Source organism: Sphingobacterium deserti (assembly GCF_000757725.1).
Lineage (GTDB): Bacteria > Bacteroidota > Bacteroidia > Sphingobacteriales > Sphingobacteriaceae > Sphingobacterium > Sphingobacterium deserti.
In genome coordinates this window covers 1-115,343 of the sequence record NZ_JJMU01000024.1, presented here as the reverse complement: position 1 = coordinate 115,343, position 115,343 = coordinate 1, and the positions used below count along the sequence as shown (strand labels likewise).

Genomic DNA, 115,343 nt, shown 5'->3' with positions numbered 1-115,343 from the left:
CGATAGAATCTTAGCTGTTTCCGCCATGAAGTGCACACCAGCAAATACGATCATATCAGCATCAGTTTTTGCCGCTTGCTGCGACAAACCTAGACTATCCCCAATGTAGTCTGCAATATCCTGAATTTCAGCATCTTGGTAGTAATGAGCCAATATAACCGCATTCTTTTCTTTCTTAAGCCGCTGAATTTCAGCTACAATATCGATCGTAGGGTCTACAGGCTCATCAATATAACCCTTTGCCTCCAAATCTCTTTCAAAGGTTGTATTCATTATCTTTTCTTCTCTTCAATTTGTCCACTTGGTTTGACTAAACGACAAGACAAAAGTAAACAAAGAAAATGAAACGAAATCCACATTCCCTTTTTCCAATAATTTATAATCTTTTTTTAAAGAAAGAATCTTGTTGTTTATTAGTCTGTGGAAAATGGGGATAAGTGTGTGATTTTTATTTTTGAATCATGAGTTTTCGGCAGTTATCCACAAATTATCAACAGACTTCGGTAGGTTAAGTGCTGATTTTCAAATGGGTGATTTTTCATCTATTTTACTTTCCATATTTTTGTGTTGAATTTTTAGTGTTTACAATTTGTTAATATCTGCTTCACTTTTCCTTAATTCATGTGGTGCATTTGTGGGAATATGAGGACTGCTGTGGAAAGTTTTAAAGTTTTCAATTTTACTGCACCGTTTTTATACAGGTTTTCCACATATTTTGTTAATTTGTTTCTTCTAATTCTGATACAGCGCATCGTTAATAACACAATATGGCACATAGACAGGTGGATTTTTTAATTATTGGCTCGGGAATAGCTGGTTTAAGCTTTGCGTTGAAGGCAGCACATCTAGGTAAAGTGTTGATTTTGACCAAGTCTAACGAAGACGAGTCGAATACCAAATATGCGCAAGGAGGTGTAGCCGCCGTTGTGGATAAGTCTGATAGCTTCGACAAGCATATCGCTGATACTGAGGTTGCTGGCGATGGTTTATGCCATCCGCAAGTTGTGGAAAACGTTGTTAAAGAAGCGCCCGCACGCATAAAAGAGTTAATTGACTACGGCACCAACTTTGATAAAGTAGATGACGAACATTATGACTTGGCTCGTGAGGGAGGCCATTCTAAGCATCGTATCTTACACTATAAGGATATTACCGGTTATGAGATCGAGCGGGCTTTGCTCGAGCAGGTGCACGCACATCCTAACATAGAAATGTTAACGCATCATTTCGCTGTGGATCTCATTACCCAGCATCATAAAGGTGTTCATGTGGATAAAGCAACTAAAGACATTACTTGCTTCGGTATTTATGCCTTGAACACGCAGACAAATACAATCGAAACATTTCTGAGTAAGATCACCTTGATGGCTTCTGGTGGCGCTGGCCATGTTTATAGCAGTACTACAAATCCGACCATTGCTACCGGTGACGGTATAGCCATGGTTTATCGGGCAAAAGGTAAAGTGAGAAACATGGAATTTATACAGTTTCATCCGACCTCTCTCTATAATCCGAAAGATTCTCCCGCTTTTTTAATTTCCGAAGCCGTCCGTGGTTTCGGCGGTATCTTACGGAGGTTGGATGGTGTATCTTTTATGGAAGAATATGATCCACGTGGTTCGTTGGCATCTCGCGACATCGTAGCGCGTGCCATAGATAATGAAATGAAGAAGTCTGGGCATGATTTTGTTTACCTGGATATCACACACCGTAAGAAGGCGGACATATTAGCCCATTTTCCAAATATTTATGAAAAGTGCCTTTCCATAGGTTTGGATATGACAAAGGACTTTATTCCAGTGACGCCGGCAGCGCATTATGCTTGCGGTGGTATACTCGTTGATGAATTGGGAAAAACATCCATACAACATCTTTACGCCTGTGGTGAATGCTCATCTACCGGCTTGCATGGTGCAAATCGGTTAGCATCAAACTCCTTGTTAGAAGCTGTAGTCTATGCACATCGTATTTTCGAGGATGCTGCCGCTAGTCTTCATTCACTTGCGTTTGATGACAATATTCCGGATTGGGATGAATCTAAGGTAGCATCATTAAACGAGGAGATCTTGGTTACCCATAATTTGCGCGAAACACAAAAGCTAATGAGTGATTATGTAGGCATAGTTAGATCTGATTTTCGTTTGGATCGTGCCATGCGCCGGTTAGGGTTTTTACATGAGGAAACGGAGGATTTTTATAAAAATACAAAACTGTCTGTCAAGCTATGTGAACTCCGTAATGTAATACAAGTAGCCTACTTGATCGTCAAATCAGCTATGCTTCGTAAAGAAAGTCGAGGACTACATTATACGACGGATTATCCGCAGAAATCCAATTCATTAACAGATACAATTTTATAATATGCCTCTAATATCCCCTGTAAAAGGAATAGCGCCTGTGATCGGTGCCGATGTTTATATTGCTGAAAATGCCACTATTGTAGGCGATGTTGTTATTGGCGATCATTGCTCCGTTTGGTTTAATGCTGTAATTCGTGGAGACGTGAATTATATTAAGATTGGAAATTATTCCAATGTACAGGATGGTGTCGTTATTCACTGCACGTACGAGAAGAACGGAACTGATATTGGTAACTTTGTCAATATCGGTCACAATGCTATCGTACATGGTTGTATCATCCAGGATTATGTCTTGATAGGGATGGGCGCCATTGTCATGGATCGTACGGTGGTTGAATCTAATGTTATTGTAGCCGCTGGAGCAGTCGTGCTAGAAGATATGGTGCTTGAAAGTGGTTATTTATATGCTGGGATTCCGGCGAAGAAAATAAAACCACTTACGGAGGAGCAAATAGCTATGCTAAAGCAATTGCCGCATAACTATGTGCTCTACAGTTCTTGGTTCAAAACATCCTAATAATAGGGTTTCCTTATTTTGGTAGGGTTATCGTTTCGTTTTGGTCCCAATTTGCGCGAATGGTAAATGTTTTATCTAAGTACCAGATGTTTTCCGCTTGCTTGCGTGCATAAACATCAGCTGGATCCCATTTGTTATTTTTGTTAGCATCATAAATAATCCGCAACATATACTTTCCTCCCGGAAAATTCGTATAGGTTATTTTCCCATTACGCTGATCAATTATTCTGCTATCAAACACTTTCTCCTTTTCCTCATTGGTCAATTCTACGATATATTGCATGGTACTATCCAGACCATTGACTGTGAAAGTGATGTTCCCATAGTTATCTGATTCGTCCATTGTAAACTGCGTTTTCGATTCTTTGTTGGTATCATCAAATGCACTCCGCAATGCATTTTCCTGAATCACTAATTCGTAATTTCGCTTCGGTCTCCAATTGTACCGTATATGGTAGAGATTTTGGTTTGCACTGTCCTGCTGCAATTGAAAATTACGTCTGGAAACGGAGTCTTCATAAAGCATAATCTTAGATTTATCCACGTTAGCTAATGGTGTAACGCTTGTTAGTTTAATATGACTGGTGCGATCTACCTTATTTGTGATATTAAAAAGTGGTTTTATTTCCCGATCATACTTCGCGTTCTTATTCGTTCGGATCAGAATAGTATCACGGATATTTTGATCTGCGCTGAGAAGTATTTTCACCGAATCCAATTCTTTATTTTGAATAAATACCCTAACCGAGTCATTATTTAAGCTATAGCGCGCTATTTTACTTGTGTTGATGTCAGATGGATGAACAATTTCAAGCTCAGGATTATTTATGGGTTTATTAAACGTAAGCAAGATATTTCCGGTAGGCTCGATCTTTTTTTCCAAGGTTCTAAAATCCTTCGGATACGCTTTTGTGATTTCGAGTTGTATATTACTAGTATCCCTGCTTAATACAATGCTATCGTTTAAAAATCCAATCCATTCATCATTGCCATTGAAAATTCTATCATTATTCTGCTCTTTCAAAGCGTATATGCGGTAAGTGTCTTCCCGAAGATTACTAAATTTGAAATTGCCTGAAGAGTCTAAACCCGTAAAAATATTGGCTTTTCTCTTTCCGAAAATAGAATCTTGTCGCGTGGGAATAAGAAGCACTTTAATGTTTTCATCCTTTTTGATATCGAAAGATTTGGTGAAACCATTTTTTACAGAACCGCTTATTGATAGGGAATCTAGTTCCGGCCCTGTTGCAAATACGTAATTATAGTTGAGAATGGGATTACTTTCGTTATAATCCACCAAACCCTTACCGAAGTTTATCGTGTAGGTAGTGTTAGCTTCCATTGAATCTGGCAGCTGTATAATAAGATCTTTTTTCCTAACCTTAAACAGCGGTTGTTCATCTAAATCAGGGCTTATGCTGAATTCTTTGAATTGGTTGTTCAGTTTGATGTACTCGTCGAATGTCAACACAATCTCCTTGTCTTGGAAATTACGCGAAAAGTTTACTGGGGACTCGTTTAATACTTTAGGCGGTAAAGAGTCTTTAGGTCCGCCCGTCGGCCGTTGAACATTAGCACAGCGAGTAAAGGTCAATACAAGCAATAAGGTAAATCCTATGAATGCGAGGTATTGAAAATTTATCGTTTTAAGCCCCTTAGGAGAACTTTGTATGATTTCGGAGTGTTTGGTCATAAATTTTAAAATAATCTCTTATATCGCTTCATTTAATGTTAGTATTTAAATTTTTTAATAAACTGATTATCAGTATATTAACTCATATGTACCATCAAAACACTAATATCTGAGGGTGATACACCCGATATTCTTGATGCTTGACCTAAAGTCCTCGGCTTTACTTTCAGCAATTTCTCACGTGCTTCTATAGACAATGAGGCTAACGATTTGTAATCAAATTCTGGATTTATTTCCTTATCCTCCATCTTTTTCATCTTATTGACGATTTCCATTTCTTTATCGAAATAGCTTTCATACTTCACCTTTATTTCAGCTTGCTCAATTGTTTCCTCGTCGAATGACTTTAGTAGTTCTGAAAATTCCGAATCTGCTTTTGCAAGATCTTGGATACCTACCTGTGGCCGACTTAGAATATTAAATAGTCTTGATTTCTGTGTCAACGCACTCGAGCCAAGTTCACTCAAAATGGGGTTAACTTTGTCTATGTCTACGCTATTTTGTCGCATGTATGAAATGATATGGTCAGATTGCTTTATTTTTAGATCCACTTTTTCCAGCCGTTCATCATTAACTAAACCGAGTTTATGAGCTATTGGCGTTAAACGAATGTCAGCGTTGTCTTGCCGTAGTAACAACCGGTGCTCTGCACGAGAGGTAAACATGCGGTATGGCTCTTCTGTACCTTTCGTAACAAGGTCGTCAATTAATACGCCAATGTAAGATTCCGATCTTTTTAAAATTAATTCATGTTCATCGCGAATACGCTGATGCGCATTTACACCAGCAACGAAACCTTGTGCGGCAGCTTCCTCATAACCCGTGGTTCCATTTATTTGACCTGCAAAAAATAGGTGTTTAACACGTTGGGTTTCCAACGTTAAATCAAGTTGCATAGGCGGAAAATAATCGTACTCAATAGCATACCCTGGTCTGTACATTTTTGCATTCTCGAACCCTGGTATAAATTGCAACGCTTTCAATTGTACATCTTCAGGCAATGAAGTGGAAAAACCGTTTACGTAAATTTCGACGGTTTTAAAACCTTCCGGTTCTACGAAAATTTGATGGCGATCACGCTCAGCAAACCTATTTATCTTATCTTCTATGGAAGGACAATAACGAGGACCCAAGCCTTTTATTCTGCCAGTGAACATCGGCGAGCGATCGAATCCCGTTTTTAAAACCTCATGAACTTTATCGTTCGTATAGGTAATCCAACAGCAGCGTTTCTCGGTGGGTCTTTCTACATCAGTATACGAAAAGCGTCCTGGGTTCTCATCGCCCCACTGTTCCTCCATCAGGGTGTAGTTCAATGATCGTCCGTCTATTCGTGGCGGCGTACCAGTTTTCATACGGCCAGCTTCGAATCCTAAACTCACCAATTGTTCTGTTAAGCCTGTAGCTGCTTTTTCGCCAGTGCGTCCTCCACCTATTTTCTTTTCGCCAATGTGAATAACGCCGTTTAGGAATGTGCCATTCGTTAAAACTACGGCATCTGCTTCTACCCGAACGCCTAATGAAGTTATTACGCCTTGGGCTTTTCCATTTTCTACAATAACTTCCTTTACGGTGTCTTGCCACATGTCAATATTCGGGAGTGATTCTAGCGTTAATCTCCATTCTTCAGCAAAACGCATGCGGTCGTTTTGTGCTCTTGGGCTCCACATGGCGGGGCCTTTGGAGCGATTTAGCATGCGAAATTGTATGGTTGATTTATCCGCAATGATTCCTGTATAGCCTCCCATCGCATCGATCTCGCGTACGATTTGGCCCTTGGCCACTCCCCCTATGGCAGGGTTACAACTCATTTGGGCAATAACACCCATATTCATCGTGATCAATAAAACCGATGAACCTAAATTTGCAGCTGCCGCCGCCGCCTCGCATCCAGCGTGGCCAGCCCCTACTACAATTACGTTATATTTTTTAAACATGTTATCCTTTATTTATTTCACGTGGAACATTGTTCATATCGAGAAAAAACCTCGATGATAATAATTTTATGTTTCACGTGAAACTATACTTTATTTACATAAACTCGGAGAGCTCCATCCAACGTTCTGATTTCGAATCTAAGGATTTTTTAAGTTCTCCTATTTCCAGCGCCGCGTCATTGAGTTGCTGATAATCTGTCAAATTTGTCAGACTTGCTTCCTTAGTGGATATCATTACCTCCAGTTCCTCGATCTGCCTTTCTAAAGCTTCGTATTCTTTAATCTCTTTGTAAGATGGTTTATTCTTAGAGATTTCTTTTGTTGAACTAACTATTGGCTCGGGCATCTCTACTTTTTCTTTTGCCGCTTTGAGTCGCATCTCCTCCTCTGCTTTATGATCTGCATAGTTGCCGTTGTAGATTCGAATATGCCCCTCCCCTTCGAAAATGAAAAGCTGCTCGCTCAACCTATCAATGAGGTAACGATCGTGACTCACTAAGATTAATATGCCGGGATAATTATCTAAAAACTCTTCCAGTATATTTAAAGTGTCAATATCCAAATCGTTTGATGGCTCATCCAAAATTAAAAAATTTGGACTTTTCATTAACACGCGCATAAGCTGTAACCGCTTCTTCTCTCCACCGCTGAGCTTACTAATTAAGTTAAACTGCTTTTCAGGCGGAAATAGAAACAAAGTGAGGAGCTGTGAAGCAGTAATGGTATCGCCATTAGCCATGGTTATATATTCGGCTACATTTTTGACAACGTCTAATACTTTGTCCGTGTCTTTAAATTCCAATCCGCCTTGTCGATAATAGCCAAACACTGTAGTCTCACCAATGTCCACCTTGCCGCTATCTGGATTAATCTCAGCAGTTATCAAATTTAGAAAAGTGGATTTCCCTGTTCCATTTTTTCCTGCAAGTCCTATACGATCGCCCTTTTTGAATGTGTAGCTGAAATTACGGATGATACTATTTCCATTGTACGACTTGGATAAGTTTTCGATCTCTATGATTTTAGAGCCTTGTCTGGAAACTTTTACGGAAAGCTGCACACTGTCGTTTTTACGCGGACCTTTAGATTTTTCCTCTAAATCATAATACGCCTCAATCCGAGATTTGGATTTCGTACCTCTGGCTTGCGGTTGCCTCCTCATCCACTCCAACTCTTTTTTCAATAGATTGCGGGCCTTGTCAGCCATCACGACATCAATAGTTTCGCGCTCCGCCTTTTTCTCTAAGAAGTATGTATATTTTCCTTTGTATAAGTAAACCTCACCCCTATCTAACTCGCGGATCTCATTACAAACGTTATCCAGAAAATACCTATCATGCGTGACGAGCAATACAGTTTTGTTGCCGGTAGTGAGTAGCTTTTCCAGCCACTCAATAGTTTCAATATCCAAATGATTGGTTGGCTCATCAAGGATGTATACATCAGGCTCATCTATCAAAAGCTTAGCGAGCGATAATCGCTTTTTTTGCCCACCCGATAGTTCGCTTATATTTTGCTCAAAATTCGAAATCTGTAATCGATTTAAAATTGTTTTAATATTATACTCGTATTCCCAGGCTTCCAACGCGGACAATTTGTCGGTAAGTTCCGCTAACTTATTTTGATCAATGTCTTCGCTTGAAAGCAACTCCTCATATTCTTTGATTAATTGTTGCTGCTCGTTATCGGAACTGTAGATGAAATCATTGACGGTCTTTAAACCATCGAAATTTGGTTCTTGATTTAAAAAACCAACCCGTAGACCTCTCTCTTTGACCACCTTCCCTTCTGTAGGACTCTCAATTTCAGCTAAGATCTTTAATAACGTAGATTTGCCCGTCCCGTTTATGCCAACGAGTGCCACACGGTCTCCCTTTTGAAGTCCGAAATGAAGATTTTTAAAAAGCCATTTATCGTTATACGAATGACCCAACTGTTCTGTAGATATAATGCTCACTATTTATGTAGTTTCCTGTTTAACAGCTTTTTACGAAGTAAAAGTTTCTTATTATTATTCATAAAAACTTGAATAAAAAAGTTTTACGTAAGTCTTATTATAGATATAGTAAATGCTGTTTGATCTATTTTGCAACATGCTATTTTCCAGTTACAAAAGTAAACAAATAAATGTGGTATTCGCGATAGGTATGGGGTATCGCGGCATTAATTTACATAAGCATTAAAAATTTAATTGAGCTTGTAGGAAGCTATCAAATTAAATCTCGGTATATCCACAAGGAAGTGGCTTCCATCCAGTTGTTTAGTCATTTCGTAATAACCCTCCATAAAACCCATGTCACTTTTCAAGTTGCATCCAGATGTATACTGGTGTACACTTCCGGGAGTTAGGATAGGCTGTTCGCCAACAACCCCTTCGCCGTCTACGCTCTTGTATTCGCCGCTAGAATCGAAGATATCCCAATGTCTACTCACAAGTTGGATGGTTAAATCACTTAAGTTTTCAATCGTTATCTGATATGAAAACATAAAATGCAGCTTTTCTGGATTAGAGTATTCCGGCTGATAAACAACGTCTACGGATACCTTTACACCTGCTGTGATTTGTGTAGTCATTTGAAAATAAACTTATTAGTCGTAGCCAAATTATTAAATTATATTGAAAAGTCAAATTTTCTTTTATTTACTTATAGGGATAGCATACTGCAATCATTTAATATTTAGTAGTTTTGAATATGTCAAAAGGGATTTTGTATCTTGTTCCGGTACCTTTAGCCGAGGAGGCTGCATTTGCTTCGTATACCGCTTTTCATAAAGAACTTATAGAACATATACGTGAATACGTCGTTGAAAACGAAAAGACGGCTCGCCGGTTTTTAAAGGAAGCTGGATTAACGCGTCCGCAGAATGAATTGAAGATGCACGACTATGGCAAGCACGCGCGAGACGGCGTGAATTACGATACAATTTTTAGTTCGGTAATGTTAGGTGAAGATATTGGTTTGATGTCTGAAGCGGGCTGTCCTGGTGTAGCAGATCCTGGTGCTGAAGTGGTAGCCGAGGCGCATAAGCGAGGTATAAAAGTTGTCCCGCTGGTAGGACCCAGTTCCATTTTACTGGCGTTGATGGCGTCGGGATTTAGCGGACAGAAATTTGCTTTCCATGGCTATTTGCCTATCGATAAAACAGAAAGAACCAAAAAAATTAAAGAACTTGAAATGCAGTCTGCGAAAGAAAAGCAAACGCAGATTTTTATAGAAACACCCTACCGCAATAACACGTTGTTGGGCGAATTGACAAAACACTGTAAAGAGCAAACGAAGCTTTGCGTTGCCAGTAATCTCACTGGGAAGGAAGAGATGGTTGTTACACATCGCATATATGAATGGAAAAATATGAATGTTGACCTTCATAAGAAGCCAACGATCTTTTTATTATATGTGCAATAATAGTAGAGAAAATTATGTTTGAGATGCTGCCTGAAAATATCACGACAGAAATGTTGTATATAGCGCTTGCCGCAGGAGCGATGCGTATAATAATTTGGATCGTTTTTGCATACACCATATATAGTACGCTAAAGCTTATTAAGAAGGAAAACCGAAATATATTACCTGGTCAGGTTTGGTATATCGCGCTCCCTTTGTTTAACATCTATTGGAATTTCGAAGTCGTGCGGCGATTGACTGATTCTCTGAATAACGAATTTTATGATCGTCAGGTGGAAGTTGATGAAAGACCTACCCAAAAATGGGGAATGCTATTTGCATGGACTTTTTTGATAAGCAACATACCGTTACCCTTGTTTATATTGACTGTAATATTTGTACTGCACCTGGTGTATTTCATCACCTATTGGGTCAAAATCCACGAACATAAAGTGCTATTAAAAATGCATATTCAACAATTTGGCGAGGATTATAAAGTTCAGACAAAAGAAGATGAAGATTAAAGAGCTAACACAATACTTAGAGGAAATTGCCCCTCTCTCCTTTCAGGAAAGCTATGACAATGCTGGGCTTATTGTCGGGAATCCCGATGAAGAGATCCAGCGTGCTTTAATTTCGCTTGATTGCACGGAAGATATTGTCGACGAAGCGATAGAAAAGCGTTGTGACATTATCATTTCTCACCATCCTATTGTCTTTAAGGGACTAAAGAAATTTAATGGAAAGAATTATGTCGAGCGCGTCGTCATCAAAGCCATTCAAAATAATATTGCCCTGTATGCAATACATACGAATCTAGATAATATTTTTGGGGGAGTGAGCAGTAAGCTAGCAGAAAAGTTGGGCCTTGAGTCGCATGCTGTATTGCAGCCTAAGAGGGGATTGCTAAAGAAACTTGCCGTGTATGTACCACGGACTCACGTCGAAGCGGTTAGGGAAAGCCTTTTTGCGGCCGGGGCCGGAGGAATAGGAAATTACGACGAATGCAGCTACAACAGCGTGGGATACGGCACCTTTCGTGCACAAGCGGGTGCGGATCCGGCAATTGGTGAGGTAGGTATACAGGAACGCGTGGAGGAAACAAAAATTGAGGTTATTTATCCGGCCTTGAAGGAACGCTTTATCCTATTAGCCATGTATCAGTCTCACCCTTACGAGGAAGTTGCCCATGATATTATTGCATTAGAAAACCCGCATTTTACGGTGGGTTCAGGGGCGATCGGGAACTTACGGGAGCCCATGAGTGGCACCGATTTCCTTGCTTACCTCAAACAGAAGCTTAACCTACATGTAATTCGTCACACGCGCTTACCCGATAAACCCATAGAACGAGTGGCCGTTTGTGGCGGAGCCGGAGGGTTTCTCTTAAATGAAGCTAAGCGCTCGGGAGCAGATGTTTTCATATCTGCTGATTACAAATACCATGAATTTTTTGATGCGGAGGATGAAATTGTCGTTGCCGATATCGGACATTTTGAAAGTGAACAATTTACCCAAGAATTATTATTAGAAATTATTCAGAAAAAATTTGCTAACTTTGCTGTCCTATTGACAGAAATAGAGACAAATCCTATAAAATACTACAGTTAATGGAACAAACCGTAGAACAGAAGTTGAAAGCATTATGGGCGTTGCAGTCCATTCACACAAAAATAGACAAGATTCGTCAGGTACGTGGCGAGTTGCCTATTGAGGTAGCCGATCTAGAAGACGAGATTGCGGGTCTTGATACGCGTATCGAAAAAATCAGAACAGATCTTGATGATCTTGAAGATTCAATCGTGAAGCGTAAAAATATGATCAAAGATGCGCAAGCAGCGATCAAGAAATACGAGGGACAGCTAAATGAGGTAAAAAACAACCGCGAATATGATGCGATTTCCAAGGAAATTGAAATTCAGGGGTTGGAAATCCAAGTTTGCGAGAAACGTATCCGCGAAGCTGAGTTCGAAATCAAGAACAAAACAGAAGGTTACGATAGCACGCTTAAAAACGTAGACTACAGCAAAGGCGAGCTCGATGTGAAGAAACAAGAGTTGGAAACAATCACCTCTGAGACACAGAAAGAGGAAGACGCACTTACCGATAAGGCAGAGGCGGCTACAACTCATATCGAAGACCGTCTGCTTAAGGTGTACAGCAAATTGCGCAGCTCTTTTAGAAATGGGCTAGCGGTAGTTTCTATCGAACGCGATAGTTGCTCTGGTTGTTATAACAAAATACCACCTCAGCTGCAATCCGAAATTCGTCAACGCAAGAAAATCATTATCTGTGAACATTGCGGACGTATTATCGTAGATGAGGGTATCGTTTTCGAAGAAGAAAACGGATAATTCTTAAAAATTATTAGTAGGATAGGGCTGGTTTTGTAAATCGGCCCTTTTTTCATGCAAAAATGTAGTGACGTATACAAGAAGTTGGTAAATTCAAGTATTTTTGACTGAATTACTTAGTTATTTAACTTCATGAAATACAAAAACACTATTGCTTGGCTTGGTATGCTGTGCAGTGGCATTTTGCTTGGATCAGCACAAGCGCAGCCAAAAGAAACGTTGCTTTTAAGAAGTCCCAGTATCAGCGATAAGCACATCTCCTTCGTCTATGCCGGTGATATCTGGATTGCCGACAAGAATGGAGCTAACCCCCGTCAGCTAACTGTAAACCCCACTGTAGAGCAAAATCCTATCTTTTCCCCGGATGGACAACAGGTCGCATTTACTGGTAATTACGATGGCAACACCGATGTATATGTGGTATCCATTTACGGCGGTGCGCCAAAGCGGGTCACCTATCATCCCGCAGCGGATGTGCTTCGAGGTTGGCTTAATAATAAAGAGGTTTATTTTACCACAACGCGAGAATTTACCTATTCGCTAGGTTCCAGATTGTATAAATCATCGATCGATAGCGAATCGTCTACACCCCTACTTATGCCAGAAGCGTATCAAGGAAGTCCGTCGGCAGATGGTCGCTACTGGGCATACATAAAAAATACGGATCCTACAGAGCGGGACCGAGTGGCCTTCAAACGTTATCGTGGGGGCGGTATGCCTTCTGTTTGGATTTTTGACACCCAAACGAAAGAGGTCGAAGCGATACCGGGTGAGCGTTGCAATGATGTGAAACCTGTTTGGCTGGGTGATAAAGTGTTTTTTCTCTCCGACCGCGATAAGATTGTTAATATATACAGTTACGACAGCAAGACAAAAAAAGTCGACAAAATTACGAACTATAAAGACTACGATGTTCGCACATTAAACGGAAATGGAAACGAGCTGACTTTCGAGTATAATGGTCGTCTTCATATATTAAATACCGGCACAAATAAGGTTAATAGTTTGGCCATTCAGGTAAATGCCGACGCGCTATACAGAAGACCGCATTACATCGATATGGGCGAGGACATTCGTTCCTACAGTATATCGCCTACTGGCCAGCGCGCATTATTCGAAAACCGTGGTGAAATTTTCTCTGTTCCAAAAGAAAAAGGCGATGCGCGCAACATTTCCAATTCACCAGGATCCCACGAACGTTTTCCGGAATGGTCGCCAAATGGAAAGTGGATTTCGTTTATCTCTGACAAAAATGGAAAATATGAGCTGGTGCTGCGCGATCAAATGGCCAAGGATGATCCGATTTATATACCGCTTGGGCAAAGCGCATTTTATTACCAGCCTACCTGGTCTCCAGATTCTAAAAAGCTTTTTTATAATGATGCTCATCTCAATCTGTATTATGTAGATATTGACAGCAAGAAGGTAACGTTGGTGGATAATGATAAACTGAGCTCCATTACGGGCCGTACATCAAACCATTTTCAGCCCGCCTGGTCGTATGACTCCGATTGGATAGCATACGTAAAAAGTCTCGGTAATGGCGTTCGTACGCTGTTTATGTATAACCTGCAAACCAAGCAGCAAACACAAATCACCGATGGTATGAGTGCGGTCAACCAACCCACTTTTAGTCGAGATGGGAAATACCTTTTTTTTACAGCCAGTACAAACGTAGGTTTGACAAACTCCGGTTTACACATGTCTGCCTATGAAAAAAATGTGATCTTCAATGTATATGCCTTTATACTCTCAAAAGATACTCCATCCATTTTTAAGAATGAAAGCGATGAGGAAAAAGTAACGGAAGAGAAAAAAGAAGACAAGAAAAAGGAGGAGAAAAAAGAAAAAGACGACAATAAAGGAAAAGATAAAGAAGAGGGCGAATCAAAAGACTCGAAATTTACCAAGACAAAGATTGATCTGGATGCTATAAATAATCGTATCGTAGCTTTACCGCTCCAGCCCGGCTACTATAGCTTAGACGGGCGTACCGAAAATATGTTGACCTATATGCGCGGAAGATCCATCGGTGTGTATGATCTTGTCAAGTTGGAAGACAAAGTGATCGTTGAAAACGCGAACGGTTTTGATATCAGTGCTGACGGTAAAAAGATGATCTATAGCAGTAACAAGTCCTACTATATTGTGGCTGCAGGTCAGAAACCCACAGCAGAAAGCGGAAAATTAGCGTTGAAAGATATCAAACAACTGGTAAACCCCGAGGCAGAATGGAAACAGGTTTTCAATGAAGTTTGGGCCATGCAAAAAGAATTCTTTTATGTAGAGAATATGCATGGAGTCGATTGGAATAATGTGAAAGCAAAGTACGCGAAGTTTTTGCCTTATGTAGGTCACCGCTCAGATTTGGGTTATCTATTGAACGAGATGATGGGAGAAATGGTTGTGGGGCACAATTATATTTATCCTGGCGATCAACCGTCCAGTCCCTCCGTCAATACAGGCACGTTAGGGGCAGATCTTGAAGCCGTCAAAAACGGGTATAAAATTACTAAGCTATATACTCGTCTGGACTGGAATCCTTCTTTTAAAGCACCTTTGGCTGAGCCAGGACTTAATATTAAAGAGGGCGAATATATCCTCGCTGTAAACGGTACGGAATTAGTAGACGGAATCAATATTTACCAACTGCTGGAAAACACCGTTGACAAACAAGTCACATTAAAAATTAACAACTCGCCCTCCTTGCAGGGCGCTCGTGAAGTAATCGTTAAGCCGATAGCCTTTACAGACGAAATTGCTCTGCGCCGGATGGACTGGGTAGAGGGAAACCGCAAGAAAGTCGATGCGCTTAGCCAAGGTAAAATAGCCTATGTCTATATGCCAAACACCGGCTCTGATGGCTACACCTACTTCAATCGCTATTACTTCTCCCAAATGGATAAAAAAGCGCTGCTACTCGATGAGCGTAACAACGGAGGAGGATCAGTAGCGGATTATGTTATCGATTTACTATCCAGAGAACTGATGACGGGCTGGAGAATTCGTGATGGAAAGAGCTTTACCACACCAGGAAATGGAATCTTTGGTCCGAAAGCAATGATTATCAATGAAAATGCAGGTTCAGGAGGCGATATGATGCCTTACATGTTCCGCTTTAAAGACTTGGGCAAATTAGTGGGCCGTACAACAATGGGTATTCTTGTTGGAATCTCCGGTTATCCACCACTGTTGGACGGAGGAAGTATCACATCCCCGAATTTCGGAATTTTCGATTTACAAGGTAATTATATCATCGAAAACGAAGGCGTAGCACCAGATATATTCGTGGAGCAAATGCCGAAAGACTTGCTGGAGGGAAAAGACCCTCAACTGGAAAAAACGGTAAATATATTGCTGGAGGAAATGAAAACCTATCCTTATAAAGAAGTTAAAGATCCAAAAGACCCGATCCGGGTTAAATAAGCAAAAAGGAGCGAAATTTTCGCTCCTTTTTGCTTATTAGCTTTTTGGAATGTTTATTTTTAGCTATGAATTTAAGCAATACAGAAGAGAAGAACCCCTGGTCAGATATGTTGTTGTTATTTGGTTTGGCATTGCTCTGCACCATCCTACTTCAACTTCTGGTGATGTTAATTGCATTCGGTCTTGGCCAGGATATCACCGCATTGATGTCGGGAGGTGACAGACAAAATGGAGGAACCAGCTTCCTGCATTACATCACATTGGCTACAGGCTCTATCGGCACATTTCTACTTCCAGCGTATGTCCTACAACGTCGTCGGCCACAATACACGTTTTTTCCATCCTTTAACGCGCGGAATATTTTACTGTATCTATTCCCGCTCCTATTTCTATCTATTTCTACTCCCCTTATGTCTTTGATTGCCGAGTGGAACATGCAAATGACCCTTCCGGATATTTTTGACCGGGTTGAGCATTGGATGCGCACACAGGAGGACGCTATGGGCGAGATAACCGCAAATACGGTCATGGTAACCACATGGGATAAGTTCGTAATGAATATTTTGGTCATTGCTGTACTACCAGCCATTGCGGAAGAATTTTTCTTTCGGGGTGCCTTGCAAAACATATTTCAGCGTATCCTAAAGAATCATCATGCTACTATATGGATAGTAAGCATTATTTTTAGTGCGATACATTTCCAATTTTATGGTTTTTTTCCACGGCTGTTCCTTGGCGTTGTGTTTGGCTACACCGTTTTTTGGACAGGTAATATTTGGACGGCGATCGTAGCACATTTTGTGAACAATGCAGCCGTCGTGATATTAGCCTTCTATTACGCGAAGCAAGGGAAAGATTACAGCACCTTAATGGAAACAGATACTTACGCAATAATTACGTATCTTGGCAGCTTTGTGTTCAGTGTTATTATCGCCATTGTGTTTTATCAATATGCGAATAAAAAAAAGCTATATGGAAAAAGGTTGGGTTAAGGTAGCTACCTATACAAATGAATTGACGAGCGAGATGATGAAACTATTGTTGGAAGAGCAAGGTATTCCCGCCGTCTTATTAAACAAGCAAGATTCATCGCTTAAATTTGGTCGTATCGAACTATTCGTCCCGGAAGAGGACGTTGTTACGGCAATGAATTATATTAACGCAGAAAATTCAGATCAAATAGATGAAGACTAGGGCGATCACGGGCTTCTTCTTTATAGCCGTTCTGATCGGTGCTGTATTATGGGGAGCGGTATCCTTCGTATTCTTTTTCACGATTGTTGCAGCATGCTCCGTGTTCGAGTTTTACAACATGGTGCGAACAGAAGATAGTAAACCGATGGCATTCATTGGCTGTGCAGCTAGTTTTGTTAGTCTCGGCCTCTTAAGTATAGTACTTACAGGCTATTTGCCTGCGTACTACCTATTGATTACGTTTGCCGCAATTTTTCTTGTCTACATAAACGGCCTCTTTCGAAGAAATGGACATCCAATATCCGCTATTGCTTATACGCTTTTCGGGATGATTTATGCGGCTATTCCCTTCGGCATTTTTATGTGTTTGGGTTTTTTAGGCAGCGCGTATAATGCCTACGTGCCGCTAGGATTTTTGATAATCTTATGGACAAACGATACGGGGGCTTATCTCGCTGGGCGCAGTTTTGGTAAACGCAAACTCTTCGAGCGCATCTCGCCCAATAAAACATGGGAAGGCTTTTGGGGAGGTTTGGTACTGGCCGCTGTTGCGGGCGTGACATTAGCGCACTATTTTACGACGCTTACGCTTTCGCAATGGGTTATTGTAGCACTGTTGATCAGTGTATTCGGAACGCTCGGCGACCTTGTCGAATCTATGCTTAAAAGAAATTGTGGCGTAAAGGATTCGGGCCGCATATTGCCAGGTCATGGCGGCCTGCTGGACCGATTTGATGGTCTGTTGATGGCAGCGCCGTTGGTCTATTTGTTTTTGAAACTTTTTGTTTACTAGGTGTTTAATTTAAAAAGGCGTACTGAGCGTCTGATCGATATGAGTTAGCGATGAAAATAGAAAAGAGTACCTTCGATTTTTTGACACAATTAAAGTCAAATAATGATAGAGAGTGGTTTCAAGCGAATAGAGATATTTACGAATCAGCGCTATCAAATGTGAAGAGTTTTATCACATCATTTATCAAAGAATTGGCATTGTTTGATCCGCATATCACCACCGATATTCAGGCAGCGAAATGCCTATTCAGGATATATCGCGATACTCGTTTTTCTAAAGACAAAACACCCTACAAGACCTGGTTTGCAGCAGGTATTTCACTTGACGGACGGAAATTAGAAGGCCCCGAATATTATTTACATATAGAACCGGGTAAAAATTTTTTGGCAGCCGGCTATTGGCGGCCGGGCAAGCAGCATTTAGATCAAATTAGACAGGAAATTGATTACAACTTTCCAGTGCTTGAGCAAGCTTTACAGCAAGGGGGCTGGACGACCACGGATCTCTCCACAGAGGATAAATTAAAACGTCCGCCTGCTGGTTACAGCGAAGAAGACCCACATATTGACATACTAAAGTTGAAAAGCTTTATACTGTATCAGGCATTTGACGATGGAACACTGACTAGTGCCAATGGCATACAGCAGCTCGTGGAGACAGCGCAACGGATACATCCTTTCAAAAACTTTATCCACCAATCGCTGGATCAATAAGGAAAACTTATTTTACCCATGCATACTGCTGGTGAATCCTTTATCTGTGAAACATGTTGAGGCGCACCGGCAACGGTTTCATTGGCAAGGACAGCGAAAAGGCAAGCCTCTTTGGCATCGGGATTTAAGCCTAAGCTAGCAAAGCTATGGATGGCAATATGCGGGAGCAAAGTTCCAAGCGCAGTCATCAACATAGGGTTGTGTAAGCCGCCTCCACTAACATAAATAGCGACGTTTTCCAGCCCTTCTGCCGCTGCTTTTATGCCATTCGCCATGACCACTGCTGAAAATCGATTGAGGGTTGCCATAGTATCTGCCGTTGCTAAGTGCAACGTGCCTGATCGCTCTTGAGCACGTTCCAAATACTGTAAATTAAAAACCTCTGGCCCCGTTGTTTTGGGAAACGTCGCTGAGAAAAAGGAATTGTCGAGCAACGCGTTCAATAGATCTTCATTCACGGTACCCTTTGCTGCCTCAGCCCCATCCGTGTCCATTTCCTGATCAAGCATACGCTTCATATACTGGTTCATCAGCGTATTGCCCGGACCTAGATCAGTGGCATAAGCTTCTTCTCGGGATCCATTGCTCGGTATAAACGTAAAATTCGCTATGCCGCCAATGTTTAAAAGGATTCGGTTTTCTATCTCGTCCGTAAATAGCAGGTAGTCGCCATAAGCCGCCAATGGAGCACCCTCTCCTCCGGCAGCGATATGTTTCTGACGAAAATCTCCTACGGTGATGATGCTTGTTTGCATGGCAATATGATCCGCATCGCCGATCTGTAACGTGCTATTTGGATAGTTTGTCGAACCGTCAAGCATGTGTTTCGGGGCGTGATATACAGTTTGTCCGTGGCTAGCGATTAGATCGATTGTTTCAGCGGCTATGTCCCAATCGGCTAGCGCCACATTGATAAGTTGCGCATGCACGGCCCCTACATATGCATGCAGCCCGCACAGAACCTGCTGATCAATTGTTCGCTTGGCAAAAATTTCGCGGATCTGCGACCGGAAAAGATCATCGTACGGAATCGTGATAAATCGTTCCAATTGAAGGACCGTTTGTTTGCCGGCGCCGCTTACCTTGCAAAGCGCGATATCCAAACCATCTAGGGATGTGCCAGACATTAAGCCTATGATCCTTCTCTCCGGTTTAGCACTTAGCGCATATAGTTTCTCAATCTGCAGATTCATAGTTCTAAAATATATAAATCTATGCTTAAAAGCGTGATAGAAGAGATATAAATCTTCTAGAATGTCTAAATTTTGGTTATGTCGATGGATAATTATATTTTTGGACAAAGAAAAAATATATGAATTTTCCAGCAGAATTAAAATACACTAAAGAACACGAATGGATTCGTGTAGAAGGTGAAGAGGCCGTTATCGGTATCACTGAATTTGCGCAACGCGAGCTAGGAGATATTGTTTTTGTTGATATTAATACGGTAGGTGAAGAAGTTGCAGAGAACGAAGTTTTTGGCACTGTTGAAGCTGTGAAAACTGTATCTGATTTATTTATGCCAGTTACTTCGACAATTTTAGCGGTTAATGAAGCAATTGATGCTTCCCCTGAATTGGTAAATACAGATCCTTATGGGGATGGCTGGATAATTCGTGTGAAACTAGCAAATATTGCGGATGTAGAAGCGTTGTTATCAGCAGAACAATATAAAGCCGAGGTGAACGCATAACCTTCGCTTGCTTAAAGTAAAAAGCGCGGGTTGTTTCCTATCGAAATAACCCGCGCTTTTTTTAATGTGTACTTATTTATTGTACCGTCAAGGTTACATCACTCACAACTTTTGTGCCTTGCACTTCTATTGCTGTTTTGATAACACCGTTTTTCGTAAATAGCGTCTTCTTGTCCAACGTGTAAGTTCCGCTCACGGTACCAACTTCCTGTGCAGATTGATCTAATAGTTTCCCAACAACATCAATAACATATCCATCTGCATTTTCTTCTTTAAATGTAGAAGTCGTTTCAGTCTTCGCAATTAGTGGATTGTTGTCCATATCAGCACTACTCTGCCAGGTCGCTCCGGGCGCTACAGGTCCATCAGGTAGTGGCGTAGATATATTCGAAAAAGCAGTTTTATCCATACCTTCTCCCAAGCCTTCTGGAAGAACAACATCTACAGGTTTGCCTTTCGGTGTCAAAACGATGGTGATCGTTTGATCGATAATCTTCGCAAATTGAGATCCCAACATTTTAGACATTTCATCTTCGCTTTCTTCTTCCGAATTATACGACATGGTCATCATTCCTGCATCAACGTCCACCTTGATTGCTTTCGTAACAGATTCTATTTTAAAGTTATCCTCCTGCTTTTCGGTTGGTGTCATAAGCATTTTCATATTCATGTCCATGATCATGCTCTGAGGGCCATCTACGTCCGTTTTTACAAGCATATCTATGTTTAACGGTTTTCCAATTTCTGGATTCAGCTTAAAGTCAACCGCCTTTTGTGCAAATGAGATAAATCCCATGCAAAGGGCAATACCCGTGATGAAGTATTTTTTCATAGTAATATTTTAACAAAAGTGAATATACTAAAAAATGGCAGAATCTGCTGAATTCGCTGGAAAGCTTTAAAGAAAAGTATCGTTAAGAGGGCAGGAATTCTGAATACAAAAAAGGGGAATCCTTGCGGAATCCCCTTTCATCTATGTTTTCTAGAAAATTACTTTTTCAGGTAAGACACTTCTTTGACCGCTTTTACAACTTTAGCGACACTTGGCAATGTAGCTTCAACCAGTGTCGGCGCATAACCAAGAGGCACATCTGCCGAGGTAACACGGATAACTGGTGCATCCAAGTAATCAAACGCATCTTTCTGTACGCGGAATGCAACTTCCGAAGATATGGATGCAAGTGGCCATGCTTCCTCAACCACAACAAGTCTATTTGTTTTCTTCACGGACTCGATGATTGCCGGAAAATCGATAGGACGAACAGAACGTAAATCGATTAATTCAACATCAATTCCTTCTTTTGTCAGCTCTTCAATGGCTGGAAGAACCACCCGTGGAATCATTTTTCCGAAAGAAACGATAGTAACATCTTTGCCTTCTTTCACAATATTAGCTTTTCCGATTGGTAAGTAATATTCTTCTTCTGGAACAGCACCTTTATCACCATACATCACTTCAGACTCCATAAAAATCACGGGATCTGGATCTATTATCGAAGATTTCAATAAACCTTTCGCATCGTAAGGATTGGATGGAACAACAACCTTCAAACCCGGTGTGTTTGCAAACCAGTTTTCAAAGTTTTGTGAGTGTTGCGCAGCCAATTGACCAGCGTTACCCGTAGGTCCGCGGAAAACAATAGGACATGCAAACTGACCACCGCTCATCTGACGGATTTTAGCTGCTGCGTTGATAATTTGGTCAATAGCTACTAAAGAGAAATTGAATGTCATGAACTCGATGATCGGGCGTAAGCCATTCATCGCTGCACCGACACCAATACCAGCAAAGCCAAGTTCAGCAATAGGTGTATCGATTATACGTTTAGCGCCGAATTCGTCTAACATACCTTGGCTCACTTTATAAGCACCATTGTACTCAGCGACTTCCTCGCCCATCAAGAATATTTTATCATCTTTACGCATTTCTTCGTTCATTGCCTCACGAAGTGCTTCTCTGAATTGTATTTCTCTCATCAGTTGTAAAATTGTGTCTTTTTTGAATATCGCAAAACTACTACATTTAATTGATATTTCGTAATGCATTTCATGCAAAAAAGCGCGTATAGTGTCATTATTTATGCATGCATCAGGAAGCGATAGATGCTTTATTTAGAGCAGGTGCACGAGAAGTTCGCGCAAAAAGACATTGATATTTTTTACGGCTAAGCCGATTTGCCACATCTCCTTATTTCTAGGTTCAATGTAATTTGAAATAGCTCGATATTGCAACGCTGGAATTTGCTCTTGTTCAGAAACGAAGAAGAGGGCGCTTCCCTCCATCGATTCAACGACAGGTTGGTTATAGCGGGACAATAATCTGCTGATGCTCTCTTCCGAGCCGTGAACTTTATTGACCGTTATTCCATGCGCCTTAGGAACCTCAGGCAAGCGCTTAGAAAGCAAGGGCGCGCGCCCAGTGAAACGATGTTTACCAAAACCTAATTGCTCAATAGAAATAAAGTTTTTTCGGTCTTCGGCACCCAATTCAAAAATTTCATCGGTTTCAATTTGATACACGGCGCCTAGCGCAGCGTTCGTGTCAAGAATCCCCCCTATGCCTACTTGGATAAGCAAATCAGGCTTGTTGGTTTGAAGCGCTTTGGTCAATGTGTAAGTAGTCGATACCATGCCAACACCCGAGATCAAATAGGGCACATCATTTTCTTCGAGAAACGGTATGGAATGAACAATTTCTTCCTTCGTGGCGGCAACAACTAGTATGTTCATGAGCATTCGTGCTTAAACGGGTGAAGTTACTAAAATATAGTTTTTATACATTATATTTGTTTACATGATCCACATCACACGACGCGAAAGATTTTGCGCAGCACATAAGTTGTATCGAGAAGATTGGTCTCAGGAAAAGAATGAGGCCATATTTGGCAAATGCTCAAACCCAAACTGGCATGGGCATAATTATGAATTATTTGTGACGGTTAAGGGTGAAGTGGATCCGGAAACGGGCTTCCTCATTGACCTCAAAAAAATGAAACAAATAATTTTGAAACAGGTGATTGATAAGTTAGATCACAAAAATATCAATCTCGATGTGGATTTCATGGCGGGAAAGAGGGCTTCTACAGAAATTATAGCAATTTCTATTTTTGAAGTTCTAAAACCTTATTTTGAAGAGGAAAGTGTAGTTTTGCATGCAGTCAAGCTGTACGAGACTGAAAACAATTTTGTAGAATACTTCGGATAAACTTTAGAGTTAACAGTCCAGACGTATCATCCGCGAAGTGCATATTTGCAACGCTTCGCCATACTAATTTACTTTATTACGTTACATACAATGAGTGATCTAACATCTTTTGAAGACGAAGAACAGGACGGTTATATTAAAATAGACCGATATAACGAAAAGCGTGTAGAAAAAATAGCGGCGCATTACCCCGCTATTTTAGAGTCTTTGGGCGAAAACCCTGCACGGGAGGGCTTGGTAAAAACGCCAGAGCGTGTGGCTAAAGCGCTTCAATACCTCACCCATGGATATGATATCGACGCTGCAAAAGTTTTACGCAGTGCCATGTTCGAAGAAGACTACAGCCAAATGGTTGTCGTAAAGGATATCGAAGTATATTCTATGTGTGAACACCATATGTTACCATTTTTCGGTAAAGCGCATATCGCCTACATACCCAATGGACATATTGTCGGGCTTAGTAAGATACCGCGTGTAGTAGATGCTTTCGCACGCCGCCTGCAAGTGCAGGAACGATTGACCAACGAGATCCGGGATTGTATCCAAGATACGTTAAAACCAGCGGGTGTTGCGGTGGTGATGGAATGTAAACATATGTGTATGGCCATGCGCGGTGTACAAAAGCAAAACTCGGTAACAACGACATCAGCTTTTACCGGAGCTTTCCAAAACGATGTTACACGTTCAGAATTTCTGCGATTAATAACAGCATCCTTAGATTAATAAAAAAAGCTTTAAAAAGGCGCTTCCTGAATAACAGAAGCGCCTTTTTCATTTTCCAATCTAGCCGAGGAGACTTTAAAATGTGTTAAAGTATTTTGGTATATCAATGTACTTATTACTTTTGTGTTTATGCTTGGACAAGAAGAGGCCTTGGCAGCCTACTTAGAAAATACATGTGATGCGGAAAATGATTTACTAAAGCAGGTAAATCGGGAGACCCACTTAAAGGAGACAATGCCACATATGTTGTCGGGTCATTTCCAAGGTCGGGTACTAGCTATGTTGTCCAAGTTGGTTAAGCCAAAACGTATCTTAGAAATAGGAACTTTCACGGGTTATGCTACGCTGTGCTTGGCGGAAGGACTTGATAGTGAGGGTTTAATCTATACGATTGATATTAATGAAGAACAGCAGGAGCGTGTTCAAAATTATTTTGATGCTTCTCCTTTCGCTACTAAAATAAAATACTATATCGGTGATGCGGCGGATGTCATAGCGGAGTTGAAAGAAGAATTTGACATTGTTTTTATCGATGCTGATAAAAGGAACAACCTTTTTTATTATGAAACGTTAATCCCTCATGTTCCACGTGGAGGATTGATTTTGATCGATAATGTGCTTTGGAAAGGCAGAGTCTTGTCGGACGAGCCTGATAGTCAAACAAAGAAGGTAATAGAATTAAATGAGTTTTTAGCAAAAGATACGCGCGTAGAGAAGTTGATTTTGCCAATAAGAGATGGGCTTTTTGTGTTACGCAAAAAGTAATTGTTGAACTAAAAGTAAATGTATGCAAAAGACAGGTATTAGTAAGTACGTCGTCGTACTACTGATGTTTGTGTTTACTGTCGCAAAGACAAACGCACAAAAATTTTCACCAAGCAGTTATATTGCAGAGCACAAGAATATTGCACAGCAATTGATGACAGAAACGGGAGTGCCAGCCTCCGTAATTTTAGCGATAGCTATCCATGAAAGCGCCTACGGAAATAGTAAAATAGCGCAACATCTGAATAATCATTTTGGAATAAAAGGAAAAAATAGCAGCAGGAAAATCCGCTCTGCTTATAAAGGTTATCAGTCCGTCCGCGAATCGTACCTGGATTTTATCAGTTTTTTAAAGCGGAGGAAGTCAACTAGTGATTTGTTTGACGATCACGGACAAGAAGATTACCAAAAATGGGTGCGCGGCATCGGCCGATCAGGCTACTCCACCACAAAAACGTGGTCTTCTAAGGTGTTGGCAACAATTAATCGGTATAACTTGGATGAATTTGACCAAGTAGAAAGAAAGAAAGCAACCTTAGCCGAGGTTAAACAAACAAAACCATCCGACCTACTCCTAAGCTCCATGGAGAAAAACGAATCACTGACATCATTTACATCCACGCAAACACATGTTGTCGGTACAGGGGAAACCTTATCTACGGTAGCGAAACGGTATGATACGTCCATCGAACTCTTAAAAAAGCGGAACAATTTGCAGTCTTCAAAACTTTCTATAGGGCAACGGTTATTTTTATAAATAATGCGATTGACCTTTCGGAATCTTGCATATATCAAAACCATAAAGTTATAGCACGCAAAAGCAAATCAGTAAAATGAAAATAAGGCTTTTCTTCCTTTTAATTGTAGTGGCATCAATTGGGTTCACATCTTGTGCTTCGAAGAGATCTCGAGTTTTGCAACATCCATCTGGTCAATCTAAAGCAAAGCCGGGAACGATTGGTTCCAAGCGACCGGGTGCGATCTCCACTTCCGGGTCTGATTATATCGCACGGTACAAAGATATTGCTATAGCAGAAATGAATCAATTCGGTATCCCCGCAAGTATCAAATTAGCACAAGCTTTATTAGAATCGGGAAATGGTAATAGTTATTTAGCCAAAGAAGCAAATAATCATTTCGGAATAAAATGTGGCGGTGTTTGGAGTGGAAGATCTGTTAATCGACCAGATGATCAACTAAATGACTGCTTTCGTGTATACGACAATCCCGAACAGTCGTTTAAAGACCACAGCCAGTTTCTTTTAAGGAAGCGCTATGAAAAGCTGTTTATGCTCGATAAGGATGACTACCGCGGATGGGCAAAAGGTTTAAAAGCGGCGGGATATGCCACAAACCCACGATATCCGGATTTATTAATCGATCTTATTGAGCGGTACGAACTTTATGAGTATGATCGCGCAGAACGCTCTCAAGTCGCTAAAGTAGAAAGGGAAGAAAAAGTCGAAGAAATTATTGAGGTTAAGGCGGTTGTTGAGCCGGAGGTCAAAACGGAAGAGATCAAGCCTGCTGTCGCGATGATTATTCATGAAGTCAAAGCCGCAGACACCTTATATAGCATCAGCAAACGGTATAACATTGGCGTTGACGAGCTTAAAGAATTAAATAATATCGATTCAGAAAACTTAGCGGTAGGGCAGCTGCTCGTGATTATGAAGTAAAAAGATAAAAGTTGTTAAAAATTAAAAACGTAATGCACTTTCCTGTAGTTTTATAAGCGTGAAAGATCTGAAGCGCATAATTTTCACTTTTCTAATCACTTTTATTTCTTTTTCCAATTCTGCCCAAACAAAAAACGTACAAGGCATTGTTTTTGATAAGGAAACGAATCAGCGTGTGGGAAAGGTGTTTATAAAGAATGATAAGACAAAAGAAAACACCTTCAACAATGTGCGGGGGGAGTTTGATTTGCACGTATCAAACGGCGACACGATTGTAACCGAAAAAGAAGGTTTTTTTGCGGACACCATACGTTATACCGGACAAAAAGTGCTTATGGTCTATTTGAAGCGATCTTCCATTTATATCCCTGAAGTAAACGTCGTGGCGAGAAGGTCTCCAGAGGATGTCTTAAGGCAACGGCAAGAAGACTTTAGCAAAGCCTTTAGACTGGCTGATCCTGGGTCTATCTTTAGCGTGGGCCCAACAGGCGCCGGTGTAAGTATCGACGCCATTTATAGTTTGTTTAGTCGCGATGCGAAAAATGCCAAAAGACTTACCCGAATTATCCGACAGGAATACGAAGATAATGTGATAGATTCTAAATTTACGCCAGATTTGGTATCAAACCTCACCGGGTTATCTGGACAAAAGCTACGGAATTTCATGAGCAATTTTAGGCCGAGTTACTACTTTGTCACGATTGCTACGCCTTATGAACTTTCCTCTTATATACGAAGCAAGTATGAAATATTTAAATTAAATCCTAACTTGCGCTTTTTACCGACTTTGCCTGACATTAATTTAGAAGTTAATAATTAAGACGATGATGTTTAACAGAATCAAATTACCGCTAGTTGTTTTTGCGCTCTTGGGTGCTCAGTGGAGCTTTGCTCAAGTTGATTTGAAAGACCTCCGTGCAAAACCTGATACCAACTTTGTGGAGCAACCGAAATCGCCTGTACAAAAGATCAATCAGGTGATTATACCTATTCCGAAGCTAGGCCTAGAGGTAGATTACTGGAAACATTGGACGAAGTTCGGGTTAAATTTAAACCAAGCTGCTTTTAGTAGCAACTGGGTCGGTGGTGGAGTGAACTCTATGGCGATCTTAGGAACAGCTTGGCACAAATCAGAGTACAATAAAAACAATTTGCAATTCACTACGGAAGTAGACCTTCGATACGGTAAAATTCACAACGAGGGCCAGCTAGCCAAGAAAAATAATGACCGGATATTTTGGGATAACAAACTAGCTTATAAGCTTTCTCGAGATTGGGCGCTATACTTCTCTCTAACTTTTGAATCGCAGTTTGATGTGGGATATAGCTATACGACAAGGAACGGTATAGAGGTCAGAAATGAATTTAAATCAAACTTTATGGCTCCTGGTTATTTCACGGAGTCGTTCGGTTTGGAGTACAAGCCCGATAACACCTTCTCCTTACGTTTGGGTACGGGTACGGCAAGGCAGACCTTGGTGTTAGATGAAAGAGCGCAATCGTTGACCGTTGAGGAGTATGCAATTCGCTATCCAGAGAACGATGGCATAAGGGCCGATCAGAACAACTATGGTTTGGGGGTCGGAGAGTCTTTTCGGAATGACCTTGCCTTTCAGATAACGGCAAACTTGGATAGAAACCTTTCAAAAAATCTAAACATCAAAGCAAGGTATAATTTGTTTGCTGACTACAAGGAATTAGCGGATCCTGACCACCGCTTAGATGCTGTTCTAACCGCGAAAGTTTCAAATTTAGTGAACGTTTCGTTAACAGGAATAATGGTCTACAACTCTGCAGAGGTTGCGCGCGTTCAATATAGCCAAGCACTTGCGTTAGGATTAACATACAGCCTACCTAGATAAGACCAAGCTTGAGAAGAACTTCGTGTTTATATCTTTTATTGCTATTGACTCTTGCATGTGGTACACCGAAACGGAAAGTATTGCAGGCAACGAACGCGCCTATCATTCGTTCGGACACGGTCAAGATTAATACAGAATCTGTAACGCTTGCGTTGCCAAGCATCGGCGAAGCAGCCGTGACCGAGGCGCAAGCGGTAGCCATACCCCCAGTGATGTCGACCGAGAATCGGGTGCAGCTTTTAATGCGCACAGGCATAAATAAAAATGCAGATTGGACAGAGGCGATCCACTACGATGTCCGGAAGCCAAACTTTGTCATCATTCATCACACGGCACAGCATAGCTTAAGCCAAACTGTTCGGACATTTCAGCTTGAACACACCAAAGTTTCGGCGCACTATGTCGTAGGAAAAGATGGTCGAGTAGTACAAATGTTAAATGACTACCTTCGTTCTTGGCATGCAGGCCGATCGAAGTGGGGCAACATAACGGATATGAACTCCGTATCGTTAGGTATAGAGTTGGATAACAACGGACGAGAGCCGTTCCCCGAAGCGCAGGTGCAGTCGCTTATGACACTGCTGGATACGCTAAAGACGAAATATCAAATACCTTTTACCAATTTCATTGGCCATGCGGATATCGCGCCAACACGGAAAGACGATCCCAGTATGTTTTTCCCTTGGAAACGACTCGCGGAGCGCGGTTTCGGCGTGTGGTATGATGAATCAAACTTAGTACCAGCTCCTTCAAACTTTAACCATGTCGACGCGCTACGTATCATTGGTTATGACGTTACGAATTTACGCGCCGCAATTATTGCATTTAAAAGGAAGTTTATTGTAACGGACGTTAGCGAAGTATTAACAGAATACGATAGACGGGTGTTATATAATTTATATCGCCGGTATTTTTGATTTGAAGATCGGTTGCAGCAATAATCCAAAAAGTACAACACAAGCACAGCCGACTAAGTTTAGCCAAAGGTAAGCCATAACATCAGCCTTCCAAACAGCAAAAACGACAACCTCGGACAATACGGCTGCCCAAAAAACCGCCTTCCCTCCTATGCTCTTCACATAGAATGCCACGATAAAGATGCCCAAAATTGAGCCATAAAATAAGGACCCTAAGATATTGACCGCTTCTAGTAAGTTTCCTAATTTCCCTGCGAATAATGCCACGATCAAGCTTATGATCCCCCAAAACAATGTAAAGATGCGAGATGCGTTGAGGTAACCTCTATCCGTGCCGTTTTTATTGATAAAACGTTTGTAGATATCGATAACCGTTGTGGAGGAGAGCGAATTTATTGCGCTGGCGGTAGCTCCCATGGAAGCCAGAAAAATAATAGCAATCAACAAGCCTATTAGTCCTTTGGGAAATATCGAGGTTACGAAAGAGAGGAAAATGTAGTTATTATCGTTCAGATCAGCCTTTGGGTCATTCTTTTTAAGCAGCTCTTCTACTTGGCTGCGCAACAGCTTATCCTGCTCGTTGTAATCTTTCAGCTGCGTTCCGGCAGCATCTACCAGCTCGCTGTTGTCGGCTTTCAATCCCTTCGTTAATTCCTGAACAGCGGCATTTTTTTGCGCGCTCAAAGCTTCGTGCGCTACGATGATGCTTTCGTATTCTTGGCTGTATTCGCTTTTTTGAATCTTTTCAACCTCTACCCGATTGAAGAAAAGCGGCGCCGTATGAAATTGGTAGTACGTAAAGACAAGTACCCCAATAAGTAGAATACAAAATTGCATGGGTATTTTTAGAAGGCCATTCATCAATAAACCCATGCGCGAATCTCGCACAGAAGATCCTGTGAGGTATCTTCCGACTTGGCTTTGATCGGTTCCGAAGTAGGAAAGCTGCAGAAAAAAACCGCCAATGAGACCGGTCCATACGGTATACTGATTGTTGAGATCCAAACTCCAATCTATAGCATTTGTTTTTCCGGATTTTCCTGCAATATGGATTGCTTCTGTAAATCCAACATCAGCAGGGAGGTAACTAACGACCATTATACCGGCAGCAAGCAATGAAACAAATATAATTCCCATCTGCAATAGTTGCGTGTAGGACACGGCTTTGGTACCACCCCAAACGGTGTAAACGATAACGACCGTTCCGATGATTAAAGTTGTATACGTAACGTCGAGATTGAGAATCGTGGATAGAATAATGGAAGGTGCGAAAATAGTAATGCCGGTGGATATTCCTCGTTGTATAAGAAAAAGTGCAGCAGTCAGCATTCTTGTATTGACATCAAATCGTTTTTCCAAAAACTCATAAGCGGTATAAACCTTCATCTTATGGAAGATGGGAACAAACGTGACGCACAGCATAATCATGGCCAAGGGCAGCCCAAAGTAAAACTGCACGAAGCTCATGCCAGAGGAATACGCTAAGCCAGGAGCCGATAAGAATGTAATGGCACTCGCTTGTGTGGCCATTACAGAAAGGCCTACATTATACCAGGGGAGCTGACGATCACCAACGAGGAAACCATCAATGTTTTTGATTCCCCGGCTCCTGTACATGCCATAGGCAACAATAAGAAGCAGGGTGATAAAGAGTACTATCCAATCAAGAGCACTCATGAAAAATAGTCCGTGAACCAAGACATAAAAAGAATACAGGCGACCAACCACATACCAACAAGTATATAGAATTGCCGCCAGCTCTTAACTAAGGGAGGTAAACCCTTATCTGTCACTTGGTTTATGTGGAAGTAATACGCTAACAAAGAAGATAGCGAAAATTAAACCAATAACAATACCAGATATAAAACCTAAGAATGTACCGCTTACCACAATAGAAATTAAAGCACCAAATACAGTACCAACCAATACAATTATACCTTTAACATCTAGTGTGTCTTTCTTTTCTACTTGATTTTCCATGATGTATCTTATTCTATTTATCTTTTGCTAACAAATTTACAAATAATCTTGTAGCTCCGGCAACTCCGGCAGGCAATTGTCTGAAAAAAGATAAGCCGGTATACACAAATTTGCCATTTCCTACCTTGCAAATAAGTAACGAGCCCTCCTGCTGCGCCTCGTTTTTATCGGCCATACTTAGTGGTGTGCGATAGTGAGCATCTATATTTTCAGCAAAGTAGAGACCTCGTTCCTGTACCCAGCCCTGAAAATCTCGTTCGGTAATTTTATTCGGATAGTTTAACACAGGATCCGAGGGGTCTGTAAAGGTCACTTTAGCATCTTCTTCCGTCACCCGAGCCCGCGAGAGCGTAAATGGTTTAGGAGCGAAATTCTCTTCCTGCAAACGACTATTGACGTTGTATTGCATGAGCACCACACCGCCATCGTTAGCATAGGCATAAAGTGTAGCAAGCGCGCTACCAATCTTCGCATTAACGTTTAACAATCTCACACCGCAAATGACCGCGTCATACTGGGCTAGCGACGCTGCGGTTAGCTTATCGGCATTTAAGATGTCCACTTGTATGCCAAGATTGCGGAGGGCTTCTGGCACCAAGTCGCCAGCGCCCATAATGTACCCCACGCGTGTTACCGTTTTTTCTATAGCAATAGGTCTCACCTTTACGGCTACCGTTGGAAACCAAGCCTGTCGAGGGATATGATCGTAGGCTATTTCCCGAATGCTTTCGAGCGGCCTTCCATTTGCAATGAAGTCTAGCGAACCTTCAACAGCCGCAGCGCTGTTTTTTACGCGAATTGTTTGTGTAAAGGTATTTGAGCCATCGGCGAAACGAACATCAAATTTGTCGGGATACACCTCCCAGCCCGTTGGGATACCTTTTACTTCAATAGACGAAGTCTTTAAAGACGCATCATTTCTTTGAAATGTAGCGGTTATAGAACGTTCCTCATCAGTAGCGATGAGTAATACAGGTTGGCTCACACTTGCACTAAGTTCAGGCACAACTTCTAAGTAGTCATTCACCTCTCCCATTACGGGATCTACAAATCGGTATTGAATAGGCTGCGTAAGCGTGATGGGGACATCGTTTATGATAAAGTTGATTACGGCGGCAGGCAGGTTAGTGTTCATCGGGTAACCGACGTCTTCAGGCTTTACCTCAAATTTTCCCAGGCTATGTGGTTTTTCCAGCCAATAGGGTTGCGTGCTCTTAAGGATCGTCGTCGGCAAGTCAAACGTCACATACTCATTTGGCGGAAGCTGCCTATCTACCTTTTTTCCATTAATTGAAACGACTTTTGCTGATACATCTGGATTACGTGCGATAATCTCTGTCTTGAACGGAAGCGACGAGCCACGTGTCGCACGAGCTGTAGCGCTCACGGCTTCCAGTTTTATTCCGGCGCAGGATAGCAACAGGTCTTCAACCTCTTTGATTTTTCGTGTTTTCCAATAACCGTCTTTTAGCCCTTGTAGCGCTTGCCATACATTTGCCAACTGCGGTATAGATCTTTGCGGATGCTTCTCATCAAAATTTTGTAACAACATATCGATCTCAGTTTTTACAGCCTGTCCGCCATCCACGCGCTTCCAAGTAAGATCCACGTTATCGAACAAATCTTTTTGCGCCCGTTCGCCAGCAACGTATTCAAATGTTTCGAAAAATTTTCCATTTGAAGAAGCAGAGCCAAAACCTTGGCTTTTATGTTGTGATCGGCTTAAAGCAGAAATCTCCCCATGCGATTTTCCCAACAAGGGATTGAAGTCGCCGATATCAAGTTTAAGTTGGTCTTTGCTTTCTCCTTGCATCCGCATGAAGCTAGCCGTATTCCATAATAGGCGCTTCGCCTTCCATATAGATACCTCGCTTAACTGCTCGGGAAACCTTTTTGGATCGGCCGCTGCTGTGAATGCTTCGTGGGCAAGAATAGCAGAAGCTTGGTGGTGGCCGTGCCCGCCACGCTCATCGGGCGGAAACCGCGTTATGATAATGTCTGGTTGTAACTTTCGAATAAGCCACACGGCCTCACGAAGTACTTCGTCTTTCTTCCAAAATTGGAAGGTTTCATCATATGTTTTCGAAAAGCCAAAATCGTAAGCCGACGAAAAATACTGTTCGCCACCGTCGATCTTCCGGGCTTGTAACAGCTCTTGTGTGCGGATGAGGCCAAGCTCAATGCCTTGTTCGGTACCGATCAAATTTTGTCCGCCATCGCCGCGTGTTAAAGATAAATATGACGTTCTGACTTTACGTTCAGAAGCTAAATAGGATATCAATTTCGTATTCTCATCATCCGGATGGGCTGCGAAATAAAGTACAGAACCTAGTACGTTAAGTCGATCCATTTTTAAACGAATCTCTGAAGAGGAAAGTGGTGCGGGGGCCTGTGCGAAGGAAAATTGAATATATAGGGAAGCGATAAGTATGCCTATGTAATGTCTGCTCATAGTTGTTAAAAATAAAAAATATTTTGTGCTTCCGCTCCGGAAAGAGGAATAAATTTAATTCAAGATGATCTTGTTACTGATAAGATAGCTACCCATTCATATTTTGTGTATAATTGCATACCAGCACATGAGTATTATCTATTCCATAGATCTGTTAGGCACCATGGTATTTGCCATATCGGGCGCGATGGCTGCGAACCGAAAGCATATCGATATTTTCGGTGCCGCTTTCACGGGCTTCGTGACCGCCATCGGTGGTGGCTCCCTCCGCGATGTATTTTTGAACCTTCGCCCCGTGTGGGTAGATGATGGAAATTACCTTATCGCCATTTTAATCGGTGTCACAATCTCCATCTTAGCCAATAAATATCTTGATAGGCTAGCAAGGACGCTTAGTTTTTTTGATGCGATTGGTATCGGTTTCTTCTGTATCGTAGGTGTACAAAAATCGCTGTCAAACGAGGCTTCTGCAATCGCATCCATTATCTTGGGCATGTTCTCTGCTGTTATGGGTGGCGTGATACGTGATACATTGATGAACGAGACACCCCTGATCTTTCGGAAGGAAATCTATGCGACCGCGTGTTTGTCGGGCGCAATTCTATACGTCGTTTTAGGATTGTTTGAGGTAGACTCCACCGTGAACGCCTTTTTATCAGCCGCCATTATTTTTGTAATCCGATTGCTCGCCGTGAAGTTCAAACTTTCGCTGCCGGTAGTCGGTGGATAGAAGCAAAAAAAGGTAGTTTGGGCTACCTCTTTTTCTTCGGTTGCGGAAATCTCATTTTATACCCCACGCGCACCATTCCTTTAGAAATGGACTCTAGTTTGCCTTTTAGCATTGCTTTTTTCAAAGGACCCAATTTATCGATAAACAGCTTCCCTTCGATATGGTCGTATTCGTGTTGTACAATTCTCGCTGCGAGTCCTGAAAGCTGAACCTCCTGTTCCTCAAAGTTCTCATCCAAGTAATTTATAAGCACATGAGATGGTCGCATAACTTCCTCACTAATATCAGGAATGCTTAGACAGCCTTCATTAAACCCCCATTTTTCACCAGTTTCTTCTACAATGATTGGATTAATCAGCACCTTTTTAAAATCTTTTAAAGAGGGGTCTCCTTTTTCATCACCATCATCTTCGGCAAATGGAGAGGCATCAATAACAAACAACCGAATAGGCAGACCAACCTGCGGAGCAGCTAAGCCAACACCACGCGCTGCATACATCGTTTCAAACATGTCAGCAATGGTTTCCTTAAGGTTTGGATAGTCTTCATCTATTTCTTCTGCTTTCTTCCTTAACACCGGGTCGCCATACGCTACTATAGGTAATTTCATACATTTTATTTTCCCTGCAAAGGTATCAATAATAATTTATACCCATTTAGATTCTGCTAACTTTGTAGGTAGAATGATGCGGATTGAAACGGACAGAATCGATGCTTTTATGGCACATGTTGCGGCGCTACTAAATACAGATTTCAAGAGCGAAACTTTTGAAAGATGTATCGTATTACATGCAATCTCCCTTGAGCTCACCATAATAATCTACCTTCCTGGGGCAGGCGCTCGTCTCCGGAACACGGGCAACAGAACCATCCATATCGACTATGATCAAGTGATTCACGATGCTGATAAACTATCAGCCCGTTTAGCGTCCCTATTCGGCAGTGGGCAAGTCATATACGCAAGAAAAACCGTCGTAGCGCGTGTTGACAAGTGCGTCACGCTATCCTTTTTATTAGAGCATCATCTACAATCTGCCATACCGGGCAAATACCGCTATGGTTTATATCATGAAGGCGAGCTGGTATCGCTTGCCGTCTTTAGTGGTGGCAGAAATATGCGGGATCAACGTGACGGCTATCGTTCCTTCGAGCTGATACGCTTCTGTCATAAATCGGGCTACCGCATTGTTGGTGGGCTTTCTAAGCTTTTAAAAGCCTTCATTCATGATTTTAATCCCGATGACATCATGACTTATGTAGACCGCGACTGGTCACAAGACTCCAACCTTTCCACATTGGGTTTTAAAGAGGTCGGGAGTTTACCAGCTCAATGTTATCGCGTTGTTAATGGATTGAGGGAAATGGGCGCCAAGAACGAGCAGAACGCTATCCCTTTGAATAGCACCTCAGATGGTTATTTCATCTACAATTCAGGTAGTACAAAGTTGGTTCTCTCATTATGAAAACCCGCTTGTGATACGTATATTTAGCCAAGGAAAAACACTAAAACGAAGATAATTTTATGAAACGTAAACTACGTATGGGTATGGTTGGCGGTGGCAAAGACGCCTTTATTGGCGCAGTTCACCGTATCGCGGCCTTTATGGATGGTAAAATAGAACTGGTTTGTGGTGCTTTCAGCGTCAATCCTGAAATATCTAAGCAATCTGGAGAAGAACTTTTTATCGCACCGGATCGCGTATACGCCGATTACGAAGAAATGATTAGCAAAGAAGCTGCCCTTCCTGAAGGCGAGCGTATGGATTTTCTAACGATCGTTACGCCTAACTTCCTACATTTTGGACCAGCGAAATTAGCCCTGGAAAACGGTTTTGATGTCGTGGTTGAGAAGCCTATGACAGTAACGTTGGATGAAGCTAAAGAATTACAGGAGATTGTAGATAAAACGGGTCGTACGCTTTGCTTAACACATACCTATTCAGGCTATCCGATGGTTAAACAAGCGAAAGCGATGGTAAAGGATGGACATTTTGGAAAGATTCGGAAGATCGTTGTAGAGTATCCGCAAGGCTGGTTGAGCCGCCTTTCCGAACGAGAAGGGAATTCTGGCGCGGCTTGGCGCGCAGATCCAAAAAAATCCGGCTTATCACTTGTTATGGGCGATATCGGGACCCATGCAGCACACTTAGCAGAATATGTAACCGGACTTCGCATCACAGAGCTATGTGCGGATCTTACCACTTTTGTGGAGGGACGCTTGCTAGATGATGATGGATCTGTATTGCTACGTTTTGAAGATGGCGCTAAGGGTGTGCTGATGGCATCGCAAATATCTGCTGGAGAGGAAAACGCCGTAAGAATCCGCGTGTATGGTGAAAACGGAGGATTAGAATGGGCAAATGAAGATCCAAATAATCTTATCATTAAAATGTTGGATCAACCACGCCAAATTTACCGTACAGGAAATGCATACGCATCACCATATACATTGAGTTCCTTCGCAACGCACAACACACGTATCCCCGCTGGTCACCCAGAGGGTCTACTGGAATCTTTTGCAAACATTTACAGAAACTTTGCCGCAACAGTTAGCGCCAAACGGGAAGGAAGAACACCTACAGCGGAAGAGCTAGACTTTCCTTCTGTACAAGATGGGGTTCGTGGAATGGCATTCGTGCAAAATGTGGTCGCAAGTAACGAAAGCAACGAAAAATGGACTAAATTTGTTCTGTGATAGAACAGACGATAGACCATATAGATAATAATCAGGTGTCGGATCTTTCGGCACCTGATTTTTTATGTGTTATTCTAGGCCCTACCGCCTCTGGAAAAACCGCGCTCGGCGTGGCGCTTGCCGAACGCTTGTTTGGTGAAATTATTAGCATTGACTCCCGACAGGTATACCGCGGTATGGATATTGGGACGGGGAAAGATCTATCGTCCTATAGAGACATTCCATACCATTTGATCGATATTCAGGAACCGCATGATCGCTATGACATCTCCCAATTTAAAGTCGATTTCCACCATGCTTTTACGAAAGTTGTTTCAAAAGGAAAAGTTCCTATTGCGGTGGGTGGCACTGGGCTTTATATGCACACGTTGCTCCTGGCACAACCCTATACGCAGGTTCCTGTGGATGAGTCGCTGCGTCAACAACTGTTGCCATTAGACAAAATAACGCTCATACAACGGCTCGAGAATTACCAAATACCCGCTAATTTTAAAATAGACCAGAGCTCCCATAAAAGGTTGATTCGGGCCATCGAGATCCTCGAACAGCTTAAAGCAGGTTATCAGCCCGTTGAAGAGAAAACCAGATATAAACCCATCATCTTCGGGTTAAACCCTTCGGTGGATGCTAGGAGGCAAAGCATCAGTGAACGGCTTACAAGCCGGCTAAATGAGGGGCTAATCGAAGAGGTCGAACAGCTATTAATGCAAGGGCTATCCCATAACGACCTTCAGTATTTTGGGTTGGAATACAAATACAGTTCGCTTTATTTGCTCGGCGAACTGGACAAAAGCAGCTTCTACACGAAATTAGAGACCGAGATTCACCGCTACGCGAAAAGGCAGATGACGTTTTTCCGTAAAATGGAAAAAGATGGTATAAAAATACATTGGTTGGATGCTGTCGATACCGCTGAACGTCTCGATGCGATAGAAAGAATCATAAAAAAGGACCATCCGAAAGGTTTGGATAGCCCTTTTTCATTTTAGTCGTTTGATTTCTGCACAATCGAAATATTATCTGCAGCATTGCCCACACTAGCCTGAAAACTAATCTCGCGTAATCTTCCATCCTTGTTTTCCGATAAATGAATTTTAATTGTTTTATTATTTGCTCTTTCCCAGACGAACCAGTTCTCAAATTCAATTTTGTCAACACCAGGTAAATGGTTTGGAGGGAAATTTGGAACGACGTATTGTGAGAAATGGTATTTGATACGATTATCATTGTCCCAGTCTTCCGGTCTTAATATTTCTCCATTAATAGTCAAGTCTTCCAGAAACCATTTTACATCATTTTTTGCAGTGATCATTACAGTTTGCTCAGACCCGTTTAGTTCAATCTTGTTCGGTGCAAATTCAGGACGGGTTGCATATCCATCTTTTTTTTCACAGGAGAACAACAAAACGACCATTACAGTAACAAATACATGCGTTAGCAATCGAGTATAATTTAGCCTTTTCATACGTTATTTTTTTCTGATATTGTATACATCCATGGAAAAAGGATATCTTGCGGGGGCGTTATCGACGAAATAAGGATCCCACAATTTTGTCATAAAATAACCTGTATAATAAGAGCTATCCCATCCAAAATTGACATGAACTAAATCCGAACCGTCTGAATAAACCCTGTAGCCGTCTACTATATAAGCGTGGCCGTTCCCTCTAGGAGCACCTAACCAAGATGATTTTTTGTCTCTAGAACTTATTACGGTTACATTCGTTGGGTGTCCCGTCAAACCTAATTTGATAGCACCCTTGCTAGGATTTACAAAGTAAGGGTTTAACTTTCCAGAAAAGAATATGTCGAGAGCTTTTTTTGTGCTTGCACCACTTCCTGAAGCTCCGTAATCCATTCCTACAGCATTACCGATTTGCCTCATCAGTAGACCGAGAGTATTTGCTTCATTAGGAAATTGATTCACATAAGCAGAATTTTTCATCTTCACCAAGTTATTCCAATTTAATGAAATACCATTAAACATATCTAAATGTTTCGTCACAGATAAAGCTTGCGCAACAACTGTAGCTACACAACCTGCGTGCCAGTTGTTGGGAGTATATCGATTATAAGGATCTTGTGATTGCCCCCACTGAACCTGAACTCGTGGTAACACTTCTTCAACAACTGTTTTGTTACTAGCTTTTAAAGATGATCTAGTCGATATAAAGGATTTTGTACTTTGTAATTTATAGTCGTCAAAAGATTTGGGATCTTTATTATATTCAATAGCACTTAACAAGATTGGCATAAATGGATTATTGATATCAGTAGTGTCTAAAACCAAATCATTAATAGAGATGTTTTCGTTATCAAAAATAGCTATTACCGGTTCGCAGTCCGTATTGGCCGAAACAACTACTGAATTAGAAAGACCTGTGTTTTTTACGAGGAAAAGCAATGTGTCGTTTTCTGCACGACGATCACCTAAGCCCTCTGTTGTAAGTGCAGATATGTGCAAATTTGTTCTCTCACTTGGATTAGTTGAAGACTTTGTAAGTTTAGTTCTTGTCAAGAATAAGTTCGATACGACCGATTCTACCTCTTTTTGGCTCCTCACGTTTATTTTTTCGGCATACGCTGATGGATTCAATTGCGAATCATTATAAGGTGATTCCTTTTGACAGCTCGTGTACAAGAATAAACCGCCAAATAGTAATACAATTAATTTTTTTGTTTTCATTTTTAAAGATTATATAGTAATAGTTATCTGTGGCGCATTTGCTACTTAAGTCATATTAGTTGGGATATAAGCCCCCAAAGAATCTTGCTATCCTAGATTCCATATATATTTTTACAATATGGGATTGGAGTTATTATCCATGAGCGTAAACTAATAGGTCTTAGCACAAAATTCCTAGCACTTATATGTTTAACAGCGTAGCAAAAGTATGCTGCGCATTTATAAAAAGTGGTAACATGCTGTCTTTTATTCGAAATATTTGATAGCCACGAGAATAAGTAAAATATATTCTACAAAAAACATTTCGAAATTGTTCTCTAAAACTTAATTTGTTATATTTCAAAGAATTTCTTCGGTGTGGAATCCAGTTATTATGGTAAGCGTATGATCAATATTGCATCTAGAAAAAGGAGTAGATATGACTAACAAAAGAAATCAAATTAAAGGCTTCTGCAGGAACGTTGATGAGAAGAAGGAAAGGTTAAAGAAAGCTTTTGGCTACATTCTCAAAGACAAGGGCTTTGGAAACTTGGGTGTCAACAAAGTGTCTCTCGAAGCTGGTATCAGTAAAAATCTCATCTATCGATACTTTGGAGATTTTAAGACACTTATTGAGCAATATAGTGAAGGTATCGATTACTGGACGAGCCAAGCAGAAAAGAGGGATTATTCGGAAATGACTGAGAAAGATGTCTTAAAGAATCTACTAGGAGAACAATTCAATTATTTAATCTTGAATCCTGAAATGAGACAACTTGTTCTTTGGGGGCTGCACGAATCAAACTATAATACAACATCTTTATTAAAAAAAAGGGAGCTATTTGCTGAGCGTTTAATTCTGCAGAAAGCAGATAAAAGGTTTGATGGAAGAATAGATTATCGTGGAGTAGTATCAGTTCTTATGGCCGCTGTATATCACTTAGCCGCATATTCATCTGTCCAGAAAGCGAATTTCTGTGGGATTGACCTAAGCCAAGATAAGGGGCGTAAAAGAGTACTCGACGCGATCAATCTGATTCTTGATAATATTTATGATTTGAACGAGGACAAAAAGAAAGCGACCAACGACAACGAGTAAATATACCTTAATCTTTGCTCTTCGAGTTAGGTCCATTGTTTTTAACAAATATCCCCGGCGCTTTTATGGCGTCGGGGATTTTAGTTGTTTGTTCTAGAAAAGGGCATTTTGGACAACCCCTTTTCAATTTTTTTTAGAGCTTAATTTCTTCCTCTTTGTTGTTGAAGAAACGGAACTGCGTGAGGTGGTATGATGATGCGGTTTTGATTTTAATCCATTTACCGTATTTAAAAAACCATTTCACTCTCCTTGAAATTAATCCTGACGTGATGTAGGCGCCAATATAAGGATGTACCGCGAGGGTGACACCCTTTTCATTTTGTTCTTGCAAAATGAAGCTCAAATTATTCTCAATATCGTCGAGCAAAACGATGCTCGAGCGAATTTCGCCAGTTCCTCCACAAGCGGGGCATTTTTCACTTGTTACCACGCTCATTTCTGGTCTGACGCGCTGTCTGGTTATCTGCACTAAACCGAATTTGCTCGGCGGAAGAATCGTGTGTTTAGCGCGATCATTCGCCATACACTCTTTCAGATAACTATAAAGCTCTTTTCGATTGGTTGGTTTATGCATATCGATAAAATCGATGACTACAATACCGCCCATATCGCGCAATCGCAATTGCCTTGCGATCTCTTTTGCGGCCTCTTTATTGACCAGCAATGCATTTTCTTCTTGATTCTCTTTGCTGGCAATTCGGTTTCCACTGTTCACATCCACAACGTGGAGTGCTTCGGTGTGCTCAATCACAAGATAAGCACCTCCCTGTAAGTTTACCGTTTTGCCGAAAGACGCCTTAATTTGCCTTTCTACACCGAAATGATCAAAGATGGGCTCCTTATGCTTATACAGCTTTACTATCTTTTCTAGATCGGGTGAAATCTCCTGTACATACGATTTTACTTCGTCGTAAAGGGTAAGATCATTGACATGAATATGCGTAAACTCGTCTGTCAAAATATCGCGCAAAATGGTAGATGCTCTATCCATTTCTCCCAATACCTTATGAGCGGGTTCAGCAGTTTTAAGACGTTTGGTAAAAAGTTCCCATTTAGAGATTAAGTCTAAAAGGTCTTTTTGCATTTCCTCGACACCCTTACCTTCAGAAACTGTCCGTATTATGACGCCAAAGTTAGCGGGCTTAATACTTTCTACAATTTTCTTAAGTCGGGTACGTTCGGGGTTGCCCTTGATCCTTTTAGAGATGGAAACGGTACTCGAAAACGGAACCAATACAACAAATCTACCTGCAATTGAAAGGTCAGAACTTAATCTTGGGCCTTTCGTTGAGATAGGTTCTTTAGCAATTTGTACCGGTAAAAGCACATTTCGGCTCAAAATATCCGAAATTTTTCCTGCTTTATCAATGTCCTTTTCAAGTTTCAAACTATTGAGCAGCTTCTCCTGATAGCTGCCGTTCTTTACAATACGCGTTAGCTTGAGTAAAGACTGAACCTGTGGCCCTAAATCCAAATAATGTAAGAACGCATCTTTTTCGTAGCCTACATCTACGAAAGCGGCATTTAGGCCTGGCATGATCTTTTTGACCCGCCCGAGATAAATATCGCCAACGGCGAAATTGTTATCAGCCTTTTCCTTGTTCAGCTCAACAAGCTGTTTGTCCTGTAGTAAAGCAATAGTTACTCCTTTTTCGGGAGTGGAATCGATAATAAGTTCCTTTACCAACAGCTACTTTTTTAAGATCAGGATACGACGATAGGTACCCCGTCTGATGAAACATAAAAACTCGTTAATGAAAAAATACAATCTACAGTTTTACCAGAGTGAAACCATAGATTGTACAACGTCTTATGCGGCTTCAGCCAATAAGATCAACAAGCTTATTTTTTCTTGTGTCTGTTTTTTCTTAAACGTTTTTTACGTTTGTGAGTAGCCATCTTGTGTCTTTTTCTTTTTTTTCCGCTTGGCATAGCTTTAATGTTTTTAAATGATAAATTAATATGTTAATTACTTACTCAGTTCTTCGACACGACGTTCGATGAATTGAGATAGGGTCGGATCAGCGGCTAGCTCCTTACTTTTCTGAAAAGCAGCAATAGCCTCGTTTTTCAACCCGATATTTTCATAACCTGTCGCCAAATAAAAATACGATTCGGCATCAGGCTTCAACTCGACAACAGTTTTGAATCGTTCGATCGCTTTGTCGAATTGACGGGATTGCAATGAAAACAATCCCAATGTTTTGTTTGCTTGAATATTCTTTGGCTCCTTGGCGACTACTTCCCTCAATAAAGCAATGCCCGCCATAGGATTGTTCGTTCCGGTGACCATCGCAGCGCCTAGCCCCGTTTTTGCATCCAAATTGTTCGCATCCAGCGCAGTAGCCTGCTCATAAGATTGAATAGCCAATCGATTGAGCTCGGTCGCCATAGCTGTATCCTGCAAGTTGGTATACGCGGAGCGAAATGCATCTCCGGCTTTCAACCAATATTCAAATTTAGGGCTAATTTTCGCCATTTCCTCATAAATAAATCCCCGAGGAGCATCTTTGGCTAAATCATCCCATTTTTTTGCCAGTTCTTCTAATAAAGGTAGCTTCTCTTCCCCTTCTGCATTAGCCACTTTTGCTTCCAAAGCCGTAATCTCTTGCGCTAAACTACCATTGATCGATTGTTTAGTCATGTCTGATACGCTCTGGAAATTAAAAGCTGATGATGCTTCTGTGGTTGTAGAGGCGTTTGCTCCCTTATTATCCTCTACCAAACCTTTTATAGGGCGCGCAAGCAATGCCCCCATTAGGGCAAGAACAATTACGATTACTATTATTTGTTTGGTATTCATCCTGATTTACTTGTTTCCTTGTTTAACCTTTTCAACAAAAACTTTTGCAGGTTTGAAGCTTGGCACGAAGTGCGCAGGGATGATGATAGCTGTGTTTTTTGAAATGTTACGTGCTGTTTTCTCTGCTCTTTGTTTCACTACGAAACTTCCAAAACCCCTAACATACACATTCTCGCCACCAACCATTGCATTCTTAACAACTTTAAAAAATGCTTCAACTGTTTCTTGAACATCTACTTTCTCTAAGCCTGTTTTGTTAGAGATCTCCGCAATAATTTCTGCTTTAGTCATATCTGTTTTTACTGTAATTATTTATTTCTCAACCCTTAACGCTGTAGCAGTTTGGGATGCAAAAGTATCTTTTTTTTATGACGTTTAAAAATTTATTTCTGTTTTTTTGCCAATGATGACGATTTGGAAACTTTTAAGTATCAGATATTTACCAAGATCATATACAAAATTTGTGCTTTTCATGCCATACTCTTCGCATTTACACCATTAACTTTCAGCAGCTTAGCAGGCATCCAAAAAATAGATGATGTGCGTTTTGTGTGTGCTAAAACGTGTTAGAGCCGAGCTTAAATTTATCGATAAACGGATCATTCAACGACCCTAAGCGGGCTGTTTCTTCGAATTTTTTTTGTCGGAAAGTGAGGGACTGAATAAAATCTACTATTGCAAATGGAAGTTCAGAGGTATATTTAGACTGACGGAGCCAGTAAAACCATTGATAGGTTTAAAGTTATTTTTAGTCTGCGTATCAAATCCGTAACCAATACCAAGATCGATGATGGATAGTAGCCCAATACCAACTTTGGGTGTTACTGTATAGGGTGTCACTTCTGCTTTTATAAAGGGAAAGATAAGCTTCGTGCTGACATAATAGGTCAATCCTAACTCGGGGATAACAGTTGTTTGATCTTGCATCCAAGTGAAATTCGCACCTGCATCTATTTTTATATACTGATGGTCGTTCGGTGCAAATAGCCCCCATCCTGATGCTTTTAAAAAGTTTCCACTTTGGTATTGCCAGCCCAGGGATGGCCCCCAAATCCACTTATTGCCTTTCGCTTGTTGAGCAATAGTAAGTTGTGTGACCACGCACAGGAAGAAGAGTAGGATGAACGTCTTTCTCATAGAGGCAATTCTTCGAAATTAGATGCAGAGGTGGTACAAGCATCAGGCCAAAATTTTAAATGGTAAAGCCCAAACAAGATTTTACCATCTATACTTTAAGGTCGCATCAGCTATTCTGGTAAAAAATACGATACCTATGATGAAATTTAATGTGCAATGATAACTTTGTATATGGTCTGAATGCTATCGGTCTTCTTAACCGAAGCAAGTCTTCCATACATATCAAATGATTGACAATAAGTAGCTATTACCTTATTATTATGAATAAAAGGATTTTCTTTATTGGCTTGCTCTTTGGGGTAAGCACAATTGCTATGGCGCAACAGCCGTCTTTTCTATCCTATCCGGCTTTGAGTCCGGATGGAAGTACGCTGGTTTTTAGTTTTGAGGGCGACCTCTGGAAGGTGAGCAGCGAAGGAGGCGTGGCTCTTCGCCTGACAGCGATGGAGGGCAATGAAACGTCGCCCCGCATCTCGCCAGACGGGAAATGGCTTGCATTTTCATCCAACCAAAATGGAAATATGGATGTATACAGCATGCCATTAGAAGGAGGCGATATACAACAACTTACTTTCCATGAAAGTATGGACGAAGTGGACAGTTGGAGCTGGGATAGCCAAACCATCTTTTTTACCTCTTCACGCTACAATAGATTTTCCAGCTACAAGGTCGATAGAAGCGGTGGAACTGCACAACGGATTTTTCCGCATTTCTTTAATTGTATACACGGCATTGCCGAAATGCCTTCGGGCGAGCTATTGTTTAACGACTCTTGGGAAAGTTATTCCTCGGCGAACAGGAAGCGGTACAAAGGCGCTTTTAATCCCGACATCCGTTCCTACAACCCCAAAGACAAAACATTCAAACAATACACAGACTATATTGGTAAGGATTTTTGGCCTAGTGTAGATCGTAAGGGAAATATTTACTTTGCTTCTGATAAGGAAAATGATGAGTACAACCTGTATACATTTAATGCTGGAAAAAAAATAGCGCTAACCACATTTAAGGAGTCCATAAAGCGGCCGGTCGTGGCGGCCAATGGTGGCAAAGTCGTTTTTGAGAAAGATTACCAGATCTACCTGTACGACACCAGCAGTAAAAAAACAACGCAACCGATAATCCACTTGAGCCGAAACAGAATTCTGGGAAAGGAAAAAGAGTTTGATGTCAGCAACAACATCAGCGGCTTTGACATTTCTCCGGACGGAAAGAAAATGGCATTTATATCACGTGGCGAACTATTCGTCAGTGATATCGACGGGAAATTCGTTCGCAAAATGCCTAGCAACGGCGAGCGGGTAATGGAAGTCAAATGGCTGAAGGACAACAAAACCCTACTGTTTAGCCAGACGTTTCAAGGCTATCAAAATTGGTTCTCCCGATCGGCAGATGGCGCTGGAAATGCTAGACAGCTCACTGAAGATCTCCGCAACAACCGTAGCATCACCTTCAATACAGATGCAACTAAAGCGGTATACCTGAGCGGGAGGGATGAGGTGCGCTTATTGGATCTGGCGTCTTTGAAAAGTAGCGTGATTGTCAAAGATGAAATTTGGGCATTCCAAAATTCCGCCCCATCTTTCTCTCCAGATGGAGCTTATGTGTTATTTACGGCTATCCGCAATTTTGAACAGGATATTTTTGTGCACAATATAGCTTCCGGATCGACGACCAACTTGACAAACACAGGTGTTACAGAAGCGAATCCGTATTGGTCTCCAGATGGAAAGCATATCTATTTTGCTAGTAACCGCACAAAGCCTTCGTACCCCACAGGAATGCAGTTTTCAAGCATCTACAAAATGGCGTTGGAAAACCTGGATTCGCCCTACCGCAGCAGCAAGTTTGACGAGCTATTCAAGGAAACAGAAACCGAAAAAAAGGACAGTGTGACGAAAAAGGATGATAAAGCGAAGGCCAGCAATAAGCATGCTCAAGCAAATAAAAAGCCTGTTGTAAGCATTGATCTGAAAGGCCTATCAGACCGCATTAGTCTGGTGAGCCCAGCGTTGGGCACGCAATATAATCCATTCGTATTCCAAAAAGGGGATAAGACTTACGTTTTTTTCTCCTCCAATCACGAAGGGAAGAACGGCGTGTATCGCATGGTAAGTGAGCCTTTTGAAGAAAACAAAACCGAAAAGGTAAGCGATGGGTTTCTTGGCGATTTGATGGAGGTTGGCGGTAAATATTACGCTTTAAGTGGCGGAGTTATCCAAAAATATAGCTTAGAGGCAAACAAGCTTGATAAAGTGACGATGAGCTATAAGTTTACGAAAGACCTTTCTCAAGAGTTCAACCAGATGTTCTACGAAACTTGGGCGGGAATAGAGGAGAATTTCTACGATAGCACATTTCACGGTGTTGATTGGGCTGCCACCAAAAGGAAGTATGCGGGGTATTTGAGCGGGATCAATACGCGCGCGGACCTTCGTATTTTACTCAATGATATGTTGGGCGAGCTCAATTCGTCGCACCTGGGATTTAGCTCTACAGGATCAGAGGAAAAGAAGAACTTCAATTTTGTCACTAATGAGCTTGGGATCGTTTATGACAACGAAAGCCCAACCAAGATTGCGCGCATTTTACTCAACGGTCCGGCCTCACGAAAAGATGTAGACTTGCAGCCGGGAGATGTCGTACTGGCAGTGAACGGTGAAAAGATAGACCCTAAAAGAGACCGTGATTCCTATTTTACGCAGCCATCGCTGGCTCCAGAGATGCGACTTACTGTGATGCGTGCAGGCAAAGAGCGGAAGGTAAATATCCGTCCGCAGAGCAGTAGTGATTTTAAAGGTCTGCTATACGACGAATGGATCAAAGGAAACCGGAGCAAAGTGAGTGCGCTAAGCAACAATAGAGTGGCATATTCCCACATGAAGAATATGGGCGGAGAAGAGCTGCAGACCTTCTTGCTTGATATGGCTGAGCAGGAGAATAACAAGGATGGGATCATCTTGGATCTACGTTACAATACCGGCGGGAATGTGCATGATGAAGTGTTACGTTTTCTACAGCAACGTCCTTATCTCCAATGGCAGTATCGCGGCGGGAAGAAAGCACCGCAAGGCAATTTCACTCCCGGAGGCAAACCCATTGTCCTTTTGATCAATGAGCAGTCGCTGAGTGATGCGGAGATGACCGCAGCAGGCTTCAAAGCATTAAAATTGGGTAAGATTATCGGAACGGAAACCTATCGCTGGATAATCTTCACATCAGCGAAAGGGCTGGTGGACGGCTCGATGTATCGAGTACCTGCCTGGGGGTGTTATACCTTAGATGGCGATGATCTGGAGCTTACAGGGGTTGCTCCGGATATAACGGTGAAAAATTCAATAACAGATCGGATCAACGATAAAGATCCCCAATTAGAGCGAGCAGTCGAAGAAATTATGAAGGATTTGAAATAGCAAGAAAGAAAATCTGAATTTTACATAAGCTATGCTCATGTCGTTAAACCAGCAGGACGCGGGCATAGCTAGTTTTTTGCGAAGGAAAGTCGTTCTGTTAACAAATACTTAAAATAGAGTTGCCGTTGAGTTAACAAACCACCAATAGCTTTGTGTTCACGTAAAACAATAAAGCAAATCATGGTTTCATCCTCAAAAAAGCAAATTTTAGTCTGTTTTTTTCTCGCCTTCCTAGGCGTCATGTTGAAGTTTAGCGCATCCGCGCAAGGCACGCAAGCCTCTATTCGCGGCAGTATTAGCAACGCAAGTAATGTACATGTGGCCGGCGCTACCATTCGCGTCCGCAATGAGTCGACTGGTTTTACGACAACATCGGTTACGAACGAGCGCGGAAATTACGACATCAAACAGCTTCCTTTGGGCGGTCCTTACACCGTCACAGCAACGCATGTGCAGGAAGGCGAAGGTGTGGTAACCAACATAACGCTTAATCAGGGCGATGTTGCACAGGTAGATATCCAACTTCGCCCCAACAATGTCTCCTTAGATGCGGTAGAGGTAAATGCCTCGGGATTAAAAAATACACGTGATTATTTAGGTGCAGCGACGGCATTTTCCACGAAAGATATCAATACACTCCCTGTAAATGGCCGGAACTTTACGGTACTTACAGACCTGTCTCCATTAACGAATGGTGGAAGTATCGCCGGTCAGCTTGGCTCATCGACAAACTTTACCATAGATGGTATGAATGCTAAAAACCCCACATCGTCAGGTTCTACAACGTCTCGCAGTGGCGCGCCATATTCCGTTTCCATGGAAGCCGTTCGGGAGTTTAAGGTGGTAACCAACCAATACGATGTTACTTTCGGACGAAGTGGTGGAGGTACCATAAGTGCTGCGACCAAAGCGGGTACCAACCAGTTGACCGGTTCGGCTTTCTTCTTCAGTCGGGCAGATTGGTTGACGAGCAAGTATGATATTCGTGGCAACGACCGTATAGGAAACTATACGACGAATCAATATGGATTTTCTTTGGGCGGGCCGATCATTAAAGATAAATTGCACTTCTTTATGGTTTGGGACAGACAGCAAGATAATAGATCCTTACTGATTGCAGATGTGCAATCTCCAGCTGACGAAGTTCTTTACCGGATTAACCAACTAACGCTCAATCGTTACTTGGGTATCGCACGCAACGAATATGGCGTATCAGCAGAGCAGCAAACAGGCTCTATCGATAAAAAAAGAACGTCAGATGCCGGATTCCTCCGTCTGGATTGGCAAATCAACGAGAAAAACCTCTTAACGATCCGTAACAACTTAACGTATGACTACAATCCTTTAGGGCTAGGTGACAACTCCAACATCAACTTATTAGAGTCTTATGGTAACGATAAGAACTTTGACAATAGCTTTCTAGCTACATTGCGTACATCTATCTCTCCACGAATCACCAACGAATTAAAAGTGCAGCATTTATACGTTTATCAAAACAGTACACAAAATGCACAAATCGGGAGTGGCTATATTCCCCGTGCCATCGTTGATGATGTGGTTTCTAATATCAACGGAAATAATCTTTCCACCTCCATACAATTAGGCGGGCACCGTTTCGGGCAGGAAAGCTTCCGTAACAATGTATTCCAGCTCACGAATAATTTATTCTACGATACGGAATTTGCGAAGTATACTTTCGGTGTTGATCTCATGGCCACGCAGTCCAATTCCATCTATGGATCAGAGGTGAACGGACGATTCCACTTTAGCAGCAATCAGGCGCAGAATTTAACGGCTCTAGATAATTTTGAAAACCTACAGCCTTATCGTTTCTACAGAGAGGTGCCGCTAAAGGATGATGTTGCGGTGCGCGGAACAATCATGAACTTCGGACTTTATGGTCAAATGCGTAAAAACATCGCGGCCGGATTGGAAATGACTGCCGGTTTACGGATGGACTATGCCGCCTATCCAACAGCGACATTCAACCAGTTGGTTTTCGATGAATTGGGCATTCGTACAGATAACCAGCTCGCTTCATTTATCTTGCAACCACGCATACAGTTTAACTGGGATATCAATGAAAACCAGACCGATTACCTACGGGCAGGCGCCGGAATTTTTGCATCCGACATTAACAACTACATGATCATCAATAACCTTACGTTTGATGGGTCAAATTTCGCTACCGTGGACGTCCGCGGCACAGATGTACCGCGCCCGGATTTTAATGCCTACAGAGCAAATCAAAGCAGTATTCCTAGTTTGGCGCAACATCAGCTCGCAACCATCAATTATACTGGTGAAGATGCTCAGGTACCGACCGTCTATAAAGCCAACGTATCGTACAACAAGTTTTTGACCGACCGCTTTAAGCTGGGACTTTCTGCATACATGAGTTTAGCCCGGAATAACTATACCTATGTAGACCGCAATATGGTAGACGATCCTTTTTTCCGTTTAGCCAATGAGGCAAACCGCGGCGTATATGTTCCGTTGACTTCTATGCCAACCAATGCCGAGCCTGCCAATTGGCAAGATGGCCGTAAGTCAAACCGACTGGGGCGCGTTTTGGAATTGACGAGCATGGGTAAAGTAAATCAATTCGCAGTTGTTGTGGATGGAACTTACCGTTACTATGGTGATGGCGAGATTACAGCGAGTTACACGTGGAACGACACCAAAGACAATACGTCATTTAATGGAAACGTGGCGAACTCTGCGACACTGGCACAGCCCGTGGTAGACGATCCTCGTAATCTTGGCGCCATTACTTATTCGTCCAACCACTTCAGGCATAAAGTTGTGGCTTATGGTACTGCACCAACGTTTTATGGCGTGAAAATAGGTCTTCGTTTTACCGGCACAGGCGGTACACGCTACAGCTTACTATCTGGCGGTAACACCAATGGTGACTTCGTAACCTCCTCCAATGACTTAGCTTTTGTATTTGACTACCAAAATCCCAACACGCCCGAGATTCTGAGAACTGGTTTGCAAACCATTTTGGATAATCCAGATGCTAGCCAAAGTATCAAAGATTTCATTCGGTCTGCATCCGGCGAAATTGCAGAACGTAATGGTGGTATTAACGAGTTTTATGGTACCATCGACCTCCGCTTAGCGAAAGAGATCAAGTTCTACAAAACACATGGTGTTGAACTCTCTGTAGACGTGTTTAACCTTGCTAATATGTTAAACAAAGAATGGGGTGTCTATAGAGCTTACGGTAATACCGCCCTATACCGTGTTACAGGTTTCGATCCGGCAGCACAAGAATTCCGATACCAAGTAAATACGCAAGGTATTGCGGGCTTTAATGGTAACCCTTGGCAGTTACAAATAGGAGCACGCTACGCATTTTAATTTCATTCGCTAATATCCCTCCTCTATACTATAGGCTGTTCCGTTTCTGGGGCAGCCTTAATTTTTTTCTAGAATTTGTAAATATCAAAATCATTTACAAACTTTGAAAATCAAAGAACTTTAAATTATATAAAAAGATGAAAACCATATCTCCAGCTAAAAGGCTTGTACTTATGCTATCCGCCATGATAATGCTATTATGTGTACCCCTGCTCGCGATGCAATTTACAGACGAAGTTAAGTGGACGGCACTTGATTTTATGGCCGCGGCGATACTATTAGTCGCAGGCGGCGCTATGTTGGAACTGTTGTGGCGCAAAGTTCCTGTCAAATCTCATCGAATCATGTATAGCGTAGGTGTATTTCTTTTATTCCTTGTTATTTGGGTCGAGTTAGCTGTCGGGATTTAAGATGGTGGAGTGTATTTGGGCTATTATTGAGCTCGCCGTTTGACTGGATAATACGATGTGAACTATCTTTCAGCGCGATGTCGTCCAGGGATCACAACAGGTGTCTGAGCTAGAAACAAATATTGTGTAAAAAATAAGAGGACTCAAATCGCCATTAGAGTCCTCTTACCAACAATTAAAAATCTTTTGTCTAAACTTCCAAATCAGCAATTTGAGTTTTGAAAAAACTAACGGTAGCCGTCGACAGTTTTAAAATAGTAACCTTTAGTATTAGTAAAAATAGGATAAATAGCTAGGATTCATCCGGCAGCGCTAAAAAAACTTTTCCACACGGCTGAAGTTATGAACACCATGATGCTTCGTGACCATATAAGGCAAGCTTAGCGCAACCTGCCTAAGGGAATAATTTATTTGTCAATCGATCCTAAAACGCGCTGCATAAAACCGTTCAATGCGTCTTTTTTTGCAACACCTTCTTTGATCGATTTATTTACTTCCACAGCACCATACATATTGGATATAAGCTCGCCAATAACATCCAGCTCTTCATCTTTTAAAGATGAAACTTCCGTCAACGCTTCTAATGTTTCTATGGTTTCCAATACAAAATCAACATCGTTTTGTTCGATGAAATCCAAAAGGTGTTTAATTACTGGTAACTTCATTTAAAAGATCGATTAATCCATCAATTTTGTTTGTTTGCACTTGGTTGATCAAGGTGCCGTTTTTAAAAGCAGCAAATGTAGGTAAGTTGTCTACGTTTGCAAGTTTCCTCGATTCCGGAAATTTTTCCGCGTCAACAATGACGAATGATACATCGTTGTGTTCTGATGCGAGTTTCTTAAACTTCGGCTTCATAATGCGGCAGTTTCCGCACCAAGATGCTGAATATTGAACCAATACAATATCATTGCTCCCTACAACATCGTGTAAAGAGTCGTTCTCTAATTCTTGTAACATGTGATGTGTGTTAATAGAAAGGAGAACTGAGTCGCTCTCCTTTCTGATAAATACTTTTTATTAGTTGGCCGATAGGTATGAGGCAACACCGTCGCGCGTTGCGTTCATTGCTTCTTTGCCTTCTTCCCAGTTTGCTGGACAAACCTCTCCGTGTTTCTGAACGTGTGTATACGCGTCGATCAAACGAAGATATTCTTTAACGTTACGGCCAAGCGGCATATCGTTAACAGATTCATGGAAAACTTTACCAGTTTCGTCTATTAAATAGGTTGCACGGTAGCTTACTGCAGAACCTTCTACTAAAGTACCATATTCTGGGTGCTCTACTTCTTTCATTTCTAAGATGCCTAATACACTCGATAAGTTACGGTTTGTATCAGCAATCAAAGGGTATTCTACACCCTCGATACCACCGTTGTCTTTCGCGGTGTTTAACCAAGCGAAATGCACTTCTGCTGAATCGCAAGATGCACCGATAAGGATTGTATTACGTTTAGCAAATTCCTCTGCTTGTTCTTGGAAAGCATGTAACTCTGTAGGGCAAACGAAAGTGAAATCTTTTGGATACCAAAATAACAACACCTTTTTATTCTCCGCTTGTGCTTTTTCAAAAACATTGATCGTGATATTATCACCTAAATAATCAATAGCATCAACAGTGATGTTCGGGAAATTTTTACCTGTAAAACTCATATATTTTGTTCTTTCTTTTTGTGTAACAAAGGTACTCTTTTTTTACGCTGTGTCGAATCAAAAAAATTGATAAACTATTGTTAAAATCTATATCACGGGTTCATATTCCATAGAATATGTTTATGCAATAAAATCAATAAAAAGACTATTTTTGTAGGGCAATCTTTTTGCATATATGGCCCCGTAGTTCAACGGATAGAATAGATGTTTCCTAAACATTTGATAGCAGTTCGATTCTGCTCGGGGCTACCAAAAAAAGTGCTATCTCTAGCACTTCCTCCATTCTCCAATTACTCACCAATCCTTATTTTACAAAACCTTATTACATATCAGATCCAATCGATTACGGATACGTCGTTCTCACTTTGCTCACTTTCCAGCCGTCCTGCTCTTGGCTTAATGTGATGTAGTCTACACGTGTAAAGTTTTCGAAAGTCATCGTGGCCTTAGCCATGCAGATTTTTCCGCTTTGATCCAGAATTTCGTAACTTGTCTCACAGTCGTAAGTTACTCCCTCGTGCGCTTTCAGAAAGTCCGTATAGGCTGTTTTGTCGAAGCTATCCTTATTGACGCCATTGCTGTATGCAAAGTCCTCGGCGAAAAGATGTCGGTTGAGCTCCACGCTTCCAAGTGTGGTGGCTTCCAGGTAGCCCTTAATGACAGTATTCGATTCGACATTCTTCAAAGGATTTGCTTTTTCTGCTGCAAAGGAAGCAAATGAACTGATCATGATGAATGCTGTTGCGATGGTTGTTACTATCTTTTTCATGGTTGTATTTTTTAATATTTTAATTTTTATTTCCTTTTTGATAACTCAAAGGTAGGGTCTCAGGCTGCTCAGCAGAAAAGCAATTAGACGGAGCACGGACGTTTCTCGGTAAATGCGATTGTTTATTCGGTAAACGTTTTTGAGGGATTTGCCAGTGAGTGGATAGACCAGTTTTTGAAGATAGCTAACCAGCAGGATTGTTGTTAGACAAAACAAGCCAGCAGAAGTGATCTGCTGGCTCGTTGATACGTGATATTGCGAGGATAGGTTCCTTGATAAAGTGCGCAATCAAATTAGCGGAAAATTATTATCCTTTATTGGTATCGAGATATCATCTTACCCAATTGCTGGAGAAAGAGTTTCGTTATTTTCAGAGACTATTACTCGCCAGCCGGCACGTCTAGAAAAGCGCCCACGGCAGCAGGAGCACCAAAATTTGGCGAGCCGTCAGCATTCCAGGTAAATTTCTGCATGCGTGTGCTTCTTACATTGCCACAACCATCATTGTTTGGGTGCGACTCCGTATTCGCGTGGTAGATGATCCAGTCCTCCGTGCCGTCCTTTGATTTGAAGAAGCCATTGTGCCCCGCACCGTAGGCGGTGGGTGCCTGTGTAAATACTGGTGTAGGGTGCTTGCTCCAAGAAGCCATTAGCAATGGATTGGCGCCATTGATGAGCTTCATCATGCCGAGCGCATAGTTATCCGTACCACAGTAGCTGGCACTGTAAATCAAGAAGGTATCGCCTGCCTTATTTTTTAAGATCTCGGGGCCTTCATTCACGCGGAAGCCATTCCGCTCCCAGGCGTGCTCGGGTTGCGCTATCATTACGGTCTCGCCGGTTAACGTAAAAGGGTTAGACATTTTGGAGATATAAATATTTTGGGTGAGATCTCCGGTGCGTGCACCTGGCCGCCCCGACCAGATAAAAAACAACTCGTTTCCGTGTTCAAAGATGCTGCCGTCGATGGCCCATTGGTCTGTAGGTTGCGTAATTAACTGGCCTTTATCAACCCAGTTGTCTGTCGTCGGATCTTCATTGGCATTTTCCAAAACAAACATGCGGTGGTTGACATCCTGACCATTGCTGGCCGTGTAGTAGATATACCATTTTCCTTGCAAAAAGAATAGTTCAGGCGCCCACACGTCGCGGCTATTTGAACCGGTGCTGGGGGCGTTAAAAACGACCGTGCTCGCGGCGGAGGACAATTCACTCATTTTTGCCGTTTTTCGTATTTCGATGCGGTTGCCCAGTGTCTGCAGGTAGTAGTAAAAATCACCGCGTTGCGCCACCCAGGGGTCTGGCGCGGCATTCAGCAGCGGATTTTGGAATTTAGCAGGGCCTGTCGCCTCTGGCGCTTTCGGCGTGGGCAAGTAAGGACCAGCACCCCGCTTATCGCAGGCAAAGGCTAATATGATAAAGCTGATATAAAGAATCTGTTTCATGGTCATCATTTTAAAGTTTGGAGTATTCGAAATAATCAAGCTCGCCAAACATGGATTGGTGGCGAATGCTTATTTTGTGTGAGCCCGCTGCAAGCGGGAATATGAAGTCAAAAGTCTGCCACACATTCCAACCTCTGTTCGGGATGGCATATACCTGCGTCGTGGATTCCTTGTCGTCTATATAGATCTTATGGGAGGTGCCATTAAAGCCTGTTCCGGCGGCTACGCGGATGAGGTAATCGCCGGCGGTAAGAATCTGTATGGTTGCATCGATTCCGCTCGAGGCATTATCAATGGCGCCCACCTTCGCCTGGTTAGATGAATTTTCCCGAGTGGCTTGGTCAGTTGCTATACGCGCTAGACCACGAAGGGTCGCATTTTCTGCTTCAATTCGGATAGGAAGAACCCGTATTCGTGCACTGACTTCATTGCTCTTTATCGCATTTCCGGCCCGGTCCATCAACACAGCATGGAAGGAGAGCTGTTGATCGGGGATATTTTCCACAACATCGTACTCGAATGTATAAGGCGCAACGGTTTTCTCGCCTATTTTTTCGCCATTCTTGTAGAAGTCGACTTGTTGGAGTTGCGGTCCGCCGTAGGCGCTGAGGCCCTCAGCGCGCAGCATAAACTTGCCTGTGGCTATCGCCACGCTGTCTGCTGATAGGGTTACGGTGGGCGGAAGTGCGCTTGATGGTATTTCCTCTTCACGCTCGCAGCCGCTTTGAATGAGTAGCAAGCCGATGGCGATGATATAGCATATCTTTTTCATAATTTCTTTTTATCAGGATGTTAATAACCGGGGTTTTGTGTAAGGTTTGTGCTGTTGTCAATATCCGATTGCGGAATTGGATACCACTCGTGCTTACCCGGCACAAAATTGTTAAAATCAGGATCGCGTTGGCGCAATGTGCTAAGATTATTTGCTAATTCTCCCCAACGTACCATATCAAAGTAGCGCCAGCCTTCACCTGCCAGCTCCAATTGGCGCTCCTTCTTGATCTGCGCGCGGAACGCCGACTGATCCAAACCAGGTTTTGCTACAGTAAGTGTCCGCATATTGACACGTGAGCGAACCCGATCCACATAAGGATAAGCTGTAGCTGTTTGGCCCAATTCGTTTAAGCATTCTGCGTACATCAATAAAATATCAGCATATCGGATCATGCGGTAATTGTTTGGAGAGCTAAAGCTCTCGCCGTTTTTAGAGTCATCATTCAATAGCTTTCGAAACCATACACGTTTGTCGTTGCCACCATATATAGCTTGCCACACTTGGCCATAAACCATGGTGAAAGCAGGGCCACGCTCGTCCGAATTGTCGTAAAGGAAGCTTACGGCGGCGCGTGGGTCTCTACGGTTGTCGATGGTGCGTTCTTCTTCAAAACTATCAACAACCCATCGTCTGGCACCACCATCGGCATATCCGGGGCCCGGGTTGGGTGGTGCTAAGAATTTGGGTGCTGAGGCGCCCGTATTTAAGCTGATGCCGGGATTCGTATCGTCATCACCATTTTCAGCCGCGTTCTCCTTATATTGTATTTCATATACAGATTCCCTGTTATTCTCAGACGTTTGTTTAAAATTGTCTGCATAGTTGTCCATCAATCCGTAGATCCCGGCGCCTTCGCCGGTAACCAGCCAGTCCATTGCTGTTTTTGCTTCGCTAAACTTACCTTGCTGTAGGTATGCTTTTGCTAATAAGGCATGTGCTGCCCCCTTGGTAACACGTCCTATATCTGCGCCCGTATAAGAGACCGGTAAATCGGCGGCGGCTTCGGTGAGGTCTTGCGCGATCTGTGCATAGACTTGCTCAGGCGTCGCATTGGAAGGATAATCGGCAGCAGTTAATGGTGTTAATACCAAGGGCGGCCGCCCCCAAAATACGACGAGGTTAAAGTAGTTGAGAGCACGTAAGAATTTCGCTTCGCCAATAATCCGTTTCTTTACCGTTTCGTTCATGGTAATTTGGGGCACGTTAAGAATAACTTGGTTTGCACGGAAGTTTGCATGGAAAAGGGCGTTCCACGCATCGCTACTAGTGTTATTGCTGGTGAATGCAAAGGCCATATTGTTGTTGAGGCCAATGTCACCCCCGGAGCCGAAACCCTCGTCTGACCGCAGCAAATACAGGAAATGCATCCCCCGATTGTAGTAGGAACTTCCTCTATTTAGCGCACTGTAAACGGAGTTTATTCCTTTAACGGCATCACTTTCGTCTTGCCAAAAGGATTCCGTGGTCAGCATGTCGGGGTTCGGTTCGTCAAAATTCCGCTGGCAACCGGTGCCTAAAATGGCTAATGCTGTAAATATGAATATGATTGATTTTTTCATGGTAACGTTCTTTTTCTGTTGCGATTGTTTAAAGCCCTAATGATATTCCAAAAGAAAAAATTCGGTTAGGCGGCCAAGCACCCACATCGACACCGGGCTCGAGGTTTGCGTTGGCACCGACGACGTCCGGATCCAAACCGGTATAGTTGGTGATGGTAAATAGGTTTTGGCCACTGACATATACCTGCAGAGAGGGGATATGCAGGCGTTTAAGAATACTTTGCGGCATAGTATACCCTAGTTGTACATTGCTCAATCGAAGATAGGAACCATTCTCTAGCCAACGGTCTGTATCGCCACGGACGTTTGAGATAATACCTTGGTCTACGCTCGGGTCGCCGGGTGTATTGCTGGTGTAAGATACACCCAAGCGCGGAAAGTCCGTAGGATTTTCAACGGTCCATGGAACGATGCCTCGCCGGTAATTCGAATAGCCCATGCCATCAAAATCTCGGCGTAAATCGTTGTACAGTTTGGTGCCAACGACCCCATACAGCTGCATATTGAACGTAAAATTCTTGTAATATGCATTCCAGATAACGCCCGAGGTGAAGACAGGCCATGGCGAGCCTGCATAGGTTCGATCATCTGGCGTTATATCATTGTTGGTACCTCTGTCCAACAGGTTTACATACCGCACATCGCCAGGTTTAGCGATGCCTGCCTGCGCGCGGTGCGCATCAATCTCGGCCTGGTTTTGAAAAAGGCCATCCGTTAATATGACATAGTATTCGCCGATAGATCGACCTACCTGCGTCCTTGTATTGCCCGACTGAATGTAGTTTCGAGGTAATCCGGTAACAGGATCAATCCCTAAATTACCAAGCGAAAGAACTTCATTACGGATAAAACTTAAGTTACCGGAGATGTCCCATCGGAAACCATTCTCACGTGTCGAGGCGGGACGGTAGCTTAACTCAAACTCCAAACCTTTATTTTCTATAGACCCGATATTTGTCATAATTCCAGGGCTGCCCACACTTCCTAAATATCCTGGAATAGGAAGAAACAGTAAGACATCAGACGTAACGGCTCGAAATGCATCCACAGAAAGCGTAAATTGCGAATTGAAAAGGGCAGCGTCAAAACCCAGGTTTAAGGTGGCTTTTTCCTCCCACCTTAGGTTTGGATCAACAAGGGTCACCTGTGCACCACCAACTTGCGTTTCTTGCACACCGGAACCGAAGACGGCGCGTGGCGCTTGATTGATGAAACCGACATACTGGTAGTTGGACAAGTTCACCGCCCCTAAGACACCATAGGATCCTCGTAGCTTAAAGTCAGGCATCCAGCTTACATTATAAAAGTCCTCATTACTTAACCGCCAGGCCAAAGCCCCGGAGGGGAAGAAACCACTGCGGTATGTCTTCGCAAAGCGGGAGTCTTTATCCGACCGAAAAGTAAAAGTGGCAAGATAGCGGTCGTCATAGGTATAATTTAATCGTCCCAACCAAGAGTCTATGAAATTTCTGCCTCGGCTACCGGAAGCTATGCTTTCGCCCGTTGCAGAATTGATGGTCGTAAAATATTCGTCGGCAGAGGAAAGCAGATTAGTTTTTCCTGCACCAATGCCTGTCCTGCCGATGGTCTGTTGTGTGTAGCCCAAGACGCCATTGAACTGATGCTTGTCTATCGTTTTATTGAAGTTTAGCGTATGCTCGAACAGGTAACTTAAAAATTGCGACCGCTCTTCATCGATTCTCGTAGGTGGATCGATCTGGTTCCAATACCAAATGCCTTTGCCGCGTAAGGCCGTATTTTTATCGAAACTTGTTTCTAGACCCGCATTCACGCGATAGGTAAGCCAGTCCAATATATCGACCTCACCATAGAGGTTCCCCATAATCTTCACATAATTGTAGGAGGAATTGGTGATGTAAGCCTGTGCAACCTGATTTCGGGAATAGGTTCGCGCATTGTTGGAACCTATACCCCAGCCGCCAGGATTCGCTTCGCTAACGAATTCCTGCCCCTTGATAGGAATAATGGGCAACATGTTGAAAGCATCATAAAATGGGTTTCCGCCAAATGCACCGCCGGAAAACGGGGAACGGCCGTAGGATGATGATATTAATATGTTTTCGCCTACGCGCACTCTGCCACGGGATCCTTCGGTGTTGATCCGGAAAGCCGCGCGATCAAATTTCCGCTCGATCATCGTACCGACATCTTTGAAATAAGAACCTGACATGTAGTATTTGGATTTTTCAGCGCCCCCCGATATGGATACATTATAGTCCTGTATGCCACCGGTGCGGAAAAGCTCATCCGCCCAGTTTACATCTGTTCCGTCATAATTGGCTACAGACGCTTGTGGTGTATAGCCTGCATTGGCATAGGCTTGGCTGTTCATTGCCACATATTCAGGCCCATTCATCATGTCATACATCTTCGGCAAGTTGGTCACACTATATCGCGCTGAAGCATTAACCAGCATAGGTCCAGATTTCCCCTTTTTCGTGGTAATAATGATGACACCATTTGCAGATCTCGCGCCATAAATAGCCGCAGCAGATGCATCTTTCAATACCTGGATGCTTTCTATATCGTTAGTATTGATCGTAACATTTGGGTCGGAAAGCATACCGTCAATAACGTATAATGGGCTCGCGTTGCCATACAGCGTGCTGAGTCCACGAATATTGACCACCGCTCCCTGCCCGGGGCCACCGGAGTTTCTGACTACCAAACCGGAGGACTGCCCCTGTAGGGCTTCTGGCAACGAACGCGCGACTTTTGCTTCAGTATTCTTTACCGATACCACCGATGCCGCACCCGTAAGATCTTTCTTTCGTATAGACTGGTAACCAATTACCACAACCTCATCAAGATCTGATGCATCAGTTTGTAATACAACATCGACCGTTTGCCGACCTGCTGCGGAGGCCTCAAGACTGCGGTAGCCTACATACGAGAAAATAAGGGTAGCCGTATCGTTCTGCACGCTGATGGAATAGCGTCCATCTGCAGCGGTTATGGCGACGCTGTTTGTCCCTTTTTCGGTTACGGATACGCCTTGGATAGGGTTGCCATTTTGGTCAGTTACTATTCCCGTCAACACAGTCGTTTGCTGCACGCTCACCGAGTTTACCACCCGCGGCACGCTATAGCTTGATGTATTGACCAGAGAGGCCTTTAGAGGTGCGCTAGAACCGGTCGAGGGTCCAGTCGACAAAAGGCCCAAAAGGACTGCGAAATGTATCATGTTGACTTCAAATTAGGTTTACTTAGCAAATATAAGCAGGAAGGTTTTCGAGCTGATTGCCATTTTCATTCAAAAAATCCACATATCGTATCAACTTGTAGGAATTCAATAAGGAATGAAGCGGGGAGTATCGTAAAGTCGTCTAACGGGGTTCCAAACAGTAGACATATCATTTGTATTTTGACTAAATGTTGTCGCTCGGTTCAGGAGATTTGCTCTCCATTGCCACTGTTTCTATACAAAAAATCCTGAAGCGGGGAGCCTCAGGATTTTTACTAACTAACCAATTATTAACCTAAATTATGAATGATCAAATGTACCATTTATCCCGCGAACGGTAAAAATTCACACATGGATTTAACAAAGATTAACATGATGGTGGGTCGCGCAGATCGTATCTAATAGAAAAAAAGGCCTGCATCGGCAGACCTTTTGACTAAACTAAACAACGAAATATCTCACGACATGTCTGGTATTGAAACATTAAACTTTCATGTTATGGATAGGTGGTTACCACCTTAGTTACTTTCCAACCATCTTGATCTTGGTTTAGCGTGATGTAGTCTACACGGGTAAAGTGTTTGAACACCATCGTTGCTTTCGCTACGCAGGCCTTGCCTGTTTGATCTAGAATTTCATAGCTTGTGTTGCAGTTGAACGTTACGCCTTTGTGCGTTTTTAGGAAAGCTAGATATTCCCGCTTGTTGTAAATCGTCTTATTGACGCTGTTGCGAAATTGGAAATCGTCAGCGAAAAGAAACTTGTTAAACTCAATACTTCCTAGCGTTGCCGCTTCTAAGTAACTTGTAATAATCTTTGTTGACGTAAAGTCCTTTAAAGGATTTGTTTTTTCTGCGGCAAACGAGCTAAATGAAGTGATCATGATGAATGCTGCGGCGAGGGTTGTTACTATCTTTTTCATGTTTTTAAATGTTGTTATTTAAATATTTTTGATTTTTTTCTTTCCTTATTGTTGAACCAAAAGTAGTCGGCTTATGCAATTTGTCGAATAACAATTAGACGGGTAGCCGAAGTTTGTCGGTGAAAACCGATGTTCTGTCGGTAAGAAAGTTGATATCTGTTCGTCGTCATCATTTTCTTTTTACATTTATTTTTTCCTGCGCCAATGGTATGGCAACGGTCTTGCCAACAATTATAAGTGGTTGTTGTATAGATGTATATGATTTTATTCTGTATTGTTCGTTGTTCGGTATTGAACAATTTGCTGTTCGGCAATGGACAATAAAGGCCCTGTCGCGGTGCGGATGAAAGGCTTTTGAAGGAAGGTTGGTTTGATAGGGGGAGCTGTAGAACCCGATCAGCTACGTTTGATGCGGATAGGCCCTTTGATATGATTCACGTCTATAGCGACTCCTTTTTGCGTAATGATCACTTTTCCCTGATGATGCAAGCTAATCGCTACATCAACAACATCTTTCATATGTTCACGCCAGTCCTCTGGATACAGCATCCGGGCTATTTCCGATGGGCAGACGCTCTTTTCAGAACCGCGTGCTGCTGTAGTAGTCAAGATCGTTTGGGAGATATTTTTCTCACGCGATAATTGTTCTGCAGCATCAAAACCTTTCTTATGCGCCCAGGGTCCGCCCTGGTAAGTCCAAAGATCTAATCCTATGGCGCGGATAGAAAAGGGAGAAAAATTAGTGCTTAATTGTGCGAGCAGCTTTTTTGACGCCTCCGCTGTTACTTTATTCTGTACAGTGATGTGCGGCTTGAATCGCTGTTTATCTTGCGGTATAAGATCTGCTTCAAAAGCACTCCGCAAGTGTGCATGAAGTTGTTGTAACTCTTGCGAATCAATTTGGTAAGCTACGCCCGCACCTAGATGTAGTAGACCGCTAACATTCATCTGGAAGGACGCAAGTTGAAATGTGCGCAGTGTTTCCAAGATATGGGGGCTGTCGGGAAGTTTGTGGAAGAGGGTCAAATGCGCATGGAGGTAATTGCGTTCGGGAGGGAAATACTTCGTGCGTAGACGATCAAAAAATGCTTGACTTTCCGCATCCAGGCGTAGCGTCAATATGTAGCTTACTTCATTTTTTGTCGTCTGCATCTTTCTGAACAATATTTAACTTCTTCCCACACATTCTCCCACTTTTTTCGCCAGGAAAATGGCCGCCCACAAACAACGCAAATTTTCTGAGGCAGATCTGCTTTCTTAACCCCGTTCATGCTTCCATTGTTTTTTCATCTTCGCATATTTTTCATTGGCTTCTGCTTCTTTCCAGCGCTTGTAGAACACAGCCGCCGCTGCAGCTTTCTCCACATCTCCGGTACCCCGCTTTAGTAATGCGTAATCGTTCTGCTCGTCGTATTTCTTGCCTCCTTTATAGTTCGCATAGCGGCGCGCACGCGTATAGCCCATCTGCAAATATTTCCGCGCCATATCCGCTCCTACAAAGTCATCGGCTTTCAGGTATGCTTCAAACAAAGCGAAAATCTTATCGCTGCTTTCTAACGCTATGGACTCTGTTTTAAAGCGCCAGTATTGACCGATTTCTGATTTGTAGGGTTCACAGATCAATACGCCTTGTTCGCCTTTGCCAACTAAATACTGCTGCGGCTCCGCCCGATAGTCTATATCGGGCTTCCAGGCGTAGTGCGCCTTGTCGAAGTTTAGATAGCTAGGCTGACGATGTTCCATATAGATGAAAAAAATGCGCGTATTGCGAAAGACAAATGCCTGCAACAGCCCTATATATGTTCATGAAGCGTGCCAAAAAAACGGCAGTTATTATCACCTAAACCCAAACTACCTGTTGACCGGCCTTATAGGGATGCTGAACAGAAACGTAGCTCCTTCGCCATAATTACTTTCTGCCCATATTTTTCCTTGATGACGGTGAATAATCTCGGCGCTTAAGTACAAGCCGATACCGAAACCCGAGATATTTGGGTTATTACCTTCGATCCGGTAATAGCGATCGAATAATTTCTGGAGTTCTGCGGGTTTGATTCCAGGACCTTCATCCTGGACGCTTACAACTACGTTAACACCATCGAGATGGCAGTTGATGGTTACTTTTCTATTCTTCGCATATTTTACGGCATTACTTAAAAAGTTAGTGATGACTGTTGCGATCTTATCTTGATCTGCAATCACCCTCAGAGGCTCGCAATTCAGTTTGAAAGGTTGATCTGGAGCCAAGAGCTGAACTTCTGCTACAGCAGCGAGAATTGTTTCCTGCAGGCAGAATTCCGTTAGGTTGATCTGTATTTTACCGGAATCTAATCGAGAAACATTTAAAAAGCCATTGATGAGTACCGTCATCTTTTGTACCTGCTGCTCAATTTTCCCATAGACAGAGGCGCTGAAATCGTCGCTTGATTTCTGCGCTTTTCGGAACCCCATCTGTGCGTAGCCCTTCAAAGAGGAAAGTGGAGTTTTCAGCTCGTGGCTTACCATACCGATAAAATCATTTTTGCGCAGATCATCTTCTTTGGATTCCGTGATATCAAAGATAGTTCCTACCACGGAAATGACTTGTCCATTTTTGTCTAGCTCGGCCTTTCCGGTAGAATTGATCCACTTTATTTTACTGCCGTCCAGTGGTTGGATTTGGTAATCTAAACTGAAGCGTCCTTTTGTCTCAATAGCGGAGGCGATAGCGTTGCTAAACCGTTCTCGGTCTTCGGGAATAATGACCTGTAATGTGCTACGGTAGGTTAGTTCCTTATCGGGAGAAATAGCGTGGATCTCGCGCGCCCGAGGTGAAACTTCAAGAAAATCCGTAGCAACCGTGATCCTATAAAATCCCATGTTCGAAGAATCCATGGCCAGTAAAAGTGTGTCTGTTGTCTTTTCCAGCTCATGACTAGCCAGCACCTGTTCCGTTACATCGGCGGCGACGGCTATCAGTCCGTTGATCGACCGATCTTCGTTACGCAGCGCTTCAATGGTTAGGTTGAGGTAAACAATGTCCTGTGGAGTACTACGCGATAAAGTAATCGTTGAATTTGTCGTGACAAAGCGTTCTCCAGTTTTATACACCTGATCCATGATGTCAACGAAACCTTGCTCCTCAAGTGCTGGAATTGCTTCAATTAACGGCTTTTTATAAATTTCGCTTCTGGATTTTCCCCATAGGTTTAGCATACGTTGGTTTGCCAGTTCTACTATATGTTGCGGGCCGCGGTAAATAGCCATAGCTACCGGTGCTTCGGTGAGTAGGGTTCGCAATTGTTCCTCCGCGTGTCCTCTCGCTTTATGGATATTGATCTGCGCACGTACTTTTGTGAGCAGCTCGGCTGCGGAAAAAGGCTTCACAAGATAGTCGTCGGCGCCAGCCTCTAGGCCATCAATTCGTGCTTCTTCGCCTGCTCGCGCCGACAGGAAAATAACCGGAAGACGAAACAACTCTTCATCATTGCGCAGCTCTTTAAGCATTGCTTTCCCATCCATAACAGGCATCATCACATCACTTAATATGAGGGATGGCGTTTGCCGTTTGATATGATTCAGGGCATCCTGTCCATTGGAGGCTGTCTCCACGGTGAAGAAAGGATCCAGCAACCTTTTCAGATAAGCGCGCATATCGCTATTGTCATCAACAATAAGTATCCGCGTTTGCCGATCCACGGTGTTGTCTTGAATGAGTGATACATTATCAGCGTGCTGGGTTTCGCCATCAATATCAAATCGAACCTCATCAGGCAGCAAGCTATAAGCTTCGCGTATGAACGGCGCGCTCACTTCACTTGTCGATGGTGTAACGCTACCGGAAACAACTTGACTCTGCGGTAAATGCGCTTTTCCTTCGGGAATTATAACGGTGAACGTACTGCCACTCCCTTCGACGCTAGTCACAGAGATTTCTCCGCCGTGAAGCTGAACGAGTTCATGCACTAGCGATAAGCCGATACCTGTGCCCTCGTGCGTGCGCCCGGCTGTGTTTTCTATCCGATGAAAGCGCTCAAACATATGCGGCAATTCCTTTTCCGGAATACCCACGCCTGTATCTGCAATCGCTAGAACAACGCTATTGCCGACTTGTCTCAGCGTAACAAAAATGCTTCCTTCCAGAGTATATTTAAATGCATTCGATAAAAGATTCAGCACAATCTTTTCCCACATCTGCTTGTCGATATAAAAGTCGCCAAGCAAGGGGTGGCATTCCACATGCAGCACCATGCCCGCCTTTTCAATGATGGAGCGAAAACTACTAGCCAAATCCACGGTGGTTTCATGCAGGTCAAGCTTTTGATAGATTGCTTGGACCCGCCCGGCTTCCACACGGCTGTAATCGAGAAGGTTGTTAACTAATTTAAGCAAACGCAAAGCATTTCGGTGCGTGGCCTCGATCTGTGTCCGGTGCTGTCCTTTAAGGTCTTGCTGTTGTAGCAACTCATCCAGCGGGCCTAGCATTAACGTTAGTGGTGTCCGGAATTCATGGCTGACATTACTAAAAAATGCCGTTTTTGAGCGGTCAATCTCGGCTAATGCTTCCGCGCGTTTCTGTTCCATTTCATAAGCATATACATTGGAAACCGCGGTATTGAACGTGCTGGCCAGTTGGTCGTAAAAGTGTAGATAGGCAGCGTCTAAAGCACGGCAGGCGCTAACGCCTGCTATGATAAACCCGAATAGACCAGTCTGCCCTGTAATTTTTATAGGCAGGATAATAGCTGTGTGAGGATTGATTTCATATGGCCCACAATTGCATCCACTAAGCATCTCTTCAAGACCGTTGATTTCAAGCAGCTCGTCGGTATCTATAACCTGCTGCAATGGCCATATCGCATCGTCAAGATCGATTTGATAGGGTGCTGTTGCATGACCGGCGGGCAGACCTGTCGCGCTCAGTAAATTTGCCTGACTGCCGTTCAGTTCAAAAAGTAAGAGGAAAGGGAGGTCTAGCTGGAAGGCCTCATATAGAGCATCGGTATTCTCCGCAATTTCCTGAACTGTTTTAGCTTTGCCAATGGCTGCGCCGACATCCTTAAGCACTTGCGTGCGCCGTGCGCTAAGCATCTTGTCTGTCGTTTCGGTAATAGGGTGAAATATGCCACCTATACCGCCTGATTCATCGCGGATAGGTGCAAAAGAAAATGTCATCCAAGTCTCTTCCAGGTAACCATACCTATCTAGGAACATGCGTTGATCGGTAATGTAAGTTCCTTCGCCATGTTGCCCTCGTGTAAACTTATCGCCTACGACAGGCAATGCCGTTTCCCAACAAATGCGAAAGTTTTCACCCATCGATTGCGGATGCTTAGCGCCACAGATGGGGCGGTAACTATCGTTATATATTTGAATGGTTTCCGGTCCCCAGGCGATCAGTATGGGAAAGGTCGAGGAAAGGCATAAACTCACCGAAGTGCGTAAACTTTGTGGCCATTCTTCAATAGGGCCTAGTGCGGTTTTTGACCAATCCATTGTGCGTATGAGTTTCCCCATTTCCCCGCCGCCGGATAAAAATTGTTCCGTACTTTCGGTGATTTGTTTTGACATATTGTGTTCCAACTTGCGTAAAAATACGGTTTTTTTTCACATCTATGGAGCTCGTTACTGTGCTAAGTCACTACTCCTTTTCGCAAGAGGGCTAGGCAAGACCAATAAGGGTGAACAAGTAAGATTAGATTCTTCCGCTCACCAAAATGATGTAGTAATTTAATCTCTGGTTTACACAAAGGTAATGGTAAGGTCGCACTTTTGCGGCTGAACAACCAAAAACAAAAAAACATGTCATGGCGCGGTTTCATTGGAGGTGATACAAAAGCCTTTGAGCAAATCTATCAAGAACATATTGATGATCTTTTCGCATATGGGACAAAGTTCCACGCTGACCGTGAGCTTGTGCTCGATAGCATTCATGATCTTTTTGTAAACCTTTTTAATAACCCAAACATAGCTAAGGATGTACAGGTGAAATATTACCTCTTTTCATCTTTACGCAGGCGACTCTTGCGTGCAAGCAAAGGTCCGCTAACTGTAGACTTTACACAGCTGCCCGAAGACCTTTTATGGACAGCGAGCCACGAGCTTGATTGGATCGAAAACGAACACCAAGATCTTAACTTCAAGATGCTTAAGGAGAAAATCGACGCATTGCCAAGACGGCAAAGGGAAATCCTCTTTTTGAAATACTATATGGATTTCGACTACGAGCAAATTGCAGACCTCATGCATGTCAGCGTCGAATCCTGTCGCACCCTTTCTTACCGCGCATTAAAACAGTTAAAAACAACGCTTTCCACGCCTGAATTCTTTGCTGTATTAAATTTTTATTTTTTTCTTTCGGAAACGTCTATGTTTTAAAAGTTGTGGCTCTTTATAATAAAAGGAGCCCTAAAAGTGGATAAAAAACAACGGTTAAAAAAAGTATTCGGCATAGACCAGGCGGAAAAGTTGACACCGGCAGAAAAGGATATGCTGCTGAGGAGCATTTTGACCGATGTGCACAACCATCGACGCATTAAACGCCTACGTTGGTATACAGCAGCCGCTGCCGCGCTTCTTATCGTTTCCTTTACTTTCTATTATTCCAACCGTGACCATCGCGAGTTAGATGTTGACCTTGTTAAAATAGCAAAAACCAATGAAGCGAAGTTCGCCGATCATGAACAGATCCAAATAGCGGCCACAGACTTGCAAACGCAGAACTTTGCGGTAGAGAGTCTTGACATTGATGAGCATACCTCGCATAAGCTGTACTATGCGCTGCCTACAAGCGATCTGCCTAGCGATGAACGGGTCAGCTATGCAACGCTTTATATCCCATTCGGTAAACGGCAGGAATTCCAACTTCCCGATGGCAGTACCGTATGGCTAAATGCAGGATCATATCTTACGTTCGACAAATCCATGGACGGTACAAGTCGTGAAGTTTACCTCAACGGTGAAGGCTATTTCGACGTGAAACATACCGGAACGCCCTTTATTGTAAAAACCAAACATGCTAATATTCAGGTTCTCGGAACAACGTTCAATTTATCTGCATATGAGGATGATGAACACACCGCTGTTGACCTGCTGACCGGCAAGGTGCGGTTTGAAAGTGCCAAGAAATTGTTCTCTGCCATTACGTTGACGCCGGGCGAGCGTGTTGATTACAATAGTGTTCGCGCCCATATTAATATCGATAAGAAGTCTGCCGGAACGGATATCCTGTGGACAAAAAAACAGCTTGCATTTGATAATGTACCCCTCGCCGTGTTGATGCGAAAACTGGAACGCGTGTATAATGTGGAGATAATCGCAGAGGAAAGCCTATATACATCATCCCCTTCCTATTCCGGAAGATTGAATATCGACGTCGATATTATCAGCTTACTTAAAAACATATACGAGCTCAATGATTACAACTTTACACGACATGAAAAGGAGGTAAAAATTACAAGAAAATAGTAGAAAGAGGAGCAGCTACTCCTCTCTCAAAGCTTTAAATCAAATCGTTCATTCAACTTAAAATCTTTCAAAATTATGAAAAAAACGGCGGCCCGACAACAGCGGGCTACAGGATGGCCTATGTCATCAAAAATCAAGTATGTCATGAAAATCATTTCTTTTATCCTGACGGGGATCTTTCTATCGCTTGCGGCAAAGGCTTATCCGCAACGTGTCAACATACATATGCGCGATCAGTCGCTCAAGCACTTCTTTCAAGAAATACAAAAGCAGGTGGATGTCGCGTTGTTGTATTCCGAGAATTTGGTGGCGAACAAACGCATCAGTGTGCAGGCAACGAATAAAGATCTGGAGAAACTGCTTCAAGAATTTCTCCCTACGTATCAATTAGATTACCGGAAAACGGAAGGGCAAATCACAATTGTACCCTCGGCAAAACCCCTGCGTAGAGATGCTGCTGCACGTGGCAAGCAAGAAATGATTACGGTGCGTGGTCGAGTGTTTAGCTCCGCAGAACCGCCTGTAGCGCTTATGGGTGTGAGTGTGGCTATCAAAGGCGGTAGCACGTTAGCCATTTCTGACGATGCCGGTTACTACCAAGTGGAGGTGCCGAAAGGAAGTAGGCTGGTTTTTAGTATCGTCGGCTTCCATAGTAAAGAAACCCTCGTTAACAAAAGCGATAATAACCTCACGCTATCGCTTCAAGAAAACGTGTCTGATCTGGAGGAGGTGGTTGTAGTCGGTATGACCGAAATGCAGAAAAAGCATATCGCTAGTTCCGTAGCCAGTTTGGATATTGATGCAAACATCGCACAAAAGCCCATCACCAACTTGTCGCAGGCCTTGCAGGGTGGCGTGACAGGTTTATCCGTGCAGCAGGGATCAGGTCTGCCGGGAGGTGATGCCGCAAGTATTAAGATCCGCGGAATTTCTACACTGAATAATGCAGATCCATTGGTTCTTGTGGATGGTGTTCCGATGGATATGAACCATATCGATCCAGTGACCATCGAAAGCGTAACCATCTTGAAAGATGCTGCCGCTGCCGCTATCTATGGTGCTCGCGCCGCCAATGGAGTCATCGTGGTGACTACAAAACGTGGGCAAGCCGGTCAGATCAATGTGCTCTATGACGGCTACTACGGTGTGCAAACGCCCACGGTACTGCCCGAATTTGTAGATGCACCAACATACATGCGCATGTATAACTATGCGCAAGTAGCTTCCGGCGGCGAGATCTTGTATACCGACGAACAAATCAGTAAAACCGCATCCGGAGAAGATCCGATCAACTATCCCAACACCAATTGGACGAAGGAGCTTATCCAAGAATATTCCCCTATTACCTCTCATTCGCTTTCGATCAGCGGAGGAAATGACGTCGCACGTTTTGCAATAACGGGAAACTATGTGAACCAGCAAGGCATGATCCCCCTCAATAATATGAGCCGATATAACATTCGTGCAAATACGTCGGTATCCTTATCGAAAAAGTTCGTTGTAAATCTGGATGTCCTCGGCGTGCGACGAAATACGCTCTACCCCAATCGTCCCATCACGAATGGTGGTAGCCGATTGCTTGATGATTTGTACCGACTTCCGCCTACGGTGCTGCCTAAATATCCCGCTGAAGATGGCTGGCCTACAATTTATGGGCGCTACGCCGACATCGTCAACCCAATCGCATATGCTGAAGTGGGGGGGACTATCGGTTACCAATACGATCAGGCAACCATCAACCTGCAGCCCAAGTGGTCTATTACCGATCACCTGAATTTCCGTGGTCAGTTTAGTTATCGGCTGAACAGCGACGTCTACAAACAAAACCGCGATAACTTTTACTTTTTCGATTATAATACGAAGCAGCTTGTACAAACATGGGGCGTTCAGCGCAATGCTTATTCAGAGGTTCGCGATACCTATTTGTATGTTAGCGGCGCACTAGACTACGCGCGCCAATTTGGTGACCACAACGTTTACGCGATGGCCGGTGTATCCATGGAAAAATTTAATAATGGCTACTGGGATATTTCAGCATTAGCCTCAGCTTATGCTAAAATTAATTATTCCTATGGAGATCGTTACTTAGCGGAGGTTTCGTTCCGTGGTGATGGCTCTTCGAAGTTTGGACCCGGCAAGAAGTTTGGATACTTTCCTTCCGTTGCGCTCGGTTGGAATGTGCATAACGAAGATTTCTTCCACATCGACGCCATCAGCAACCTGAAAATTCGTGGTTCATACGGCTTGTTGGGTAACGAAAATATTGGCCTTTACCGCTACCAAAATCTTATCAATGCGAGTAACGGAACGGAAAGCGTATGGGGAAATCCAGATATCAGCTGGGAGAAAGTGCACATCACGGACCTCGGGCTGGATCTGTCCGTCATGGACGGGAAATTGGGCGTCACCTTCGATTATTACGATAAGGTAACGAAAGATGTCATATTAAGCCCTACTGTCGCTCCATCCGGTTCTATTGGTGCCGCACCCATGAATGCTGGTGAGGTGAGCAACCGCGGTTACGAGCTCTCCCTAAATTACAATGATCGCTTAGGCGATGCTTTTCGGTTTTCCGTTCGCCCGGGAATTACCTACAATAAAAATAAAATTACCGATCTGGTTGGCGGGCCTTATATAAGTGGCATCGAGATCAACGAAAGTGGGAATGCCATTAAAAGCTACTACGGCTATGTATCAAATGGCATTCTTCAATATGCGGATTTCGAGGCGGACCGAAGTACCCCTAAAGTGCCGATTGTTGCTGGTCAAGGACCAGGTGATATCCGCTACGTGGATCTTAACGGCGATGGTGTCATCAATGAAGACGATCAGCAGGTCATTGGCGATCCTACGCCGCGGGTAAATTACTTTGCAAACTTCAGTTTTAGCTACAAAAATTTCGATATGGAATTTTTATTGCAGGGTGCCGGAAATCATGACTATTCGGGGAATCTTGGCGGGAAATCGGCAGGTTACCTTTGGCATCCAATAAATCTTAGTGCTTCAGGAGGAATCCCCACAACCTACCGCGCCGCAAACACTTGGAATGAGAACCATCAGGATGCGATATATCCCCGCATACTGGCAAACCCTGCAACAAATGTGCTTCGTAGTGATTTTTGGTTGTTTAACGCCCGTTACATGCGCGTTAAGTTTATACAGATGGGATACCGCCTCAACAACAATTTCTTAAATAAATACGGTATCAAGAACTCGCGTATTTATGTCAATGCGCAAAACCCATTCCTGTTCACAGGGGTAAAAATGGCCGATCCTGAATCGCAGGGCGGATCATATACTTACGCCATCATGAAAACATTTACCGTAGGTCTCACTGCAAATTTTTAATTGATTAGTTACATGAAAAAGACACTTAAACCCTATATCTACCTGCTATTGCTTGTTGGCACCTTGGCCAGCTCCTGTGAGAAGTTCCTCACCATAGATAGTCCAACCGGCGTTACGGATGAGCTCTGGTGGAAAACAGAGACTGATGCCTACAATGCCTTGGCTTCTGCCTATGTTGGTATTCCAGGTGGCTCTTCCGGTCGTAACATTATGTATTACGCCGGACTTAGTGATGAAGCTGTGCACCGCGGCGACTTCAAAGGCGATTATGACAGTTTTACACGCGGACTGGCAACAAGCCGATGGGGCGTATCTGCCTCTATATGGCAAGACGACTATATCTGTATCCGGCGGGCAAACCGCTTTTTGGAAAATGTAGACAAAGTATTTATGGATGCCGCTCTCCGCGAGCGGATGAAGTTGGAAGCTCGTGCTTTACGCGCTTATTATCACCTCGAGCTACTCATGCTTTTCGGAGATATTCCCTTGCTAACAAAATCGCTTACGCCGGAAGAGAATGTGCAGCAACGTACTCCTGCAGATGAGGTGTATAATTACATCGTCGCTGAACTGACCGAATGTGCAAATCTTTTGCCCGCAACCTATGTTAACGCAGACAGATGGCGTATGTCTAGTGGCGTGTGCTGGTCACTGTTATCGCGGATGGGGCTTTTTAAGAAGGATTATGCGCTTGTAAAGACGGCATCTAAAAAGGTTATCGATTCTAAAGTGTACAAGCTTTGGGTAAACACTAACAACCGCGCGGCAAGCTATAGCGAGCTTTTCAGCTATGCGGGCGAGCTGAATGACGAACGTATTCTCTTCAAGGAGAATGGCTGTGCTAATGCATGGACTACCTTCGCGCCATTCGGTATAGGCGGCGAAACGTATCTGTCTCCGACAAATACCGTCGTCAATAATTACGAAACTAAGCAGGGGAGAACGATTCAAGAGTTGGGTCGCGACTCCATGTTGATCTATCAGCGCCAGCCAAACCACAATAACAATCGTGATCCACGACTTGCAGCTTCCCTTTTCGTGCCTGGCGAAAGCTTCCAGGGGCAATATCGGCTCGATCCTTTCTATAACCCAAGCGATCGCATAGGTGAAACAAAATCAACAGCGACAGGCTTTTGGATCAAGAAATATGTAGATGCCCGCGACAGGCAATCGAAAAGTGGAACGCTAGATTTTATGGTTATTCGCTATGCCGAGATTCTCTTAAACTATGCGGAAGCGATGATCGAAAGTGCCGAGTGGAATAGCCCGGACGCTGTTAGCGCGATCAATGAGGTGCGAAACCGTGTGGGGATGCCGAGCGTGAATACAGGAATCTACAACAGCCAGCAAAAAATGCGGGAACTTATACGTCGCGAACGCCAAGCCGAGTTAGCCTTCGAAGGGGGTCGCTATTTCGACATCCGCCGTTGGCAGATTGATAATAGTGTGATGAATGTTGAAGTGTATGGCGCTACGAACCCGACGACAGGCGAGGTGGTTCGCGTACAGACGCGTAAATATGATCCTGCCCGGGAAGGCCTATGGCCTATCCCCGAGACTGAATTGATTGCAAACCCGAACATGACACAAAATTCAAATTATTAATACCTCATGAAAAAATATTGTATCATTATTCTGTTGCCGATTATCCTTTTAGGAATACAATCGTGCCGTAAATCATACGATCCCGGAAATTGGGATCTGCTACCTGCGCGGGAAATTGAAGAACCTGAGCCACCAAGTGAAGGCCCTAGCAAAACGCTAAAGGTGATGTCTATTAACTTGCGCGTGGGAACGGCCAACGACTTTGCTGTAACGCGTGAAGCCATTAAAGAATATAACCCTGATCTGCTTTTTCTGAGACAGGTAGATAGCGCCACCACGCGTGCGGAGAAGGTGAACCGCCCACAAGAGATTGCGGATGCATTAGAAATGCAGCTTTTCTTCAAGAAGAATTTCGATTTCCAAACAGGAGGCTTTGGAAATGCTGTGCTTTCTAAATTCCCGATATTAGAGAAACATGCACAATTGCTGCGTCGAGAGGATGGCAACAACGCCGAACTCCGGAGTATGGTGATGATCAAAGTTGAGGCAGCTCCCGGTCAACCCCTCTATTTTGCAGGAACGGAACTCGATCCATCGAACGTTAATAACCGAAATCTTCAAGTGGTTGATCTGCTGAATGCTACTGAAAAGCTTGTTGAGCCTGTTATTTTAGTCGGAAATTTTAATGAACAGGAAAAGGACAACGGACAGGTGCTTAGCTACCTCAAAGGAAGCTTTACCTTCGCTTGCCTCGGTGCAGGATGTCCGTTAAATTCCCCGAAGGCCAATCCTACGGGCGTGTTTGACTACATCACTTTCCAAGACAAGGCCAACGCAATCAGCATCGGTAAATATGAAACCTTTAGCAAATCCGGAAATACTTTTCTGCCAATGACCGCTGAATTTAAGTTAAAACTCAAAGAAGAATAATATGCTTTTAAAAAATCTAACTCTCGCCCTGATGTTCCTTTCTATCATCACCTGCTGCAGCAGCTCACAACAGAATGAGGTGGTCGTAGCAAAGCAAAAAATTACGATGATGACCTATAACATACATCATGGCGCGCCGGCAAATTCTGAGACGGTAAATCTGGGAAATATTGCTGCGGTTATCCGTCAAAGCAATGCGGAGTTGATCGCGCTACAGGAAGTTGATGTGAACGTGCCACGTTCGGGCAAAGTAAACCAAGCGGAGCAACTCGCTGCGCTCCTAGGTATGGAATATCACTTTTCTAAATCAATAGATTATCAAGGAGGAGAATATGGTGTGGCTATTTTAAGTAAGTATCCTTTAAGTAATAAAAGGAGAATGGACTTGCCTATGTCTATTCCTGGAGAAAAGAGAAGCGTGGTGCTAGCCAGCGTTGTACTTCCAAATGGTGAAACCATCGAATTTGGCTCTACCCATTTTGATCTTCATGTCCCGAACCGCACGGTGCAGGCCGAGGAACTGAATATACTCAGCCAATCTACTGCAAAGCCCCTATTTATTGGCGGGGATTACAATGCTGAACCTCAAAGTGGTGAAATAGCAGTATTAAAAAAAGAATTCAGTATATCGTGCGCCGGGAGCTGCCCGAACTCTTATCCAGTTCGCAATCCAAACAAAGCAATAGATTTTATAGCGAACAACAAGCTCTCAAATCAACAATATACTTTGGTATCTTCCCAAGCCATGTTGGGGCAATATGCGTCTGATCACTTACCCGTATTGGCCATCTATCAAGCGAATAATTAAGGACAAATCAATGATCTCACAATCCCTGGAAAGCATTTCGCTTTCCAGGGATTGTTTTAAAGCGGCTACTTCAGTGCAATTTTAGATATCGCAGCCAGTAGCGGATTGTGCATCTATGCTTAAGGCTGTCCATTCGTTAATTGCACATGCTGCGGTCTACATAGGTTTTGTTTCCGTTGGAATTGATGTAGTAACAACCTCCCCGTGGCCCACGGATATACTGCCGTTGCTTCGCACGATTGGATGTAGGCTGCGAAGAGGCACTGTAGGTACTACGGCCAGAACGCCTGTTGGAAGTTGTTCCATGCGTAGTAGATCCCTCCGACTGTACATACTCCCAAGTACCATTTGGTTTCAGCAGAACCGTCCGTCCGTTGCTGGTGGTTGCGTATTGGTTTTGTGCATAGCTCAGAAAAGAGATCGTGGCGAGTAAGAAAGTCAATAGTAGTTTGTTCATTAGGCGGTCTTGTTGGTGACTTATCGGTTAAAGTTTTGGAACCATGAAGGTACATACCGCTGTTGACTAATGCAAAAATCATTGAAATAAACCGTGCGACCTAAATTAAATATTATAGAGACCCCTCAACATAGATTAGCCTATACCGCTACGCAGAATGAACAACAGCGCGTACTCGTAAGGGGTTCGGTACAAAAATCACGTCTTTTCTAATCTGCTATCTTTTTATAGCTGTCGGTACAGCCCTCAGCGCAATTCAGGTAGCTGGGCGTAAGGTGTAGTAAACCATTTGTGAGGGAGTAATAATCTTCCTGAACGCCCTCGCTAAGCATGGTGCTTTTCGTAGCACAGTCGTAGTCAAAAATAATAGAGCTGTCTGTCAATCGATAGTTCCCGTTTTGGCAACCATTATATTTTAGTTTCTGAAACGTTCCGTCCGCATGAAAAAATAGTTCGTGACCATTTTTCACTTCTACATCGCCATCGGGCAATCCCCAGTTTGCGCCAACCAACTTCCACTTGCCCGTTAGTTCATTGCTATTGACAGGAACATCTGCTTTATTACAGCCTAAAGCCATTAAAACGAGAACGATTACCGACAGTGTATTTAATATTTTCATCTTCGATCATGTTGGTTATCAGTTATAAACGATGGTAGAAGGAGGATTGCTACACTGCTTATTGCATAACGGGCTGTTGCATCAAACGATCAAGTACATCGGCAAAAAGTTGAACTGATTTACCTCTTTGCTGAGATGCGGGTCTTCCTCACAAACTTTTTATAGTCTTGCCTTGGAACAAAAAAAGCCTGCAAGCTGCAGACTTTTTTAACTAAACTAAACAATGAAATGTCTCCCGACATGTCTGATATTGAAACAAAAATCTATTATGGTTTCGGATAAGAGGTAATTACTTCGCTCACTTTCCAGCCGTCTTTTCCTTGGTTAAGCGTGATGTAATCTACACGAGTGAAATTATCAAATGTCATAGTTGCTTTAGCTAAGCAAGTCTGCCCGCTTTGGTCTAATATTTCATACCTCGTATCACAATCGTATACAATGCCTTTATGGGCTTTTAAAAACTGTAAATACTCTTTTTTCGAGAAAACGTCATTGTTGCTGTTGTTGCGGTATTCAAAATCATCGTCGAAAAGAAACTTATTAAGATCCACACTTCCTAAAGTTGTAGCCTCTAGATATGTAGAAATAACTTTTTCTGATTCAACATTTTTTAGTGGATTGTTCTTTTCTGCTGCAAATGCGCTAAAAGAAGTGATCATGATGATTGCTGCTGCTAGGGATGTTAATGTCTTTTTCATGCTGTTGATGTTTTAAATGTCTTTTATATTTTAATTTCTTACTTCCTGTTTGATGACTCAAAGGTACTGTTCTAACCGGGGCTGCCGAATAGCGATTAGATTAACGACCTCGGTTTCTCGGTAAATCCAGCTATATTTTCGGTGAGTGAGTTTTTCCTGTTCTTTAATTTCATGCTTTTCGTGCGTGTTCTTCAGTAGGATATAGGCAATGGCATTGCCAGAAATCGTAATAAGCTGTATGATAGTATTTTGTGATAATCTATGTTTTGGCTCTTGTACGCTAGCGAACATCCTGTTGTTCGCTGGTGAACAGTGTCTGCTATTTATGCCGACTATAGTATATAAATCATAGACACAGTACCTCACGCAGGATATAGGGCCTATTTTCCAAAACAGCCATAAAATATTCTGATAGTATTGATTAAAACGAGTATTATTGCATTTTCTACTACAAACCAATACTGTCGCAATGAAAACCCATATAATTACCATCTTTGCAAGCATAATTTTACTGTGGCAAACAGCTTATGGACAGACTAATAATTCCCATGAGTTGGTTTTGAAATTTCTCGAGGTAATTGAAACAAATGCTTATGCGCGGCGGACGATTAAACTTGATTCTGCACGTATTGCGCTTTTAAACGACACAAAAAATGTTTCCGAGATCGGTGAGTTGAAGCCCTATTTCAAAACTTTCCTAAAGAAGTTGAAAGATCAGCATTCCTCTATTTCATACATAGAAGCGGATGAGGAAGACGAGGATGAACTAGACTTTTTGGAAAAATATGCACACATAACATATGAAGAGGCCGGTTATCCGCCGCTCCGCTTCAAGAGCGATTTACTAGAGGGAAGATTTGCTTACATCAATATTCCTGCTGTCGCATTAGAATACAGAAAGTACATTGAGACCATTGGGAGCCAACTGCAGCAATTGGACGCGATGAATCCTGAAGCCTGGATCTTTGATGTGACGGAAAACGATGGCGGTTCAATCATACCTATGTTATGGCAAATGTCTACGCTGATCGATAAAGACTCGGTGTATTCCTTCGTAGACAGGCACGGCAAAGAAGAGAAGCAGACCAAAATGATGTGGAAAACAAATGGTGATAAGTTTGAAGAGCGGTTGTTCGAACTATTTAAATTAAATGACGAATCATTGCGACCTGTAAAGCTTGTTCATACGAATGTCCCCATTATTTTGCTGACAAGTCGAAAGACGGCTAGCTCTGGCGAATTTTTCGTTGCCGCTTTTAAAGGGCAGAAAAATGTCACCGTTGTTGGTCAGCAAACCAACGGACTAACTTCCGGAAATACAGAATATCCCCTGGGAAAAAGTTATTTGCTCAATCTCACGACAGACGTCCTAAAAGATCGCAACGACAAGCGCTACGGCATAGGTGAGGGTATTGTCCCCGACATCTTATTCACATTCGATGCAGATTTGCAACAGCGAAAAATCACGGATGAGACGGTGAAAGCGAAATACCTAGATGCAGCACTGCGTTTTCTTAAGGCACAAGATTAATCACAAGGATGGCTTTACATTTCAAACAATAGTGCAATAAAACCCTGTTTTTTTCAGTTATGCAAAGTAGAAATGATTTCAAAAGATTTCCAATGCTTGATGGTATGGAGATTTTATATGCACAACGGCACAGATTGGATTTTCCCGACCACACGCATGATACCTTTAATATTGCGCTTATCCTTGATCAAACGTTTTCCGTGAAACTCCCCGGCAAAGTTCTTCATGCTCCCGTTGGGACGTTGTGCATAACAAATCCTTACGAAGTACATGCTACGCCTTGCGAGCAAATTTTGGGCAATACGTTCACAACATTTTACGTAGCGCCTGATGTGCTTAAAAGTATGAATGCCGGCGAAGCGGTCTTTTTTGATGAAAAGGTAATTTATGATGAATGGCTCTTCTCGCAATTTCTGTCGCTTAGTCACGAAGCGTTGCATACCGCCTCGCATTACGAAAGTAGTATCTTAAAGTGTTTGGCTTTATTGGTAAAGAAGTACGCTAATCCCGTCAGATTTAGAAGCAGCGAGTTACGTTTGTTCCGGGAATTTTTAGATGAGCATAGTTTGCAAAGTTTTTCTTTGGTTGATACGGCAAAAAAGTTTGGGATGGATTCATTCAAATTTCTGCGGCTGTTTAAGCAGGAAACAGGACTTACCCCCAATCGCTACGTTCTCCAAAAAAGAATTGAAGCAGCTAAAGGTCTGCTTTTACATGCCGACAATTTGTTAGAAGTTGCGGTGTTGACCGGATTTTACGATGTTCCACATCTCACGCGTGAATTTAAGAAGTTGGTTGGCGTGGCACCGGGTGTTTATAGAAACAGTTAGTTCAATATCGTACAATTGAAGTTTCTCATAAAGCTTTAGTTTTGGGCTTGCTGAAATGTCTAATCAATCCAAAGAATAATCTAGACATTCCATATAAATGCAGTCCGAGTGTAGCAAGCTCATGAAATAATTATTGACATATGAAACTAAAAGACTTGTTTTTCGGTGTGGTGCTCTTGTGTAATGCTTTGTTGGGATACACAAGCTCAGTAGCGCAAGAAAAAGAAACTTTAACGGTCAACCATAATGAAATAAAGCGAACTATTCGTATGGGTAAGCCGTATGTGGCTCAATACTACTTTTTCAAAGATAGTGTGTATCAAATAAGTGTCGAGCAGCAAGGTATAGACGTCTCACTAACATTGAAAGACAGCAACGGAAAATCGCTTGCCGAGAAGGATTCACCGAATGGTCGATTCGGTTTCGAGAAGCTTGTGTACTCCCCAGATTCATCGGCATATTATACCTTGTGTGTCACTCCGCTCGATGAAAAAGAAAATGCTAAGGTGGGGTCTGTTCGACTACACACTTCCAACATACCCGATACATTGACACGTTTTACAAAAGAAGCGCTGGAAGCGGATTTCACTATGCTACGAGACGCTTATTTGGAAACTAGATTAGGCCTTTGGTACCACACTTTTGCCGAATTTGATAGTTTGTATAGGGCGCAACGTGCGATGATTGTGGACGGGATGACCGCTTTAGATTTTTACAAAGTGGTAGCACCGTTTACCGCGCAAACGAGGGAAGGACATGCCTCCATTCGCTTGTCAGACGAGACAAATAATTATTTCAGACAATACGGCACTTACCTGCCATTATTGGTGAAAATAAGCAATGGCAAGTTATATATCTTGGAAAGTAGCGATAGCACTTGGAAGGGAAATGAAATAACTGCTATCAATGGCAGAAGTACAAAGACCATTCTTCAAATGATGTTTGATATCGAACCGGCAGACGGCTACAATGTGACAAGCAAAGCCCGATGGGTGGAAGATCTCTTTTCTAGTTACTTGCTCCGGTTATACGGTCTGTGCGACACCTACACGATCGAAATTAAAAAAACAGAACCAGAAACAGCAGTATCTGTAAAAATTGCAGCAGTGTCGTCAAAGGTGTATAGTAAGATGCGCAATGCTTTCAGAAAAGCAAATCCCCAATTATTCTTTACGCAATCGCTGCAAATTGACTTGGATAGCTTGTCATCTTGTGCCCGACTAACGATCAATGATTTTGGCGCTAATCGGTATGCGAAAGGAATGGTGGGCTTTAAAAATACGATGGATAGCGTTTTTCGAAGTATTAACAATCTTGGTATTAATAACCTGATAATTGACCTCAGAAAGAATGAAGGGGGAACACAAGGCATGGAAGATATATTGATGTCTTACCTTATCGATAAGCGATATAAAAAGTACCAGTATGTCGAAGTTCCATCCGATCGCTTTTCATTTACGGCTATGACTGATTACATTGGAGAAGACAGCCTTCTACAAGCGAAGATAAGCCGTGAATTTTTCCGGGATGTTGATGGTAGATTCGTAAACCGGCCCGGCACCTATGAAGGCTTAAGTCCTAGTCCATGGCGATTTTCCGGACGGATTTTTATACTAATAGGTGGATTAACCTTTTCAGGAGGCTCTGAATTTGCGGCGCTTGCGAAAAATCATACATCAGCGGTATTCGTAGGTGAGGAAACTGGAGGCGGATACTACGGCAATAGCAGCGGTTACTTTCTAAATTTCACGCTCCCCCATTCTGGCCTTTCGGGACGAATTCCCCTCATCAAGTTTGTCGTCAACACGTCAAACAAAGGCGTTCCCTTTGGTCGAGGCTTAATTCCAGATTATGAAATTATTCCAACAATTGGAGATTATTTAAAAGATGATGACCCCGTATTAAGGCAGGTGGAAAGGCTTATTTCCAATGCTCAAAACTAAAACATCGTCCTTCGGCATCCTTAGCGATACTAATAAAATTATTTTATTTTTATTGAATTTATCATGTGGTTTTTCTCATTTTAATTAGTTGAGGCTTTTAGTTGCTTCAATTAATTTTATATAAATTTATTTTTAATATTTTTAATTTTTATTTTCGTTTTATTGTGGCTTATGTTTAGGATAGATTTAAAGCGAATTATGAAAGTTATACCCATCTTACTGTTGTTACTAAGCTTATGCTTAAATTCATGTACCGCCATCTTTATGCGGTTTATGGGGGTGCAAAATGTGCAAAATTTCGATCAAGAGCTTTATGAGAAGAATGCATCCGCCCTAATGGCGACGTATTCAGGACCTAAACTCAACTTTGCGGTATCTGACACGAGTTTCATCCGCTATGCCACGCTGTTCGATTCGCTAGAAAGTAGGCTTGCTGCACAGCCTATACAGATGCTCTATTTCAACACAGATAGAAAGCTCGAGTCGTTTCATACGAACTGTTTAGTGCCAGGTGCTGTGGGAAAACTTAAGTGGAACATCGACGATCGGTTCTCACATTATATTCCAAAAACAGCGGCTGCTGTAGATCATGAACAATGGAACTTCCATGATTTAACAAACAAGCTTGGCATTGATTCGCAAACCATACCGCCAGAAAAAGATGTGGTTGTGTTCTTGTGGTCGAGGTTGCTGAACAAACAGGTGATACACGCAAATAAAGAAATGATATCCAATATCCAAAATAATCTGAAAGCAGCAGATTTTCCGGTGATTTTGTACGTTAATACCGACAAGGTATACGCCTCGTTGAATAAAGGTGTTATTGACAGCACATTTTTAAGAAACGTACTTACAGAAGAAGAATATGAAAAGCGAAGCTTGAAGTCGGCTCAGGAAACGCTTGCTATCGTTGAAGAAGATAATAAGTGACAAAATATAATAACATCGGAAAAATCTTCGCCCTACATTAGGTTTGCTGCGAAAGGAGGTTTACGAAAGAAACTAACGATATGAAACAAAAATAGAAAACCCTAAAGCGGGGAGCTTTAGGGTTTTCAAACTAACTAACCAATTATAAACCTAATTATGAATAGTCAAATGTAAGACTAAATTTTAGATTATTCCAAGTTGCTATAACGATTTAACAAAGAATTAACACATCGAAGCATAAAGCTTCATTTTTCGACGCTCGATGATAAAAACGAGGAGTGTACTGTAATTAAAAATTGCCATCTCCATGCTTATAGTTACTTTTTTAGTAAGTTGAGGTAATAGCTTTTGATAGCGTAAGGCAGGTTAACCACTTCCTCTAAGGTAGTATCTAGCGACATAGATTCACCACTTTCAAACAAGACTATTTTCTTCTCGGGATCGAAGATGGCACATTGCACCTTTCCCGTACCATCGTAATCACCCGGTATGGGCAAGTCGCCCTGCTTGCCGAGCTTCATGCTTTTTTCCATGCCGTGGATCAACCATTCCCCCGTCGTTGGCCGCCACACCGCGATTTCCGCTTTGCCGTCGCCATTGTAATCGGCAGGCACAGGTACGTCTCCGGGCTTACCAAACGGAACATTGCCTACCTCGGCAATATACCAGGTGCTGTTGCTCCAACGCCACACGGCTTTCTCCGCCGCGCCATCGCCGTCATAGTCTGCGGGGACAGGCGTCGATTCAGCCCAGCCATGCGTGATGGGGTCTTGTCCTTTAACCTCCCAAATCGAAGATGCCGGATGCCATACGGCCAGATCTGCCAAACCATCGCCATCATAATCCGCTGGAACAGGCATAGCACCGGGCTGACCAAATGGGATGCTCTCTCCGTTCTTCAGAATAAACATAGCCTTTTTACTGTTGTAGGCCGCAGGTTGCGTTTGCGCGTTTCCTTCATAGTAAGATGGTGCCGGCACTGCCCCCGCATTCCATTGCGAATACCGAAGACGCTTGTCTGCATCAAACCAATTTCCTTGTTGGTAAATCATCAAATCAGACTTGCCATCAAGATCAAAATCTAGTATTCGGGAAGCAGCAGCTTCACGGAATAGTCCAAGTGTGAAATGCGAATCGGCATCCAACTCTTCGTAGTCATGGTAAGGCGAGAAGGTGCGCACCTGTATTTGATCTTTTTCAAGATCAAAACGCATCAGGCGCATCATGCCGTTTCCGCCCATCGGGCGACTTTGATAATCCGATAGAAAACTTTTAACGGTACTGCCATTATAGCTGTCTTGGCGAAAGCCCTCGCCGTTATCGCCTACATGGCCACCAGCCATCATAAAAAAGTTTTTATGCTGTTTCAAACGATCATAGAGACGTTTCGCCTGTTTGCTGAAGGGAGATCGCCCCTTGGCATTGCTCCCGGCAACCGGATTCAGGAATAAGGTGTAGTGAGTCACCACAATTGCCTTCCGATTGTTATGAGTTTCCAGTACAGATGCCGCCCAGTTGTTCATCGCGTCTTGCTGTTCATCGAAGGCGTCAAATTCGACGTAAAGGACAATGAAATCTATTCCTCCAGCAGAAAAAAGATCAAAATGGCTGTCATTATCATCCCCGAAATGTCCGCCGTAATACGCCTTATTATTGAAATGTTGAACACCAAAATAGTGATTAAAATACTTGGTACTGCCCGATGCGGCGAATTGACTTGGTAGCTGATCGTGGTTGCCCACCGCTAACCCATAAGGAATGCCATGAGGAAGGCCTGGCAATGGTTTTTCCAATTTGTACATGACCTGCGCGGCATTTTCCCATTGTTTCGGCGCCTTATCTCCATCATCCGTAATGTCGCCCAAATGAATGACATAGGCGATATTTTCCTGTTCCCGATTCGCAAGGATCCATTCGACTTGCGCGTCAAAAAGTGCATTGCTTCCGCCCTGACTTTCCTTGGTATTGTATTGCGTGTCGGGAATGATAGCAATAGAAAAAGGTCTGCTCGGTTGGCTGCCCATTTGATTTTTACGTTGTGCGAACAATCCTTGCCACGGCAATACCGCAACAAGGATGAACGCATAGTAACGAGCGTGTATATTCATTAGTAACCCTGATTTTGTTCTAAAAGTGGATTCACACCTATTTCCGCAAATGGGATAGGGTATAGCAATTTGTTCTCGTCAATCTGGTAAGACTGTGTAGAGAGGTAGGGGTAATTCTCTTTCATCCACACCGCATTTTGCTGCATGATTTCCACGGCGCGTCCGCTACGGAGCAAATCGAACCAACGGTGGTTTTCGAAAGCAAGTTCTACGCGTCTTTCTTTCAGGATTAGATCACGCAAAAGGTTTTGATCTGTCACGGATAGGGCAGGTGCATTTGGCAAAGCACGACGACGCACGCGGTTAAGATGAACCAATGCATCGCTGGTTTTACCTTGCTCATTTTGGACTTCTGCTAATAACAAAAGGGCATCAGCATATCGGTAAACCGGCCAGTTGTCGTCCGTATTATTTGGATTCGCATGCGGGTTTACATATTTCTTGATATACGGCACGCCGGTTTTTCCTGCAGGTGCGGAATAGTTGGTTACGCTTTTGTTCGCTTCCAGCCGGAAATGATTACTTGCATTATAAGTTCCCTCTGCTATGCCGATGGATGCCTCTAGCCGGGTGTCGCCCGGCTCGTAGGCAGCGATCATTTCTTTAGTCGGGGTGTTCCATCCGCCACCGGTGTTGGACGTGTTGTTTGTCACGACACCGGTAATGATCGATGTATTCAGACAGCGCGGAAGAAAAATATAAATGAAATTGCTTTGCATGCCCAGCGTGAGCCCTTGCAGGAATTGCACTTCAAAAATTGATTCTTTGCTGTTCTTGTTGGCTGTGGAAAATACGTCTGCATAATTGGGCAATAATTCATACCCCATGCCTGCCAAACTGAGTAGCTGTTCTTCTGCTGAGGCATATGCCTTCTGTGTTGCGTAGATATCTGCCAACAGCATGGCTGCCGATCCTTTGCTGGCATAGCCAGATTGTGGAAATTTTGACGGCGCATCTAGAAGTTCTAAGGCCGTTGTAGCATCTTCTATAATCTGGGTATACAAGGCCGTAACTTCTGCGCGAGGCAAAAACGCCTGACTCTCCTCAGAGACCTCCCGCAAATAAAGAGGCACCTTTCCAAAGTAGCGTACCAATTTGAAATAGTAAAAAGCGCGTAGAAAGCGCGCCTCGCCTTCGATTTTCCGCCTCACTTCATCAGAAATTGTCGCGTTGGGCAGCCTATCTAAAATGACGTTAGCACGCGAGATGCCGCGGTAGCTATCATAATAGATTGCTGCAGAATAATCATTACTGGAATTATTGGTGAAATCGGCGATGTCCTGGCGCATATAGATAGCGGTACCCTGATTGGTCGGGTTATATTCATAATGTGTGTTGTCAGATCGCATCTCCGCGGTGTAGTAATCTGGCCCCACGCTACGCAACGGGTTGTATGCTGCATGGAGCGCCTGTGTAAAATCCGCTTCTGTCTTGTAGAAGTTTGAGCCAGATAATTGATCATCTGGTGCTAAATCCAAAAAGTCCTGACAGCTGGAGAGCGATAAGATACCCGTTGCCAGAATGCAGATAGCAAATTTTTTGTAGAAGAACTGGATATTCATGTTTAGTTAAGCGTTAAGTTAAAACCTATAGAAAATATGCGGGGAATTGGATAGGCATTTTCGTCAATACCTATACTAGCTCCTTCCAGCCCGTTAAGACTGATCTCGGGGTTCATGCCGGAATAGGACATGATGTAGAATACATTCTGTACGGAGGCATAAGCTCTGACATTGCGCACGAATGCGCTTTTTGTAGGAAATCTATAGCCCATACTGATGTTTTTCATGGCGAGATAAGAGCCATCTTCCACCCATTGCGAATTGACATTCCTGCCCCAGGCTGTCGAACCGGATAGCGTTCGTGGATATTTTCCAGATCCTGGATTCTCTTCCGAACGCCAGCGATCGGCCGCTTCTGCAAGCACCGCACGTGCGCCGTCCATATTGGTTAGGTACGCCCATTTTGCAGGCAGAATAAGTTTCCCGCCGTAAGAGCCAGCCATCGAAAAGCTGAGGTCGATATTTTTGTATTGAAACTGATTGTGGAAGCCGAAAAGGAAATCCGGGTTTGGATCACCAATGAAAGTTCTATCATTTTCGTCAATGATACCATCACCATTTAAGTCGCGCATTTTAAGGGTGCCAACCGCGATGTTATTGTACTTACCGGCGCTAGCTAAATCGGCTTCATCTTTGATAAGTCCATCATTGATAAACCCGAAAAACATGCCTAATGGATAGCCTTCCTGATTGCGGTAGTAGTCGGCTGAGATATTGTTGAATCGCCTGAAGTAACCAGGACTGACTAAATTCTGGATTCGGTTTCTGTCAAAAGAGATATTAAAAGAAGACGTCCAGTGCAGGTTGCCAAATTGTTGTTGCGTACCGATGGAGAATTCATGTCCCCAAAACTTCACAGCGCCCACATTTGAGGTTATGTAGTTAAAACCCGAAGCCCTGTCTATCGGTCGTTGCTGTATCAGTCCGTCCGAAAGTTTGTTGTAATAGTCGTAAGTAAAGGTGAGCTTCTCGTCGAAAAAGCTTAGGTCTAAACCGATATCAAGCTGTCTTGTTTTTTCCCAAGCCAGGAAAACATTGCCCAATGTGCTAATCGCATTTCCGGGTGCCAATGCTCCATTGATGACATAGTCGGACGCTCCAATAAGTGGAATATGCGTGTAATTTCCAATGTTGTTGTTACCCGTGAAACCATAGCTCGCCCGCAATTTAAACAAGCTCAACGCTGGCATTGCCTGCTTAACAAATGATTCTTCACTCAGCACCCAGCCTGCAGACACCGCCGGAAAAGTACCATACTGTTCATTTTTTCCAAAACGCGAAGACCCGTCCCGGCGGAAAGAGGCACCGAAAAGATATTTGCCCATGTAGCTGTAGTTAACACGACCGAGGTATGATAACAGCGCATAACTCGCACTGTTACTATTACCGCCGGTAATGTTGGCGGCGACATTTAGATAGGGTATATCATCATTGGCGAAATTCTGCCCACTGACAGTGTTTGACATTTGGCGAAACGACTGCGCCGAATAACCCAATAATGCTTCCACATGGTGATCCCCAAAATATTTGTCATAATTAAGATTTAACTCAGCAGTATAACTGTAGTTCTCCACAGAGCTGCTGGTACCCGATGAAATGGAATTGGTGTTTAGAAATGAAGGCACAAAGTATTGGCGCATTTCACGACCCATATCCACCCCTGCCAAACCATTTAGCTTTAACCCGTCGACAATCTGGTAATTTGCATACGCATTTCCTAATAGCCGGCTTGTTTTGTAATCATCTACTGTCAATTCATATCGAGCCAACGGGTTGATGTAGTTGACCATGCCTGGCGAACTAACGAAACGGGTATATTCGCCATTTTCATCGTAAGGGGCAATAAGGGGACTCGCTTCCGAGGTCTTCTGTACAATCCCCTGAATGCCATCTTCCAGACGGTTATTGTGGTCTAGCCGATAGCTAGGCGCAAGATTGATCCCAACCTGTAGTTTTTTGTCTACTAAGCTATAGCTTTGATTGAGCCTTAGCGAAAATAATTTCGTTCCGCTGTTAACCACCACACCTTCTTGTTGCTGGTAGCCACCCATCACCATCGTGGAGGAATTTTCCTTCGCAGAGCTGAGACTGATGTCGTAATTTTGCTGTGGTGCGTTGCGGGTCAGTAGTTTAAACCAGTTTGTTCCCTCCCCATATTGCTCCGGATTTTGATATTCAGTAGGGATAGCACCTTTAAAGTTTTCATACTTTATCATGTCTTCATAGCGCTCCTTCATGAATGTGGCATATTCTCGCCCCGTCATCATGACGGGAACGCCACGGCTCGGGATTGTTTGTACAGCATAGTTCGCATTAAAATCAACTTTGGTTCCGTCGGCAGCTTTGGCCTTCTTTGTGGTGATGAGAATTACTCCGTTCGAGGCGCGGGAACCGTATAATGCAGTGGCCGATGCATCTTTCAAGATGGAGAAAGACTCAATTTCATTCGGGTTAATGTTGTTGATACTGCCGGTGACGGGCATGCCATCCACCACGAATAAAGGTGAACTTCCAGAATTGAGTGAGGCAGCTCCACGGATGCGGAAGGACATGCCGCGCCCCGGTTGGCCGGATGTCTGATAGATCTGCACGCCGGGTGCCCGCCCTTGAAGCTGCTGCGCAAATTGCGTAACCGGCATATCCTGTAAAGGAGCGGCATCAATTTGGTTAATCGCGCCAGTTACTTCCAGGCGCTTTTGCGTACCATAGGATACGATAATTTCCTCAATCAGCCCAGACGCTTTTAGGTTTACATTCAACGTTTGCTCCTGCCCCTCGCGAAGCCCTATCGTCAGTGTTTTTGTTTCGTAGCCGATGTAGCTTACCGTTACGGATTTGTTTCCGGGTGCCGTGCGTAAGCTGTACGATCCATCTTCTTTCGTCTGGATAGACGTGGAGCTATTATTGATTTTTACGGTGGCACCTATCAACGGGCTGCCCCCATCATCCGTGACTTTTCCTTTTATCGTTCCGGGGTTCTGTTGCCGCGCTAGGTATAACGCATTACCATCAATACGGTAGTCAATAGCCAAATTATCTTTTAACAGCGAAAGAAGTTGTTCACCGTTCATTCTTACGGAGCCTAGATTGATCTTCCGGGCACTGTTTATTTCTTTTGGATTGTACATAAAATGAAGCGAAGACTGCTGCTGAATTTCCAGCAACAACGCATCGACGCTTAACGACTTGGAAGGTAGCACAACTTGTAAATCGTTTATCTTTTGTGCGTTGACGTTATGGGCGTATAAACTGCTAAGTAGTGTGTAAAAGAAGCAGTAGCTTGCTATAGATAGTTTCATAACGAGAAGTGTATAATGATACAGTTTCGGTTTTTTTAACATATATTGTATTGTTTTTTAGTAAGTGTGAGGATTTATTAAGAGACCGACCGGAGCTCGGCCAAAAGCTCCGGTCTCTTTTTTAAACAGGATTTAGGTTTACTCGATATAAACCTCCTTTCCATCGATTTTATAGGTAAATGTGTTGATTTGCTGAAGACCTTTTAGGACCTTTTTTAGTGTTGCCTCTTCAAAAGTTGCCGTAAAAAACTGCGTGTTTGCCAGATGCCTGGGAACATGCACTTGCACACCGAACCAGTTTTCCAGCTTTTGCTTAACATCATGCCAGTTGTCCCCATTAAGGATGAAAATATTGTCTTTCCAGGAACTGAAGTTTCCCACTTCGCCTTTCTCCACAGAAAGGAGTTGCTGTTCTGGATGAAAGATTAAGTGATTTCCTTTGCGTATGATCTGCCGGATGCTGCTGTCTCTTCCTGATGTAAACTCAACCGCTCCTGTATTCACCGAGAGATGGTAGGAACGATCTCCTCCTTCCAATTTGATATTGAAAGAGGTGCCAAGGACTTTATTTTTTCCTGCGGCGGTGTAAACGACAAAAGGCTGTTCCTTACGGTGTGTTACATCGAAAAATGCTTCCCCTTGGTCTAGGTATACTTTTCGTTCTGCGGCCGTATTCAGCTGCGCAGCATAACGGATTTTTGTGTTTCCATGAACGTAGATCGTGGTGCTGTCCGGTAAGGTCACTTTTACTCGCTGACCCGGTTGCGTTATTAATGTATCTTCTATTGCGAGCTGCGGAATGGTGTTCGTGAGGTGGACGCTGCGGTCTTTTTGCTCGTATAGGTAGATGCTTACTGCCCCCAAAAGGATAATAGCTGCTGCAGCATATTTCATGACTGCTTTTATTGGGGAAACCGCCTTGGGAAGCGTTACAGGCGCTGGGGCTGTCTTTGCTAGAATTTCCCTGAAGGCAGATTTGCCCATACTTTCGTCGATTTGTTCAAGACGACGTTTGTCTGCATAATCCTGATCGAACCAGTTCTCAATAATTTGTTTTTCTTCAGGATGGAGTTCTTCACGAAGATAGGCTTTGAAGATTTTTCGTAGCCGCTGCTTTTTCTGTTGATCCATATACCTATAAGATAGGCCTAGCAGAAAATCGTACTATCGAAGCTTGATTAAGAAATTATTAATAAAATATATAGAAATAATGAAGATACTAGTTGTATAAGGTCAAAACGTAGAACAATAAGCTTGCTTCCATAACCATGCGAATCTTTCGGTTTGCTGTGACTAATTGATTTTTCACCGTCTGCTCCGCTACGCCCATTTCTTGTGCTATTTCACGGATAGAATAATCCTGTTCATAATGGAGTTTGTAAATATCGCGCTGTTTTTCGGGCAGTTTCGCAATTTCATCTTGCCATTTAAGTCGCAGCTCCTTAGCCTCTAACGACGAGTCAAGAGAGTGGCTAAGTTGATCGATCGCAAGCCGATAGATATCCGTTTTTTTAGCTACGGAAAGCGATGTCTCCATTCGACGTATTATTTCGTGCTTGGTCATGCGATACAGGTAGGCTTCCAAGTTGGTTTGAATAATAAGCTGTTCACGTTTGTCCCAAAGGCGGATATAAATTTCCTGCAAGATATCTTTCGCTTCAGCTTCGTCGCGCGTCTTAGCAAGAGCCAGGTCATATACACGACGCCAGGTATGCTCGTACAAAAAGGAGAAAGCTTGCCGGTTGCCCTCTTTTACATCGCTAAAAAGCACAAGAAGTTGTCTGTCATCCATCGCAGCTTATTCTTTTCCACAAAGGTATACCTCCAACGTCAAAATAGTATTAAGAATGAGTTAATTGAGTATAAACAGCAGATATCGCATTGCGTAAAACCGTTAATGGACAAATTGGAAAGAAGCGATAACGGGCAAATGATCGGATATGGTGCCCGCATGTTTGACGACTAAAACGGAAATAGAGCATAGCAGCATCCGAGCCGCAGAAATTATTGTAGATGCTGTTCGCACTGTTAATTGTTTTCCTATATTTAAAATGTCGGTACAGCGGATCATAAGATCAACATGGCGAAAGAAAGAATATACACAGGTCTCACATATTTCATTGCAGCCGTCTGGGTGGTGAATGGTTTGTATTGCAAAGTACTGGGAGCCGTCCCCCGTCATGAACAGATTGTAGCTGAAATTTTGGGTTTGCCATATGCCAAGTTGATTACGGTTGCTATCGGCTTTTTAGAGCTTGCATTGGCTTTTTGGTTTGTTTCAAAATACAAGCAAAAAGAAAACGCATGCCTGCAAATTATTTTGGTCGCTGTAATGAATGTCATCGAATTAACGACGACACCGCAGCTACTCCTTTGGGGAAGATTTAATATCTTTTTTGCAGTAGGGTTTATTGCAATCGTATATTACCATACGTTTGTTTTGCGGGAACAGCTTGATTTAAAAGGAGAAGTATGAATTTTCTAAAAAATCATCCGTTTGCTGTGGAAGCTTTTTTCGATAGTTCGCTTGTATTTACATTTGCTGTTCCCAAAGAACAATTGGAGAAGTTTATTCCAGCGCCTTTAACGCTGGATCTTTACCAGGATAAATGGGCATTTATAGCGGTAGCTATGGTACAAACGAGGGGCTTACGGCCTAAAGGCTTCCCTCGCTTCTTCGGTAATGATTTCTTTTTGATTGGTTACCGAATCTTTGTGCGTTATACGAATAACGATCGTAAGCGGTTACGCGGCTTATACATTATTAAGTCTGAAACGGATACATATAAAATGGAACTCTTAGGCAATGTCTTTTCCCGATATAATTATACCACGACGGATATACAGCAGGATACAGCGAGCGGCATAAGAACGATACATTCGAAGCGATCTTGCTTTAGCATCTCCATTGATACGCACAATGAATTGGCTTCGCTACCTAAAGATTCTCCATTTACAGATTGGAAAGACGCACGAAAATTTGCTGGGCCATTGCCCTTTACATTCAGCAGCAGCGAAAAAGACAAATTGGTATTGATCGTTGAAGGCGTTCGCCAAGGCTGGATACCGAAACCTATTGATGTTATCGCTTATAAGTTTGACTTTTTAGATCGGCTGAATCTGAAAGATGTCGTATTAGCTAATGCCTTTGAAATTGAAAACGTACCGTATTATTGGAAGAAAGGAAAAACGGAAGTATGGAAATAAAGCGCCAAACGGGGCAAGGGTTGATTGCTATTATTCGCTTTAACTGGCCGTTTTATGCAGTTGCATGTGTATCGCTACTGGCCGCCGTAATACTGCTGTTTTACAGTTCGTTTCCGTACCCTATTTTGCTCACGATTTTTATCCTCATATTATCGTATGCGTTATCGGCCTCCTTGCTCATATCGTTTTATATTTACGATCTGTCGGAGCTGTATCAGCTTCGCTGGCTCCACGATAAAGGGCAACAGCGCGTGCTAACCGTGAATGCGGGCTTTGATGAGACCAGCAACATGATCAGAAGAAAGTTGCCAAATACAAAATTGGTAATCTGTGATTTCTACAATCCAAAGAAACATACAGAGCCCTCTATTAGGCGTGCGCGAAATGCTTTTCCACCAGATCCGGAAAGTTTATCTATAGAAACGCAAAGTTTGCCGTTCGGCAGTGAAAGCTTTGATGAGGCCTATGCGATCTTATCGGCACACGAGGTCCGAAACGAAGCGGAACGTATTCGGTTCTTTCAAGAGCTCAATCGGGTGACAAAAACATCGGGAAAGATCTATATCAACGAGCATCTATGCGACTGGAAGAATTTTTTGGCTTACACCATCGGGGTTTTTCATTTTCATTCCCGCCAAACCTGGCTGCGCACTTTCAGCGAAGCAGGTTTACATGTGGAAGCAGAAATTAAAGTAACACCTTTTTTGACCACTTTTGTTGTTCGGGGAGATGGAAATACACATTAAAGCAATAGGCATCTTATTAATCAGCCTGGCGGTGATACATGCAGCATTCCCTCGCTACTTTAAGTGGCGAGAAGAGCTCAGCACATTATCGCTGATTAATCGGCAGATGATGTGGGTTCACACCTTCTTTATCGCTTTCACTTTATTATTAACAGGCGTACTTTGTCTCCTATTTTCAACCGATCTTCAGCAGTCCAAGCTTGGCCGATTTGTCTGCTTCGGGCTGGGCCTTTTCTGGGGAATTCGCTTGCTGTTTCAGTTTTTTGTTTACTCGCCCAGCCTTTGGAAAGGGAAAAGATTTGAAACAACCATACATGTGCTGTTTTCATTGCTATGGTTATACTTTGGTGTGGTTTTCTTCTCGGTTTTCTTGACCGATGCAGTTTAGGGTTAGCTTGTGTAAACAGGAACATAACTTCATGAAAAATTAACATTTTGATTATGTTATACTTACGATATTTTTGCCGAACTTAGACATGTAAACAGGGTTGTTCAGTAAAGAATGTCAATGATGAAAAAGCTCACTTACTTCCTACAGAGAATCGTTTTTCGTTTATTTTTAAAACAGTTTTCGTCGTTTTATTCGCCTCTTCGATCGCATAAAATAAAACCGGCATAATCCACTGCATGTTAAACTTTCTAGCTAGATTCTTGTTTAAAATAGAGGTTTACAATAATCAGTACAATTCATGCAATTAACTAAGGAAGCCTTTGGCAATGATTTTGTCTGGGGCGTTTCTACTGCTGCCTATCAAATTGAGGGCGCTCATCAGCACGAAGGCAAAGGTTCGTCTATTTGGGACGTTTTCGTGCAAAAAAAGAATAAGATATTTCAAAACCACAAAGGCGATATCGCGTGCGACTTCTACAACCGCTATGTGGAAGATCTGCATCTCATGCACCGCATGCACATTAAAAACTACCGATTTTCTATTGGCTGGAGTCGAATTATACCCGATGGAACTGGCGAAATAAATAAAAAGGGAATCGACTTTTACAATAGGCTCATTGATCTTTCGCTTGAATTGGGTATTACGCCCTGGATTACTTTATATCATTGGGACTTGCCCTATGCGTTGGAGTTACGCGGCGGATGGGTAAACCGTGAAGTGAAAGACTGGTTTGGTGATTATGTCGGCATTTGTGTCAAGCATTTTGGCGATCGTGTGAAAAACTGGATGGTACTCAATGAGCCGACGGTATTCAGTGCTGCTGGATACTTCTTTGGTGTACACGCGCCTGGGAAAACAGGCCTGGAGAATTTTTTAGCCACAGCACACCATGCGTCATTGGCGCAAGCCTATGGTGGGAAAATCATAAAATCGCTACAGCAAGATAGCCGTGTGGGTACCACATTTTCCTGTTCATATGTCGAACCTTTTAGTGCCCGCGATAAAGATGTGCGCGCCGCTAAAAAAGCTGATGTGTTGCTTAACCGTCTATTTATAGAGCCGCTCCTGGGCTTGGGTTACCCCACCACGGAGATCAAAGCGCTAAAAAGGATAGAACGCTATATGCAGCAGCATGACGAGGCTGACCTACGCTTTGATATGGATTTCATAGGTTTGCAAAACTATACACGCGAGGTGATCCGTTATTCGATGTTTGTTCCCTATTTGCAGGCGAAAATAGTAACGGCGAAAGAACGGAAGGTGCCGATGACAGCGATGAACTGGGAAGTATATCCGGAGTCTATTTATCACATACTGAAGAAATTTAGCGCCTATAAAAATATACCGCCGCTGATGATTACTGAAAACGGCGCTGCTTTTCCAGACCAGGTGCTGGGCGGGGAGGTTCATGACCCCCAAAGATTAAGCTATTTGCAGGACGCGCTCCAACAGGTTCACCGGGCAAAGCAAGAGGGTGTCCAGGTCGATGGCTATTTTGTATGGACGTTTCTCGATAATTTTGAATGGGCAGAGGGTTATTATCCACGTTTTGGACTAGTGCATGTCGATTTCCAATCACAGGAGCGTATAGTGAAGTCATCAGGACATTGGTATGCCGACTTTCTCCAAGACGAATAGATTCACGAGCGTTTATTGCGGTCTTTCTAGACCGCAGAGACTTAAAAACGACGCCTAAAGTCCGTGAAAATTTAGGGTCATTTCAAAATGGTTGAATCAGGGGGATAATAATTATATTTGCTTGTGTCAACGACTAACAGACGTTGTCGTCGCTAAATATTGCCGAAAAGTAAACCACAGGAAGATGAAAAATACCAACAGCAAACTCGACCCAAACGAAGTAACGGAATTTTTAACGGTTTTAGCCGACCGCTTTCAGAACAATATGCAACGGCATGCCGATTTGGCTTGGGATGACGTGAAAAATCGTTTGGAAGCGCATCCCGATAAGCTTATCGTCTTGCTGGAAATGGAGCGGACCGAAGGAGAACCTGATGTTGTTGGTTTCGACGCGGCCACGGGAAGCTATATTTTTTATGATTGTTCAGCAGAAAGCCCGAAAGGACGTCGGAGTTTATGTTACGATCGGAAGGCATTAGATGCGCGTAAAGCAAACAAACCAGACAATTCAGCGCTAGATATGGCGGATGAGATTGGAGTATCAATCCTAACCGAAGAAGAATACAGGTACTTACAGCAGCTTGGTAACTTTGACCTCAAGACGTCGAGCTGGGTATCCACACCAGATGCTATTAGGAAGCTTGGCGGTGCCATATTCTGTGACCGACGTTACAATCAAGTGTTTACCTACCACAATGGAGCAGATTCTTACTATAGCGCTAGAGGTTTCCGTGGGGCTATACAAATTTAGCATCAGATAGATAAGATTAATATCCATTTCTATTACAGCGCAAAGATAACTTTCAAAATAGCCATACGTCCTCGCAGCTCATAGTTGTTTTGGGATTGTCGATTGGAGGAGATACTGTATGTTTGGAATGTCTTGATGTTAGCCAAATTGCTAAGATTAAGCTCCAAGTCCATTTTCCATTTCGTTATTCGGTAACGCGAGAACGCATCGACGAAAAAATAATTGAAATCGCTCTGTACAGATTGACGTGTATAGAGGTGTCTTCCGCTGATTCGGACCACAGCGCCCTTAACGGGGTAAAATGGAATGCTGATGTGCTGTGTGGCCGAAAAGATGCTGTTTCCTAGTTCTGCAAAATCGCGTTGCCGTGATAGAGACCATTGAAGACTGCCTTGGTAGGCAAAGTCAATGCGTTTCCATAGCTTGATATTTATTTGTGGAGCGAGGCCATAGCTAAAATTCTGAAAGGGTAGCAATTCGCCATTAAAAAGTTGTTTAAAATCGGTATACGACCAGTTTGTACCAAGCTTCAGTGTGCCCGATAGTGGCATCACATATTTGTCTACGCCAAGTTCCGCACTCCATGTATTTACCACGTTAGGAAGGGGAAGCAACACCGTTTGTGATATGTCATTACTGATAAGCTGGGATAGCATGGCTTCGCGATGTTGCCTACTGTATTTCAGACCAACGTTTGAAAAGAACAAATCAAATGTCCGGTTTAACCGATAATTGAAGGCAAACGCATGTGTATTGCTCTCGTTTATTTGGGCGCTGTTTTGTGATAGCGACCTGTAGTTGCGGATGATGACACCACGATATACATCTTGGATATTCCCAAAGTTGTTTGAAAAGTTGTAATTAAAATTTAATTCATCCTCGCTCCAAGCGCGGTATTTTAAGCTGAAATTCGGCAGAAAAAGCCATCGGTATTGTCGTTCATCGAGCTGATACGTGGGGTCACTGTAGCTAGTCTGCTGAAATCCAAACGGAAGTGATAGCGCTGTTTCTAAGCGGTTATTTTTCCATCCATATTCTGCATTCCCCAGATATTGTCCACGCTGCCATGCCATCGTATTTGTACTGGAATCAAGCTGCGCCAAGCTGACAACACCACGCTGCTCAATTTCAATACCAGAGCTTAGCTCTTGGCTTTCCACACTAAGGTTAACCCCATAGTATTGACTTATTTTTCCCGTCGGTGAGCGATAGCCGGATGAAATGCGCGTAAAGAAATTAGGTACGTCAAGGTTTTGTATGGTGGCATCGTAAGGCAAACTTTGATTCATGAGGTTTGGGAAAATGCCCGGCTCCAAGCGCAACGATTGCGGTTTCGATCCGTAATTTGTAAACCAGCTGAACTGTATGATCTTCCCGTTCTTTAATTCTGGCACAATTTCCAATTGGTTAGATAATCCGCGTATTAAATGGGACCGCTTCACGCCGATATGTTGTTGGTTGCTGTGTATAGTTACCCATTCGTTTTCTTTTTCATATTCTAAGGATAGCGTGTTGCTGATAAATTTCTGTTCCACATTTTTATTTGCCGATAGGCGGATCGCGGCAAGCCACTCATCCAACTCACTTCTTTGCGTTTCAGAAAAGGATACCGTTTCTTTCGGCGTAAAGAAATCCGTTTGTCCGCTGAAGTTTTGATGGCTACGGTTGTAGAGCGCTTGGATATTGGATTTAATTTGCCAATTGCGCTTTACATTAAAAAGATTATTGGTGTTAATGGCACCGCTGTTGTTAAAAAAGTAGTGATGTCTAGCAAGCGGAGGAGCAGCGACCGTACCTGACGATAGCAAGTTATTGATCGGCATTGTACCAAGGCGTGCCAACGTATTTTCTCGATTATAGCCAATTAGCTCATTGCTGAGGTCAATCCCACTGTTGTTCCCGTTCAATACATTCAACATTTTGTACTTCTTATTGAATAAGATGTTGTTCAATTCGCTTTCGTATTGGTGGGGAAGCCCTGCGCCGACTTTGGCTTCCGCCGTCATTTTCATTTTTGCATCCTCTTTAATAACCAAGTTAAGGGCTACTTGATCGGTAAAGCGCTTGTTTTTAAGTACCTTCAGGTGTTCATGATTGTTTAATACCTGTATATCCTTTACCATCTTATGCGGAATGGTGCGTGTGCCCAGCGCGTAGCGATCGTCCAGAAGATCGTCACCATCGATATAAAAATTGGAGATCTCTTTACCTTGGTATTTAATACGTCCAGATTCGCTAACTTCCATCCCCGGAAGGCGCTTAATGACATCACCGATGCTTCGATCTTCTTCTTTCGCAAACTGCCCTACATCGTAAGCCAATGTATCACCCAATCTGCGGATCATAGGTTTGCTCTTGACTTCTACATCTTCCAATAGTATCGCTTGTTCTTCCAGAGAGATGACGAAGTGTTCCGCCAGCTTGGGCAAATCAATATGATATTTTTTGTACCCCAAGTGGTTTACCTCCAAGCTGTAGCCTGCACGATCTTTGTTGAATGGGATGCTAAAAAAACCTGTAGCATCTGTACTTTTAAATGCGACAATCTTGCCGTCTGAAGATAGCATACGGATGCTGGCAGATGGAATTGCACGGCCGCTTTTGCCATCGATCAGCTGGCCTGTGATGGTGTTCTGTTGTGCCACGACAAAAGCACAACAGAACGTCCAGAATAAGATAATATGAAAGCGTAACAACCTTAAAGAATTAATTCGATCGGATTATTTGTGTTTTTCGATGGGGAATAATTTTCCGCACTTTTTATATTGATAGATTTGATTCGGTTTGCATCCAGTGTCGATGTCGAGCTGCCGCCTGCTGCGGAACTGGAACTGCGAATCGTCATCGTGGCACGACCTGTTCCCGCTGTTGGTGTGGAACCGGCACCCACACGGATTCTACCTTTTGCTTCCATGTAGGCCTGCGGGTTAGCGTGAAATGCTTCCTGTAATTTTTGCACTTCTTTCTGTGTAGATGGTTTTGCGTTTTCGGGTGCCGCAAGTGCGACGCTGCCGTTGTCTTGCTTATCGAACCCCGCATACAGCCATTGCACGTCTTTTTTTGCATCAACAACCTCCAAGATTAAGCCCGGCAAGCCGTGGAACTTCCATGGTCCAGACGAAAAGGGAAGTTCACTTGCAAACCAAGCGCTGTAGTCCCGACCTTTATAGGCCACCGTAGCTTTTTGGCAGCTATAGCCGCCAATTGTTTTCGTTTCTTCGCTTACAGTCCAATCCAACACGGGATAGTCCACATCCAACATAAAATTGTCGCCACCGATGGTGACAATCTCTTTCAAATCTTCCTTCGCAAATAAGTACGATTGCGGGATTCCCGTCGTGTTGCGCGTAATGTTTAGAATGCCGTCGAAACCGGGATCTTTCATTTGTTCATTAATTTCTTCTTGAGCGCGTGTTTTAGAGTAACTTGTATAATAACTACCCGTTGTACCAAGGTAGGTCACAACCTCGTCCCTTAGAAACTTTTCTCGTTGCGTACTATCATTCACATGGGTAAATGTATAGTGCACTTTGGCCAAAGCATGCTCCGCATCTTGGGCAGACACCCCCGTTATAGCCAGCAGGCTGAGCAGGGCATAATTGATTAAAGGTTTTATAAGCATAGTATTCAAATTATGAAGAAATCAAAGATATACGAAAATATCGTAAATATAAAATATTTTCGTTTTTGGTTCCATAGCGTTGCGCGCTAGGCGTAGAATAAGGTACAGCAATCTTTGGCACTATACTTGGTAAAACTGAGGCGGTATATTAAAAGAAAAAAGATGAAAGTGATAGCAATACAAAGAACGTGGATGCTTGTGCTGGCAGCCATATTTTCATTGGGCGTATTGTCGTGCAGCGAGGATACAGTCGATAATATTGGGCGAGATACAGCGTTAAACATTATTCGTGCGAACAAATGGTTCGATGTTATACAAACAACGACAATTTCTGGAGGCACTCCCGAAACCAAGGTGTTGGTTGGAGAAGGTGGAACACTGGAATTTAAATCGGATAACTTTGCTTATGTTTTTACCGGTGGAGAAACTGTCTCTTATCCATATACATTAGAAACGAACAAACGCATGGTATTTGATGGCAAAACATACGAGGTTCAGGAAAGCATCATTCAAACGGTAACGCGGCTTACTCTAGTGAACAACGAGGCTGGCGTGACAACAACGATCGTCTTTCGGAGAAGATAATTTATAAATACACTTAAATAATGGGAAGGGTGTGCAGGTAACTGTGCACCCTATTTGTTTGTCGAAATTTCGCCTAACTAACGGTGTATAGAAAAGTCATGAGCATCTAACAGAAATACGTACATTCGTTTCATGCAAACAGTATTGTTCATTGGCTTAGTGTGGCCGGAGCCAACATCATCGGCGGCGGGGACACGTATTATACAGCTTGTAGAATTTTTTTTGGCACAGCAGGCTACCGTTGTGTTTGCATCTGCAGCTGGTAAAACGCCGTATAGCTATCCACTGGACGAACTCGGCGTTGACATGGTCGACATACAACTCAATGATAGTAGATTTGACAGCTTTATTAGCGAGTTACAGCCACAGATTGTGGTTTTTGATCGCTTCATGATAGAGGAACAATATGGCTGGCGCGTTCGTCAGTTCTCGCCGCATTCGTTGACCATTTTAGACACCGAAGACCTGCATCTTCTACGCCAAGCCCGACAAGATGTTAGCAAAAAAAATCTGCCGTTAAACTTGTATAATGCCACGGCAAAGAGGGAAATTGCTGCCATATGGCGCAGCGACATCTCGTTGATCATTAGCAGGCAAGAGATAGAAATCCTTAAGCAGCATTTTTCAATACCCGAAAGTTTGCTTTACTACCTACCGTTCCTGGAAAATGAAATTAAGGAGCAAGAGATCCAAAACTGGAAAAGCTATAGCGCCCGAGAAAACTTTATGTTTATTGGAAATTTCCTGCATGCACCCAACTGGCATACCGTGCAGCGACTTAAACAAGAGGTATGGCCCCTCTTGAAAAAACGCTTACCAGGCGCCCAATTACATATATATGGGGCATACGCGAGTGAAAAGGTTTATCAATTGCACCAGCCCAAAGAGGGCTTTTTAATCAAAGATAGAGCAGATGATGCGCGTGAAACCATGAGCAATTACCGCGTTTTATTGGCGCCGATTGGCTACGGAGCCGGCGCTAAAGGAAAATTTGTCGATGCGATGCAAACCGGCACACCTAGCATAACCACATCTGTCGGTGCCGAGTCCATGAGTGAGAATGGCACATGGAATGGATTTATCGAAGATGATTTGTCTCTTTTTATAAGTAAAGCCGTCTTGTTGTATCAAGATCAATTAACTTGGGAGTCTGCCCAAGCTCATGGCGCAATGCTCTTGAACAGCACGTATGGGAAAACACGCATCGAACCGCTTTTTTTAACCCATATTAAGCAGCTCCTGACCTCGTTGCCTGCCCACCGGCAGCTACATTTCATCGGGGAAATTTTACATAGCCAGCAACTGAGCAGCCACAAATACATGTCCTTATGGATTGAGGCAAAAAACAAAGTCTGACAGGACGTATCACCGAGTTACAGGTCTTAGCTATCGATCATACCAACGCGTGTCGCTAAGCTTCATACCGCCAGCGTATCAAAAAAGATACGTGGACCTGTGCTTGCGCAATCAAAACCTTTTCTCTATATTTATCTTTAGCTAAATGGTATTAGTTGCTAGCAACTTACCCATTTAAACCTTTATCGTTTATCATTGAGAAGAGATTATGACCGATTATCAAATAAAAGAAAATGCAGAGATGTATGATGCCATTGTCGTGGGATCTGGGGCAGGCGGAGGTATGGCGGGCTATATACTCGCGCATGCGGGGCTTAAAGTACTGATGCTGGAAGCGGGGCCTTTTTTCGATCCTGCAAAGGACGCTTTACAATTACGCTGGCCATGGGAATCACCTCGTAGAGGCGCTTCAACGACCCGCCCTTTCGGCGATTTTGATGCCGCTTTCGGTGGCTGGCAGCTTGACGGGGAGCCGTATACGACCGTCGCAGGAACCGAGTTTGAATGGTTTCGTGCGCGGATGCTCGGCGGCAGAACAAATCACTGGGGACGGATTTCCCTGCGTATGGGGCCTGATGATTTCAAACCTACCGATGGCGTCACGGAAGCGTGGCCTATAACGTATGATGAGGTTAAGCCTTTTTACGATCGCGTAGACCGAATGATCGGTGTGTACGGCACAGTTGAGGGTATTCGCAATGAACCGGACGGGATTTTTATGAAACCGCCAAAGCCTCGCCTGAATGAACTCTTTATCGCGAAAGGCGCTAAGAAAGCTGGCGTGCCTGTTATACCTGGTCGTGGATCTGTTTTAACGGAAGCTTCGCCAGACATCAAAGGCCGTGGTACATGTTTCTATTGCGGGCAATGTGGTCGCTCCTGTAAGGTGTATGCCGATTTCTCATCGTCTTCTTGTTTGGTTATGCCAGCAATGAAAACGGGAAATCTAAAGGTCATAGACAATGCCATGGTACGCGAGGTACTGACTAATGATGAAGGAGTTGCCATTGGTGTTTCTTATGTAAACACCACCGATATGCAGGAATATGCGGTAAAAGGGAAAACCGTCATCCTAGGGGCCAGTGCTTGCGAAAGTGCTCGTATCATGCTTAACTCAAAATCATCAGCGCACCCTGGTGGCGTAGGAAACAGCAGCGGACTTGTAGGACGCTACTTACACGACTCTACGGGAGCAAGTCTTTCCGGATTTCTTCCTCAGCTTTTGGATCGTAAACGCTACAACGAAGACGGTGTAGGGAGTGTTCATATTTATTCACCTTGGTGGGAGGATAATTCTAAATTGACGTTTCCGCGGGGTTACCATATTGAATATGGAGGAGGTTTACATATGCCATCTTATGGTTTCACAAATTGGGTGCCTAACGTCAATGGTAAAGTGCCCGGAAAGAATGGTGAGAAAAAGGCCGCTGGCGGATATGGTAAAGGCCTCAAGGATGACTATAGACGTTTTTACGGCGCTAATGTCGGTATGGCAGGTCGCGGAACCGCGCTTGCCAGAAAAGATAACTACTGTGAGATAGACCCCACACGCGTGGATAAGTTTGGTATCCCTGTGCTGCGTTTTAACTATAAATGGGCAAATGATGAAATCGCGCAAGCGAAGCACATGCAGGAAACCTTTCAATCGATCATGCATGAGATGGGCGCAATCATTACATCAGAAATACCGGGTGCTGACACGCTGTATGGACTAGAGGCTCCCGGCAAGATTATTCATGAGGGCGGTACGACACGGATGGGCAATGATCCTAAACTGTCCGTGCTGAACAAATGGGGACAGGCGCACGACTGTAAAAATCTTTATGTGGTAGATGCCGGTCCATTTGTGCAACAAGGGGATAAGAACCTTACCTGGACAATCTTGGCATTGTCCATGCGCACAGCAGAATATATTTTGGAAGAAAAGAAAAAATTGAATAGCTAAGAATATCGAGATGAACAGAAGAGATTCATTAAAGGCTTTGGGGCTTATCGCTGCTGGTTCAGGCGTATTGGCAACAGCTTGTAAGAATGACAAAGCAAAAGATGCGACCTCCGTCGCCGATGCTGATAAATTGCCCGGCGTACAAGACTTCGAACATGAACGTAATAAACAACTACAGGCAGAGAAATTTTTTACCGATCATGAGATGGCTACCATCACGGTTTTAGCGGACATCATCATCCCGAAGGATGAAACATCCGGTAGCGCATCTGAAGCTGGGGTGCCGGATTTCATTGAGTTTATGGTGAAAGATTTGCCGGATAACAAAATTCCAATGCGAGGCGGTTTGAAGTGGATGGATGTACAGTGCCAAAAGCGCTATGGCAATGCCTTTATCAAATGTAAAGAGGAAGATCAACTGGCCTTAATTGATGAAATAGCCTACCCAGAAACGGCAAAACCAGCCATGCAGCAGGGCGTTGCTTTCTTTGCGCTTATGCGCAACTTTACAGCCTCTGGTTTTTTTACCAGTGAAATGGGCGTGAAAGATATTGGCTATGCAGGAAACAGGCCCGGCGTGTGGAACGGCGTGCCAGCGGATGTCTTGAAGACATATGGTTTCGATACAGAGGCTTTTTTCGGCTAGGTAAAAAGCCAGTTGTAATACCACACTTTGCCCACTGCGAACTGTTTTTCGTATCTTTGAGGAAAAACGAAATCTAAAGATATGTTAGGTTTAAAACTATTGACAGACCCGCGGTGGGCAAATATTGCCGAATCCAATCTCGGCGAAATATTGACTGACCACGCTTGGTGTGAGCAAAAGGCGGCCTCAAATGCCATTATGCTCATTACACAAAACCCCGAATACGAGGATTTAGTGCATGAATTGACAGCGATTGCTATCGAAGAGATGCAGCACTTCCAAATGGTTATCGATATTATCAAAGAACGTGGTTACACATTAGGGCGCGAGCGTAAAGATGATTACGTGGGTCGTTTGCTGAAATTTGCAAAGAAAGATGGCTCCAGAAACCAGGCTTTCATCGACCGGCTCCTGTTTGCGGCGATGATCGAAGCGCGTAGCTGCGAACGTTTCCGCGTGCTCTCCAAAAACATTAAAGACGAAAATTTAGGGAAGTTTTACTACGACCTGATGGTTTCCGAGGCTAATCATTATACTACTTTCCTCAATTTTGCAAAGAAATATACCGTTGATGTGGATGTCGACAAGCGCTGGCAGGAATGGCTGGATTTTGAGGGAGACCTTATCCAAAGTTACGGCACGAAAGAATATATCCACGGATAAGAACTTCTTGATGTAGGTCAATGTTCTTGGAAAATAATGCGCGTACTTTTGTATAAGAAAGGAAACTAAATATGATTGAATTAGGAATAGGCATGTTTGGGGATGTGCAAATTGATCCCTCAACAGGAAAAATACAGCCGGCTGCAGAGCGTATGCAGCAAATTGTTGCAGAAGTAAAACTGATGGATGAAGTTGGTGTCGACTTCTTCGGTATAGGCGAACACCACCGTGAAGATTACGCAGTAGCATCTCCAGAAATTATATTGGCTGCAGCCGCAACAATAACCAAGAACATCAAACTTGGAAGCGCGGTGTCGGTATTAAGCTCGGCTGATCCGGTTAAACTTTTTCAGGATTTTTCGACGGTGGATCTTTTGTCTAACGGCCGCGCAGAACTGATGGCGGGGCGGGGCTCTTTTATTGAATCGTTTCCTTTGTTTGGTTACGATTTAAAAGATTATGCCGAACTTTTCGATGAAAAACTGGAATTGCTGACCCGCTTAAACAAGCAAGATACCATTACTTGGTCGGGTAAATTCAGAAAACCGTTGATCAATCAACAAATCTTTCCACGTCCGGTAAATAATAGCTTGCCTATATGGGTTGCAGTAGGCGGTACAACATCATCTGTAATTCGTGCCGCGCGTTTAGGATTGCCGGTCATGTTTGCGATCATTGGTGGTGCACCGGAAAACTTCAAGCCTTTGTTCGAAATGTATCAGCAGTCATGGGTAGACAATGGGCATGATATTAAAGATTTTCAGGTAGGCGTTCACATGCATGCTTTTTTCGGAGAAAATAGCAAGGCTGTAGCCGATCAGTATTACCCAATCTATGCGGCACAGATGAATCGTATTGGGGCGTCACGCGGATGGCCGCCTTATCAACGTTCGCAGTATGATTTTGGAAGGTCCATTCACGGCCACCTCGTCGTCGGCGATGTCAATCAATCCGTCGAACAGATTTTGCATACGATTGAAATGTTTGGCTTAACACGCTTTTCAGCACACATGGATGTGGGAAGCCCTGACCATAAAGATATGATGAAATCCATCGAACTGTATGGAACGCAGATCATTCCAAAAGTTAAGGAAGCGTTGAAAAAGGCAGAATAAATTATTTTTCAACTTTTATGGAATAGCGGAAAAAGCTGCATCTTTATAACTAAAATAGATCGTTATGAGAAAGCAATCTTTTCCGCTATTTGCATTTTGTGCGCTACTGATAGCTTGCAACAAATCACCAGAAGTGGCTAATGAAGCTCCTGTAGCAGAAGTCAGCGTAACAGGCGATGCCGCAGCCGATGCCCAAGGGGTTCGACAGATGAGCCAAAGTGCCCCCTCCAATCAGGAAAACCCCTCGGCGGTGCTTGGCTCTATTCCGCAAACGAAGAAAATTATCCGTAGTGGGAATCTCGCAATCGAATCAAAGGATATTGCCAAGAGCAAGGCGACACTCGACGCGCTTTGCAAAAGACTTTCTGGCTATTATGAACAGGAAACACTCACCAATAGCGGAAGTTACAGTAGCTATTCCTTAGTAGTTCGCATTCCAGCCAATCAGCTCGATCAATACTTAAAGGCTATTGAGCAAGGCGATGATAAACTTACAGAACGATCCCTGCGAAGCGAAGATGTGTCTTTGCAGTATTTCGATACCGAATCTCGGTTGAAAAGCAAGAGGTCCTACTTGGAACGGTACCAACAAATGGTTGCACAAGCCAAGAACGTAAAAGAACTGCTCGAAATTCAAGAACAAATCCGGCAGCTACAAGAAGAAATTGATAGCCAGGAAAATGTAATGCGTAGCTTGAGAGACCAGGTCAATTTCAGCTCGATAGCCATACAACTATTCGAATATCAGGCAAATTCGCCAATGGGTAGTCAAGGTTTTTGGATCCGTCTGAAACAAGCCTTAGCAGACGGCTGGCGCTTAACCGCGGGAATTTTCTTAACAGTGATTAGCTTATGGCCAATATTTATTGTGTTCGGCCTCCTCTTTTTTGGTTGGCGAAAATATAGGAATAGCAAAAGCAGACAATAGGCGTACGTTGTCTATCAGAATGGAAGATCCTGATAGATAACGTATTCTTACAAAAGAAGGACGAACTGCCATGTGACGCTTATTAAATTTGCTTATCTTTGCATCGTGGAAAAGCAGAGTAAATTGATCGATATCAGAAGTCTAAGTTTGTCAGAGTTGAAGGATAAGCTGACGGCAATGGGTGAGCAGGGCTTTCGGGCAAAGCAGGTGTTTGAATGGTTGTGGGTGAAATCCTGTACAGACTTTGATCAAATGAGCAACCTCAGTAAGTCACTACGGGAAACGCTGAAACAACACTTCGTTATTCGCGCGGTGCAGGTGAAGCAGTCACAAATCAGTTCAGACCGGACTATAAAAAGTAGTTTCACACTTTATGATGGCAATATCATCGAGGGTGTTTTAATTCCCACGCCAGATAGAATGACCGCTTGTGTGAGCTCTCAAGTGGGATGTAGTTTAACCTGCAAGTTCTGCGCGACAGGCTATATGGATCGTAAGCGAAATCTCCAACCGGATGAAATTTACGATCAGGTTGTACTGATCGCAAAACAAGCAGAGGAAAAATACCAGCAGCCGCTCACCAACATTGTATATATGGGCATGGGTGAGCCTTTGCTGAACTACAGCGGGATGATGAAATCCGTGGAACGTATCACGGCGCCTGATGGCTTGAACATGGCTGCTAAACGCATCACTGTATCCACCGCTGGGATCGCTAAGATGATTAAAAAATTGGGCGATGATGAAGTGAGGTTCAACCTTGCACTCTCTTTGCACGCCGCTAATGATAAAAAGCGAAATGAGATTATGCCCATCAACGAGCAAAACTCTTTGCAAGCATTAGCAGAGGCGCTAAAATACTATTACGCCAAAACGAAAAATGCCGTCACATTCGAATATATTGTATTCCATAATTTCAATGACGAGATTCAGGATGCAAAAGAACTTGCTAAGTTTTGTAAGCATGTGCCCTGCAAAGTCAACATCATCGAGTACAATCCAATCGCATTGGCCGATTTTGTGAATGCTGAAGCGGATAAGATAGATCAATTTGCTGAATACCTACGTGGCCAGGGCGTAATTACGAATGTGAGACGCAGCCGTGGTAAAGATATAGATGCGGCATGCGGGCAACTCGCTATTAAAGAAGAGGATGCGAATTTGGTAGCTGATTAAAAATCAGTACATTTGCATATACCAATCGCGGGCCTATGCAAATCAGACGTCATTGGGATAGCTTCGTGTCTATCCTATTTCCTCCTTTATGCGCATCTTGCGAAAATGTATTGCTACATCAGGAAGAGTTTCTTTGTTCCTACTGCCAGTTTCACCTTCCGGTTAATGACCACTATCTATTTTCCAATAATGAGGCCATGCGCCGCATACAATATCAAGCTACTATCGAAATGGCTGCGGCTTTTCTTTCGTTCTCAGAATCGTCATTGGTTCAGACCCTAATGCATAAATTGAAATATGAGAATGAGCTACAGGTAGGCCTATACCTAGGAAGTGAGTTCGGTCATCAGCTTTTAACATCACCGCACTTCAGGGACATAGATGTTGTTATTCCCGTTCCACTACATCCGAAAAAGAAGAAAAGTCGTGGATACAATCAATGTGACAGTGTGGCTCAGGGGATAGCATCAATATTAAAACTGCCGGTAAATACAATTGACTTCGTTCGGCTACTGAATAATCCAAGCCAAACCAACATGCACAGAATGGAGCGTTATGATAATGTCGAAAATATATTCAGGTGCCTAAATCCAACAGCGTTTGAGGGTAAACATGTGCTGTTGGTGGATGATGTCCTCACCACAGGGGCAACGATTGGATCTGCTGCGCGCTGCCTAAATAGCGCTGGATGCCGTGTATCTGTTGCTACGCTTGCCATGGCTTAAGGTATCTCCTGCCCGTTTACAGCAATTGGCATGCATATTTGCTATAAATAGAACGCAGAACAAGAGTTGTTTCTAGGTAAATGGCATGCGAGAAATCATCGATCGGCGCTAGCTTTTCCAATTAATAAGCTTGCTTCCTCTGGTGTAAAAGAAGGTAGCTTAATAAAGCCATACCGATGCCCATGTAATCTGCGAAAATATCCCACCAATCTGCCATTCTTCCAAATGAAAAATACAGTTGTATGGCCTCCGTACCAAAGGCCAGCGCGCTTGTAATGATTAAGACAATGAAAAATGTCTTGAACTTGGAACCTCTTCCTTTACCTTGTAAAATCCCCCCTCTTAATAGCAAAGTGGTAAATACAAAGAAAAAACCGCAGTGCGCAAGTTTGTCAAAGCCTTCGAAATAATTTGTATTAGGTAAATCGCTAGAAGGGAGCCCCATTAAGAGTAACATCAGAATACCCCACAGGATGGCTAAAGAATAGTTGTATAAGAATCGCAACATCAGCCATAAAAATCGCATTAATTATGCAACTTTCAAATTTTCCGATTAAAAAAGTCCCATTAACGCCACATTCATCCATTTTTAAGATACAAATTAAATATTTGTTGCTGATTAACAGTGCTTTATAAATTAATACAGTACTATGTATTGCATAGTACGATACAAAACATATATCTTTGTATTGTTATGATAGCTGAAAATACACAAACCCAAATGAGGAAGGGAATACTGGAGTACTGTATTCTTTCTATAATTTCCCGCGGGGAGATATATGCATCAGATATTATTGCTGAGCTAAAAAAGGCACAATTGTTAGTTGTGGAGGGCACCTTATATCCGCTCTTAACCCGGTTAAAAAATAATGGACTTTTAAGTTACAACTGGCAGGAATCCACCTCGGGTCCACCAAGAAAATATTATGAAATAACGGGCGAGGGGCGAGATGTGTTGGCAAAGCTTGATGTCACATGGAGAGAGCTTTTGTTTGCTGTACAAACATCGTTAGAAGGCAGGAATTAAACAATCACTAATCTACTATATAAACAGAGTCATGAATAAGACAATCATCATAAACATAAACAGCATTGTTTTCCACATAGAGGAAGATGCATATGAAACGCTGCGGTCGTATATGATCGACATCAAAAAGCATTTTGGCAATACCGCTGAAAGTAAGGAAATCCTTGAAGATATTGAAAATCGTATCGCCGAGATGTTTAACGAGCGCATCCAAACGGGGCGTAAAGAGGTAATCAATCTTGAAGATGTGCAACAGGTCATCGCACGCATGGGGAGCGTTAGTGACTTTGAGCAGAGTGAAGATGCGGGTGACGGTGTAAGCGAGGAGCAAGCTACGAATGCGCCAAGAACGGACAATTTAGGACGTAAACTCATGCGTGACCCGGATGATAAAGTCCTGGGTGGTGTATGTAGCGGCTTAGCGCATTATTTTGGTATGGAGCCGAAATGGCTTCGGATACTGCTGGTCCTATTCGTGCTGATTGGTGGTTCCGGCTTTTTAGTCTATGTTATTTTGTGGATTGTCATGCCTGTCGCAGAAACCCGGGCTGATAAAATGGCTATGCGCGGCGAAGTTCCTAACCTGCAAAACTTCAAGAAGTCATTCGACGAAGAAGTTAAAAATTTCTCTAGCGAATTTGCAGGTGCCAGCGAACATATTGGCAGAGGCGCGCGTACAGCCAGCAACGCACTCGGCGGATGTCTTGGTGCCATCGGGAAATTGATCGCGTGGTTGATGCTTATCTTTACGGGAATAAATATATTTGGCCTCGTTATCTTTTACGTGTTCAACCTCATGAACCTTTTCGGTCTGGAAAACCCGATATTGTTTCCTCCGCTGGCGGTTTTGGCTACGGATGATGCTTTTATAGCGCTGACCTTCGGTTTTCTAGCGACAACCATTCCCTTCCTAGCACTTTTCTTATGGCTCATTCGGGTGTTGTTCAAAACGGATAAGGTAAATAACTATTTATCCTTGACCATGTTCGCAACTTGGATTGTCTCTATCGTTGGTGTTATTTATTATTGCATTTATGCCTCGCAAGATTTTCGGGAGAAAAGCACCATCAATGTTCAAAAAAATATTACAACGCAAAAGGTCTACCATTTCAGCGAAAAAGATGTTCGGATCTTGGATGCCAGCGAAAAGGACTCTTTACGTTCAAAATTTAATATTAAAATTGATGGCCAAGATTTGCGGAACTATTTGCATAATAACATCGGTATCACGTTTGAAAGTTTGGATTCTTTGGCGCAGCCCTATATACAATATAATTATTCCGCAAAGGGTAAGACGTATCAATTAGCTGCTGAACGCGCGAAGGGTATTGGGTATGAAGCGGTGCAAGAAGGACAAACCATCTTATTTCCGAGCCATTTCCTATTACAGAAAAATACGCTCGATCGTGATCAATATGTCGGCGTAACCGTGTACCTGCCTCGCGGAGCGAAGGTAGTGCTGGAACGCAGCATAGAGCATAAGCTGCGTGACGTTTCCTATTGGGAATGCCTCAATAACTATGCTGATCAAGATCACCAAAAATATACCGAATGGACCATGTCTTCGACAGGATTGGTTTGTGCGCAAGCTGAACCGGAAAAGGACGACGATGATGATGATGAAAAGAAAGAAGCGGTTGAAAAAACGACTAAAGTGGAGGAAGAGCAAACTACACAACGCGATTCTGTCATCACGATTGACGGTTCCAATGTCACTATCGAGGTAAAAGATAAAAACTTGAAAATTCAGAACAAAAATTCCAAAATTTAAACCTTTTTTCTAAACGCACAAATACACTTTCTCTGCAATGGGCAATGTTTAGACAGCCCATTGTAGAGTGATTATGCATCTCCTATGAAGAATTTATACCGCTATATTACCTTAAATATTTGTTTTCTTTTGCTCATCGCACCTGCCTTGAAAGCCCAGCAACTTCCAAAGGGTGAAGTCCGTGGAGCCGTGTTTTCCGTCGTAAACGAGCCTCTTGCAAATGTGTCTATCTATTTGTTGATGCCGACCTCGGAAGCCGTCATTAAAACAGGTGTCACGGATGCTACGGGCAACTACCTGATCAAAAATGTTCCGACAGGCGAGTTTATCTTGCAAGCCACTGCCGTTGGCCATGAAGTTTTTAGATCTGCACCCATTAAGGTTGACGGCAACTTGGTACGGATGGATAGTATCACGCTTGTCGTGCAAGCGCAATCTATTGGTAATGTTACTGTGGAAGGCCGCGCGCCACTTGTGCAACAACGCGATGGCAAACTGATCTTGAACGTGGAAAACTCTACCCTCGCTGCCGGAAACAACGCCTTGGAAGTGTTGCAGCGTGCGCCGGGTGTAAGTGTAGACAAAGATGAAAATCTACAGTTGATGGGGCAAGCCGGAGTAAACGTCACCATAGATGGCCGCCAAACTTTTATGACGGGTGAGCAATTGGCAACCTTCTTGAAGGCGATGAATGGCGACCAAATAAAAAGTATAGAAGTAAGTACGGTACGAAGTGCTCGTGATGATGCAGAAGGATCTGTTGGAACGATCAACATTGTGCTGAAGAAAAATAGATTGGAAGGCTTTAATGGAACATTTTTAGCAAGCGCTGCACAAGGGGAGTTTTTCCGCGGGAACTCATCCCTGACATTGAGCTACAAAAAAAACAACACCAGTGTGTTTGGTACGTATGGCTTTACGCGCAATAAGCGGCAGTTTGATTTGGACTTGATGCGCACCATTGCGTCTGAAGAGACAACCCGTGTTTTTGATCAGGAGGCATCTCTTGTCGAAACCAATAAGACACACAATTACAAGTTCGGCATCGAACAAAAAACATCGGACAGAAATACGCTGTTGCTGCAGTTTTCCGGCGATAACGATGATGAACAATCGTTAAACAGAAGCGTAACAAATATAGGCGCTCGGCAAGGTACTGCAGATTCTGTGTTGAACACTATTACGAACAGTAGAACACCTTTTAACCGATATTCTGTAAACTTAAATAACGAATTTAGATTGGATACTTTGGGAGGGAAGCTCGTATTCGATGCAGACTGGAGTGCATTTCGGAACCGGTCGGATATCAACTACGATTACCAGACATTTTTTCCAAACGGGGGGCTTATCTACGCACCGGAATACTGGCGGACAGCGATGCCTGTCAACATTGATATCTACGTAGGCAGACTGGATTTCGTGAAAAATATAGCGAAAGGTAAATTTGAATCTGGGATTAAATACAGCCGTGTCAAGTCTGATAATAATCTAGCTTTTGAAGAGTTTGTCGACGAGCAGTGGCAACGCTTTCCGCGTAGACAAAACCATTTTGTATATACTGAACAAATAGCAGCAGCCTATGTTGATTATAGCCGCGAATTTGGAAAAGCGAGTGTAAAGCTTGGCGTCCGTGCGGAACATACCACATCGAATGCACATTCTATAACGACGGATACGATCAACAAACGCAGCTACCTGGACTTCTTTCCGTCGGTAAGCACGTCTTACAGTTTCAATGAAAATAATATCCTGTCATTAAGTTACGCCCGCAAAATATCTCGGCCAAACTATCGGTATTTAAACCCTATGCCCTATTATATTGACAAGTTTACCTATACGCTGGGAAATCCATTCTTAATGCCGCAGTACACCGATGGCTTTACACTGAACTACACCTTGATGAAGATGTTCAATTTCACGCTGGGCACAGATATTACCCATGATGCGATGGTAGAGAGTCTCGGGCAGGATGAGGAAACGGGTGAATCTTGGATAAAGCAGGAAAACCTTGCCCAAACTGTTACATCATACCTCAATGTCAATGCGCCTGCACGTATCGGAAAAATCTGGTCTATGAACAATAATCTTACGGGTATCTATATGCATTTCACCGGGCCTATAGCAGGAGATGTCGTTGATCAAGGGTCTGTATTTTTTCAAGGCCGCAGCACAAACAATTTTACACTAGGTAAAGGATTTACGGCCGAGCTTTCTGTCAATTACAACAGTTCGTTTCTGTATAATGTCTATAAGATTCATGCGCGCTGGGGTACCGATTTAGGTGTTAACTATAACTTCAAAGACAAACGAAGCTCGCTGAAATTAGCAGGTACCGACATATTCCGTACGCAGAAGAACAATGTATCGACTAACTTCGGTCGCTTTGACTCGCAATTTAGGCAGTACAACGACAACCGTGTTCTCCGCTTAACCTATACCTATAAATTTGGAAACCTCAAACAGCAGACACGCCGAAATAACGCAGAATCCGAGGAGAAAAGCAGAGCGATGTAGTATATAGAATTGCGTAGTGTGTATTGCGTAATGCGAAAATCAGCGTCTTTGCGAGCCAGAGGAACGATGGCGCGGCAATCTTTCGGCTAACGAAGTGACAGCGAACTCGAATGGATTGTAGTATGTAGTAACTTAGTACATAGAAAAGTTTTGGTTGCTCAGAGATTGCAGGAATCATTATTAACT

At 43.1% G+C, this 115,343-nt stretch carries 99 protein-coding genes and 1 tRNA gene (1 of these 100 running past the window's edge); 57 read left to right on the top strand and 43 right to left on the bottom strand.

The genetic code is table 11. The features are described from left to right. On the bottom strand, window positions 1-273 hold the 5' portion of the coding sequence (nadA, locus tag DI53_RS07735; RefSeq protein WP_037497371.1) for a quinolinate synthase NadA. Its footprint begins 726 nt before the window's first position; only the first 273 of its 999 coding nucleotides appear in the window; its start codon is at window positions 271-273; its stop codon lies off the left edge, out of view. Between the two features lie 494 nt (window positions 274-767). Between nadA and nadB the strand changes: the two genes are divergently transcribed. Then, a complete protein-coding gene (gene nadB / locus DI53_RS07730; protein WP_037497369.1) occupies window positions 768-2,360 on the top strand; it encodes an L-aspartate oxidase in 1,593 nt (530 codons plus the stop codon). 1 nt (window position 2,361) lies between these two features. Further along, entirely contained in the window at window positions 2,362-2,877 is a 516-nt protein-coding gene (locus DI53_RS07725; protein WP_037497366.1) for a gamma carbonic anhydrase family protein, read from the top strand. A 13-nt stretch (window positions 2,878-2,890) separates the two neighbouring features. Here DI53_RS07725 and DI53_RS07720 read toward each other — a convergent pair whose 3' ends face one another. From DI53_RS07720 to apaG, 4 genes are all read right to left on the bottom strand, one after another. After that, the gene (locus tag DI53_RS07720; RefSeq protein WP_037497363.1) at window positions 2,891-4,570 is read right to left on the bottom strand and encodes an Ig-like domain-containing protein; all 1,680 of its coding nucleotides are present in this window, start codon (window positions 4,568-4,570) and stop codon (window positions 2,891-2,893) included. Between the two features lie 77 nt (window positions 4,571-4,647). Beyond that, complete coding sequence (mnmG, locus tag DI53_RS07715) at window positions 4,648-6,507, bottom strand: tRNA uridine-5-carboxymethylaminomethyl(34) synthesis enzyme MnmG (RefSeq protein WP_037497360.1); 1,860 nt, start codon at window positions 6,505-6,507, stop codon at window positions 4,648-4,650. 94 nt (window positions 6,508-6,601) lie between these two features. Then, window positions 6,602-8,464, bottom strand: a complete 1,863-nt coding sequence (locus tag DI53_RS07710) for an ABC-F family ATP-binding cassette domain-containing protein (protein WP_037497357.1) — start codon at window positions 8,462-8,464, stop codon at window positions 6,602-6,604. A 230-nt stretch (window positions 8,465-8,694) separates the two neighbouring features. Further along, the gene (gene apaG / locus DI53_RS07705; protein ID WP_037497354.1) at window positions 8,695-9,081 is read right to left on the bottom strand and encodes a Co2+/Mg2+ efflux protein ApaG; all 387 of its coding nucleotides are present in this window, start codon (window positions 9,079-9,081) and stop codon (window positions 8,695-8,697) included. 119 nt (window positions 9,082-9,200) lie between these two features. Here apaG and DI53_RS07700 point away from each other — a divergent pair, with 119 nt between their 5' ends. From DI53_RS07700 to DI53_RS07660, 9 genes are all read left to right on the top strand, one after another. Then, the gene (locus DI53_RS07700) at window positions 9,201-9,914 is read left to right on the top strand and encodes an SAM-dependent methyltransferase (protein ID WP_037497351.1); all 714 of its coding nucleotides are present in this window, start codon (window positions 9,201-9,203) and stop codon (window positions 9,912-9,914) included. A gap of 14 nt (window positions 9,915-9,928) precedes the next feature. Continuing rightward, entirely contained in the window at window positions 9,929-10,417 is a 489-nt protein-coding gene (locus DI53_RS07695; RefSeq protein WP_037497348.1) for a hypothetical protein, read from the top strand. Next, on the top strand, window positions 10,407-11,504 hold the full coding sequence (locus DI53_RS07690) for a Nif3-like dinuclear metal center hexameric protein (RefSeq protein ID WP_037497345.1): 1,098 nt from the start codon (window positions 10,407-10,409) through the stop codon (window positions 11,502-11,504). The genes DI53_RS07695 and DI53_RS07690 overlap by 11 nt, the downstream gene beginning before the upstream one ends. Beyond that, window positions 11,504-12,247, top strand: coding sequence for a zinc ribbon domain-containing protein (locus DI53_RS07685; protein ID WP_037497343.1), 744 nt, complete (start codon window positions 11,504-11,506; stop codon window positions 12,245-12,247). Before DI53_RS07690 ends, DI53_RS07685 begins: the two co-directional genes overlap by 1 nt. 132 nt (window positions 12,248-12,379) lie before the next feature. Next, window positions 12,380-15,673, top strand: a complete 3,294-nt coding sequence (locus DI53_RS07680) for a S41 family peptidase (protein WP_052072185.1) — start codon at window positions 12,380-12,382, stop codon at window positions 15,671-15,673. A 65-nt stretch (window positions 15,674-15,738) separates the two neighbouring features. Then, the gene (locus tag DI53_RS07675; protein WP_081939413.1) at window positions 15,739-16,665 is read left to right on the top strand and encodes a CPBP family intramembrane glutamic endopeptidase; all 927 of its coding nucleotides are present in this window, start codon (window positions 15,739-15,741) and stop codon (window positions 16,663-16,665) included. After that, window positions 16,646-16,867, top strand: a complete 222-nt coding sequence (locus DI53_RS07670; protein ID WP_037497341.1) for a putative signal transducing protein — start codon at window positions 16,646-16,648, stop codon at window positions 16,865-16,867. Before DI53_RS07675 ends, DI53_RS07670 begins: the two co-directional genes overlap by 20 nt. Further along, complete coding sequence (locus DI53_RS07665) at window positions 16,857-17,660, top strand: phosphatidate cytidylyltransferase (protein ID WP_037497339.1); 804 nt, start codon at window positions 16,857-16,859, stop codon at window positions 17,658-17,660. The genes DI53_RS07670 and DI53_RS07665 overlap by 11 nt, the downstream gene beginning before the upstream one ends. Window positions 17,661-17,710: 50 nt before the next feature. Continuing rightward, the gene (locus tag DI53_RS07660) at window positions 17,711-18,373 is read left to right on the top strand and encodes a DUF2461 domain-containing protein (protein ID WP_037497337.1); all 663 of its coding nucleotides are present in this window, start codon (window positions 17,711-17,713) and stop codon (window positions 18,371-18,373) included. On the opposite strand, the gene DI53_RS07655 is transcribed toward DI53_RS07660, so the two are convergent. Beyond that, window positions 18,367-19,566 carry an anhydro-N-acetylmuramic acid kinase gene (locus tag DI53_RS07655; protein WP_037497333.1) on the bottom strand — a complete coding sequence of 400 codons (1,200 nt, stop codon included), beginning with the start codon at window positions 19,564-19,566 and terminating at the stop codon, window positions 18,367-18,369. The two genes, DI53_RS07660 and DI53_RS07655, sit on opposite strands and share 7 nt — an antisense overlap. 119 nt (window positions 19,567-19,685) lie before the next feature. Between DI53_RS07655 and gcvH the strand changes: the two genes are divergently transcribed. Continuing rightward, window positions 19,686-20,066 (top strand): glycine cleavage system protein GcvH, encoded by a 381-nt coding sequence (gcvH, locus tag DI53_RS07650; protein ID WP_037497330.1) that lies wholly within the window; start codon window positions 19,686-19,688, stop codon window positions 20,064-20,066. Between the two features lie 76 nt (window positions 20,067-20,142). Here the strand turns inward: gcvH and DI53_RS07645 are convergent, their stop codons facing one another. The 3 genes from DI53_RS07645 to mqnB all read right to left on the bottom strand — a co-directional run bounded on the left by DI53_RS07645 (window position 20,143) and on the right by mqnB (window position 22,796). Continuing rightward, entirely contained in the window at window positions 20,143-20,898 is a 756-nt protein-coding gene (locus DI53_RS07645) for a DUF6263 family protein (protein WP_037497328.1), read from the bottom strand. Between the two features lie 158 nt (window positions 20,899-21,056). After that, window positions 21,057-22,043: a pyruvate dehydrogenase complex E1 component subunit beta gene (locus DI53_RS07640; protein WP_037497717.1), complete on the bottom strand. Its 987-nt coding sequence runs from the start codon at window positions 22,041-22,043 to the stop codon at window positions 21,057-21,059. 135 nt (window positions 22,044-22,178) lie between these two features. Further along, window positions 22,179-22,796, bottom strand: a complete 618-nt coding sequence (gene mqnB / locus DI53_RS07635; protein WP_037497326.1) for a futalosine hydrolase — start codon at window positions 22,794-22,796, stop codon at window positions 22,179-22,181. 64 nt (window positions 22,797-22,860) lie between these two features. Here mqnB and DI53_RS07630 point away from each other — a divergent pair, with 64 nt between their 5' ends. From DI53_RS07630 to DI53_RS07595, 8 genes are all read left to right on the top strand, one after another. Beyond that, complete coding sequence (locus tag DI53_RS07630) at window positions 22,861-23,271, top strand: 6-pyruvoyl trahydropterin synthase family protein (RefSeq protein ID WP_037497324.1); 411 nt, start codon at window positions 22,861-22,863, stop codon at window positions 23,269-23,271. A gap of 90 nt (window positions 23,272-23,361) precedes the next feature. Beyond that, entirely contained in the window at window positions 23,362-23,994 is a 633-nt protein-coding gene (gene folE, locus DI53_RS07625) for a GTP cyclohydrolase I FolE (protein ID WP_037497322.1), read from the top strand. A gap of 129 nt (window positions 23,995-24,123) precedes the next feature. Further along, on the top strand, window positions 24,124-24,759 hold the full coding sequence (locus tag DI53_RS07620; RefSeq protein WP_037497320.1) for an O-methyltransferase: 636 nt from the start codon (window positions 24,124-24,126) through the stop codon (window positions 24,757-24,759). A gap of 22 nt (window positions 24,760-24,781) precedes the next feature. Continuing rightward, complete coding sequence (locus tag DI53_RS07615; RefSeq protein WP_037497317.1) at window positions 24,782-25,516, top strand: glucosaminidase domain and LysM peptidoglycan-binding domain-containing protein; 735 nt, start codon at window positions 24,782-24,784, stop codon at window positions 25,514-25,516. A 76-nt stretch (window positions 25,517-25,592) separates the two neighbouring features. Then, window positions 25,593-26,438, top strand: a complete 846-nt coding sequence (locus DI53_RS07610; RefSeq protein ID WP_037497315.1) for a glucosaminidase domain-containing protein — start codon at window positions 25,593-25,595, stop codon at window positions 26,436-26,438. Between the two features lie 58 nt (window positions 26,439-26,496). Further along, window positions 26,497-27,258, top strand: coding sequence for a hypothetical protein (locus DI53_RS07605; protein ID WP_052072183.1), 762 nt, complete (start codon window positions 26,497-26,499; stop codon window positions 27,256-27,258). Between the two features lie 4 nt (window positions 27,259-27,262). Further along, window positions 27,263-28,300, top strand: coding sequence for a DUF3078 domain-containing protein (locus tag DI53_RS07600; protein WP_241462396.1), 1,038 nt, complete (start codon window positions 27,263-27,265; stop codon window positions 28,298-28,300). Window positions 28,301-28,380: 80 nt separating this feature from the next. Continuing rightward, window positions 28,381-29,217 (top strand): N-acetylmuramoyl-L-alanine amidase, encoded by an 837-nt coding sequence (locus DI53_RS07595; protein WP_241462395.1) that lies wholly within the window; start codon window positions 28,381-28,383, stop codon window positions 29,215-29,217. On the opposite strand, the gene DI53_RS07590 is transcribed toward DI53_RS07595, so the two are convergent. The 3 genes from DI53_RS07590 to DI53_RS07580 form a co-directional block, all read right to left on the bottom strand. Continuing rightward, on the bottom strand, window positions 29,197-30,894 hold the full coding sequence (locus DI53_RS07590) for a sodium:solute symporter family protein (RefSeq protein ID WP_037497312.1): 1,698 nt from the start codon (window positions 30,892-30,894) through the stop codon (window positions 29,197-29,199). The genes DI53_RS07595 and DI53_RS07590 overlap by 21 nt on opposite strands. A gap of 105 nt (window positions 30,895-30,999) precedes the next feature. After that, window positions 31,000-31,197: a hypothetical protein gene (locus DI53_RS20275; RefSeq protein ID WP_037497309.1), complete on the bottom strand. Its 198-nt coding sequence runs from the start codon at window positions 31,195-31,197 to the stop codon at window positions 31,000-31,002. Between the two features lie 13 nt (window positions 31,198-31,210). Continuing rightward, window positions 31,211-33,649, bottom strand: coding sequence for a PIG-L family deacetylase (locus DI53_RS07580; RefSeq protein ID WP_037497306.1), 2,439 nt, complete (start codon window positions 33,647-33,649; stop codon window positions 31,211-31,213). Between the two features lie 127 nt (window positions 33,650-33,776). Between DI53_RS07580 and DI53_RS07575 the strand changes: the two genes are divergently transcribed. Beyond that, window positions 33,777-34,379 (top strand): trimeric intracellular cation channel family protein, encoded by a 603-nt coding sequence (locus tag DI53_RS07575; protein WP_037497304.1) that lies wholly within the window; start codon window positions 33,777-33,779, stop codon window positions 34,377-34,379. Between the two features lie 22 nt (window positions 34,380-34,401). Here DI53_RS07575 and def read toward each other — a convergent pair whose 3' ends face one another. Further along, window positions 34,402-34,989 carry a peptide deformylase gene (gene def / locus DI53_RS07570; RefSeq protein ID WP_037497301.1) on the bottom strand — a complete coding sequence of 196 codons (588 nt, stop codon included), beginning with the start codon at window positions 34,987-34,989 and terminating at the stop codon, window positions 34,402-34,404. A 73-nt stretch (window positions 34,990-35,062) separates the two neighbouring features. Here def and DI53_RS07565 point away from each other — a divergent pair, with 73 nt between their 5' ends. Genes DI53_RS07565 through miaA form a run of 3 tightly spaced genes read left to right on the top strand, consistent with a single transcriptional unit; the run spans window position 35,063 to window position 38,063 of the window. Next, complete coding sequence (locus DI53_RS07565; RefSeq protein WP_052072181.1) at window positions 35,063-35,842, top strand: hypothetical protein; 780 nt, start codon at window positions 35,063-35,065, stop codon at window positions 35,840-35,842. 59 nt (window positions 35,843-35,901) lie between these two features. After that, window positions 35,902-37,074, top strand: a complete 1,173-nt coding sequence (locus tag DI53_RS07560) for a Gfo/Idh/MocA family protein (protein WP_037497298.1) — start codon at window positions 35,902-35,904, stop codon at window positions 37,072-37,074. Beyond that, window positions 37,071-38,063, top strand: coding sequence for a tRNA (adenosine(37)-N6)-dimethylallyltransferase MiaA (miaA, locus tag DI53_RS07555; RefSeq protein ID WP_241462394.1), 993 nt, complete (start codon window positions 37,071-37,073; stop codon window positions 38,061-38,063). Before DI53_RS07560 ends, miaA begins: the two co-directional genes overlap by 4 nt. Here the strand turns inward: miaA and DI53_RS07550 are convergent. Beyond that, window positions 38,060-38,539, bottom strand: a complete 480-nt coding sequence (locus tag DI53_RS07550; RefSeq protein WP_131555193.1) for a hypothetical protein — start codon at window positions 38,537-38,539, stop codon at window positions 38,060-38,062. The genes miaA and DI53_RS07550 overlap by 4 nt on opposite strands. 3 nt (window positions 38,540-38,542) lie before the next feature. After that, the gene (locus tag DI53_RS07545; RefSeq protein WP_037497294.1) at window positions 38,543-39,760 is read right to left on the bottom strand and encodes a C10 family peptidase; all 1,218 of its coding nucleotides are present in this window, start codon (window positions 39,758-39,760) and stop codon (window positions 38,543-38,545) included. Between the two features lie 418 nt (window positions 39,761-40,178). Here DI53_RS07545 and DI53_RS07540 point away from each other — a divergent pair, with 418 nt between their 5' ends. After that, window positions 40,179-40,838, top strand: a complete 660-nt coding sequence (locus DI53_RS07540) for a TetR/AcrR family transcriptional regulator (protein ID WP_037497293.1) — start codon at window positions 40,179-40,181, stop codon at window positions 40,836-40,838. Between the two features lie 133 nt (window positions 40,839-40,971). On the opposite strand, the gene DI53_RS07535 is transcribed toward DI53_RS07540, so the two are convergent. The 4 genes from DI53_RS07535 to DI53_RS07520 all read right to left on the bottom strand — a co-directional run bounded on the left by DI53_RS07535 (window position 40,972) and on the right by DI53_RS07520 (window position 44,778). After that, window positions 40,972-42,525, bottom strand: a complete 1,554-nt coding sequence (locus DI53_RS07535) for an Rne/Rng family ribonuclease (protein WP_037497291.1) — start codon at window positions 42,523-42,525, stop codon at window positions 40,972-40,974. 282 nt (window positions 42,526-42,807) lie between these two features. Further along, complete coding sequence (locus DI53_RS07530; RefSeq protein ID WP_037497288.1) at window positions 42,808-43,641, bottom strand: tetratricopeptide repeat protein; 834 nt, start codon at window positions 43,639-43,641, stop codon at window positions 42,808-42,810. A 6-nt stretch (window positions 43,642-43,647) separates the two neighbouring features. Further along, complete coding sequence (locus DI53_RS07525; protein ID WP_037497286.1) at window positions 43,648-43,932, bottom strand: HU family DNA-binding protein; 285 nt, start codon at window positions 43,930-43,932, stop codon at window positions 43,648-43,650. A 381-nt stretch (window positions 43,933-44,313) separates the two neighbouring features. Further along, a complete protein-coding gene (locus DI53_RS07520; protein WP_037497284.1) occupies window positions 44,314-44,778 on the bottom strand; it encodes a hypothetical protein in 465 nt (154 codons plus the stop codon). A 260-nt stretch (window positions 44,779-45,038) separates the two neighbouring features. On the opposite strand from DI53_RS07520, the gene DI53_RS07515 reads away from it, so the two are divergent. The 3 genes from DI53_RS07515 to DI53_RS07505 all read left to right on the top strand — a co-directional run bounded on the left by DI53_RS07515 (window position 45,039) and on the right by DI53_RS07505 (window position 51,967). Further along, window positions 45,039-48,191 carry a S41 family peptidase gene (locus tag DI53_RS07515; protein ID WP_037497283.1) on the top strand — a complete coding sequence of 1,051 codons (3,153 nt, stop codon included), beginning with the start codon at window positions 45,039-45,041 and terminating at the stop codon, window positions 48,189-48,191. A 180-nt stretch (window positions 48,192-48,371) separates the two neighbouring features. Beyond that, window positions 48,372-51,557, top strand: coding sequence for a carboxypeptidase-like regulatory domain-containing protein (locus DI53_RS07510; RefSeq protein ID WP_081939410.1), 3,186 nt, complete (start codon window positions 48,372-48,374; stop codon window positions 51,555-51,557). Between the two features lie 137 nt (window positions 51,558-51,694). Continuing rightward, entirely contained in the window at window positions 51,695-51,967 is a 273-nt protein-coding gene (locus DI53_RS07505) for a hypothetical protein (protein WP_037497281.1), read from the top strand. Window positions 51,968-52,374: 407 nt separating this feature from the next. Here DI53_RS07505 and DI53_RS07500 read toward each other — a convergent pair whose 3' ends face one another. The 3 genes from DI53_RS07500 to DI53_RS07490 are packed head-to-tail and all read right to left on the bottom strand — an operon-like array spanning window position 52,375 to window position 53,620. Then, window positions 52,375-52,632: a DUF6952 family protein gene (locus DI53_RS07500; protein WP_037497279.1), complete on the bottom strand. Its 258-nt coding sequence runs from the start codon at window positions 52,630-52,632 to the stop codon at window positions 52,375-52,377. Next, on the bottom strand, window positions 52,613-52,927 hold the full coding sequence (locus DI53_RS07495) for a thioredoxin family protein (protein ID WP_037497277.1): 315 nt from the start codon (window positions 52,925-52,927) through the stop codon (window positions 52,613-52,615). Before DI53_RS07495 ends, DI53_RS07500 begins: the two co-directional genes overlap by 20 nt. A gap of 60 nt (window positions 52,928-52,987) precedes the next feature. After that, complete coding sequence (locus DI53_RS07490; RefSeq protein WP_037497275.1) at window positions 52,988-53,620, bottom strand: peroxiredoxin; 633 nt, start codon at window positions 53,618-53,620, stop codon at window positions 52,988-52,990. Between the two features lie 177 nt (window positions 53,621-53,797). Between DI53_RS07490 and DI53_RS07485 the strand changes: the two genes are divergently transcribed. Further along, window positions 53,798-53,872 (top strand) — tRNA-Arg (locus DI53_RS07485). A gap of 91 nt (window positions 53,873-53,963) precedes the next feature. Here the strand turns inward: DI53_RS07485 and DI53_RS07480 are convergent. The 10 genes from DI53_RS07480 to DI53_RS19560 all read right to left on the bottom strand — a co-directional run bounded on the left by DI53_RS07480 (window position 53,964) and on the right by DI53_RS19560 (window position 67,845). Further along, on the bottom strand, window positions 53,964-54,389 hold the full coding sequence (locus tag DI53_RS07480) for a nuclear transport factor 2 family protein (protein ID WP_037497274.1): 426 nt from the start codon (window positions 54,387-54,389) through the stop codon (window positions 53,964-53,966). Window positions 54,390-54,769: 380 nt separating this feature from the next. After that, the gene (locus DI53_RS07475; protein ID WP_037497703.1) at window positions 54,770-55,834 is read right to left on the bottom strand and encodes a glycoside hydrolase family 43 protein; all 1,065 of its coding nucleotides are present in this window, start codon (window positions 55,832-55,834) and stop codon (window positions 54,770-54,772) included. Window positions 55,835-55,844: 10 nt separating this feature from the next. Further along, window positions 55,845-56,606: a carbohydrate-binding protein gene (locus tag DI53_RS07470; protein WP_037497270.1), complete on the bottom strand. Its 762-nt coding sequence runs from the start codon at window positions 56,604-56,606 to the stop codon at window positions 55,845-55,847. A gap of 20 nt (window positions 56,607-56,626) precedes the next feature. Continuing rightward, complete coding sequence (locus DI53_RS07465; protein WP_037497268.1) at window positions 56,627-58,168, bottom strand: RagB/SusD family nutrient uptake outer membrane protein; 1,542 nt, start codon at window positions 58,166-58,168, stop codon at window positions 56,627-56,629. Window positions 58,169-58,196: 28 nt separating this feature from the next. Continuing rightward, window positions 58,197-61,373 (bottom strand): SusC/RagA family TonB-linked outer membrane protein, encoded by a 3,177-nt coding sequence (locus DI53_RS07460; RefSeq protein ID WP_081939409.1) that lies wholly within the window; start codon window positions 61,371-61,373, stop codon window positions 58,197-58,199. Window positions 61,374-61,869: 496 nt separating this feature from the next. Continuing rightward, window positions 61,870-62,295: a nuclear transport factor 2 family protein gene (locus DI53_RS07455; protein ID WP_037497265.1), complete on the bottom strand. Its 426-nt coding sequence runs from the start codon at window positions 62,293-62,295 to the stop codon at window positions 61,870-61,872. A gap of 396 nt (window positions 62,296-62,691) precedes the next feature. After that, window positions 62,692-63,447 (bottom strand): DUF3253 domain-containing protein, encoded by a 756-nt coding sequence (locus tag DI53_RS20535; RefSeq protein ID WP_206538010.1) that lies wholly within the window; start codon window positions 63,445-63,447, stop codon window positions 62,692-62,694. Next, a complete protein-coding gene (locus tag DI53_RS19835) occupies window positions 63,423-63,566 on the bottom strand; it encodes a DUF2256 domain-containing protein (protein ID WP_071790468.1) in 144 nt (47 codons plus the stop codon). Before DI53_RS19835 ends, DI53_RS20535 begins: the two co-directional genes overlap by 25 nt. Beyond that, complete coding sequence (locus tag DI53_RS07445) at window positions 63,553-64,038, bottom strand: DUF4385 domain-containing protein (protein ID WP_037497696.1); 486 nt, start codon at window positions 64,036-64,038, stop codon at window positions 63,553-63,555. Before DI53_RS07445 ends, DI53_RS19835 begins: the two co-directional genes overlap by 14 nt. A gap of 108 nt (window positions 64,039-64,146) precedes the next feature. Further along, a complete protein-coding gene (locus tag DI53_RS19560; protein WP_052072175.1) occupies window positions 64,147-67,845 on the bottom strand; it encodes an ATP-binding protein in 3,699 nt (1,232 codons plus the stop codon). 231 nt (window positions 67,846-68,076) lie between these two features. Between DI53_RS19560 and DI53_RS07435 the strand changes: the two genes are divergently transcribed. From DI53_RS07435 to DI53_RS07410, 6 genes are all read left to right on the top strand, one after another. Then, window positions 68,077-68,652, top strand: coding sequence for an RNA polymerase sigma factor (locus DI53_RS07435; protein ID WP_037497262.1), 576 nt, complete (start codon window positions 68,077-68,079; stop codon window positions 68,650-68,652). A 36-nt stretch (window positions 68,653-68,688) separates the two neighbouring features. Then, entirely contained in the window at window positions 68,689-69,741 is a 1,053-nt protein-coding gene (locus DI53_RS07430) for a FecR family protein (RefSeq protein WP_037497692.1), read from the top strand. 75 nt (window positions 69,742-69,816) lie between these two features. Further along, window positions 69,817-73,089 (top strand): TonB-dependent receptor, encoded by a 3,273-nt coding sequence (locus DI53_RS07425; RefSeq protein ID WP_037497259.1) that lies wholly within the window; start codon window positions 69,817-69,819, stop codon window positions 73,087-73,089. A 12-nt stretch (window positions 73,090-73,101) separates the two neighbouring features. After that, complete coding sequence (locus DI53_RS07420) at window positions 73,102-74,694, top strand: RagB/SusD family nutrient uptake outer membrane protein (protein ID WP_037497256.1); 1,593 nt, start codon at window positions 73,102-73,104, stop codon at window positions 74,692-74,694. A gap of 6 nt (window positions 74,695-74,700) precedes the next feature. Then, window positions 74,701-75,564 (top strand): endonuclease/exonuclease/phosphatase family protein, encoded by an 864-nt coding sequence (locus tag DI53_RS07415; RefSeq protein ID WP_037497254.1) that lies wholly within the window; start codon window positions 74,701-74,703, stop codon window positions 75,562-75,564. A 1-nt stretch (window position 75,565) separates the two neighbouring features. Beyond that, window positions 75,566-76,372: an endonuclease/exonuclease/phosphatase family protein gene (locus DI53_RS07410; RefSeq protein ID WP_037497251.1), complete on the top strand. Its 807-nt coding sequence runs from the start codon at window positions 75,566-75,568 to the stop codon at window positions 76,370-76,372. 136 nt (window positions 76,373-76,508) lie between these two features. Here the strand turns inward: DI53_RS07410 and DI53_RS07405 are convergent, their stop codons facing one another. The 3 genes from DI53_RS07405 to DI53_RS07395 all read right to left on the bottom strand — a co-directional run bounded on the left by DI53_RS07405 (window position 76,509) and on the right by DI53_RS07395 (window position 78,147). Further along, a complete protein-coding gene (locus DI53_RS07405; RefSeq protein ID WP_037497247.1) occupies window positions 76,509-76,829 on the bottom strand; it encodes a hypothetical protein in 321 nt (106 codons plus the stop codon). Window positions 76,830-77,038: 209 nt separating this feature from the next. Beyond that, window positions 77,039-77,449 carry a hypothetical protein gene (locus DI53_RS07400; RefSeq protein ID WP_037497244.1) on the bottom strand — a complete coding sequence of 137 codons (411 nt, stop codon included), beginning with the start codon at window positions 77,447-77,449 and terminating at the stop codon, window positions 77,039-77,041. Between the two features lie 266 nt (window positions 77,450-77,715). Beyond that, window positions 77,716-78,147, bottom strand: a complete 432-nt coding sequence (locus DI53_RS07395) for a nuclear transport factor 2 family protein (protein WP_037497242.1) — start codon at window positions 78,145-78,147, stop codon at window positions 77,716-77,718. 469 nt (window positions 78,148-78,616) lie between these two features. Between DI53_RS07395 and DI53_RS07385 the strand changes: the two genes are divergently transcribed. The 4 genes from DI53_RS07385 to DI53_RS07370 all read left to right on the top strand — a co-directional run bounded on the left by DI53_RS07385 (window position 78,617) and on the right by DI53_RS07370 (window position 83,381). Continuing rightward, window positions 78,617-79,678: a S41 family peptidase gene (locus DI53_RS07385; protein WP_037497236.1), complete on the top strand. Its 1,062-nt coding sequence runs from the start codon at window positions 78,617-78,619 to the stop codon at window positions 79,676-79,678. A 59-nt stretch (window positions 79,679-79,737) separates the two neighbouring features. Then, complete coding sequence (locus tag DI53_RS07380; protein ID WP_037497234.1) at window positions 79,738-80,508, top strand: helix-turn-helix domain-containing protein; 771 nt, start codon at window positions 79,738-79,740, stop codon at window positions 80,506-80,508. Between the two features lie 140 nt (window positions 80,509-80,648). Further along, on the top strand, window positions 80,649-82,451 hold the full coding sequence (locus DI53_RS07375) for a S41 family peptidase (protein WP_037497231.1): 1,803 nt from the start codon (window positions 80,649-80,651) through the stop codon (window positions 82,449-82,451). Window positions 82,452-82,649: 198 nt separating this feature from the next. Continuing rightward, window positions 82,650-83,381, top strand: coding sequence for a hypothetical protein (locus tag DI53_RS07370; RefSeq protein WP_131555191.1), 732 nt, complete (start codon window positions 82,650-82,652; stop codon window positions 83,379-83,381). A 317-nt stretch (window positions 83,382-83,698) separates the two neighbouring features. Here the strand turns inward: DI53_RS07370 and DI53_RS07365 are convergent, their stop codons facing one another. From DI53_RS07365 to DI53_RS07345, 5 genes are all read right to left on the bottom strand, one after another. After that, window positions 83,699-85,489: a metallophosphoesterase gene (locus DI53_RS07365; RefSeq protein ID WP_037497228.1), complete on the bottom strand. Its 1,791-nt coding sequence runs from the start codon at window positions 85,487-85,489 to the stop codon at window positions 83,699-83,701. Beyond that, complete coding sequence (locus DI53_RS07360) at window positions 85,489-87,051, bottom strand: RagB/SusD family nutrient uptake outer membrane protein (RefSeq protein ID WP_052072172.1); 1,563 nt, start codon at window positions 87,049-87,051, stop codon at window positions 85,489-85,491. Before DI53_RS07360 ends, DI53_RS07365 begins: the two co-directional genes overlap by 1 nt. A gap of 2 nt (window positions 87,052-87,053) precedes the next feature. Further along, window positions 87,054-90,350 carry a SusC/RagA family TonB-linked outer membrane protein gene (locus DI53_RS07355; protein WP_241462393.1) on the bottom strand — a complete coding sequence of 1,099 codons (3,297 nt, stop codon included), beginning with the start codon at window positions 90,348-90,350 and terminating at the stop codon, window positions 87,054-87,056. Between the two features lie 138 nt (window positions 90,351-90,488). Further along, the gene (locus tag DI53_RS07350; protein WP_037497225.1) at window positions 90,489-91,481 is read right to left on the bottom strand and encodes a FecR family protein; all 993 of its coding nucleotides are present in this window, start codon (window positions 91,479-91,481) and stop codon (window positions 90,489-90,491) included. A gap of 88 nt (window positions 91,482-91,569) precedes the next feature. Further along, window positions 91,570-92,142 (bottom strand): RNA polymerase sigma factor, encoded by a 573-nt coding sequence (locus DI53_RS07345; RefSeq protein ID WP_037497222.1) that lies wholly within the window; start codon window positions 92,140-92,142, stop codon window positions 91,570-91,572. 288 nt (window positions 92,143-92,430) lie between these two features. Between DI53_RS07345 and DI53_RS07340 the strand changes: the two genes are divergently transcribed. From DI53_RS07340 to DI53_RS07315, 6 genes are all read left to right on the top strand, one after another. Then, window positions 92,431-92,826, top strand: coding sequence for a DoxX-like family protein (locus tag DI53_RS07340; RefSeq protein WP_037497219.1), 396 nt, complete (start codon window positions 92,431-92,433; stop codon window positions 92,824-92,826). Beyond that, window positions 92,823-93,557: a DUF2071 domain-containing protein gene (locus tag DI53_RS07335; protein ID WP_037497217.1), complete on the top strand. Its 735-nt coding sequence runs from the start codon at window positions 92,823-92,825 to the stop codon at window positions 93,555-93,557. Before DI53_RS07340 ends, DI53_RS07335 begins: the two co-directional genes overlap by 4 nt. Beyond that, window positions 93,548-94,303 carry a class I SAM-dependent methyltransferase gene (locus tag DI53_RS07330; RefSeq protein ID WP_037497215.1) on the top strand — a complete coding sequence of 252 codons (756 nt, stop codon included), beginning with the start codon at window positions 93,548-93,550 and terminating at the stop codon, window positions 94,301-94,303. Before DI53_RS07335 ends, DI53_RS07330 begins: the two co-directional genes overlap by 10 nt. Next, on the top strand, window positions 94,287-94,691 hold the full coding sequence (locus tag DI53_RS07325) for a hypothetical protein (protein WP_037497213.1): 405 nt from the start codon (window positions 94,287-94,289) through the stop codon (window positions 94,689-94,691). Before DI53_RS07330 ends, DI53_RS07325 begins: the two co-directional genes overlap by 17 nt. 301 nt (window positions 94,692-94,992) lie before the next feature. Next, window positions 94,993-96,333, top strand: a complete 1,341-nt coding sequence (locus DI53_RS07320) for a GH1 family beta-glucosidase (RefSeq protein WP_037497212.1) — start codon at window positions 94,993-94,995, stop codon at window positions 96,331-96,333. Window positions 96,334-96,517: 184 nt separating this feature from the next. Further along, complete coding sequence (locus tag DI53_RS07315) at window positions 96,518-97,084, top strand: DUF4256 domain-containing protein (RefSeq protein ID WP_037497210.1); 567 nt, start codon at window positions 96,518-96,520, stop codon at window positions 97,082-97,084. 32 nt (window positions 97,085-97,116) lie between these two features. On the opposite strand, the gene DI53_RS07310 is transcribed toward DI53_RS07315, so the two are convergent. Continuing rightward, complete coding sequence (locus DI53_RS07310) at window positions 97,117-99,780, bottom strand: carboxypeptidase-like regulatory domain-containing protein (protein WP_052072168.1); 2,664 nt, start codon at window positions 99,778-99,780, stop codon at window positions 97,117-97,119. A gap of 2 nt (window positions 99,781-99,782) precedes the next feature. Continuing rightward, window positions 99,783-100,706: a GLPGLI family protein gene (locus DI53_RS19555; protein ID WP_052072167.1), complete on the bottom strand. Its 924-nt coding sequence runs from the start codon at window positions 100,704-100,706 to the stop codon at window positions 99,783-99,785. 162 nt (window positions 100,707-100,868) lie between these two features. On the opposite strand from DI53_RS19555, the gene DI53_RS07300 reads away from it, so the two are divergent. The 9 genes from DI53_RS07300 to DI53_RS07260 all read left to right on the top strand — a co-directional run bounded on the left by DI53_RS07300 (window position 100,869) and on the right by DI53_RS07260 (window position 109,845). Further along, window positions 100,869-101,291 carry a hypothetical protein gene (locus DI53_RS07300; protein WP_037497209.1) on the top strand — a complete coding sequence of 141 codons (423 nt, stop codon included), beginning with the start codon at window positions 100,869-100,871 and terminating at the stop codon, window positions 101,289-101,291. A 132-nt stretch (window positions 101,292-101,423) separates the two neighbouring features. Next, on the top strand, window positions 101,424-102,647 hold the full coding sequence (locus tag DI53_RS07295; RefSeq protein WP_037497207.1) for a glycosyltransferase: 1,224 nt from the start codon (window positions 101,424-101,426) through the stop codon (window positions 102,645-102,647). 208 nt (window positions 102,648-102,855) lie between these two features. Next, window positions 102,856-104,592 (top strand): GMC family oxidoreductase, encoded by a 1,737-nt coding sequence (locus DI53_RS07290; RefSeq protein ID WP_037497205.1) that lies wholly within the window; start codon window positions 102,856-102,858, stop codon window positions 104,590-104,592. A gap of 10 nt (window positions 104,593-104,602) precedes the next feature. Then, window positions 104,603-105,238, top strand: coding sequence for a gluconate 2-dehydrogenase subunit 3 family protein (locus tag DI53_RS07285; RefSeq protein ID WP_037497203.1), 636 nt, complete (start codon window positions 104,603-104,605; stop codon window positions 105,236-105,238). An 81-nt stretch (window positions 105,239-105,319) separates the two neighbouring features. After that, window positions 105,320-105,901, top strand: a complete 582-nt coding sequence (locus DI53_RS07280; RefSeq protein WP_037497200.1) for a MiaE family protein — start codon at window positions 105,320-105,322, stop codon at window positions 105,899-105,901. Between the two features lie 71 nt (window positions 105,902-105,972). Continuing rightward, entirely contained in the window at window positions 105,973-107,016 is a 1,044-nt protein-coding gene (locus DI53_RS07275; RefSeq protein WP_338056428.1) for an LLM class flavin-dependent oxidoreductase, read from the top strand. A 64-nt stretch (window positions 107,017-107,080) separates the two neighbouring features. After that, window positions 107,081-107,944 carry a DUF4349 domain-containing protein gene (locus DI53_RS07270; RefSeq protein WP_037497198.1) on the top strand — a complete coding sequence of 288 codons (864 nt, stop codon included), beginning with the start codon at window positions 107,081-107,083 and terminating at the stop codon, window positions 107,942-107,944. A 105-nt stretch (window positions 107,945-108,049) separates the two neighbouring features. After that, window positions 108,050-109,120: a dual-specificity RNA methyltransferase RlmN gene (gene rlmN / locus DI53_RS07265; protein WP_037497197.1), complete on the top strand. Its 1,071-nt coding sequence runs from the start codon at window positions 108,050-108,052 to the stop codon at window positions 109,118-109,120. Window positions 109,121-109,155: 35 nt separating this feature from the next. Beyond that, complete coding sequence (locus DI53_RS07260) at window positions 109,156-109,845, top strand: ComF family protein (RefSeq protein ID WP_037497196.1); 690 nt, start codon at window positions 109,156-109,158, stop codon at window positions 109,843-109,845. Between the two features lie 121 nt (window positions 109,846-109,966). Here DI53_RS07260 and DI53_RS07255 read toward each other — a convergent pair whose 3' ends face one another. Continuing rightward, on the bottom strand, window positions 109,967-110,371 hold the full coding sequence (locus DI53_RS07255) for a VanZ family protein (RefSeq protein ID WP_241462392.1): 405 nt from the start codon (window positions 110,369-110,371) through the stop codon (window positions 109,967-109,969). Window positions 110,372-110,539: 168 nt separating this feature from the next. Between DI53_RS07255 and DI53_RS07250 the strand changes: the two genes are divergently transcribed. The 3 genes from DI53_RS07250 to DI53_RS07240 all read left to right on the top strand — a co-directional run bounded on the left by DI53_RS07250 (window position 110,540) and on the right by DI53_RS07240 (window position 115,157). Next, complete coding sequence (locus DI53_RS07250; protein WP_037497195.1) at window positions 110,540-110,872, top strand: PadR family transcriptional regulator; 333 nt, start codon at window positions 110,540-110,542, stop codon at window positions 110,870-110,872. Between the two features lie 31 nt (window positions 110,873-110,903). Next, window positions 110,904-112,643 (top strand): PspC domain-containing protein, encoded by a 1,740-nt coding sequence (locus DI53_RS07245; RefSeq protein WP_037497194.1) that lies wholly within the window; start codon window positions 110,904-110,906, stop codon window positions 112,641-112,643. Between the two features lie 84 nt (window positions 112,644-112,727). Then, on the top strand, window positions 112,728-115,157 hold the full coding sequence (locus tag DI53_RS07240) for a TonB-dependent receptor domain-containing protein (RefSeq protein ID WP_037497193.1): 2,430 nt from the start codon (window positions 112,728-112,730) through the stop codon (window positions 115,155-115,157). Window positions 115,158-115,343 lie beyond the last annotated feature (186 nt).

Coding starts and splice junctions, on each gene's coding strand:
- nadB (WP_037497369.1), top strand. CDS start 768: ATGGCACATAGACAGGTGGATTTTTTAATTATTGGCTCGGGAATAGCT.
- DI53_RS07725 (WP_037497366.1), top strand. CDS start 2,362: ATGCCTCTAATATCCCCTGTAAAAGGAATAGCGCCTGTGATCGGTGCC.
- DI53_RS07720 (WP_037497363.1), bottom strand. CDS start 4,570: ATGACCAAACACTCCGAAATCATACAAAGTTCTCCTAAGGGGCTTAAA.
- mnmG (WP_037497360.1), bottom strand. CDS start 6,507: ATGTTTAAAAAATATAACGTAATTGTAGTAGGGGCTGGCCACGCTGGA.
- apaG (WP_037497354.1), bottom strand. CDS start 9,081: ATGACTACACAAATCACAGCAGGTGTAAAGGTATCCGTAGACGTTGTT.
- DI53_RS07700 (WP_037497351.1), top strand. CDS start 9,201: ATGTCAAAAGGGATTTTGTATCTTGTTCCGGTACCTTTAGCCGAGGAG.
- DI53_RS07695 (WP_037497348.1), top strand. CDS start 9,929: ATGTTTGAGATGCTGCCTGAAAATATCACGACAGAAATGTTGTATATA.
- DI53_RS07690 (WP_037497345.1), top strand. CDS start 10,407: ATGAAGATTAAAGAGCTAACACAATACTTAGAGGAAATTGCCCCTCTC.
- DI53_RS07685 (WP_037497343.1), top strand. CDS start 11,504: ATGGAACAAACCGTAGAACAGAAGTTGAAAGCATTATGGGCGTTGCAG.
- DI53_RS07680 (WP_052072185.1), top strand. CDS start 12,380: ATGAAATACAAAAACACTATTGCTTGGCTTGGTATGCTGTGCAGTGGC.
- DI53_RS07675 (WP_081939413.1), top strand. CDS start 15,739: ATGAATTTAAGCAATACAGAAGAGAAGAACCCCTGGTCAGATATGTTG.
- DI53_RS07670 (WP_037497341.1), top strand. CDS start 16,646: ATGGAAAAAGGTTGGGTTAAGGTAGCTACCTATACAAATGAATTGACG.
- DI53_RS07665 (WP_037497339.1), top strand. CDS start 16,857: ATGAAGACTAGGGCGATCACGGGCTTCTTCTTTATAGCCGTTCTGATC.
- DI53_RS07660 (WP_037497337.1), top strand. CDS start 17,711: ATGAAAATAGAAAAGAGTACCTTCGATTTTTTGACACAATTAAAGTCA.
- DI53_RS07655 (WP_037497333.1), bottom strand. CDS start 19,566: ATGAATCTGCAGATTGAGAAACTATATGCGCTAAGTGCTAAACCGGAG.
- gcvH (WP_037497330.1), top strand. CDS start 19,686: ATGAATTTTCCAGCAGAATTAAAATACACTAAAGAACACGAATGGATT.
- DI53_RS07645 (WP_037497328.1), bottom strand. CDS start 20,898: ATGAAAAAATACTTCATCACGGGTATTGCCCTTTGCATGGGATTTATC.
- DI53_RS07640 (WP_037497717.1), bottom strand. CDS start 22,043: ATGAGAGAAATACAATTCAGAGAAGCACTTCGTGAGGCAATGAACGAA.
- mqnB (WP_037497326.1), bottom strand. CDS start 22,796: ATGAACATACTAGTTGTTGCCGCCACGAAGGAAGAAATTGTTCATTCC.
- DI53_RS07630 (WP_037497324.1), top strand. CDS start 22,861: ATGATCCACATCACACGACGCGAAAGATTTTGCGCAGCACATAAGTTG.
- folE (WP_037497322.1), top strand. CDS start 23,362: ATGAGTGATCTAACATCTTTTGAAGACGAAGAACAGGACGGTTATATT.
- DI53_RS07620 (WP_037497320.1), top strand. CDS start 24,124: ATGCTTGGACAAGAAGAGGCCTTGGCAGCCTACTTAGAAAATACATGT.
- DI53_RS07615 (WP_037497317.1), top strand. CDS start 24,782: ATGCAAAAGACAGGTATTAGTAAGTACGTCGTCGTACTACTGATGTTT.
- DI53_RS07610 (WP_037497315.1), top strand. CDS start 25,593: ATGAAAATAAGGCTTTTCTTCCTTTTAATTGTAGTGGCATCAATTGGG.
- DI53_RS07600 (WP_241462396.1), top strand. CDS start 27,263: ATGATGTTTAACAGAATCAAATTACCGCTAGTTGTTTTTGCGCTCTTG.
- DI53_RS07590 (WP_037497312.1), bottom strand. CDS start 30,894: ATGAGTGCTCTTGATTGGATAGTACTCTTTATCACCCTGCTTCTTATT.
- DI53_RS20275 (WP_037497309.1), bottom strand. CDS start 31,197: ATGGAAAATCAAGTAGAAAAGAAAGACACACTAGATGTTAAAGGTATA.
- DI53_RS07580 (WP_037497306.1), bottom strand. CDS start 33,649: ATGAGCAGACATTACATAGGCATACTTATCGCTTCCCTATATATTCAA.
- DI53_RS07575 (WP_037497304.1), top strand. CDS start 33,777: ATGAGTATTATCTATTCCATAGATCTGTTAGGCACCATGGTATTTGCC.
- def (WP_037497301.1), bottom strand. CDS start 34,989: ATGAAATTACCTATAGTAGCGTATGGCGACCCGGTGTTAAGGAAGAAA.
- DI53_RS07565 (WP_052072181.1), top strand. CDS start 35,063: ATGATGCGGATTGAAACGGACAGAATCGATGCTTTTATGGCACATGTT.
- DI53_RS07560 (WP_037497298.1), top strand. CDS start 35,902: ATGAAACGTAAACTACGTATGGGTATGGTTGGCGGTGGCAAAGACGCC.
- DI53_RS07550 (WP_131555193.1), bottom strand. CDS start 38,539: ATGAAAAGGCTAAATTATACTCGATTGCTAACGCATGTATTTGTTACT.
- DI53_RS07545 (WP_037497294.1), bottom strand. CDS start 39,760: ATGAAAACAAAAAAATTAATTGTATTACTATTTGGCGGTTTATTCTTG.
- DI53_RS07540 (WP_037497293.1), top strand. CDS start 40,179: ATGACTAACAAAAGAAATCAAATTAAAGGCTTCTGCAGGAACGTTGAT.
- DI53_RS07530 (WP_037497288.1), bottom strand. CDS start 43,641: ATGAATACCAAACAAATAATAGTAATCGTAATTGTTCTTGCCCTAATG.
- DI53_RS07525 (WP_037497286.1), bottom strand. CDS start 43,932: ATGACTAAAGCAGAAATTATTGCGGAGATCTCTAACAAAACAGGCTTA.
- DI53_RS07520 (WP_037497284.1), bottom strand. CDS start 44,778: ATGAGAAAGACGTTCATCCTACTCTTCTTCCTGTGCGTGGTCACACAA.
- DI53_RS07515 (WP_037497283.1), top strand. CDS start 45,039: ATGAATAAAAGGATTTTCTTTATTGGCTTGCTCTTTGGGGTAAGCACA.
- DI53_RS07510 (WP_081939410.1), top strand. CDS start 48,372: ATGGTTTCATCCTCAAAAAAGCAAATTTTAGTCTGTTTTTTTCTCGCC.
- DI53_RS07505 (WP_037497281.1), top strand. CDS start 51,695: ATGAAAACCATATCTCCAGCTAAAAGGCTTGTACTTATGCTATCCGCC.
- DI53_RS07500 (WP_037497279.1), bottom strand. CDS start 52,632: ATGAAGTTACCAGTAATTAAACACCTTTTGGATTTCATCGAACAAAAC.
- DI53_RS07495 (WP_037497277.1), bottom strand. CDS start 52,927: ATGTTACAAGAATTAGAGAACGACTCTTTACACGATGTTGTAGGGAGC.
- DI53_RS07490 (WP_037497275.1), bottom strand. CDS start 53,620: ATGAGTTTTACAGGTAAAAATTTCCCGAACATCACTGTTGATGCTATT.
- DI53_RS07480 (WP_037497274.1), bottom strand. CDS start 54,389: ATGAAAAAGATAGTAACAACCATCGCAACAGCATTCATCATGATCAGT.
- DI53_RS07475 (WP_037497703.1), bottom strand. CDS start 55,834: ATGAAACAGATTCTTTATATCAGCTTTATCATATTAGCCTTTGCCTGC.
- DI53_RS07470 (WP_037497270.1), bottom strand. CDS start 56,606: ATGAAAAAGATATGCTATATCATCGCCATCGGCTTGCTACTCATTCAA.
- DI53_RS07465 (WP_037497268.1), bottom strand. CDS start 58,168: ATGAAAAAATCAATCATATTCATATTTACAGCATTAGCCATTTTAGGC.
- DI53_RS07460 (WP_081939409.1), bottom strand. CDS start 61,373: ATGATACATTTCGCAGTCCTTTTGGGCCTTTTGTCGACTGGACCCTCG.
- DI53_RS07455 (WP_037497265.1), bottom strand. CDS start 62,295: ATGAAAAAGATAGTAACAACCCTCGCCGCAGCATTCATCATGATCACT.
- DI53_RS20535 (WP_206538010.1), bottom strand. CDS start 63,447: ATGCAGACGACAAAAAATGAAGTAAGCTACATATTGACGCTACGCCTG.
- DI53_RS19835 (WP_071790468.1), bottom strand. CDS start 63,566: ATGAACGGGGTTAAGAAAGCAGATCTGCCTCAGAAAATTTGCGTTGTT.
- DI53_RS07445 (WP_037497696.1), bottom strand. CDS start 64,038: ATGGAACATCGTCAGCCTAGCTATCTAAACTTCGACAAGGCGCACTAC.
- DI53_RS19560 (WP_052072175.1), bottom strand. CDS start 67,845: ATGTCAAAACAAATCACCGAAAGTACGGAACAATTTTTATCCGGCGGC.
- DI53_RS07435 (WP_037497262.1), top strand. CDS start 68,077: ATGTCATGGCGCGGTTTCATTGGAGGTGATACAAAAGCCTTTGAGCAA.
- DI53_RS07425 (WP_037497259.1), top strand. CDS start 69,817: ATGAAAAAAACGGCGGCCCGACAACAGCGGGCTACAGGATGGCCTATG.
- DI53_RS07420 (WP_037497256.1), top strand. CDS start 73,102: ATGAAAAAGACACTTAAACCCTATATCTACCTGCTATTGCTTGTTGGC.
- DI53_RS07415 (WP_037497254.1), top strand. CDS start 74,701: ATGAAAAAATATTGTATCATTATTCTGTTGCCGATTATCCTTTTAGGA.
- DI53_RS07410 (WP_037497251.1), top strand. CDS start 75,566: ATGCTTTTAAAAAATCTAACTCTCGCCCTGATGTTCCTTTCTATCATC.
- DI53_RS07405 (WP_037497247.1), bottom strand. CDS start 76,829: ATGAACAAACTACTATTGACTTTCTTACTCGCCACGATCTCTTTTCTG.
- DI53_RS07400 (WP_037497244.1), bottom strand. CDS start 77,449: ATGAAAATATTAAATACACTGTCGGTAATCGTTCTCGTTTTAATGGCT.
- DI53_RS07395 (WP_037497242.1), bottom strand. CDS start 78,147: ATGAAAAAGACATTAACATCCCTAGCAGCAGCAATCATCATGATCACT.
- DI53_RS07385 (WP_037497236.1), top strand. CDS start 78,617: ATGAAAACCCATATAATTACCATCTTTGCAAGCATAATTTTACTGTGG.
- DI53_RS07380 (WP_037497234.1), top strand. CDS start 79,738: ATGCAAAGTAGAAATGATTTCAAAAGATTTCCAATGCTTGATGGTATG.
- DI53_RS07375 (WP_037497231.1), top strand. CDS start 80,649: ATGAAACTAAAAGACTTGTTTTTCGGTGTGGTGCTCTTGTGTAATGCT.
- DI53_RS07370 (WP_131555191.1), top strand. CDS start 82,650: ATGAAAGTTATACCCATCTTACTGTTGTTACTAAGCTTATGCTTAAAT.
- DI53_RS07365 (WP_037497228.1), bottom strand. CDS start 85,489: ATGAATATACACGCTCGTTACTATGCGTTCATCCTTGTTGCGGTATTG.
- DI53_RS07360 (WP_052072172.1), bottom strand. CDS start 87,051: ATGAATATCCAGTTCTTCTACAAAAAATTTGCTATCTGCATTCTGGCA.
- DI53_RS07355 (WP_241462393.1), bottom strand. CDS start 90,350: ATGAAACTATCTATAGCAAGCTACTGCTTCTTTTACACACTACTTAGC.
- DI53_RS07350 (WP_037497225.1), bottom strand. CDS start 91,481: ATGGATCAACAGAAAAAGCAGCGGCTACGAAAAATCTTCAAAGCCTAT.
- DI53_RS07345 (WP_037497222.1), bottom strand. CDS start 92,142: ATGGATGACAGACAACTTCTTGTGCTTTTTAGCGATGTAAAAGAGGGC.
- DI53_RS07340 (WP_037497219.1), top strand. CDS start 92,431: ATGGCGAAAGAAAGAATATACACAGGTCTCACATATTTCATTGCAGCC.
- DI53_RS07335 (WP_037497217.1), top strand. CDS start 92,823: ATGAATTTTCTAAAAAATCATCCGTTTGCTGTGGAAGCTTTTTTCGAT.
- DI53_RS07330 (WP_037497215.1), top strand. CDS start 93,548: ATGGAAATAAAGCGCCAAACGGGGCAAGGGTTGATTGCTATTATTCGC.
- DI53_RS07325 (WP_037497213.1), top strand. CDS start 94,287: ATGGAAATACACATTAAAGCAATAGGCATCTTATTAATCAGCCTGGCG.
- DI53_RS07320 (WP_037497212.1), top strand. CDS start 94,993: ATGCAATTAACTAAGGAAGCCTTTGGCAATGATTTTGTCTGGGGCGTT.
- DI53_RS07315 (WP_037497210.1), top strand. CDS start 96,518: ATGAAAAATACCAACAGCAAACTCGACCCAAACGAAGTAACGGAATTT.
- DI53_RS19555 (WP_052072167.1), bottom strand. CDS start 100,706: ATGCTTATAAAACCTTTAATCAATTATGCCCTGCTCAGCCTGCTGGCT.
- DI53_RS07300 (WP_037497209.1), top strand. CDS start 100,869: ATGAAAGTGATAGCAATACAAAGAACGTGGATGCTTGTGCTGGCAGCC.
- DI53_RS07295 (WP_037497207.1), top strand. CDS start 101,424: ATGCAAACAGTATTGTTCATTGGCTTAGTGTGGCCGGAGCCAACATCA.
- DI53_RS07290 (WP_037497205.1), top strand. CDS start 102,856: ATGACCGATTATCAAATAAAAGAAAATGCAGAGATGTATGATGCCATT.
- DI53_RS07285 (WP_037497203.1), top strand. CDS start 104,603: ATGAACAGAAGAGATTCATTAAAGGCTTTGGGGCTTATCGCTGCTGGT.
- DI53_RS07280 (WP_037497200.1), top strand. CDS start 105,320: ATGTTAGGTTTAAAACTATTGACAGACCCGCGGTGGGCAAATATTGCC.
- DI53_RS07275 (WP_338056428.1), top strand. CDS start 105,973: ATGATTGAATTAGGAATAGGCATGTTTGGGGATGTGCAAATTGATCCC.
- DI53_RS07270 (WP_037497198.1), top strand. CDS start 107,081: ATGAGAAAGCAATCTTTTCCGCTATTTGCATTTTGTGCGCTACTGATA.
- DI53_RS07260 (WP_037497196.1), top strand. CDS start 109,156: ATGCAAATCAGACGTCATTGGGATAGCTTCGTGTCTATCCTATTTCCT.
- DI53_RS07255 (WP_241462392.1), bottom strand. CDS start 110,371: ATGCGATTTTTATGGCTGATGTTGCGATTCTTATACAACTATTCTTTA.
- DI53_RS07250 (WP_037497195.1), top strand. CDS start 110,540: ATGATAGCTGAAAATACACAAACCCAAATGAGGAAGGGAATACTGGAG.
- DI53_RS07245 (WP_037497194.1), top strand. CDS start 110,904: ATGAATAAGACAATCATCATAAACATAAACAGCATTGTTTTCCACATA.
- DI53_RS07240 (WP_037497193.1), top strand. CDS start 112,728: ATGAAGAATTTATACCGCTATATTACCTTAAATATTTGTTTTCTTTTG.